The sequence below is a fragment of the Pseudodesulfovibrio indicus genome (assembly GCF_001563225.1).
GTDB classification, from domain to species: Bacteria; Desulfobacterota; Desulfovibrionia; order Desulfovibrionales; family Desulfovibrionaceae; genus Pseudodesulfovibrio; species Pseudodesulfovibrio indicus.
The window spans coordinates 2,967,082-3,082,424 of sequence record NZ_CP014206.1 but is presented as its reverse complement, the minus strand read 5'-3'; the positions used below and the strand labels follow the sequence as shown (position 1 = coordinate 3,082,424).

95 protein-coding genes, 2 tRNA genes and 1 pseudogene (2 of these 98 only partly in view) are annotated in these 115,343 nt (G+C 64.3%); 73 read left to right on the top strand and 25 right to left on the bottom strand.

The genetic code is table 11. The features are described from left to right. From AWY79_RS13955 to AWY79_RS13930, 6 genes are all read left to right on the top strand, one after another. Positions 1 to 661, top strand: the final stretch of a protein-coding gene (locus AWY79_RS13955) for a methyl-accepting chemotaxis protein (protein ID WP_066805198.1). Its footprint begins 1,658 nt before the window's first position; 661 of the gene's 2,319 nt are visible here — the last part of the coding sequence; its start codon lies beyond the left edge, outside the window; it ends in the stop codon at positions 659 to 661. Positions 662 to 796: 135 nt separating this feature from the next. Next, a complete protein-coding gene (gene der, locus AWY79_RS13950; protein WP_066805196.1) occupies positions 797 to 2,308 on the top strand; it encodes a ribosome biogenesis GTPase Der in 1,512 nt (503 codons plus the stop codon). An 84-nt stretch (positions 2,309 to 2,392) separates the two neighbouring features. After that, positions 2,393 to 2,486 (top strand) — tRNA-Ser (locus tag AWY79_RS13945). 216 nt (positions 2,487 to 2,702) lie between these two features. After that, positions 2,703 to 4,391 carry an adenylyl-sulfate kinase gene (cysC, locus tag AWY79_RS13940; RefSeq protein ID WP_066805194.1) on the top strand — a complete coding sequence of 563 codons (1,689 nt, stop codon included), beginning with the start codon at positions 2,703 to 2,705 and terminating at the stop codon, positions 4,389 to 4,391. 118 nt (positions 4,392 to 4,509) lie between these two features. After that, entirely contained in the window at positions 4,510 to 5,184 is a 675-nt protein-coding gene (locus AWY79_RS13935; protein ID WP_066805192.1) for a flagellar brake protein, read from the top strand. A gap of 143 nt (positions 5,185 to 5,327) precedes the next feature. Then, positions 5,328 to 6,314 carry a hypothetical protein gene (locus AWY79_RS13930; protein ID WP_066805190.1) on the top strand — a complete coding sequence of 329 codons (987 nt, stop codon included), beginning with the start codon at positions 5,328 to 5,330 and terminating at the stop codon, positions 6,312 to 6,314. 3 nt (positions 6,315 to 6,317) lie between these two features. Here AWY79_RS13930 and AWY79_RS13925 read toward each other — a convergent pair whose 3' ends face one another. Next, complete coding sequence (locus tag AWY79_RS13925; protein WP_066805187.1) at positions 6,318 to 6,749, bottom strand: Fur family transcriptional regulator; 432 nt, start codon at positions 6,747 to 6,749, stop codon at positions 6,318 to 6,320. A gap of 194 nt (positions 6,750 to 6,943) precedes the next feature. Here AWY79_RS13925 and AWY79_RS13920 point away from each other — a divergent pair. Then, a tRNA-Ser gene (locus tag AWY79_RS13920) sits at positions 6,944 to 7,035 on the top strand. Positions 7,036 to 7,295: 260 nt separating this feature from the next. Next, entirely contained in the window at positions 7,296 to 11,747 is a 4,452-nt protein-coding gene (locus AWY79_RS13915; protein ID WP_066805184.1) for a PAS domain S-box protein, read from the top strand. 157 nt (positions 11,748 to 11,904) lie between these two features. On the opposite strand, the gene AWY79_RS13910 is transcribed toward AWY79_RS13915, so the two are convergent. From AWY79_RS13910 to AWY79_RS13900, 3 genes are all read right to left on the bottom strand, one after another. Continuing rightward, positions 11,905 to 12,270, bottom strand: coding sequence for a CGGC domain-containing protein (locus AWY79_RS13910; RefSeq protein ID WP_066805181.1), 366 nt, complete (start codon positions 12,268 to 12,270; stop codon positions 11,905 to 11,907). A 109-nt stretch (positions 12,271 to 12,379) separates the two neighbouring features. After that, positions 12,380 to 13,774, bottom strand: a complete 1,395-nt coding sequence (locus AWY79_RS13905; protein WP_066805179.1) for a sigma-54-dependent transcriptional regulator — start codon at positions 13,772 to 13,774, stop codon at positions 12,380 to 12,382. A gap of 6 nt (positions 13,775 to 13,780) precedes the next feature. After that, positions 13,781 to 15,655: a hybrid sensor histidine kinase/response regulator gene (locus tag AWY79_RS13900; protein WP_066805177.1), complete on the bottom strand. Its 1,875-nt coding sequence runs from the start codon at positions 15,653 to 15,655 to the stop codon at positions 13,781 to 13,783. Between the two features lie 394 nt (positions 15,656 to 16,049). Between AWY79_RS13900 and AWY79_RS13895 the strand changes: the two genes are divergently transcribed. From AWY79_RS13895 to AWY79_RS13855, 9 genes are all read left to right on the top strand, one after another. After that, positions 16,050 to 17,426: a glutamine synthetase family protein gene (locus AWY79_RS13895; RefSeq protein ID WP_066805174.1), complete on the top strand. Its 1,377-nt coding sequence runs from the start codon at positions 16,050 to 16,052 to the stop codon at positions 17,424 to 17,426. A gap of 82 nt (positions 17,427 to 17,508) precedes the next feature. Further along, positions 17,509 to 18,606, top strand: a complete 1,098-nt coding sequence (locus tag AWY79_RS13890; protein ID WP_066805172.1) for a C45 family autoproteolytic acyltransferase/hydolase — start codon at positions 17,509 to 17,511, stop codon at positions 18,604 to 18,606. Between the two features lie 70 nt (positions 18,607 to 18,676). Continuing rightward, on the top strand, positions 18,677 to 20,245 hold the full coding sequence (locus AWY79_RS13885; RefSeq protein WP_066805170.1) for an extracellular solute-binding protein: 1,569 nt from the start codon (positions 18,677 to 18,679) through the stop codon (positions 20,243 to 20,245). A 61-nt stretch (positions 20,246 to 20,306) separates the two neighbouring features. Continuing rightward, positions 20,307 to 21,236, top strand: coding sequence for a carbohydrate ABC transporter permease (locus AWY79_RS13880; protein WP_066807252.1), 930 nt, complete (start codon positions 20,307 to 20,309; stop codon positions 21,234 to 21,236). Beyond that, positions 21,236 to 22,096: a carbohydrate ABC transporter permease gene (locus AWY79_RS13875; RefSeq protein WP_066805168.1), complete on the top strand. Its 861-nt coding sequence runs from the start codon at positions 21,236 to 21,238 to the stop codon at positions 22,094 to 22,096. Before AWY79_RS13880 ends, AWY79_RS13875 begins: the two co-directional genes overlap by 1 nt. Next, entirely contained in the window at positions 22,093 to 23,205 is a 1,113-nt protein-coding gene (locus AWY79_RS13870) for an ABC transporter ATP-binding protein (protein ID WP_066805165.1), read from the top strand. Before AWY79_RS13875 ends, AWY79_RS13870 begins: the two co-directional genes overlap by 4 nt. Continuing rightward, complete coding sequence (locus tag AWY79_RS13865; RefSeq protein WP_066805163.1) at positions 23,205 to 24,326, top strand: ABC transporter ATP-binding protein; 1,122 nt, start codon at positions 23,205 to 23,207, stop codon at positions 24,324 to 24,326. The genes AWY79_RS13870 and AWY79_RS13865 overlap by 1 nt, the downstream gene beginning before the upstream one ends. After that, positions 24,323 to 25,276, top strand: coding sequence for a radical SAM protein (locus AWY79_RS13860; RefSeq protein WP_066805160.1), 954 nt, complete (start codon positions 24,323 to 24,325; stop codon positions 25,274 to 25,276). The genes AWY79_RS13865 and AWY79_RS13860 overlap by 4 nt, the downstream gene beginning before the upstream one ends. Positions 25,277 to 25,281: 5 nt before the next feature. Further along, positions 25,282 to 27,975 carry a molybdopterin-dependent oxidoreductase gene (locus AWY79_RS13855; protein WP_066805157.1) on the top strand — a complete coding sequence of 898 codons (2,694 nt, stop codon included), beginning with the start codon at positions 25,282 to 25,284 and terminating at the stop codon, positions 27,973 to 27,975. Between the two features lie 81 nt (positions 27,976 to 28,056). Here the strand turns inward: AWY79_RS13855 and AWY79_RS13850 are convergent, their stop codons facing one another. The 3 genes from AWY79_RS13850 to AWY79_RS13840 form a co-directional block, all read right to left on the bottom strand. Further along, complete coding sequence (locus AWY79_RS13850) at positions 28,057 to 28,872, bottom strand: DODA-type extradiol aromatic ring-opening family dioxygenase (protein ID WP_066805154.1); 816 nt, start codon at positions 28,870 to 28,872, stop codon at positions 28,057 to 28,059. 10 nt (positions 28,873 to 28,882) lie between these two features. Further along, positions 28,883 to 29,974 (bottom strand): ADP-ribosylglycohydrolase family protein, encoded by a 1,092-nt coding sequence (locus AWY79_RS13845; protein WP_066805151.1) that lies wholly within the window; start codon positions 29,972 to 29,974, stop codon positions 28,883 to 28,885. A gap of 168 nt (positions 29,975 to 30,142) precedes the next feature. Then, positions 30,143 to 30,427, bottom strand: a complete 285-nt coding sequence (locus AWY79_RS13840; protein ID WP_078063791.1) for a hypothetical protein — start codon at positions 30,425 to 30,427, stop codon at positions 30,143 to 30,145. Positions 30,428 to 30,564: 137 nt separating this feature from the next. Here AWY79_RS13840 and AWY79_RS13835 point away from each other — a divergent pair, with 137 nt between their 5' ends. Further along, positions 30,565 to 30,753: a hypothetical protein gene (locus AWY79_RS13835; RefSeq protein WP_066805148.1), complete on the top strand. Its 189-nt coding sequence runs from the start codon at positions 30,565 to 30,567 to the stop codon at positions 30,751 to 30,753. A 175-nt stretch (positions 30,754 to 30,928) separates the two neighbouring features. Here the strand turns inward: AWY79_RS13835 and mazG are convergent, their stop codons facing one another. Then, positions 30,929 to 31,735, bottom strand: coding sequence for a nucleoside triphosphate pyrophosphohydrolase (gene mazG / locus AWY79_RS13830; protein ID WP_066805145.1), 807 nt, complete (start codon positions 31,733 to 31,735; stop codon positions 30,929 to 30,931). A gap of 39 nt (positions 31,736 to 31,774) precedes the next feature. Beyond that, positions 31,775 to 32,359 carry a CvpA family protein gene (locus AWY79_RS13825; RefSeq protein ID WP_078063790.1) on the bottom strand — a complete coding sequence of 195 codons (585 nt, stop codon included), beginning with the start codon at positions 32,357 to 32,359 and terminating at the stop codon, positions 31,775 to 31,777. Between the two features lie 191 nt (positions 32,360 to 32,550). Between AWY79_RS13825 and rfbC the strand changes: the two genes are divergently transcribed. The 16 genes from rfbC to AWY79_RS13745 all read left to right on the top strand — a co-directional run bounded on the left by rfbC (position 32,551) and on the right by AWY79_RS13745 (position 48,251). Further along, positions 32,551 to 33,120: a dTDP-4-dehydrorhamnose 3,5-epimerase gene (gene rfbC, locus AWY79_RS13820; protein WP_066805143.1), complete on the top strand. Its 570-nt coding sequence runs from the start codon at positions 32,551 to 32,553 to the stop codon at positions 33,118 to 33,120. A gap of 4 nt (positions 33,121 to 33,124) precedes the next feature. Next, on the top strand, positions 33,125 to 34,555 hold the full coding sequence (locus AWY79_RS13815; RefSeq protein ID WP_066805141.1) for a mannose-1-phosphate guanylyltransferase/mannose-6-phosphate isomerase: 1,431 nt from the start codon (positions 33,125 to 33,127) through the stop codon (positions 34,553 to 34,555). 170 nt (positions 34,556 to 34,725) lie between these two features. Further along, positions 34,726 to 35,475 carry a cytochrome c3 family protein gene (locus AWY79_RS13810; protein ID WP_066805138.1) on the top strand — a complete coding sequence of 250 codons (750 nt, stop codon included), beginning with the start codon at positions 34,726 to 34,728 and terminating at the stop codon, positions 35,473 to 35,475. A gap of 13 nt (positions 35,476 to 35,488) precedes the next feature. Continuing rightward, positions 35,489 to 37,435 (top strand): menaquinone reductase molybdopterin-binding-like subunit QrcB, encoded by a 1,947-nt coding sequence (qrcB, locus tag AWY79_RS13805; RefSeq protein ID WP_066805137.1) that lies wholly within the window; start codon positions 35,489 to 35,491, stop codon positions 37,433 to 37,435. Positions 37,436 to 37,446: 11 nt separating this feature from the next. Next, positions 37,447 to 38,259 (top strand): menaquinone reductase iron-sulfur cluster-binding subunit QrcC, encoded by an 813-nt coding sequence (qrcC, locus tag AWY79_RS13800; protein ID WP_066805134.1) that lies wholly within the window; start codon positions 37,447 to 37,449, stop codon positions 38,257 to 38,259. Between the two features lie 12 nt (positions 38,260 to 38,271). Beyond that, complete coding sequence (gene qrcD, locus AWY79_RS13795) at positions 38,272 to 39,498, top strand: menaquinone reductase integral membrane subunit QrcD (protein WP_066805132.1); 1,227 nt, start codon at positions 38,272 to 38,274, stop codon at positions 39,496 to 39,498. Positions 39,499 to 39,806: 308 nt separating this feature from the next. Next, positions 39,807 to 40,862 (top strand): TAXI family TRAP transporter solute-binding subunit, encoded by a 1,056-nt coding sequence (locus AWY79_RS13790; protein WP_066805130.1) that lies wholly within the window; start codon positions 39,807 to 39,809, stop codon positions 40,860 to 40,862. Between the two features lie 317 nt (positions 40,863 to 41,179). Beyond that, on the top strand, positions 41,180 to 41,908 hold the full coding sequence (locus AWY79_RS13785) for an amino acid ABC transporter ATP-binding protein (RefSeq protein ID WP_066805128.1): 729 nt from the start codon (positions 41,180 to 41,182) through the stop codon (positions 41,906 to 41,908). 38 nt (positions 41,909 to 41,946) lie between these two features. Next, positions 41,947 to 42,753, top strand: coding sequence for an ABC transporter substrate-binding protein (locus tag AWY79_RS13780; protein WP_066805126.1), 807 nt, complete (start codon positions 41,947 to 41,949; stop codon positions 42,751 to 42,753). Between the two features lie 83 nt (positions 42,754 to 42,836). Next, a complete protein-coding gene (locus AWY79_RS13775; RefSeq protein WP_066805124.1) occupies positions 42,837 to 43,604 on the top strand; it encodes an amino acid ABC transporter permease in 768 nt (255 codons plus the stop codon). 10 nt (positions 43,605 to 43,614) lie between these two features. Further along, on the top strand, positions 43,615 to 44,331 hold the full coding sequence (locus tag AWY79_RS13770) for an amino acid ABC transporter permease (protein WP_066805122.1): 717 nt from the start codon (positions 43,615 to 43,617) through the stop codon (positions 44,329 to 44,331). A gap of 146 nt (positions 44,332 to 44,477) precedes the next feature. Then, positions 44,478 to 45,116: a precorrin-8X methylmutase gene (locus AWY79_RS13765; protein WP_066805119.1), complete on the top strand. Its 639-nt coding sequence runs from the start codon at positions 44,478 to 44,480 to the stop codon at positions 45,114 to 45,116. 234 nt (positions 45,117 to 45,350) lie between these two features. Next, positions 45,351 to 45,638: a 4Fe-4S dicluster domain-containing protein gene (locus AWY79_RS13760; RefSeq protein WP_066805117.1), complete on the top strand. Its 288-nt coding sequence runs from the start codon at positions 45,351 to 45,353 to the stop codon at positions 45,636 to 45,638. 5 nt (positions 45,639 to 45,643) lie between these two features. Next, on the top strand, positions 45,644 to 46,789 hold the full coding sequence (locus tag AWY79_RS13755) for a 2-oxoacid:acceptor oxidoreductase subunit alpha (protein WP_066805114.1): 1,146 nt from the start codon (positions 45,644 to 45,646) through the stop codon (positions 46,787 to 46,789). A 4-nt stretch (positions 46,790 to 46,793) separates the two neighbouring features. After that, entirely contained in the window at positions 46,794 to 47,645 is an 852-nt protein-coding gene (locus tag AWY79_RS13750) for a 2-oxoacid:ferredoxin oxidoreductase subunit beta (RefSeq protein ID WP_066805112.1), read from the top strand. Beyond that, positions 47,646 to 48,251 carry a 2-oxoacid:acceptor oxidoreductase family protein gene (locus tag AWY79_RS13745; protein ID WP_066805107.1) on the top strand — a complete coding sequence of 202 codons (606 nt, stop codon included), beginning with the start codon at positions 47,646 to 47,648 and terminating at the stop codon, positions 48,249 to 48,251. It begins immediately after the preceding gene. A 71-nt stretch (positions 48,252 to 48,322) separates the two neighbouring features. Here AWY79_RS13745 and AWY79_RS13740 read toward each other — a convergent pair whose 3' ends face one another. After that, entirely contained in the window at positions 48,323 to 48,979 is a 657-nt protein-coding gene (locus AWY79_RS13740) for a hypothetical protein (protein WP_233490929.1), read from the bottom strand. A gap of 75 nt (positions 48,980 to 49,054) precedes the next feature. Beyond that, the gene (locus AWY79_RS13735) at positions 49,055 to 49,894 is read right to left on the bottom strand and encodes a purine-nucleoside phosphorylase (protein WP_066805103.1); all 840 of its coding nucleotides are present in this window, start codon (positions 49,892 to 49,894) and stop codon (positions 49,055 to 49,057) included. Positions 49,895 to 49,985: 91 nt separating this feature from the next. Here AWY79_RS13735 and AWY79_RS13730 point away from each other — a divergent pair, with 91 nt between their 5' ends. From AWY79_RS13730 to AWY79_RS13675, 12 genes and pseudogenes are all read left to right on the top strand, one after another. Beyond that, complete coding sequence (locus tag AWY79_RS13730) at positions 49,986 to 50,741, top strand: motility protein A (protein ID WP_066805100.1); 756 nt, start codon at positions 49,986 to 49,988, stop codon at positions 50,739 to 50,741. Then, positions 50,738 to 51,487: an OmpA/MotB family protein gene (locus AWY79_RS13725; protein ID WP_066805097.1), complete on the top strand. Its 750-nt coding sequence runs from the start codon at positions 50,738 to 50,740 to the stop codon at positions 51,485 to 51,487. The genes AWY79_RS13730 and AWY79_RS13725 overlap by 4 nt, the downstream gene beginning before the upstream one ends. 35 nt (positions 51,488 to 51,522) lie before the next feature. Further along, a complete protein-coding gene (locus tag AWY79_RS13720; RefSeq protein WP_066805094.1) occupies positions 51,523 to 51,903 on the top strand; it encodes a PilZ domain-containing protein in 381 nt (126 codons plus the stop codon). Between the two features lie 62 nt (positions 51,904 to 51,965). Next, a pseudogene (locus AWY79_RS13715) lies at positions 51,966 to 53,338 on the top strand (ATP-binding protein). 1 nt (position 53,339) lies between these two features. Beyond that, positions 53,340 to 55,607 carry an acetyl-CoA carboxylase carboxyl transferase subunit alpha/beta gene (locus AWY79_RS13710; protein WP_066805091.1) on the top strand — a complete coding sequence of 756 codons (2,268 nt, stop codon included), beginning with the start codon at positions 53,340 to 53,342 and terminating at the stop codon, positions 55,605 to 55,607. A 74-nt stretch (positions 55,608 to 55,681) separates the two neighbouring features. Continuing rightward, positions 55,682 to 56,332, top strand: coding sequence for a biotin/lipoyl attachment domain-containing protein (locus AWY79_RS13705; protein WP_066805088.1), 651 nt, complete (start codon positions 55,682 to 55,684; stop codon positions 56,330 to 56,332). Positions 56,333 to 56,354: 22 nt separating this feature from the next. Then, positions 56,355 to 56,696 carry a hypothetical protein gene (locus AWY79_RS13700; protein ID WP_066805086.1) on the top strand — a complete coding sequence of 114 codons (342 nt, stop codon included), beginning with the start codon at positions 56,355 to 56,357 and terminating at the stop codon, positions 56,694 to 56,696. Positions 56,697 to 56,739: 43 nt separating this feature from the next. Continuing rightward, positions 56,740 to 57,276, top strand: a complete 537-nt coding sequence (locus tag AWY79_RS13695; protein WP_066805084.1) for a single-stranded DNA-binding protein — start codon at positions 56,740 to 56,742, stop codon at positions 57,274 to 57,276. 576 nt (positions 57,277 to 57,852) lie between these two features. After that, the gene (locus AWY79_RS13690) at positions 57,853 to 59,052 is read left to right on the top strand and encodes a response regulator (protein WP_066805081.1); all 1,200 of its coding nucleotides are present in this window, start codon (positions 57,853 to 57,855) and stop codon (positions 59,050 to 59,052) included. Position 59,053: 1 nt separating this feature from the next. Continuing rightward, positions 59,054 to 60,184: an HD domain-containing phosphohydrolase gene (locus AWY79_RS13685; protein WP_066805077.1), complete on the top strand. Its 1,131-nt coding sequence runs from the start codon at positions 59,054 to 59,056 to the stop codon at positions 60,182 to 60,184. Between the two features lie 28 nt (positions 60,185 to 60,212). After that, complete coding sequence (locus tag AWY79_RS13680) at positions 60,213 to 61,106, top strand: transporter substrate-binding domain-containing protein (RefSeq protein WP_066805074.1); 894 nt, start codon at positions 60,213 to 60,215, stop codon at positions 61,104 to 61,106. A 13-nt stretch (positions 61,107 to 61,119) separates the two neighbouring features. Then, positions 61,120 to 63,816 carry a PAS domain-containing sensor histidine kinase gene (locus tag AWY79_RS13675; RefSeq protein ID WP_066805071.1) on the top strand — a complete coding sequence of 899 codons (2,697 nt, stop codon included), beginning with the start codon at positions 61,120 to 61,122 and terminating at the stop codon, positions 63,814 to 63,816. Positions 63,817 to 63,844: 28 nt separating this feature from the next. On the opposite strand, the gene AWY79_RS13670 is transcribed toward AWY79_RS13675, so the two are convergent. Beyond that, positions 63,845 to 64,381, bottom strand: coding sequence for a helix-turn-helix domain-containing protein (locus tag AWY79_RS13670; protein WP_066805067.1), 537 nt, complete (start codon positions 64,379 to 64,381; stop codon positions 63,845 to 63,847). A gap of 130 nt (positions 64,382 to 64,511) precedes the next feature. Between AWY79_RS13670 and AWY79_RS13665 the strand changes: the two genes are divergently transcribed. From AWY79_RS13665 to AWY79_RS13610, 12 genes are all read left to right on the top strand, one after another. After that, positions 64,512 to 65,000 carry a YbaK/EbsC family protein gene (locus tag AWY79_RS13665; protein ID WP_066805063.1) on the top strand — a complete coding sequence of 163 codons (489 nt, stop codon included), beginning with the start codon at positions 64,512 to 64,514 and terminating at the stop codon, positions 64,998 to 65,000. A gap of 327 nt (positions 65,001 to 65,327) precedes the next feature. Continuing rightward, positions 65,328 to 66,344, top strand: coding sequence for a molybdopterin-binding protein (locus tag AWY79_RS13660; protein WP_066805060.1), 1,017 nt, complete (start codon positions 65,328 to 65,330; stop codon positions 66,342 to 66,344). Between the two features lie 72 nt (positions 66,345 to 66,416). After that, entirely contained in the window at positions 66,417 to 69,131 is a 2,715-nt protein-coding gene (locus tag AWY79_RS13655) for a molybdopterin-dependent aldehyde oxidoreductase (RefSeq protein WP_066805057.1), read from the top strand. A 70-nt stretch (positions 69,132 to 69,201) separates the two neighbouring features. Beyond that, a complete protein-coding gene (locus AWY79_RS13650) occupies positions 69,202 to 71,445 on the top strand; it encodes a pyridine nucleotide-disulfide oxidoreductase/dicluster-binding protein (RefSeq protein ID WP_066805054.1) in 2,244 nt (747 codons plus the stop codon). Next, the gene (locus tag AWY79_RS13645) at positions 71,442 to 71,657 is read left to right on the top strand and encodes a DVU_1557 family redox protein (protein ID WP_066805051.1); all 216 of its coding nucleotides are present in this window, start codon (positions 71,442 to 71,444) and stop codon (positions 71,655 to 71,657) included. Before AWY79_RS13650 ends, AWY79_RS13645 begins: the two co-directional genes overlap by 4 nt. Positions 71,658 to 71,659: 2 nt before the next feature. Further along, positions 71,660 to 72,322 (top strand): DVU_1556 family methyltransferase, encoded by a 663-nt coding sequence (gene trsM / locus AWY79_RS13640; protein WP_066805041.1) that lies wholly within the window; start codon positions 71,660 to 71,662, stop codon positions 72,320 to 72,322. Continuing rightward, positions 72,322 to 72,777: a DVU_1555 family C-GCAxxG-C-C protein gene (locus AWY79_RS13635; RefSeq protein WP_066805038.1), complete on the top strand. Its 456-nt coding sequence runs from the start codon at positions 72,322 to 72,324 to the stop codon at positions 72,775 to 72,777. The genes trsM and AWY79_RS13635 overlap by 1 nt, the downstream gene beginning before the upstream one ends. Further along, positions 72,774 to 74,135 carry a radical SAM (seleno)protein TrsS gene (gene trsS, locus AWY79_RS13630; protein ID WP_066805035.1) on the top strand — a complete coding sequence of 454 codons (1,362 nt, stop codon included), beginning with the start codon at positions 72,774 to 72,776 and terminating at the stop codon, positions 74,133 to 74,135. The genes AWY79_RS13635 and trsS overlap by 4 nt, the downstream gene beginning before the upstream one ends. Beyond that, positions 74,116 to 75,441, top strand: coding sequence for a DVU_1553 family AMP-dependent CoA ligase (locus AWY79_RS13625; RefSeq protein WP_066805032.1), 1,326 nt, complete (start codon positions 74,116 to 74,118; stop codon positions 75,439 to 75,441). The genes trsS and AWY79_RS13625 overlap by 20 nt, the downstream gene beginning before the upstream one ends. Then, entirely contained in the window at positions 75,438 to 76,430 is a 993-nt protein-coding gene (locus tag AWY79_RS13620) for an XdhC family protein (protein WP_066805029.1), read from the top strand. The genes AWY79_RS13625 and AWY79_RS13620 overlap by 4 nt, the downstream gene beginning before the upstream one ends. Further along, positions 76,427 to 77,578: a DVU_1551 family NTP transferase gene (locus AWY79_RS13615; RefSeq protein WP_066805026.1), complete on the top strand. Its 1,152-nt coding sequence runs from the start codon at positions 76,427 to 76,429 to the stop codon at positions 77,576 to 77,578. Before AWY79_RS13620 ends, AWY79_RS13615 begins: the two co-directional genes overlap by 4 nt. Continuing rightward, positions 77,575 to 78,183 carry a histidine phosphatase family protein gene (locus AWY79_RS13610; protein ID WP_066805023.1) on the top strand — a complete coding sequence of 203 codons (609 nt, stop codon included), beginning with the start codon at positions 77,575 to 77,577 and terminating at the stop codon, positions 78,181 to 78,183. Before AWY79_RS13615 ends, AWY79_RS13610 begins: the two co-directional genes overlap by 4 nt. A gap of 9 nt (positions 78,184 to 78,192) precedes the next feature. Here the strand turns inward: AWY79_RS13610 and AWY79_RS13605 are convergent, their stop codons facing one another. Next, a complete protein-coding gene (locus AWY79_RS13605; protein WP_066805019.1) occupies positions 78,193 to 79,077 on the bottom strand; it encodes a hypothetical protein in 885 nt (294 codons plus the stop codon). Between the two features lie 106 nt (positions 79,078 to 79,183). Beyond that, positions 79,184 to 82,393 (bottom strand): DEAD/DEAH box helicase, encoded by a 3,210-nt coding sequence (locus AWY79_RS13600; protein WP_066805014.1) that lies wholly within the window; start codon positions 82,391 to 82,393, stop codon positions 79,184 to 79,186. Positions 82,394 to 82,590: 197 nt separating this feature from the next. On the opposite strand from AWY79_RS13600, the gene AWY79_RS13595 reads away from it, so the two are divergent. Further along, positions 82,591 to 84,228, top strand: coding sequence for a peptide-binding protein (locus tag AWY79_RS13595; protein WP_066805012.1), 1,638 nt, complete (start codon positions 82,591 to 82,593; stop codon positions 84,226 to 84,228). A gap of 12 nt (positions 84,229 to 84,240) precedes the next feature. Continuing rightward, positions 84,241 to 86,442, top strand: coding sequence for a RelA/SpoT family protein (locus AWY79_RS13590; protein ID WP_066805010.1), 2,202 nt, complete (start codon positions 84,241 to 84,243; stop codon positions 86,440 to 86,442). A gap of 129 nt (positions 86,443 to 86,571) precedes the next feature. Here AWY79_RS13590 and AWY79_RS13585 read toward each other — a convergent pair whose 3' ends face one another. The 6 genes from AWY79_RS13585 to AWY79_RS13560 form a co-directional block, all read right to left on the bottom strand. Next, positions 86,572 to 86,964 (bottom strand): cytochrome c3 family protein, encoded by a 393-nt coding sequence (locus tag AWY79_RS13585; protein WP_066805004.1) that lies wholly within the window; start codon positions 86,962 to 86,964, stop codon positions 86,572 to 86,574. A gap of 219 nt (positions 86,965 to 87,183) precedes the next feature. Continuing rightward, on the bottom strand, positions 87,184 to 88,947 hold the full coding sequence (locus tag AWY79_RS13580) for an amino acid ABC transporter permease (RefSeq protein WP_066805001.1): 1,764 nt from the start codon (positions 88,945 to 88,947) through the stop codon (positions 87,184 to 87,186). A gap of 72 nt (positions 88,948 to 89,019) precedes the next feature. Then, a complete protein-coding gene (locus AWY79_RS13575) occupies positions 89,020 to 89,844 on the bottom strand; it encodes an ABC transporter substrate-binding protein (protein ID WP_066804998.1) in 825 nt (274 codons plus the stop codon). A 76-nt stretch (positions 89,845 to 89,920) separates the two neighbouring features. After that, positions 89,921 to 90,649: an amino acid ABC transporter ATP-binding protein gene (locus AWY79_RS13570; RefSeq protein WP_066804986.1), complete on the bottom strand. Its 729-nt coding sequence runs from the start codon at positions 90,647 to 90,649 to the stop codon at positions 89,921 to 89,923. A 168-nt stretch (positions 90,650 to 90,817) separates the two neighbouring features. Then, complete coding sequence (locus AWY79_RS13565; protein WP_066804983.1) at positions 90,818 to 92,179, bottom strand: L-serine ammonia-lyase; 1,362 nt, start codon at positions 92,177 to 92,179, stop codon at positions 90,818 to 90,820. Between the two features lie 25 nt (positions 92,180 to 92,204). After that, entirely contained in the window at positions 92,205 to 94,373 is a 2,169-nt protein-coding gene (locus tag AWY79_RS13560) for a malate synthase G (protein ID WP_066804976.1), read from the bottom strand. Between the two features lie 244 nt (positions 94,374 to 94,617). Here AWY79_RS13560 and AWY79_RS13555 point away from each other — a divergent pair, with 244 nt between their 5' ends. Further along, a complete protein-coding gene (locus AWY79_RS13555) occupies positions 94,618 to 96,237 on the top strand; it encodes a glycosyltransferase family A protein (RefSeq protein WP_066804974.1) in 1,620 nt (539 codons plus the stop codon). Here the strand turns inward: AWY79_RS13555 and AWY79_RS13550 are convergent. Continuing rightward, a complete protein-coding gene (locus AWY79_RS13550; protein ID WP_066804973.1) occupies positions 96,234 to 96,614 on the bottom strand; it encodes a response regulator in 381 nt (126 codons plus the stop codon). The genes AWY79_RS13555 and AWY79_RS13550 overlap by 4 nt on opposite strands. 565 nt (positions 96,615 to 97,179) lie before the next feature. Here AWY79_RS13550 and AWY79_RS13545 point away from each other — a divergent pair. From AWY79_RS13545 to AWY79_RS13495, 11 genes are all read left to right on the top strand, one after another. Then, the gene (locus tag AWY79_RS13545; RefSeq protein ID WP_066804971.1) at positions 97,180 to 98,895 is read left to right on the top strand and encodes a sensor histidine kinase; all 1,716 of its coding nucleotides are present in this window, start codon (positions 97,180 to 97,182) and stop codon (positions 98,893 to 98,895) included. Continuing rightward, positions 98,888 to 99,319, top strand: a complete 432-nt coding sequence (locus AWY79_RS13540; RefSeq protein ID WP_066804969.1) for a response regulator — start codon at positions 98,888 to 98,890, stop codon at positions 99,317 to 99,319. The genes AWY79_RS13545 and AWY79_RS13540 overlap by 8 nt, the downstream gene beginning before the upstream one ends. Before the next feature lie 14 nt (positions 99,320 to 99,333). Beyond that, positions 99,334 to 99,732 carry a response regulator gene (locus AWY79_RS13535; protein WP_066804967.1) on the top strand — a complete coding sequence of 133 codons (399 nt, stop codon included), beginning with the start codon at positions 99,334 to 99,336 and terminating at the stop codon, positions 99,730 to 99,732. Then, on the top strand, positions 99,729 to 100,112 hold the full coding sequence (locus tag AWY79_RS13530; protein ID WP_066804965.1) for a response regulator: 384 nt from the start codon (positions 99,729 to 99,731) through the stop codon (positions 100,110 to 100,112). Before AWY79_RS13535 ends, AWY79_RS13530 begins: the two co-directional genes overlap by 4 nt. 62 nt (positions 100,113 to 100,174) lie before the next feature. Beyond that, a complete protein-coding gene (locus AWY79_RS13525; protein ID WP_066804963.1) occupies positions 100,175 to 101,452 on the top strand; it encodes a sulfite exporter TauE/SafE family protein in 1,278 nt (425 codons plus the stop codon). Positions 101,453 to 101,456: 4 nt separating this feature from the next. After that, positions 101,457 to 102,143 (top strand): hypothetical protein, encoded by a 687-nt coding sequence (locus tag AWY79_RS13520; RefSeq protein WP_066804960.1) that lies wholly within the window; start codon positions 101,457 to 101,459, stop codon positions 102,141 to 102,143. 124 nt (positions 102,144 to 102,267) lie between these two features. Then, positions 102,268 to 103,749, top strand: a complete 1,482-nt coding sequence (locus AWY79_RS13515; RefSeq protein ID WP_066804958.1) for a PAS domain-containing sensor histidine kinase — start codon at positions 102,268 to 102,270, stop codon at positions 103,747 to 103,749. A 3-nt stretch (positions 103,750 to 103,752) separates the two neighbouring features. Further along, on the top strand, positions 103,753 to 105,132 hold the full coding sequence (locus tag AWY79_RS13510) for a sigma-54-dependent transcriptional regulator (protein WP_066804950.1): 1,380 nt from the start codon (positions 103,753 to 103,755) through the stop codon (positions 105,130 to 105,132). Between the two features lie 91 nt (positions 105,133 to 105,223). Next, positions 105,224 to 106,267, top strand: coding sequence for an FUSC family protein (locus AWY79_RS13505; protein ID WP_066804948.1), 1,044 nt, complete (start codon positions 105,224 to 105,226; stop codon positions 106,265 to 106,267). A gap of 209 nt (positions 106,268 to 106,476) precedes the next feature. Beyond that, positions 106,477 to 107,592, top strand: coding sequence for a linear amide C-N hydrolase (locus AWY79_RS13500; RefSeq protein WP_078063786.1), 1,116 nt, complete (start codon positions 106,477 to 106,479; stop codon positions 107,590 to 107,592). 462 nt (positions 107,593 to 108,054) lie between these two features. Further along, positions 108,055 to 108,831 carry a substrate-binding periplasmic protein gene (locus AWY79_RS13495; RefSeq protein WP_158509898.1) on the top strand — a complete coding sequence of 259 codons (777 nt, stop codon included), beginning with the start codon at positions 108,055 to 108,057 and terminating at the stop codon, positions 108,829 to 108,831. A 76-nt stretch (positions 108,832 to 108,907) separates the two neighbouring features. Here AWY79_RS13495 and speA read toward each other — a convergent pair whose 3' ends face one another. The 3 genes from speA to AWY79_RS13480 all read right to left on the bottom strand — a co-directional run bounded on the left by speA (position 108,908) and on the right by AWY79_RS13480 (position 112,833). Continuing rightward, positions 108,908 to 110,821: a biosynthetic arginine decarboxylase gene (speA, locus tag AWY79_RS13490; protein WP_066804944.1), complete on the bottom strand. Its 1,914-nt coding sequence runs from the start codon at positions 110,819 to 110,821 to the stop codon at positions 108,908 to 108,910. Positions 110,822 to 111,029: 208 nt separating this feature from the next. Then, positions 111,030 to 111,677, bottom strand: a complete 648-nt coding sequence (locus AWY79_RS13485) for a hypothetical protein (protein WP_133987271.1) — start codon at positions 111,675 to 111,677, stop codon at positions 111,030 to 111,032. Between the two features lie 43 nt (positions 111,678 to 111,720). After that, positions 111,721 to 112,833, bottom strand: a complete 1,113-nt coding sequence (locus AWY79_RS13480) for an SEL1-like repeat protein (RefSeq protein WP_066804933.1) — start codon at positions 112,831 to 112,833, stop codon at positions 111,721 to 111,723. A 332-nt stretch (positions 112,834 to 113,165) separates the two neighbouring features. Between AWY79_RS13480 and AWY79_RS18855 the strand changes: the two genes are divergently transcribed. Beyond that, the gene (locus AWY79_RS18855) at positions 113,166 to 113,357 is read left to right on the top strand and encodes a hypothetical protein (RefSeq protein ID WP_133987269.1); all 192 of its coding nucleotides are present in this window, start codon (positions 113,166 to 113,168) and stop codon (positions 113,355 to 113,357) included. A 214-nt stretch (positions 113,358 to 113,571) separates the two neighbouring features. On the opposite strand, the gene AWY79_RS13470 is transcribed toward AWY79_RS18855, so the two are convergent. Beyond that, positions 113,572 to 115,343: the 3' portion of a CobW family GTP-binding protein gene (locus AWY79_RS13470; protein ID WP_066804929.1), read on the bottom strand. 52 nt of this gene lie beyond the right edge of the window; only the last 1,772 of its 1,824 coding nucleotides appear in the window; its start codon lies off the right edge, out of view; it ends in the stop codon at positions 113,572 to 113,574.

The window sequence follows — 115,343 nt, the reverse complement described above, 5'->3', positions numbered from 1 at the left end:
CGCCGAGGATTCGGACACCGCCCGCAGGAACGCCCAGGACGGCGAGCGGATCGTGGGCCAGGTGGTCGACGCGGTCGGCGACGTCCAGGCCCAGGCCGACAACCTCAAGGTCTCCATGGAGGACCTGGGCCAGCGGGCCGGGGAGATCGGCAAGGTCATGGAGGTCATCACCGACATCGCGGACCAGACCAATCTCCTGGCGCTCAACGCGGCCATCGAGGCGGCACGCGCGGGCGAGGCCGGTCGCGGATTCGCCGTGGTCGCGGACGAGGTCCGCAAGCTGGCCGAGAAGACCATGGCCGCCACCCGCGAGGTGGGCGACGCCATCGGGCGCATCCAGGCCATGACCCGGGACAGCATCAAGGCCACCGAGGCCGCCGTGGCCTCGGTCTCGCGCAGCACCGGGCTGGCCGAGGACTCGGGCCGCGCCCTGCAGGAGATCGTGGGCAACGTGGAGAACGCCTTTGACCAGGTCCGGACCATTGCCGCCGCTTCGGAGCAGCAGTCCGCCACCAGCGAGGAGATTAACCGCGCCACCGAGGAGGTCAACGCCATCTCCCAGGAGACCTCGCAGGTCATGCGCGAGGCCTCGGAGGCCATTCGCGGCATCGCGGACATGGCGGGCCGCCTGAACTCGGTCATCGAGCAGATGTCCGCCTAGGCGGGCCGGCTCGCGGACCGTGGTTGAACATTGGACTCGACAAGTAAATGAAGATAGGCTAATTCCGCGCTTCCCCGTGCAGGGAAGCGCGGGGTCTTTTTTTGTTTTCGATTCACGAAACATCCGGAGTCGCACATGCTGCCTATCGTTGCCCTGGTGGGGCGCCCCAATGTGGGCAAATCCACCCTTTTCAACCGACTGCTGAGAAAGTCGCGTTCCATCACCCACGACATGCCGGGGGTGACGCGCGATCGCATCTACGGCGAGTGCATCATGGGCGAGACCCGGTTTGACCTCATCGACACGGGCGGCATGGTCCTGGAGTCCGAGGCCACCCCTGAACTGTCCAAGGACTTCGAAGACGAGATCTTCGAGCAGGCCCAGGAGGCCATCAACGAGGCCAACGCCATTATCTTCGTGGTGGACGGCAAGGAGGGGCTGACCCCGCTGGACCGACAGGCGGCGGAGTTCGTGCGCCGTTCGGGCAAGCCCGTGCTGATGCTGGTGAACAAGGTGGACGGCAGCGAGTTCGAGGCCCAGATGACCGCCGAGTTCCATGAGCTGGGCATCGAGTTCCTGCCCGTTTCCGCTGCCCACGGCTACAACCTGCACGAGGTGCGCGACCGGGTCCGGAAGTACGTCCGCGACCTGGGGCTGCCCGAGCACGAGGACGACGGCGTGGAGAAGGGCCTCCGGCTGACCATGCTCGGCCGTCCCAACGCGGGCAAGTCCTCGATCATCAACGCGGTCATCGGCAAGGACCGGCTGATCGTCTCGGACGTGGCCGGGACCACCCGCGACTCCATTGACGTGACCTTCGAGAAGCAGGGCAAGCGCTACACCTTCGTGGACACGGCGGGCGTGCGCAAGCGGGCCAACATCCAGGACCATCTGGAGAAGATCAGCGTCATCCGGGCGCTCAAGAACTCCAAGCGGTCCGACGTGACCATCATGACCATCGACATCACCCTGGGCGTGGGGCGTCAGGACAAGCGGCTGATCGATTTTCTGGCCAAGGAGAAGACACCGTTCATCGTGGTCGTCAACAAGGCGGACCTCGTACCCCGCAACGAGACCAAGCAGGCGCTGAGCCTGTTCGAGGAGGCGTTGCGCGTGGTCCCGCACGTGCCGGTGGTCATGACCAGCGCGCACAAGGGCGTGGGTATCGGCAAACTGCTGCCCCTGGCCGAGACCCTGGCCCAGGAGTGCGCCACCCGCGTCGGCACAGGCGAGCTGAACCGCATCATGCAGGCCGTGGTGGAAAAGCTCCAGCCCCCGGTGGTCAAGCGCAAGCGGGCCAAATTCTACTACGTCACCCAGGCGGACGAGCCGATCCCGACCTTCGTGTTCTTCTGCAACGACCACACCCTGGTCAGGGCGTCCTACGTGCGCTACCTGGAGAACCAGTTCCGCAAGATGCTCGGCATCAAGTCCGCGCCCGTGAACATCGTGTTCCGCTCCAGCCACGACAAGAAGGAGTGGGAGAAGACCAGGGGCATCTCCGCACTGGGCAAGCGCGGCCCGGGCCGCGAGCGCATCGGCGGGGCCAAGACCGCCCGCCACGAGCAGAAATACAAGGCGCTGAAGAGCAAACGCCGCCGCGATGAGGCGGAGCAGAAGGGCCGCCCCGCTAAAAAGGGCAAATAGGGACCATCTTTATTGACAATCCGTCTGGTAAATTGTAGACGGTTTGTCCTTCGAGCGGGTGCAATTCACCCCCGCGAAGAAATTGGAGAAGTGGCCGAGTTGGCTGAAGGCGCACGCCTGCTAAGCGTGTTATGGGTGTAAAGCTCATACGAGGGTTCAAATCCCTCCTTCTCCGCCAGAGATAAAAAGTGGCTTGCGATGTTTTGTTGCAAGCCACTTTTTTTTATGAAAAAAGAGATTGACCTATGGGATGGCGGGGCCGGGTGCGCCGCCATTCTTCGATTAACAGAAAATCCGTAATCGGTTATGGTCGCCGCAGTTTGATCGGGCCGCAGAGCGGCCTCGGGGCTCGACACTAGTTTGAGTTCAACATTTAGCCTATAATATCAACTCTATGCAATACAGTGATTCCCTTCCCGCGCACAACGCCGAGAGCCTGCTGGTCCATTTCCGGCGGGTGGAGCGGCTCAAGGAGCAGGCCACGGAGTTCAAGTCCGTGTACCTGAACCCCCGGCAGCTCTGCGATCTGGAGATGCTCCTCAACCGGGCCTTCTACCCCCTGGAAGGGTACATGTGCCGCGCGGACTACGAGAGCGTGCTGGCCGACATGGCCCTGGCCGACGGCACCCTGTGGCCGCTGCCCATCTGCCTGGGCGTGACCGAGGAGTTTGCCGCGACCCTGACCCCCGGCGAGGGGATCGCGGTGCGCGATTCCGAAGGGTTCATGCTCGCCGTGCTCACCGTGAGCGACGTCTGGAAGCCGGACCTGGCCGCCGAGACCTTCGCCATCTTCGGCGAGGACGGGGATCACTCCGTCGCTGGGTGCAACTGCGATCTGGAAGACCCCTGGTACGTGGGCGGCCGGGTGGAGGGCATCGCCTTTCCCCAGCGGTACGACTTCACCGACATCCGCATGACTCCGGCCGAGGTCCAGCGGTTCTTCGTCCAAAAGGGCTGGCGCAAGGTCGTGGCTGTGCAGGCAAGCCGTCCGCTGCACAAGGCGGACCGGGCCATGCTGGAGGAGATCGCCCTGGAGGAGGGCGCGAGCCTGCTGCTGTCGCCGCTGCTGTCTCCGTCCATGTATTCCAGCGTGGACCACTTCGTCCTGGTGCGCAGTTTCCAGCAGTTCGCCGACACCTTTCCCCGCAACCTGGCCAAGCTCAACCTGTCGCCCTGGTTCCAGCGCTCCATGGGGCCCAAGGGCGCGCTGCTGCGGGCCATCGTGAACAAGAATTACGGATGCACCCACATGCTCGTCTGGGATTCCGGCAAGATGAAGCCGAGGCTCAACGCCCTGTCCGACGAGTACGAGGCGCACATCCAGTGGCTGTCGGGCTATGCCGAGACCACGGGCGTGATCCCGGTGGCCGAGCACTGCATGTCCCTGGACAAGGCCACGGGCAAGTACGTCAATTCCGCCGATGGCGGGCTGTGCGGCAACGACCACGAAGCCGTGGTGGACCTGCTGGTGAAGGGCGAGCCGATCCCGGACTGGATGTCATTCCCCGGCGTGATCCGCGAGCTGTCGCGGAAGTACAAGCCGCGTTGGAAACAGGGTTTCACCCTGTTCTTCTCCGGCCTGTCCGGGGCGGGCAAGTCCACCCTGGCCAAGGTCCTCTACGTCAAGCTCCTGGAGCTGAACCACCGGCCCGTGACCCTGCTGGACGGCGACATCGTGCGCACCAACCTGTCGAGCGAGCTGAATTTCAGCAAGGAACACCGCAACCTCAACGTGGCCCGCATCGGCTTCGTGGCCAGCGAGATCGTCAAGAACGGCGGCGTCGCCGTGTGCGCGCCCATCGCGCCCTACCCGGAATCGCGCCGCCAGGCCCGGCACATGGTGGAGGAGTACGGCGGGTTCATCGAGATTCACGTCAGCACGCCGCTCTCGGTCTGCGAGCAGCGCGACCGTAAGGGCATCTACGCCAAGGCGCGCGCGGGCATCATCAAGGGACTGACCGGCGTGGACGACCCGTACTTCGAGCCGGAGAACCCGGAACTGCGTATCGACACGTCGGAGCTGACGCCCAACGAGGCGGCCCACGAAGTGCTGATGTTCCTGAGCGACAACAAGTACATCTGATACCCGGGGCGCTTGTCGGGACTTTTCCCTATGGCGGGCGGGACCGGTCTTTGCTACCTGGTTCATATCTTGAGAGAAGGCGCTTCCCGTGGGAGCCGCCGGCGATGGGGGACGGGATATGGCGACCAAAGGGAACGGTTCGGCCAACGGCCGGGAGTTCAAGGTCATGCGGGATCACTGGGCCGATCACCGCATCTACTTCGGCGCGACCGTTCACGTCAGCAAGGTCATGGAGCGCGAGAAGCTCGCCGGGCGTATCATCGGCCTGTCCGAATACAAGTACCTGATCCTGGAAATCCCCCTGGTTATCGGTCACCGGGCGCGTTATGCCCCCGGCTCCACGGTGGTCGCCAAGTTCGTCAGCGAGGCCACGGTCTACGGCTTCTACTCCGAGGTCCTGCAACTCCAATACGACCCGGCCCCGATCATGTATCTCAAGTATCCCACCGAGGTGGAGTCCTTCGAGTTCCGCTCGTCCAAGCGGTTCGTGTGCAACGTCCCGGCCCGGATGTACAACGACAACGCCCATTACTATTGCCTGATCAGCGACATCAGCTCGGGCGGCTGCCACCTGACCGTGCACCAGCACAGCCTCAAGGGCGGGGAGCACATCGCCGAGGGGGAGCGGGTCCGGCTGCTGCTCAACCTCTACGGCCTGGGCGAGCTGTCTCTGGACTGCAAGGTGCGCGGCGTCAAGAAATCCGCGGCCGGGCATTCCTATGGCGTGGAGTTCGATACACAGGGCGAGTCCTACGGTCGTTTGGAAAAATATCTCGATATGTTGTGCAGTTAGCCTTTCGCGGCCGGGTCGCATCTCAGGGGCGGCGGTTCCGCCGGGTCCATCTTGATGCCCGAAGCCCGGAAGGTATTGAAATTGCAATCAGTCGTGCTTAGATACTGGTATCGTCAATGTTGTGAACCGTAAACGGTGGGATGATGGTCGAATTTCTGGCCCAGTCTGATTACCTCCGGGAGGTGCAACGCACCTTCGGCAGCTCCGGACATCTCAATGTCATGGAGCTGTTGACCCAGGCGCTGTCCCTGGCCATCCCCCTGGCCGTGGTCTACCTGCTGTGGCGCTTCCGGCTGCTCCTGCTCTACGGGGTGGGGCGCGTCCTCAGCCGCATGCTGTGGTCGGCCCGGCACCGGGCAGTGGAGAACTACCTGGTCTCGCGGGGCGTGCTCATCGAGGTCTGGCTCTTCGAGGACGGCGAACCCCGGCGCAAGGTCTGCGACGCCCGCGTGAACAGCGTCCAGGGCGGCCGCATGGTCCTGCAGGTGCTCAACGCCCAGCCGACCATCGCCCGCCTGAAAAACGCCAGGGTGGTCTGCTATACCAAGCCGTTCGCCTACTCCGGCAAGCGCATCAACGCCTTCGTCACCCTGGTCTCTCACGCGGCCAAGAAGGGGATCGTGCTCAAGGAGCTGTCGATCCTGACGCCCATCCGCTACCAATTCATCATCCGCCGCAAGCACTCCCGCCAGAAGGTCGCCCGCGAGGGGGCCGTGCGGGTCAAGGCGTGGGCCGGGCGCAAGATCAACACCTTCTGGATGGTCAGGCCCGATCTCCAGACCGTGAACAACCCGGCGCGGTACGACGACCGCACCCGGCTCTCCGTGGAGAACATCTCCGCCGGCGGGCTGCGCATGTTCGTGATCAATCCCAAGGGCGATCTGCCCCCGCTGGACAAGGGCAGCCAACTGGTGCTGCGGGTCAGCATCTGGAACCCCAAGACGCGGAAGTACTCGTTCTTCACCGCCCTGGGCACCATCCGCAGCCGGTTCTCGGCGCGCGGCGGGGCCGTCGGGCTGGGCATCCAGTTCACGTCCGAGGGCGAGAAAAAGGGAACACGGTATGCCTGGCATACCGTGCACGGAGAGATCAAGACCTTGGCCAAGTTCCTGGCCAGCATCGAAGGGTAGCGGTTACTTCTTGCGGCAGTCCGGGCAGATTCCGTAGAGGTACATCTTGTGGCGCAGGAGCGTGAAGCCGTGCTCCTTGGCCAGTTGTTCCTGGCGGCGCTCGATGGTTTCGTCCACGATCTCGATGTTCTTCCCGCACCGCTCGCAGATGAGGTGGTCGTGGTGATCCTTGCCGTAGCTCGTCTCGTAGCGGGTCACCCCGTCGGCGAAATCGAGCGGCTCCACCAGTCCGGAGTCGCTGAGCAGCTTGAGGGTCCGGTATACCGTGGCCTGTCCGATGGAGCCGTCCCGCTTTTTGACGCGAGCGTAGAGCTCCTCGGAAGAGAGGTGGTCGTCCTGCTTGAGCAGGGTGTCGAGGATGATCCGCCGCTGGGGCGTCATCTTCAGGTTCTCGTTGGCCAGGTATTCGGCGAAAACGTCTTGCGGGGCTTTCATGGTATATCCCGTCGTTTTGTTTGAATTTCAGTCAATTCTTCTCATACGGGAAGCGAAAGATGGTGTCAAACCGGTTTCGCATTCGGCACGAATGAAAACGGAATGTCCCGAATCCCTTTTGCTCCTTGACATTCCATAGCGCGGTTTCTACAACCATTTTCCCGTTTAGCGGCGCACGTCGCGCCGCATCCACCGGAGAGGTGGCAGAGCTCGGTTTAATGCGCTGGTCTTGAAAACCAGAGATGGGGCGACTCATCCGGGGGTTCGAATCCCTCCCTCTCCGCCAGAAGACATCAACGGCTTATCACGTTCGTGGTAAGCCTTTTTTTGTGATTTGCGGCGCGGGGGGGGCAGGCGTTTTGGTTTTGATCGTTAAGTCAGGTTGTTGTCCCGACATAATAATGGACGACCATGATTCGCGGTAGGATCATGAATACGTGAAGGCAGGCGGCCCGGAGCATCGCTCCTGCGCCGGGAGGACGCTGAACGGCCCGGTCGGGCAACTGCCGCCGGGAAAAGTCCTTTACCATCAAATGGGCACATTGAATGAAGCTCCGTACATTTTTTCTTGCCGGTGTCATCGCCGCGACCCTCTTTTTGGGCATTTGCCAGTTTCTCGCCTCGGAACTGGTGCTGACCAAAGGGTTCCAGGACATGGAAGACGATGAGACGCGTTCCCAGGCCGTCATGGCAAAGGGGATTCTCGACCGGCAGCTTCTGGTTCTGGACAACCTGGCGTTGGATTGGGCCGAATGGGACGACACCTATATCTTTGCCCAGGACGGCGACACCCGTTACGTCGATTCCAACCTCACCCCGGAGACCTTTTCGAGCCAATCGCTCGCTTGCATCGCGATTCAGAACCGCAAGGGAGAACCCGTTTATCTGATGGGGTTCAGGCCGGACGGCAACGTGGACATGTCCCTGGCCCGGGAGATCTATCATCTGACGTCCGGGGAGCTGCCCGCGTTGCCCTGGCTTTCCGGCGGGTTCGGCGGCATCGTCCGCCTGGAGCGCGGGGATCTGGCCATGGTCGTCAAGCGCAGCATCCTTACCAGCTCGAAGTCCGGACCGGCCATGGGGTTCCTTGTCATGGCCCGGCTGATAACCCCCGAGATCATAGGGGAGATATCGTCTCTGATGGGGAAGGAGGTGTCGCTCGATGTCCCGGAGGACATGAGCCGGATGGTCAGGAGCGACCCGCTCTTCGCGGACAACGTGTATCTGGTCCACCCCGATGACGCGACTTCGCTGGGGATCGCCCCCATCACGGACATGAGCGGAAAGGCGGTCGCCCTGCTGAAGGTCTCCGTGAAAAGGGTCATCTCCAAGCAGGGGAAGACCATTTCCTACTTCTATTTCGGCATCATTTTCCTGACCATACTGTTTTTCGCCCTGTTCAGCTATTACCTGCTCAAGAAGAAGGTCCTGGACCGGCTCGACCTGCTCATGGCCCGGCTTTCCCGGCGGGAAAAGGGCGAGGTCGCCGCTTCGGCAATCACCATCGGCGGGAGCGACGAGATTTACGATCTGAGCGTCTTTCTGGATACCATGTTCGACCGCGTGGACAGTTCGAAAAAGGCCATTCTGGCGCAGTCGGAGGAGATTCGGGAGAGCGAGGAATTCCTGTCCCAGCTCTTCCACTCCATTGAGGCGGGCGTCCTGCTGATCGACCCCGAGACGCGCAACATCGTGGCCGTGAACCGATTCGCCCAAAAGATGATCGGCCGGTCGGAGGACGAGGTGGTGGGCAAGATATGCCATCAACTGACCTGCCCGGCGGAACAGGACAACTGCCCCATCCTGGACCTCAATCAGTCCAAGGACATGGCCCGGCGCACCATTCTGCACAAGGACGGCACCGCCATCCCGATCATGAAAGCCGTTTCCATGATCTCCAGGGGAGACAAGCAGCTGTTGCTCGAGACGTTTGTCGACATCACCGAAGCCGAAGAGAACCGCCTTGAACTGGAGAAGTCCAAGAAGGAACTGGAGCAGAAGGTCGAGGAGCGGACCGCCCACCTGCGGGGGATCATCGATACCGCCAAGAACGGCATCATCGTCATCGACTCACGGGGGTTGATCAACGAATTCAGCCCGGCGGCGCAGGAGATATTCGGATTCACCAGGGACGAGATCATCGGCCGAAACGTCAACCTGCTCATGCCCGGGGAGGTGGGCATGGCGCATGACGGGTATCTGCGGAACTGGAATCAGGGAGGCGCGGCAAAACTCCTCGGCAACCAGACCGTGGTTCAGGCCAGAAGGAAGGACGGTTCCATATTCCCCATGGAGATCGCGCTCAACTGGGCGGTGGTCAACGGCAACCCCATATTCGTGGCGGTGATGAGCGACATCACCGAGCGCATGGCCATGGAGGACGAGATCAGGAAGAGCCGGGAGCGCTATCAGCGGCTGGTCGAGGACCTGGCCGGCCGGTTCGCCATCTTCAGCCACACGCCGGAAGGGGAGGTGCTCTTCATCGGCGAGAGCTCGATGTCCGTTTTCGGCCAGCCCAAGGAAAAGGTCATAGGCCGGAAGTGGCAGGACGCGGTCAACTGGCTGCCCGGCATCGTGGAACGGGCGGAGGCCGCTTTCCGGGAGGCCATGCGGCGCAAGCAGCCTGTCCTGGAGATAGAGATGGCCTACCTCCATGCCGACGGCACAAAGCACGAACTGCTCAACTCGATGCATCCGGTCTTCAACGAGAACGGGGAACTCGAAACCATCGAAGGGATCATCGAGGACATCACCAGCAGGAAGGCGGTGGCCAAGGCCCTGGCCGAGGCCAAGGAGGAGGCCGAGCAGGCCACCAGGGCCAAATCGGACTTCCTGGCCAACATGTCCCACGAGATCCGCACGCCCATGAACGCGATCATGGGGCTGTCGCATCTGGCACTGCAAAGCGACCTCAACGACAAGCAGCGGAGCTACATCGAGAAGGTCCATGTCTCGGCGGAGAATCTGCTTGGCATCCTCAACGACATCCTCGACTTCTCGAAGATCGAAGCCGGAAGGATGGATATGGAGCTCACCGACTTCTTCCTGGGCGAGGTGTTCGAGCACCTGGCCGGCGTCCTGGGGTTGAGGGCTCAGGAGGCCGGGCTCCAGCTCATGTTCGACCTGCCTTCGAATCTGCCCACGGCCTTGGTGGGCGACCCCCTCCGGCTGGGACAGGTGCTGCTCAATCTCGGGAACAACGCGATCAAGTTCACCCCTCGGGGCGAAGTCGTGATCTCGGTCCGGGGCGAGGAAGAGACGGAGGAAGAGGTCGTTCTCCACTTTTCGGTCCGGGACACGGGCATAGGCATGACCGCGGAGCAGCGGAACAAGTTGTTCCAGCAGTTCAGCCAGGCGGACACGTCCACCACCCGCAAATATGGCGGCACGGGCCTCGGCCTGGCGATCTCCAAGAAGCTGACCGAGATGATGAACGGAGCCATCTGGGTCGAGAGCGAATTCGGCGTGGGCAGCACCTTCCACTTCACCGTCCGCCTGAGAAAGCAGGCGCGGCCGCCCAAGTGGGATGAGTACCTGGACATAAACCCCGTGCACGTCCTGGTGGTGGACGACAACGGCACTGCGCGGAAGATTTTCGCCGAGATGCTGACCGGGTTCGGGTTCACGTTCGACCTGTCGGATTCCTTCGAGTCCGGGTTGGCCCTGCTGGAAGCCCAGGAGGAAAACCGACGCTACGACTTCGTCATCCTGGACTGGGACCTGCTCGGCATCACCGGGGGCGACATGGTCCGGGTCATGACGGAGAGTCCGGACATCCCGCACACGCCGAAGATCATCTTTGTCTCGGCATACGGCACGTTCAACATCGACAATGAAACCAAGAACGACCCTGCCGTGGTGGGCGCGCTGAGCAAGCCCATCCTGCCTTCGACCCTGCTCGACACCATCATGGAGGCCGAACAGGGAGTGACCAAGCGGGCGAGCCGGACCGGGTTCCGCCGCGACGAGCTGGGCCAGATGACCGCCAAGCTGCGCAAGGCGCGGGTCCTGCTGGTGGAGGACAACGAAATCAATCAGGACGTGGCCGTGGACCTGCTGACCAGCAACGGCCTTGACTGCAAGGTCGCGAAGAACGGCCTTGAGGCGTTGGCGATCCTGGAGCGGGAGGAATTCGACTGTGTGCTCATGGACTGCCAGATGCCGGTGATGGACGGGTACGCCGCCACCAGGGAGATTCGCAAGATTGACCGTCTCAAGACGCTGCCGATCATCGCCATGACCGCCAACGTCATGGCCGGGGACAGGGAGAAGTCCATAGAGGCGGGCATGAACGACCACATCGGCAAGCCCATACGGGTTCAGGAACTCTTCGTGACCATGGGGAAATGGGTCAAGGTTCCCGAGAGGCAGGCGTCCTCCGCGCAGCCGGAAGCGGACCTCGGACTGTCGGGCCTGCACGGCATCGACGTGGCGGTCGGGCTGCGGTACGTCCAGGGCAAGGAATCGCTGTACCGCTCCTTGCTGAGCAAGTTCGCCAAAAATTATGAGGATTTCGGAAGGAGTTTCTCGGCAGCCCGCCGGGAGGACGATGCCAGCGCCGCCGAACGGTGCGCGCACACCCTCAAGGGGGTCGCGGCCACCATCGGAGCCACCGGGGTCGGCGAGCGGGCCCTGGCCCTGGAACTGGGCTGCAAGGGACAGGCTCCAGCCGAGGAGATCGACCGGTTGCTCCAGGACGTGGTCAAGGAGCTGGAGCCGGTCCTGGCGTCCCTGCAACCCCTTGTGGAGCCGTCACCCGAGGAAGCCCGGCCGGAGGGCGCAGAGGATGCGGTTACCGAGGAAACGCGCGCCTGCCTGCGCCAGTTGCGCGTGTTGCTCGAAGAGTCCAATGCCGAAGCCCTGGTTGTGGCCGGGAAGCTGCGCTCCATGCCGGGGATCAGGAGCGCCGACAGTGACGTCAGGGCGTTTTTCAGGGCCGTGGACAACTATGATTTCGATGAGGCTCTCAAGAAACTGGACGCGCTCGGATTGTCCTGATGTTCGGCGGTCCGTGGTCGATCCCTTGCTTTCGCGGGATGCGTGAGGCCCGCCCTTTCGAGGGCGGGCCTTTTGTTGTGGGATGTCGTCCAGGAGCCAGGCGCGGGGAGCGGGCGGAGCCGGTTCAGGACCGGGCTTCCGCCTGGGTGCCGCGCGTTCAGCCCCAGATTTTATCGGGCATGTAGGGGTGGGTGCCTTCGATGACGTCCAGGCCGGACTTGGCGAAGATCTTGGTGACCACGTCGTCGTAATGGGGGCAGTGGTCGGACAAACAGGGGCCGATGTGGATCTTGGTGGGCTGCTCCTTGAGGGGCAGGTTCCAGAGCTTCACCTGGGCCAGTCGCTGGACGACGCTCGCCCCGGGACAGCCGCCGCAGTTCAGAATGCCCAGGACCTCCGCCTCCATGTCCTTGTAGCGCTCGAACTGGCCCTCGCGCCGGTTGAAGGCCACCATGCAGCGGGAGCAGCCGATGCACACGTCGTCCATGGTGTTTCGGCAGCCGATGATCAATATCTTTTCCATATTCTCCTCCACGGTGATGGGTGTTTTTCATCCCATCACTCATTTGAATGATTGAGTCAATATTCATACTTCAACAGGCATGAATGGCGGGAGAATCGGAGGGGAAGAGCTATTTCGCGGATCGTGTGGGGATGCCCGCCAGGGCCAGGTGACGGTAGATGCTCGGAATGCTCAGGCCGGAGAGTCGGCTGGCCCTGGGGATGTCGAAGTCGCAGAGGTCCATGAGCTGCTGGAAGTAGGCGCGGTCGCGCATGGACTTGTAGTCCGCGTAGGACTGGATGGGGGCGTCCGAAGGGGGGGGCGTCGGTTTGGATTGCTGCTTCCGGGGCTTGCCCTTGTCCAGGGTGGAGACCCGGACGTTGCCGGGCAGGTGCTTGGGGTAGATGACCGGCTCGTGGCCCGCGGCGATGACCGCCGCCTCCATGACGTTGCCCAGCTCGCGAACGTTGCCCGGCCAGGTGTAGGCCGTGACGACCTTGGCGAACTGCTTGGAGAGCCGCTTGCGCGACAGCCGGTAGCGGTCGCTGGCGGCCTGCGAGAAATGCTCGGCCAGCAGGGTCACGTCCCGGTCCCGGTCGCGCAGGGGCGGCAGGGGAATCTCCAGGGTGCGCAGCCGGAAGAGCAGGTCCGGACGGAAGGTCCCGGCGCGGGTCATGGCCTCCAGGTCCCGGTTGGTGGCCGCCACCAGCCGGAAGTCGCTGGTCTGTTCGCGGCCGGAACCGACGGGCCGGAAGCGGTGTTCCTGGAGCACGCGCAGGAAGGATTTCTGGAGGGCCGGGGGCAGCTCGCCCACCTCGTCCAGGAACAGGGTCCCGGTGTCCGCCTCGGCCACCAGCCCCCGGTGGTCGCCGTGCGCCCCGGTGAACGCTCCCTTGACGTGCCCGTAGAGCACGCTTTCGAGCAGGCTCTCCGTGAGGTTGGAGCAGTCCACGACCACAAAGGGCCCCTTGCGCCGGGAGCTGTTGCGGTGGATGGCCTGGGCCGCCAGCTCCTTGCCCACGCCGGTCTCCCCGAGCACGAGCACCGAGGCCTCGCTCTCGGCGGCCCTGGCCATGAGCTGCTTGGCCCGGTTGATGGCCGGGGAGTCGCCGATGATGGCCCCGGCGTCGAACTCCGGGACCGGCTCCCGCGTGGCCACCTTGTCCTCGCGGTACTTCAGCGCGCTCGCCAGGGACGATTTGAGGATGGACGGGGTGGCCGGTTTCTGGATGTAGTCCCACGCCCCGCTGGTCAGGGTCTCCTGGGCGCCGAAGTTGTCGCGCAGCCCCGTCAGGACGATGATCTCCGGCCCGCCGGGGGCGGCGGAAAGCTCGTTGATGGCCGTGTGGCCGTCGCCGTCGGGCAGGCTCAGGTCCAGGTAGATGACGTCCACCCCGGACCGGGCGCGCTCGATGCCCTGGCCCAGCCCGTGGGCGGTCAGGACCTCGTGGCCGAGGTCCCCGAAACACCGGGAAAGGCCGCTGCGGATGAGTTCGTCGTCGTCGATGATCAGGATGCGCGCCATGGCTGTCTATGACCTGTATTTGTTGACGTTTTCCACCAACGTGCGGGGCGACATGGGTTTCATGACGAACCCGGACACCCCGGTCTCGCGGGCCTGGGCCTCCAGCCTCGGCTCCACGTGGCCGGTGCAGATGACCACCCGGGTTCCGGGCGCGTGCTCCAGGATGCGGGCGGCCATCTCCATGCCGGTCATGTCGGGCATGGACTGGTCCGTGATGACCAGCTCGAACTGGCCGCGCCCCCGGAAGAATTCCTTCAGCCCCTCGGTCCCGCCGTCCGCGGTGAAGACCTCATAGCCCGCGTCGCGCAGCACGCGCTGCATGGCCTGGAGCGCGCCCGCGTCGTCGTCCACCAGCAGCAGTCGGCCGGTGGAGCGCACGGCGGGCTTGGTCTCGCGGGCCAGGGTCTTGACCTCCGGCGTGGGGGTACAGGGCAGGTAGACCGTGAAGGTCGTGCCTTTGCCCGGCCTGGAGTCCACGCGGATGGAGCCGCCGCTGCAGGTCACGATGGCGTGGACCACGGCCAGCCCCATGCCGGTGCCGCCGCTCTTGGTCTTGCTGGTGTAGAACGGCTCGAAGATGCGCTCGGCGCTGCCCGGCTCGATGCCGTGGCCGGTGTCCGAGACGGTCAGGACCACGTGGTCGCCCAGGGCCAGTCCGTTGTGTGGGGCGTCCTTGCGCGATTCCAGGCGCAGGTTGGAGACCCGGACCGAGAGCGTGCCGGCCCCGGACATGGCCTGGACCGCGTTGCGGCAGAGGTTGAGCAGGACCTGCTGGATCTGCGAGGGGTTGGCCAGCACGCAGTCGCGCTCGGCCGAAAAATCCGTCTCCAGGGTGACGTGCTCGGGCAGGGTTCCCTGGAGGATGCCGAGGTTCTCACGGGCCAGCGGGGTCAGGTGCAGGACCGACCGGGTGACGTCCTGCTGGCGGCTGTATTCCAGGACCTGCTCCACCAGGTCGGCGGCCTTGTACGCCGCGCGCAGCGCCTCGGCCAGGGGCGGCTCCACCTCGGTCCCGTCCGCCTTGCCCAGGGCGTAGTCTACATTGAAGATGATCGGGACCAGATTGTTGTTCAGGTCGTGGGCGATGCCTCCGGCGAGCACGCCGATGGCCCGCATCTTCTGGGCCTGGAACAGCTCGCGCTCCACGCGCTTGAGCTCGGTGATGTCCACGCCCAGCTCCATGACCAGGGGATCGCCGTTCTCGTCCTCGAAGGGATAGTCGTAGATGTGGAAGGTCCGCCCCTCGTCGTCGGTGAACTGCCAGTCCACGGGCTTTCCGGTGTCGAACACCCGGAAGGTGGGGCAGTGGGGGCACGGGTCGTCCCGGCCGCCGAACATCTGGTAGCACTTCCTCCCCTTGACCTCGCCGTAGAACGCCAGGGTCTTCTTGTTGGCGTAGGCCACGGAATAGTCGCGCCGCTGCATGTAGACGAATACCGGCAGCTCGTTGACCACGTCGAAGAAGAGCTTGCGGCCGCGCTCCCGGAGCATGTCCGACTGGCGGCGCAGCACCTTTTCCTCGCGCAGGGCGGACTTGAGGCGTTCGATCCCGGCGTGGCGCAGCAGCTCGACGGCCACGGTGTTGTCGGGCAGCCGGACCGTGCGGCAGGTCATCTCCTCGCGGTCGCTCCCGGACGTTATCTCCACGGGCAGGCTCAGGTCCACTCCGGTCAGGTCCGCCTCGTCCAGGCCGCCGAGCAGGGCGCGGCGCAAACAGTCAGGCAGCGGCAGGGTGGCGAGACGCCGTCCCTCCGGGAAGGGCGAATCGGGCGGCAAAAGGCGGCAGAAGGCGTTGTTGGCGTAAACGATTTGCTGCGCCCCATCCACGATGACGAGCGGGTTGGCGCTGTGCCGGGCAAAGACTTCCAGTGTGGAGGCCATCGGTTTCCATTGTCCTGATTTGAAAATTACAATTTTCTACATTTTAAACATGCAATCAGCATAGTTCCAATTGCAGAAAATTACAATGCTCGTGTATTTTGATATAAATACTTATAATAATTCTATAAAATTGTTTAACGCAAATGTGGTAAGCGTTCTTGTTTTTAAGAATGCGATTCTAAATTTTAATAAATGAGAGAGATCGAGGGAGGCATGAACGTCGAGCGAGTGGCTTGTTGTATCGCATAACCACTTGAAATCGATGTTGATAGCTTGCGAAGCGGTGAAATGGCACGAGCCTTGTAGTTGCGGCAGGAATTACATTGATGAAAATTGCCTCGGATGGGGTCCGGGCAAACAATGTCATAAATTGCCAAAATAAGGGAAAGAGACGATGAGCCTGCCAAAAACACCCTCAATCGACAGCATCAAGAAGCAGATTCGAGACAACGACATCCAGTTCGTCCGTTTCGAGCAAGCGGATCTGTACGGCGTGTCCCGAAGCAAGACCGTCCCGGTCGGCGCCTTCATGGACTATATCGAAAACGGCCTGAATTTTTACGGCGGCCTGCTCGGCCTCGACATCCAGTCCATGGTCCCCACCGGCACCGGGTACGCGGAGGAGGTCTCTTTCGAGGACCACTGCACCGTGCCCGACCTGTCCACCTTCACGGTCCTGCCCTGGGTCCCGAACACCGCCAACATCACCGTTGATCCCTACTGGTACGACGGTCGCCCGGCCATGGCCTCCCCGCGCCTGCTGCTGAAGAAGATCATCAACGAGTTCGACGCCCTGGGCTACATCTGCCGCCTGGGCTACGAGTTCGAGTTCTACGTCTTGGACAAGGAGACCCGGAAGCCGGTCTACGACGGCCAGCCGATCTTCGTGACCCTCAAGAACAACTTCGACATCGACTACACCTACGACCTGATGCGCAAGATGGACCAGGCGGGCGTGCGGATCATCACCCAGAACTCCGAGCACGGGCCGGGGCAGCAGGAGATCAACCTCTACTACCAGGACGGCCTGCCCGCGGCGGACACCGCCTTCCTCTACAAGATGGGGACCAAGGAGATATCCCTCCAGCACGGCTACATCGCCACCTGGCTGACCAAGCCGTTCATCAACTCCTCGGCCTCGGGCTCCCATTTCCACGTCTCGCTCATCGACAAGAAGACCGGCAAGAACGCCTTCAACGATCCCGACGCCGAGTACGGTTTGTCCGAGCTGGCCCGCAATTTCCTGGCCGGGCTGCTCAAGCACGCCCGGGCCAACACCATCTTCACCGCGCCCACGGTCAATTGCTACAAGCGGTATCGGATCAACTCCTTTGCCCCGCACACCGCCACCTGGGGCATGGAGAACCGCACCGTGGGCATCCGTCTCAAGGGGTGCCGCGGCGAATCGACCCATCTGGAAAACCGCCTGGCCTGCGGCGGGACCAACCCGTATCTCCTGGCCCTGTCCACCCTGGCCGCCGGTCTGGAAGGCATCCGCTCCAAGCCGGAGCTGGCCGCCCCGGTCCGGGGCATCGCCTACGAGGACGACACCCTGCCCCGGCTGCCGTTCACCCTGGACGAGGCCGTGGAGGCCTTCGAGAACGACACCGACCTGCACTCCGTACTCGATCCCGAATTCATCAAGCTGGTCCTGGCCGTGAAGAAGTTCGAGGTCCGGACCGCGCGCGACAAGTTCGAGGACTACGGCACCCCGGAGTTCAACAACCGCGTCGATCCCTGGGAATGGGACTACTACATGGAGCTTCTCTAACCATTGCACCTCCGCTGCGGGGAGGGGCGCGTACCACTCCCGTCCGCCCCTTCCCGCAGGTGCATTTCAACCCGGAGCATAGATGAAAACCGTTCCCGTCATAGAATTGTCCGGCACCCCCTTCGACATGGGGCTGGCCCACGGCAGGGCGCTCAAGAATTTGATCCGCGAGTTCGTGGACTCCGTGACCGAAGTCCACAGGATGAACAACGGATACCTCTCGGTGGACAAGCCGCCGCTCGAGACGTTCTGCATGAAGAACCTCGGCTTCCTGGAGAAGTTCTCCCCGGACCTGGTGGAGGAGATGCGCGGCATCGCCGAGGGCGCGGGGGTGACCTTCCGCGAGATCCTGTACCTCAACTCCTTCCTGGAGCTGGAGGACCTGCGCGCCCCGTCCGTGGGGGCCAGGGTACTGCCCGACGGGCTGTGGGGCTGCACCACCTTCAACGTCACCCGTGAGGCGGGCGAGGGCGGGCGGGCCTACATCGGCCAGACCTACGACATGGAGAAGTACTACGAGAAGTTTCTCTGCCTGCTGCGCATCACGCCGGAGAAGGGACCGTCCCAGCTGGTGGTCTCCTTTGCCGGCATCCTCGGCCTGAACGGCCTGAACTCGGCGGGCGTGGGCGCGGTCATCAACAAGGTCACGGCCACGGACGCCCGTCCCGGCGTGATCTACCCGTTCATCATGCGCAAGGCGCTGGCCTCCGAGCGCATCGGCGACGCCCTGGGCGCGGCCATCTTCTCGCCGCGCGCGGGCGGCATCAACTACCAGTTCGCCGGTTCCGGCGTGGCCTTCTGCGCCGAGACCTCGGCGGCCTACTACCAATTGCTGGAGATCGACGGCTCCATCGCCCACACGAACCACTTCGTGGGGAGCGACATGCGCCGCTTCGAGACCCCCAACTGGCTGTCCCATGGCGGGTCCATGGTGCGCAGGCAGGTGGCGGACAATTTTCTGAAAAAGCACCGGGGGACGCTCAACCCGGAGAAGCTCAAGGAGCTGACCAGGGACCACACCAACCATCCCCGGTGCATCTGCGCCCACGGGTTCCCCGGCGAGGACCCGAGGACGGCCTTCCATACCGTGTTCGCCGTGATCATGGACCCGGAAGCGGGGTGGCTGGACCTGTGTCCGGGCAACCCGTGCGAAAACGGGTACGAGCGGCACGCGCTCTGACCGTTCCATATTTTGGCTGATGTTGGGTAGCTGGCAAGAATTTTTAACATATCACAAACAGAGGTGTGCAATGGAAAGCAAGAACGTGAAGTTGGAAAAAACCCTGAAGGAATATGATGCCGGTGGGATGAGCCGCCGTTCCTTCCTCCGGACCATGGCGACCCTGGGCGTGGCCACCGCCGTGGCCAACGCCGTGGCCATCTCCCCGCTGGGCGCGCTGAACGCCTTCGCCGCCATCAAGGGCGCCGAGGACCGCGCCTGGGAACTGGCCAAGGTGGCCGCCGCCAAGGCGACCAAGAAGAAACTGACCCTGCTGATCCCCACCGGCTCCATCGGCAACATGACTCCCTATGCCGAGAAGTGGAAGACCGAGCTGGGCATCGAGCTGGAATTCATCGAGGAGCCGGACGAGGTCGTCCACACCAAGGGCATGCAGGAGGCCGTGGCCAAGACCGGCCGTTACGACGTGATGATGCCCACCGCCATGTCCTACCCGGACTGGATCGACTCCGGCGTCATCTACGACCTGACCGACTGGACCGAGAAATACGATCCCGAGCTGTTCAACAAGGAGTGGGGCGTCGTCTTCCCGGCCTCCCACCACGCCCAGCTGTACAACGGCCGCGTGGCCGGTCTGCTGAACGACGGCGACCAGATCACCCTGCTGTGCCGCAAGGACTACCTGGAGGACTCCGCCAAGGCCAAGGCGTTCGAGGACAAATACGGCCGCAAGCTCGCCGTGCCCGACACCTGGAAGGAATACTACGAGCTCGCCCAGTTCATGCACGACCCGGCCAACGGGTTCTACGGCTCCCTGGAATACCGCTCCCCGTACTACGTGAAGTGGATGTTCATGCAGCGTCTCGTGTCCAAGGGCATGCTCTACTTCGACGGCGAGATGAACCCGACCTTCAACTCCGACGAAGGCGTGGCCGCCCTGGAAGACATGCTGGCCATGAACGAATACCTGCACCCCGACGCCTTCTCCTTCACCTGGTCCTCCAACTACAACGCCTTCGGGCGCGGCGAGGGCTTCATGAACATCGTCTGGCCGTCCGGCTTCAAGTATTCCAAGGCTCCGTCCACCGGCCCCGCCACCACCGGCAAGATCGCCGCGACGGTCATGCCCGCCGACTTCACCAAGGACGGCACCAAGCTCTACGCGGGCCTGTTCTGCTGGGGCTACGGCTACGCGGTCTCCAAGTATTCGGCCAACCCCGAGCTGTCCTACGCCTACGCCCAGTGGATGACCTCCCCGACCATCTCGGCGGACGCCATCCCGTACCTCGGCGGCTACTCCGACCCGTACCGCGTCAACCACATGCTCAAGCCCACCCAGCGGCTCATCGACACCTACTCCCCGGAGTACCTGCAGACCCTGTACGACAACATGGTCAACACCGTGCCCGACTTCTGCCTGCCCGGCGGTTTCGAGTACCAGGACGCCCTGGACAAGGAAGTCCACGCCTGCATGACCGGCTCCAAGAAGCCCAAGGAGGCCCTGGACCGCGCCGCGCAGAAGTTCGAGCGCATCACCAGGCGCATCGGCAAGGACAAGGTCAAGAAGTCCTGGCTGTCCCTGGCCAAGAACCTCGCCGATCCGATCAAGAAATCCACCGGCGCGGACAAGTGGAGCTAAACCGACACCCATAACCATGAGCCGGTCCGGGGGACATCCCCCGGACCGGCCGGTACCCGACGTGACACAAACACCGTCCAGCACATCCCCCTCCGGCAAGGGCCTGAGCAACAAGGCCATCGCCCGCATCTTCACGGTGCCGGGCCAGGTGGTCTCCGTGCTCGTCCTGGTCATGCCGCTGCTCGTGGCCCTGTACATGAGCTTCACCGACTGGTCGCCCACGCGCGGCTCCCTGTTCGACGCCTTCTTCGTGGGCTTCGAGAACTATTCGGAGCTGCTCGTCTACGACACCCGGTTCATCTATGCGGTCATCAGGACCTTCCTCATCTCCTCGGTCTGCCTGTGCCTCGAATTCACCTTCGGGCTGGGGCTGGCCGTGCTCTTCATGCGCAAGTTCCGGGGCAAGTCCGTGCTCTTCTCGGCCTTCCTCACGCCGATGATGATCCTGCCCGTGGTGGTGGGGTACATCTTCTGGATGCTCTTCCAGTCCAACGGCCCCATCAACCAGATGCTGGAATTCTGCTTCGGGGCCGAGGCCGCGATGGAGTGGTTCAAGCACGCGCCCACGGCCATCTTCGCGGTGATCATCACCGAAGTCTGGCATTGGACGCCGCTCTTCTTCCTGATCCTGCTCTCCGGGCTGAACTCCGTGCCCGAGAACCCGGTGCGCGCGGCGGTCATCCTGGGGGCCAACCCCAGGCAGGTCTTCTGGCGGGTGGTCATGCCGACGCTGAAGCCGGTGATCATCGTGGCCTTCGTCATCCGGGCCATGGAGGTCATCAAGCTGTTCGACGAGGTCTACATGCTCACCCGGGGCGGCCCCGGCTCGTCCACCGAGACCATCAGCCTGTACATCTACAAGCTGGCCTTCAACGATTTTCAGCTCGCCTACGGCGCGGCGGCGGCCTTCCTGGTCCTGGTGGGGTCCCTCCTGCTGGTCCACATGCTGCTGGCCCCGGTGCGCGACCAGCTCCTGGAGGGCGACAACTGATGCACGACAAGAAACTCTCCCCGGTCCAGACGGTTATCATGGGCCTGGCCCTGATCATCGTCCTGTTCCCGGTCTTCTGGATCCTGATGACGGCCATCAAGCCGCCCACCGACTGGAACGCCTCCCCGGCCATCTGGGTCCCGTCCGAGCCGACCTTCGTCAACTTCCAGACCCTGTTCGACCCCGAGGCGCTGGGCAAGTACGGCGTGGGCGGCGTGAGCCAGCCCGCCACCCGCGCGGTCTTCGGCTCCCTGCTGGCGACCATCGTCTCCACCACCCTGTCGGTGTTCATCGGCCTGTTCTCGGCCATCGGCATCTCGCGCTACGGGAACAACTCCAAGTCCACGCCCCTGGTCATCCTGTCCGGGCGCATGTTCCCGCCCGCGGCCATCGCCGTGCCGTTCGTGATCATCTTCTCGAACATCGGGCTCATCGACAGCTACACCGGGCTGATCGCCATCTACGTGGCCGTGACCCTGCCGTTCTCCACCTGGATGCTGAAGTCCTTCGTGGACGACCTGCCCCGGCAGATCGAGGAGGCGGCCATGATCGACGGGCGCAGCAAGCTGGCCGCGCACCTGACCGTGACCATCCCGCTGATCAAGGGCGGGCTGTTCGCCACGACCATGTTCATCTTCATCCTCAACTGGTCGGAGTTCATGTTCGCCCTGGTCCTGTCCTATTCGAACATCTCGACCATCCCGGTCCAGCTCGCCAAGTACGTCACCGCCACGGCGGGAACGCTCTACGGCGTGCAGGCCGCCCTGGCCGTGCTGGCCATGATTCCCCTGGTCATCGTCGGCTACCTCATCCAAGGCCACCTCGCCCGTGGCATGACTTTCGGAGCGATCAAGCAATGAGCAGACCCAAACTGGAACTGGTGCAGCTGAGAAAGGAATATTCCGGCGGCAGCGTCATCGCGGTGGACGACATCGACCTGGCCGTGGAGGCCGGGGAGACCGTGGCCCTGCTCGGATCGAGCGGCTGCGGCAAGTCCACCACCCTGAACATGATCGTGGGGCTGGAGCAGCCCACCGGCGGCGACATCCAGATCGACGGCGCCACGGTGGTCAACACCCCGGCGGGGCAGCGCAACGTGGGCCTGGTCTTCCAGGACTACGCGGTCTTCACCCACATGACCGTGCGCAAGAACCTGGCCTTCGGCCTGGAAGTGCGCGGCAAGTACGTGCTCGAAATCAACCGCGCCGTGGAAGGGGTGGCCGAGCTGCTCGGCATGACGGACAAGCTCGACGTCAGCGTCAAGGAGCTGGGCGGCTCGGAACTCCAACGGGTGGCCATCGGCCGCACCCTGGTGACCAAGCCGGAGATCCTGCTCCTGGACGAGCCGCTCTCCAACCTGGAGGCCGAGGCGAGGCTGGCCATGCGCCGCGAGCTGCGGCGGCTGCAGAGCGAGATCGGCCTGACCATCATCTACGTGACCCACGACCAGGTGGAGGCGCTCTCCCTGGCCGACCGCATCGCGGTCATGAACGCGGGCCACATCCTGCAGGTGGAGGAGACCTCCTCCATCTTCGGCCGCCCGGACCACACCTTCGTGGCCGGATTCCTCGGCTCGCCCCCCATGAACCTCCTGCGCGGCCGGTTCGCCACCGACGGCGGGGCCATCCGGTTCCGCAAGGACGGGTTCGCCCTGGCCATGGGCGAGAGCGCCGACGGCCCGGCCCCCACCGGGTTCTTCACCCTGGGCATCCGGCCCGAGGCGCTGTCCCTGTCCACGTCCGACCATCCGGTCATCGCGGGGCGCATCAACAACGTCGAGCCGCGCGGCCCGGAGATGGTCGTCACCGTGGACGCGGACAACGAGCTGCTGAAGCTGGTCACGCCGCCTGTGGCCGGATTGCGCACGGGCGATCCCGTGGGCCTTGATCTTGATTACGAGTCCCTGGTCTTCTTCGGCGGGGACAGCAACCGCCGCGAATCCGTCGAAGTGGCGGGGAGGGTTTACTGATGTCCACCACGCAGACCGGGCGCGCGACCCCCGTCCTTCACCTGGAATCCGTGTCCAAGCGGTTCCGCGCCAACCAGGCCCTGAGCGCGGTGGACTTCGTGGTCCCCGAGGCCTCGCTGACCGTCATCCTCGGCCCGGCCGGGGCGGGCAAGACCACCACCCTGCGGATCATCGCCGGGCTGGAGACCCCGGACGAGGGCAAGGTCCTCCTGGGCGGGGCCGACGTCGGGCGGTGGGAGCCGCGCGACCGCAACGTGGCCATGATCTTCGACAACCTGGCCCTGTACCCGAACAAGAACGGCTACGACAACATCGCCTCCCCCCTGGTCATCCGCAAGGAATCCGCCGAGGTCATCAAGGAGCGGGTGGAGGCCATCGCCAAGACCCTGCAGATCACCCACGTGCTGGGCAGGCTGCCCAAGACCATGTCCGGCGGCGAGAAGCAGCGCGTGGCCCTGGGCCGGGCGCTCATCCGCACCCCGCAGCTCTTCCTGCTCGACGAGCCGCTCTCCAGCCTCGACGCCAAGCTGCGCATCGAGCTGCGCGCCGAGCTGCGGCGCATGCAGCGCGACCACGGATACACCTTTCTCATGGCCACCCCGGACTATCACGAGGCCATGGCCATCGCGGACACGGTGGTCATGCTGAGCAAGGGGCGGGTGGTCCAGATCGACGCGCCCCAGGTGGTCTACGACCTGCCCGCCGACCGCGAGACAGCCTGCTTCGTGGGCGCGCCCCAGATCAACCTTTTGGAGGGCGTCTACGACGAGGGCTCGGGCGGGCTGTCCATCCCTTCCGCCGGGGTTTCCCTGGACCTGCCCGATCATCTCCGGCCGCTGCTCAAGGCGCGGGTGACCGGCTTCGAGCTGGGCATCAGGCCGGAGAACCTGGTCCTGGCCGCGCCCGAGAATGCGCCGGTCAAGGGCGACCTGGTGGACATCGAGCCTCTGGGGCCCAAGTCCGTGGCCACCGTGCGCTGCGCCAACGCCGAGTTCCGGGTGCTCATCGACAGCCGCGAGGTCCCGGGCCTGGACGTGGGCTCGCCCATCGGCGTCACCCCGGTGAACGCCGAGCGCATGCTCGCCTTCGACCTGCAAACCGGACTGCGGCTGACGGCATGATCAACATCTTCGTCACCTACCGGTGCAACCTCGCCTGCTCCTACTGCTTCGCCAGGGAGCTGCACACCGAGTATCCGCACGACCTGAGCGCGGAGAACTTCGACCGGCTCCTGGACTGGATGGTCGGGGCGCAGCTTCCGGCGGCGGCCTTCATCGGCGGCGAGCCGACCCTGCACCCGGCGCTGGCCGACATGGTCGCGCGCACGGCCGAGGCGGGCATCGCCCCGGTCCTGTTCACCAACGGCCTGTTCCCCACGGCGCTGGCCGACCGGCTGATCCCGCACGTGACCAACTTCGTGGTCAACTACAACGAGCCGGACATGTACGCCGAGGGACAGGCCGCGCTCCTGGACGCCAACCTGTCCCGCATCGCCGGGTCCGGTTCGCGGCTGACCTTCTCCAAGAACTTCTCCAGCCGGTACTGCGGCTACGAGTACCTGCTGGAGGCGTGCGCCCGCTACGGGGTGCAGTCCGTGCGCTACGACATCTCCCGGCCGTCCTTCTCGTCGACCAACGACCATTTTACCAACGACGACACCCGGCGGGTCATCTCGCACATCGTCCGCTTCGTGAAGGCGTGCGAGGGCCGGGGGGTCCGCACCGGTCTTGATTGCAGCGTCCGTTTGTGCGACCTCAAGGTCGAGGACCGCAACTACCTGGAGCGGGTGTCCATGAAGTTCTCCGGGGTCTGCCATCCGTCCATAGACATCCATCCGGACCTGTCGGCGTCGTACTGCCTGCCCATGCGGGACGTCTCGGTGCCGGACGTGACGGCCTTCCCCGGCCAGGATGCGCTCATGTGGCACTTCGCCGACCGCGTCCGGGCCATGCGGCAGACCAACGTGTCCACCGACTGTCTGGAGTGCAAGGACTTCATGCGCCGCTGCCAGGGCGGGTGCATGGCCCTGCGCCGGGCCGCGCGCCGGGCGGAGAAAAAGGGAAAGGAATAAAAGCAATGAGCCAACGCAAGATCATCACTACCTGCACCCGCGACTGTCCCAACTCCTGCGGCCTGGTCGCCACGGTCGAGGACGGGAAGCTGGTCAAGCTCTCCGGCGATCCGAACCATCCGCTGACCGGCGGCGTGGCCTGCCACAAGACCGCGAAATACGTGAAGCGGGTCTACAGCGCGGAGCGCATCACCCACCCCCTGCGCAAGGTCGACGGGCGGTGGCAACGCGCCTCCTGGGACGAGGTCCTGGACCTGCTGGCCGACAAGCTCAAGACGGTCGTGGCCGAGTCCGGGCCGGAGGCGGTCCTCTATTACCAGGGGTACGGCGAGCGCACGGCCCTGAAGCTCCTGAACAAGTATTTCTTCAACCTGCTCGGCGGGGCGACCACCATGCGCGGCTCCCTGTGCGGCGGGGCGGGGCAGGGGGCCCAGAATCTCGACTTCGGCGACCGGGTGTCCCACGATCCCCTGGACCACTACAACTCCAACTCCATGGTCCTGTGGGCGCGCAACCCGGCGTCCACCAACATCTCCCTGGTGAAGATCGCCAGGGACATCCGAAAGCGGGGCGGGCGCGTGGTGGTCGTGGACCCGGCGCGCTCCCGGTCCGTGGACTTCGCCACCGACCACATCCGGCCCAAGCCGGGGCGCGACGGCTGCCTGGCCATGGCCGCGTCCAAGCTCATCCTTAAGGCCGGGGCCGAGGACCGCGATTTCCTGGAGAACCGCGCCGTGGGCTGGCCCGAATACAAGGCGATCCTCGATGCCTTTTCCGTGCCCGAGCTGTGCTCCATGGCCGGGGTGCCGGTGTCCGACGCCGAGCTGCTGGCCGACACCCTCATGCACCAGCACCCCACCTCCATCCTCCTGGGCTGGGGGCTGCACCGCCACGAGTACGCGCACTACGCCATCCGGCCCATCGACGCCCTGGGCGGCATCGCCGGGACCCTGGGCGTGCCGGGCGGCGGCGTCAGCCAGGGGTTCGAGGAGTACGGACCCTATGACCAGACATACTGGGGCGACGGGCTGCACCCGAACCAGCGCACCCTGGTCATCGGCAAGGTGGGCGAGGAGATCCTGAACGCCCGCGACCCGGAGATCCGCGTGATCGTGGTCACGGCGGGCAACCCGGTCTGCATGGCTCCCAACTCGTCCAGGATCGTGGAGGCGTTCGGCAAGGCCGAGATGGTCGTCTATTCCGGCCATTTCATGGACGACACCGCCGAGCTGGCGGACGTCTTCCTGCCCGCCACGACCTTCCTGGAGGAGGACGACCTGATGGCCAGCTACGGCCACAACTTCGTCGGCCCGGTGAATCCGGCCATCGAGCCGGTGGGCGAGACCAAATCCGAATTTCAGATGTTCCAGGAGCTGGCCGCGCGGTTCCCCTTTGCCGGGGAGTACCGGCGGTCCGTGGATGAATGGCTCGAAACCATCTGCACCCCTTTATGGGAGCAGGGCGCGACCCTGGAGGAGTTGCGCAAGGGGCCGTTTCGGCTGAACGCGCCCATGGTCCCCTATGCGGACGGCACCTTCCCCACGGAGTCGGGCAAGTTCCAGCTCATGACCGAGTTCGACCCCTCGGTGCTGGAGGACGACGACCCGGACTTTCCCTACAAGTTCCTGACCATCGCGCCCCACGGCTACATCTGCTCCGAGCGGACCCTGGCCGAGCACGAAGCGCTGCCGTCCATCCGGCTGGCCACGGGCGAAGCCCACAAGCGCGGCCTGAAGGACGGGGACCACGTCCTGGTCCGCTCGGCCTACGGCAGCCTCCTGGCGCTGCTCAGGGTGGACGAGGGCATGCGCAGCGACGTGGTCATCGCCGAGCGCGGCGGCTGGAACAAGGCGGGACACGGCTTCAACCTGCTGACCCGGGACATGGTCAGCGTGGTGGGCCAGGGGACGCCCTTTTATGAGACCCGGGTGACCATCGAGCCGCACCCGGAGGACCCGGTCATAGGCTCCCGCGTGCTGGTGGTCCAGAACTCGGACGAATCGCCCGGCGGGCATTTCACCAAGGAGCTGGCGCGCATGGGGTGTGTGCTGACCACCCTCAACCCCGCCGGGGGCGACCCGCTCCCGCCGACCCCGGAAGGGTATGACCGGCTGGTGGTCCTGGGCGGCCCGCAACACGCCTTCGACGACGAGGCCGGACCGTATTTCCCGGCGCTCCTGCGCCTGATGCGCGACTTCGACGCGGCGGGCAAACCCGTGGCAGGCATCTGCCTCGGCTGCCAGCTCCTGGCCCGGGCCTTCGGCGCGTCCATCTGGACCATGCCGGAACTGGAGTTCGGCTACGTCGCGCTCTCCCTGACCGAGTCCGGGGAAGGGGACCCCGTCCTGGGCCAGGCCGGTCCCATCCCGCCGCTCATGGAGTTTCACGAGGACTCCTTCGACCTGCCCGAGGGGGCGGTCCTGCTGGCCGAAAGCGAAGCCTGCGCCCACCAGTCCTTCCGGATCGGCCGGGCGTCCTACGGGTTCCAGTTCCACCTGGAGCTGGACTCCCTCGGCGCGGAGAGGTGGTTCGAGGAGTTCCAGAACGAGCGGATCGGCACCTACGCCAAGTACCGTTCCCAGTTCACGGACGAGTTTTTCGCCGACATGCGTTCCCGGTTCCCCCTCCTTGTCCAGCAGTCGGGGGACTTCTGCCGGAAGGTGGCCGTGAACTGGCTCAGGCTGGCCGTCGAGTCCTGACGGCGCGAACGGCGGTCCTGAAAGTGGAAAGGGAAGAGTACCTTGCGGCACTCTTCCCTTTTCATTTGCGTCGGGTCGGGATCAGGCGGGCTGCCAAAGAACCGTGGTCGCCGCCTTGCCGAAGATGGTCGGCCCGAACCACTGGCTGCTTGGACGGCCCGCCGCGCCGACGCACACGTGCAGGGGCAGCAGGTGCTCTTCGCGCGGGTGGCAGTACCGGGCATGGGGCGCGGATTCCCAGCGGGCGAGCCGCTCCCGCCGCTGATCCTCGCTCAGGGACGGGTCCGAGCAGGTCTCGGCCAGCCACGCCTGGAACTCTTGGTTGGCCGCGACCGTTTCCTCGGTGTCGGGCATGAAGAAGGCGCGCATGTTGTGGAAGGAGAACCCGGACCCGAGGATGAGCAGGTTCTCCCGGTCGATCCCGGCCAGGGCGCTGCCAAGGGCCAGGTGGGCGGACGGGTCCAGTCCCTTGATCAGGGAAAGCTGGACGCAGGGGATGTCGGCCTCGGGGTACATGATCTTCAGCGGGACGAACAGGCCGTGGTCGAAGCCCCGCTCCCGCTCCTCGCCGCAGTCCATGCCGCTTAGGGCCAACCGTTCCCGAACCTCGGCGGACAGCGCGTCGTCGCCGGGCGCGGGATAGGTGATCTCGTAGGATTCCGGCGGGAAGTCGTAGTAGTCGTAGAGCAGCGGAGGGCGGCTGCCCACGGTTACGGCGGGCGTCGCGGCCTCCCAGTGGGCGCTGACGACGAGGATGGCCGAGGGCTTTTCGATGCTGCTCGCGAGGACGCGGAGGTTGTCCACCATCTCGGCGTGGCGCTCGTCCCCCAGCAGGGGGAGCGGCCCCGCGCCGTGGGAGAGGTAGATCACGGCGTGGTTTCGTTTCGTTTCGTTCATGGGACCAACCTTATCGTTGCGGCGGGGTGGCCGCCTGTTCCGCCAGTCTCAGGGCCAGGGCGCACAGGGCGTCCCCGTCCTCCAGGCCGTCGATGAACCGCTGCGGGATGCCGGACAGGCCCACCTGGGCTCCGACAAGGGCGCCGGTCAGGCCGGTGCGGGCCATGTTCTGGCCGCCGCCGTTCAGGGAGTGCAGGACCGCTGATTCGAAGTCGTCGCGGAACCGCGCCGCCAGGTAGTAGGCCGCCGGGAGCATGTGGTAGATGGCGCACGGCATGCCGTAGACCTGGGAGACTTTCCAGGCCGGTTCGATGCGGATGGCCGGATCGACGGCGGCCCCGGCCATGTAACCGGGCGAGAGCAGTGCGTCGGGCGAGGCGAAGCGGCCCGCGCGCGGCGGGTCCGGGTCGCCCGGCCTGGGCGGCTTGAGGCCCTCGCGGGTGACGGCGTGGAAGGGCAGGACCCCCTTTTTCACCAGCTCCATCAGCTTGTCCGAGATGGTCGGGTCCAGCGCGTTGCCCCGAACCAGCAGGGCGAGGACCGAGCAGTAGGCCACGGTCATGGACAGGACCACGTCGTCCCCCTGGGTCAGGGCCGCGTTCCGCGCGACCGCGTCGGCCAGGCCGGCCGGGTCCAGGGCGTAGCGTACGGCGATGGCCAGGGTCCGTTCTATGGCTTCGGTGGTGTCGGCGTGTCCGGCGGTTTCGCCCCAGGGCAGCCCCTGCTCCACGCGCCTGCGCCACGCCTCGCGGATGGATTGGCTGGTGTACCCGCCCGGCCCGTTGGCCGGTTCGCCGTTGAGCAGCGGGAACAGCTCCTCGTCCATCCGGCGGCAGAAATCGGCCTGGTCGTAGCCGCCCCGGTCCACCAGAGACCCTGCGGTCAGTTTCAGGATGAATCCCGACTGGGACAGCTGTCCCGCCTTCATGCCGTCGTGGTAACGGCCCGGCATGGGGTCGGTGTAGCCGTCTATCCATTCGCCGTAGTCGCGGTGCATCGCTTCAAGGTCGTAGTACCAATGCGGGCCGAGACCAAGGGCGTCGCCGATGAACGCGCCCATCAGGGCTCCCGCCGCGCGGTCTTGCGTCGTTTTGTCCGGCATGGGTTCCGCTCCGATTTTGATGGTTATGTCGGAATTGTAGAGGTGGCCACCTCCCGGGTCAAGACGGGACGCCGCTGTTAGACGAGGATTGCCGGGGAGCTGAAAAGTAGCCCCGCCTTCCCTGTGCGGGAGGGCGGGGTTCCTTTCGGGGGCGTCATTTCCGGTCCGTCAGATGATGGAGTCGATGACCGAGCCCTTGGCGTAAGCGCCGAGGACGTCGGTCTGGAAGTCGTAACTCTGGGACATTCCGGCCTTGTCCGAGGACGAGGAGCCGGGGTTCATGTAGTCGAGTGTCTTTGATACGAGGGACGCCTCCGCGGACACCTTGTCCACCGGGGCGTAGCTCGAGCCGCTGTCGTTCATGTAGTCCAGGGTCTCGGAGACCACGGCCGCGCCGAACGTCTGTTGATCGAACGGCGAGTAGTCTCCCAGACCGCCGATTGCCATGGTCATATCATACCCTCCTGCCGTCAGGACGGAAATAACGCCTATCCGTCATGTCGGCCGTTTTCTCCATATCTTTAGGGGTAAGATAAATATATTGGCCAATATGCGCAGGGCCGTGTATATTTCAGGTAATGGAGGTTCCCATGACCCTGGAGATTCCGTATCTGATCCTGGCCGCGGTCATAGCCGTGATCGTGGGCGCGGTGCTTATCCGCTGGCAGCGCCCGGTGCTGCCCACGGGGTACGTGATCGTCACGGTCCTGGGCACGCTTTTCTCCGTGTACTACATTCTGCACGTGATGGTCGGCAGCGGCCGGACCGGGTGGCCCTGAGCGGGGGTGAGATCGTGAGCGAGACCTTGATTCTGGCGCTCTCCATCGGCGCGGGCGCGGCGGTCGCCGGTTTGCTGATCTGGAAACTGCGCGAGCGATGCCTGCCCTGACTGCTGATGTATGCGGCCATCGGCGCGGGCGGCGTCGTCTTCCTGTTGATCAAGTTCCTGCTGGGCTAACCGTTTTCCCAATCCTTCACTTCGTCCCAGAGGCGGTTCATCTCGTCCAGGCTCATGTCGGACAGGGAGGCGCCGCGCATCTCGGCCAGCTCCTCCATCTTGCCGAACCGGGCCAGGAACTTCTGGTTGGCGAAGTCGAGCGCCGCGTTGGCCTTGATCCCTTTGCGCCGCCCCAGCTCCACCAGGGTGAAGAGACAGTCGCCGAATTCCCGCTCCGAGGCTTCTGGGTCGCCCGAGGCCAGGGCCTCGCGCCATTCCTCGCGCTCCCGTTCGAACTGCGCCTCCACGGCCTCGTCCGAATCCCAGGTGAACCCGTTGCGGGCGGCTTTGGAATTGATGCGGTATGCCTTGAGCAGGGGCGGCAGCCCCGAGGGCAGGGAGTCGAAGACCCGCTTCCGGTCGGTGCCCTTGTTCTCCTCGCGCTTGGTCCGTTCCCAGTTGTCCCACAGCTCCTTGATGTCCTCGAACTGCTTGTCCCCGAAGACGTGGGGGTGGCGGCGGATCATCTTGGCCGTGCTGTGGTTGATGGAGTCGGCCAGGGTGTGGTCCCCGGCGCGCTCGTAGAGGGTGGCGATGAACAGGAGGATGAACATGACGTCTCCCAGTTCCTCCATGGCCTCCTTCTTGTCGCCGGTCCGGATGCCCTCGATGAGCTCGAAGGCCTCCTCCACCAGGTAGTCGCAGAGGCTCAGCGGGGTCTGCTCCCGGTCCCAGGGGCAGCCGTCGGGCGCGATCAGGGCGTCGATGACGCCGAGCAGTTCCTTCATGGCCCGTGCCGGGGCGTCATGCAAATTGTCGCTCATGGCGAGTGACCTCCGAAAAGGTGAAACGGTTGAAGGGGGCTATTCGGCCTTGTCGCCGCCCCGATGCCCAGCAGCGCCCTGGCGGCAGCCGGGGCAGGTCCGGTGAGCGGGCCTTGTCGCCGCCCCGATGCCCAGCACGCCCTTGGCGGAGCTCAGGGCCTGGGGCAGGTCCACGTAGTCGTGCAGCGCTTCGACCATGTGCCGGGTGCGGGGCGCGATGAAGGATTCGTTGAGGATGTCCGACTTGGGGGCGAAGGTCTGCAGGAAGAGGAGGCCCACCATGCAGATGAGCACGCCTTCGAGCAGGCCGAAGACGCCGCCCGCAGTGCGGTCGATCCAGCCGAGCAGAGAGAGTTCCAGCACGGACTTGAGCAGCTTGGTCAGCAGCCAGACCACGATCAGGGTGGCGACGAAGATCAGCGTGTAGGACAGGGCTCCCACGGTGACGTCGCTCTCGATGTAGGCCTTCAGGTATGGGGCCAGCACGTCGTCGAATCGGGATGCCAGAAAAAAGGCCAGAAGGATGGCGATCAGCGAGAGCACTTCCTGGACCAATCCCCGGAAAAAGCCGCGGATCAGGAACAGGAGGATGATGCAGATGAGAATGATGTCCAGAAAATTCATGTGAATGGACCCTCGGTCGGCTGAAGTGTGCTTCCTGAGAGTGGACCTAGCAAAATGGAAAGGAAATGTGAACCGGTAACCCCCTTTTTTTTGCGATCTTCGAGGTTGGGAAGCGGGGCGGGGTTGTGCGGTTTGCCGAACTCGGCTACAGGAACACCAATCGACGATCGTCATTTCCAAAGGAGTAATCAATGCAGGTCCACAAGACGGAATTCCCCGGACTGCTCGTCCTGGTTCCCCAAGTGTTTCAGGATGAGCGCGGCTTTTTCCTCGAAAGCTACAGCGAGCAGCGGTTCAGGGAGATCGGCATTGATTCCTCGTTTGTGCAGGACAACCACGCCTATTCCAAGGACGTGGGGGTGCTGCGCGGTTTTCATTTCCAGACTCCGCCCAAGGCCCAGGCCAAGCTGGTCTGGGTGACCAGGGGCGCGGTCCTGGACGTGGTGGTGGACCTGCGCAAGGGTTCCCCGACCTACGGGAAGAGCGAACGGATCATCCTGAGCGCCGCCAACTTCAAGCGGCTGTTCGTGCCGCGCGGCTTCGGCCATGCCTACGTGACGCTCATGCCGGACACCGAATTCCAGTACAAGGTGGACGCGCCGTATTCCCCGGCCAACGAAGGGGGCATCCTCTGGGACGACCCCTCCATCGCCATGGACTGGCAGAGCGCCCTCCAGGGCAGGGAGCCCGTCCTTTCGGAAAAGGACAGGCGGCTGCCGACCCTGGCCGAGTTCGATTCGCCATTCGTTTTCGAGGGCTGACGCCATGACCGATACCGATACCGTCCGACCCGCCCTGGCCGGGGACTGCCACGCCATCATCCTCGCGGGCGGCTCCGGGACGCGGCTGTGGCCGCTCTCCCGCAACCTCCTGCCCAAGCAGCTGCTGGTCCTGGACGGGACCACGACCCTGCTGCAGCAGACCGTTTCCCGCGTGCTGGAGATGTTCCCGCCCGACCACGTCTGGGTGGTGACCAACGAGGAGCACGTCTTCGAGGTCCGCAAGCAGGTTTCCGTGCTGGACGCGCGGCTGGAGACCCAGGTACTGGCCGAGCCGCTGGGCCGCAATACGCTGCCCGCCATCATGCTCGGCCTGGACAGGGTGGTGGAGGTCAATCCCAAGGCCCTGGCCGCCGTGTTCCCGTCCGACCACCTGATCCGCAACGGCGAAGCGTGGGCCGCTGACCTGGTCCGGGCCTCGGAGCTGGCCGCGGACAAGCGGTTCGTGACCTTCGGGGTCAAGCCGGACAAGCCGGAGACCGGGTACGGTTACATCGCCCTGGGCGAGGATCTGGGCGGCAACGCCTTTGCCGTGCGCGGGTTCGTGGAGAAACCCGACCTGCGCACCGCCGAGGGGTTCGTGCGCGAGGGCTCCCACCTCTGGAACAGCGGCATGTTCCTGTTCTCGGCCAAGCTCTTCCTGAGCCAGGTGGCCCGGTTCGAGCCGGTCCTGTGGGACTGGTGGATGCGTCGCGACGAGACGCCGCTCGTCAGGGGGTACAGGGATATCCCCGATATTTCGGTAGACTACGGGGTGGTCGAGAAGATCGACAACATCACCGCAGTCCGCGCGGGTTTCGACTGGGACGACCTGGGCAGTTGGGAGGCCATGTACCGCCTCGGTGAAAAGGACGCGAGCGGCAACGTGGTCAAGGGCGACGTCCTGGCCATGGGCTGCAGCGGCTGCCTGCTCATCAGCGAGGGCGGCAAGCTGGCCGTCTCGGGCCTATCCAATATGATCATGGTCCAGACCCGGGACGCGACCCTGGCCTGTCCCATGGACCGGGTCCAGACCGTGCGCGACGTGGTGGCCGCCCTGAAGGCCGAAGGCAGCAGCCTGGTGGAGAGCCATCCCACCGTGTACCGCCCGTGGGGCAACTACACCGTGCTCGAGGAGGGGCCGCACTACAAGATCAAGCGCATCCAGGTGAACCCAGGGGCGCGGCTCAGTTCGCAGATGCATCATCACCGCAGCGAACACTGGGTGGTGGTGGACGGGACCGCCGAGGTCGAGGTGAACAACGTCCCGGTGATCCTGGTCGAAAACCAGTCCGTGGACATCCCCAAGGCTTCCCAGCATCGGCTGGCAAATCCCGGAAAGGTCCCGCTGGACATCATCGAGATACAGAGCGGTCCGTATCTCGAAGAGGACGACATCGTCCGGTTCGACGACGTTTACGGGCGCGTGCAGAAATAGCCGCGCCCCGGTTTTTGGCAGGTTACCAATTGGAATGTCAGTGGTTTTCACATTCCGAGAGATCGTGAAAATTTTCTTATTCTCTTGACACCAAATCCTTTGGTGCCTTATGGGAACGTAGTTCAATTGGTGTGATTTTCACATTAACTTTAGAGTGATGGGGCGAGGTTATGGAGGAAAGAAAAGCATCGAAACGGTGTGGAGGGGTGTTCCCCTTTATCATCGGCTTCCTGGCCACATGCGTACTGGGATGGGCTGTCATCCCCGGCTTGTTCTTCGAAAAAGTGGAACAGCCGGTCTGGTTCAGCCATGCCGTGCACGTTGATGGACAGGGAATGGATTGCGAGAGCTGTCACTATTTCCGGGAGGACGGTTCCTACGCCGGTTTCCCGACCAACGAAGTCTGCGCCGAGTGTCACGCGGTCGATCCCGAAGAGGCGATGGAAGCCATTGCCGAAGAGGGCATCGATCCGAACGACTACGAAGCCATCATGAAGGCCGGCATCGGCGCCATCGAGGACAATCTTGCTTCCTCGGACGACAAGATGATGCAGGCCGAACGCGAGTACGTGGTCAAGTACCTGATCCAGGGCAAGGAAGTTCCCTGGCTGAACTACCAGTACCAGCCGGACAACGTCTACTTCTCTCATGCCGCGCACATGAACCTCTCCATTGAGGAACTCGCCGGGATGAAGAAGGAGCTGGCCAGCGTGGTCGATCCCTCGGTTTTCGAGGGTGACGCCCCCGAGCAGAATTGCAACCTGTGCCATCTCAAGGACATCCAACTGAATGACGAGCCGCCGGCCTTCGAGCGCAACATCCTGTCCGGCTACAGCAAGATGACCATGAAGATGTGGAAGTGCGAACGGTGCCACGCCCTCAAGGGCCAGCCCAACGCCTGCTACACCTGTCATAAGTAAAGGGGTACTGAGAATGAGCGTAGCACGCAGAGCTTTTATTCAGATGAGTGTGGGCGCCACCGTCGGTATCCTCTTTACTCCGACGGTCTGGAAAGCCCTTGATGATGTGTCCATCTGGACCCAGAACTGGCCGTGGATCCCCAAGCTGAAGTACGGGGCGGCCGGTGCGGTTCCCACCGTGTCCAAGATGTGCGAGTCCGGCTGTGCCGTGAAGGTCCGCACCGTTGCCGGTGAAGCCTTCGGCACCATGGGCAATGCGGACAACCCGATCTCCGGCGGCGGTATCTGCCCCCTGTGCGCCAACGGCGTCCAGGTCATGAACAGCCCCACCCGGATCAAGGCCCCCATGCTGGACGGCGAGGAGATCTCCTGGGAGAAAGCCCAGGAAGTCGTCGCCGAGAAGCTGGCGGCCGCCGGTTCCAAGGTCGCCGTCATTTCCGGCGATCAGACCGGCACGGTCAACGAGGTCTTCTCCGCCCTGCTGAACAGCGCGGGCAGCGACGCCTTCTACGTCATGCCCTGCGACATGCAGGCCGCGGACAAGGCCTGGACCGGCCTGATGGGCAGCCAAGGCCAGGTCGGCTACGACCTGGAAGGGGCCGACGTGGTCCTGCTGGCGGGTGCCGACGCCCTGGAATCCTGGGGCCCGACGGTCGCCAACCTCAAGGCGTTCGCGGCCAACGAGTCCGGCAAGTTCATCTTCGCCGGTCCCATGCAGACCAAGACGGCCTCCGTCACCTCCAAGTGGGTGCCGGTTCCGGCCGAAGGCATGGCCGCCTTCCTCCTGGGCGTCACCTACTATGTGCTCCAGGCGGGCAACATGGCCGGTACCGCCGATTTCTATGATTACAAGGCTATGGTAATGAACGACTACAGCCCGGCCAAGGTCGAGGCCGCCACCGGCGTCAAGGCCGATCAGATGGCCGATATCGCCAAGCAGCTGCTGGCCGCTTCCAGCCCCGTGGTCGTTCCCGGCGGTTCGGTCGCGGCTCATGCCGCGGCGTTCGCCCTGAACGTCCTGCTGGGCGGCGCCATGAAGGTCGTGCCCGAGTTCGAAAAGGCCATCCCTTCCGCCATGAGCCGCTCCGAGATGCTCAAGGCCGATATCCTGGAAGGCGTGGACACCGACCTGCTGTTCGTCTACGAAGCCAACCCCGCCTACGCCCTCCCCGAGAAGGTCAAGGCCGGCTTCACCGTGGCGTTCGACATGGTCAACACCGAGACCACCGCTTCCGCGAACCTGGTCCTGCCGACCCTGCACCCCTACGAGCGGTTCGACGATCTGGCCACCCCCTACGGGCTGCCCGCCGCGACCTACTCCATGGGCGCTCCGGTGTCCAAGCCGACCGTCAATGCCGGTTGCGCCGCCACCTTCGTGCTCGGCCTGGCCGACCTCGGTTTCGAGACCTTCGAGGAAGTGCTCGGCGCCAAAGCCGAGGCCATCGGCGCGGATGTGGAAGCGCTGCAGGGCGGTGAGGCGTTCGTCGTTGACGGCGGAACCCCTGTGCCCCTGTCTCTGGCTCCCAACGTGGTGGGCAAGGCCGCGGTTCCCGTCAAGGGCACCGGCGCTGTGGGGCTCGCTCCCTACACCCTGCTCAACATCGGCACCGCCAACCAGGCCACCACGCCCAACGCTCCCTGCACCATCAGCAACAACCAGCTGGTCGGCGACTACATGGTCGTCCAGATGGCTTCCGCCACGGCCAAGCAGCTCGGCGTCTCCGTCGGCTCCAAGGTCAAGCTCTCCGGCGGAAAGGGCGAGTGCGAAGCCCTGGTGCAGATCTTCGAAGGCGTCATGCCCGGCGTCGTGGCCGCTCCCCTGGGGCTGGGCCACACCGTGGGCGACGAGTTCTCGAAGGGCAAGGGCGATAATGTCTACAAGATCCTCACGGTGAGCTCGGAGGCCGCTGCCGGCGCCTCCACATGGGCCGGTTCCACTGTGAACGTCGCCAAAATCTAGGGGGAACCGTCATGCAAATGAAAGAATTCAAAATCAAGTGGGGCATGGTCATTGATATTGACAAGTGCACCGGCTGCGGCGCCTGCATGGTCGGCTGCCAGGTGGAGAACAATATCGCTCCCATGACCAAAAGCGACCCCTATAACTATGTCCAGGCGCTGACCAAGCCCCGTGACGACGCGTCCAACAAGCTTCGGACCCTGACCTGGATGAACGTGTACGAGCTGTCCAACGGCAAGGCCTTCCCCGAGCACGAGACCGCCTACCTGCCGCGTCCCTGCATGCAGTGCGGCAACCCGGCCTGCGTGCCCGTGTGCCCGGTCGTGGCCACGGACAAGAACGAGGAGGGCGGCATCGTCTCCCAGATCTACCCCCGTTGCATCGGCTGTAGATACTGCATGGCTGCCTGTCCCTACCACGCTCGTTACTTCAACTGGTGGGATCCGCTCTGGCCGGAAGGCATGGACAAGGGCCTCAGCCCGTCCGTCTCCGTCCGTCCGCGCGGTGTGGTCGAGAAGTGCAACTTCTGCCACTCCCGCTACCTGGACGCCAAGAACAAGGCCCGCCTCGACGGCGAGGACCCGATGAATCTGGCCGACGGCGCGTACAACACCGCCTGTGCCGAGATTTGCCCGACCAAGGCCATCACCTTCGGCGACCTGAACAACCCCGAACACGCGGTTCACGAACTCGCCAAGAGCCCGAACGCGTTCCGTCTGCTCGAGAAGCTGGGCCTGCATCCCCAGGTCTACTACATGTCCGAGCGTGAATGGGTCCGCAAGCAGGGCGACAACTACAACGCCGACGCCGGCGGACACCACTAGGAGGCTGAGTAAATGGATAGCAAACTCTTCCCGGAAGGGGTGCAGCGGTGCTCGTTCGGCCGGTTCCTGATCTGGACCGCCGTGATCCTGGGGTTCTTCACCTGGGGTCTCTATGCCGCCGTGCTCGTCCTCTATAACGGAATCGGCACCACCGGCCTCGACAACTACTTCGGGTTCGGTGCCTGGATTACCTTCGACCTTGCGGTTATCGCCCTGGGCGCCGGCGCGTTCTTCACCGGCCTGCTCAAGTATATCCTCAAGATCAAACAACTTGAGAAGATCATCAACCTGACCGTCGTGGTCGGCTTCATCTGCTACTCCGGCGCCATGCTGGTCCTGACGCTCGACATCGGGCAGCCCGGCCGCGCATGGTTCGGCTACTGGCATCCGAACGTCCACTCCATGCTGACGGAAGTTATCTTCTGCATCACCTGCTACTGCACCGTCCTGATCATCGAGTTCGTCCCGCTGGTCCTGGAGCAGAAGCAGCTGAACAAGATACCGTTCATCCACGCCCTGGCGCACAACATGCACGTGAACATGGCTCTGTTCGCCGGTATCGGCGCGTTCCTGTCCACCTTCCACCAGGGTTCCCTGGGCGGCATGTACGGCGTCCTGATCGGTCGTCCCTTCGCCTTCCGCGAGGGCTTCTTCATCTGGCCGTGGACCTTCTTCCTGTTCGTCCTCTCCGCCGTGGGTTCCGGTCCGGTCTTCACCGTCCTGGTCGCCACCTTCATGGAGAAGCTGACCGGCAAGAAACTGGTGGACTTCAAGACCAAGGCCCTCATGGGCAAGATCGCGGGCACCATGCTCACCGTCTACATGTTCTTCAAGATCCTCGACACCTGGGCGTGGGCCACCGGCTACCTGCCCTCCGTCGGCCTGACCTTCGACGACATGTTCTACGGCTGGATCTACGGCAAGTGGCTGCTCTGGACCGAGATCGTCCTCTGCGGCGTGGTTCCGGCCATCATGCTGATCACCCCGTCCATCCGCAATCGTCCGGCCCTGCTGTACACTGCGGCCATCCTGGACTGCATCGGCGTGTCCCTGAATCGGTACATCTTCACCGTCCAGACCATCGCCTTCCCGGCCATGCCGTTCGACTCCTGGCAGGTTTACTACCCGAACTGGGTTGAGTACGCCTCCTCGATCATGATCGTGGCCTACGGCTTCCTGGTCCTGACTCTGGTGTACCGCTACCTGCCGCTGTTCCCGCAGGAACGCGAATTGAACTAGCTTCAAGGTTCCCATCACAATCAAAGGGGCCTCTCTTCGGAGAGGCCCCTTTTTTTGATTTTGTTCGCCCATGGCCCTTATGGGTGGATGATGGGGAAAAATGTAGAGTTACGGCGAGTTGAAGGTCGAAACGCCGCCGGTTGAAGCGCCAAATGCTCCGTCCCACCCAGGCAGGGAGGCAGATCGGCTTATTATCTCCTTCTTGTCCAAAATATCAGCGGATTTGCATAGCTTGAGAATTGTGCTATCGGCATTACGTTGATGATTTTTGAGAATGGGGCGGTCAGGTGGGTGATCAGGAGGATCGTATGCGAGCCAAGACGCTGTTTCTTTTGTGTTTGATGTTGTTCCTTGCGGCCTGCGGCGGGGGCGAGGAGCCCGCGCCTAAGGAGAAGGTCGGGCTTGAGCGCCTCAAGGCCGACAAATCCACCATGACCGAGCTGAAGACACCGACCTTTGACCACGGCAAGGCGACCTTCGCGACCATCGGCACGGGCGGCGTCAACGGGGTCTACTATCCGAGCGGCGGAGCCATCGCCAATATGGTCAACGCCAAGCGCGACGAGTACGACATCCGGATGTCCGTGGAGTCCACCGGCGGCTCGGTGTTCAATATCAACGCTGTTCTGGCCGGGGACATGCAATTCGGCATGGCTCAGTCCGACCGGCAGTACCAGGCCGTGAACGGCATAGCCGAATGGGCGGAGAAAGGACCGCAGACCAAACTTCGTTCCGTCTTCTCCCTGCATCCGGAAGTGCTGACGCTCGTCGCGGCCGCGGACGCCGGCATCAAGACCATCGGCGATCTCAAGGGGCACAGCGTCAACATCGGCAATCCCGGCTCGGGACAGCACAGGAACTCCACCGACGCGCTTGGTGCGGTCGGACTGTCGCTCGGCGATATCAAGCCGGTGGAGGTTCGGGCCATAGAATCATCCGACCTGCTCCAATCCGGGACCATAGACGCCTATTTCTACACCGTGGGGCATCCCTCCGCGGCCATCAAGGAAGCCACCGAAGGCAAGCGCAAGGTGGTCATCGTGCCCATATCCGGGGTCGGCGCGCTGTTCGCCAAGTTCCCGTATTACGTCCCGGCAGAGATCGACACCTCCTTCTATCCGGAACTGGCCTCGCAGGACGGCAAAATCCAGAGCTTCGGCGTCAAGGCGACCCTGGTCACCTCCTCGGACGTGCCCGACGGCGTGGTCTACGCCGTGACCCGCGAGGTCGTCGAGAATCTCGACGCCTTCCGGGCGCAACATCCTGCGCTCCAGTGCCTGACTCGCGAAGGCATGCTCCAGGGGCTGTCCGCCCCCATCCATCCCGGTGCCGCAATCTACTACCGCCAGGCGGGAATGATGTAGGGCGGTTATCAGCCCGAGAAGGGGAGAGCGCGGTACTATTTTCCTATCCTGTCGTAATAGTTCTGAATCGAAATTGAAAAGGGGCCGGTGCGTCGGGCCCCTTTTTTGTTCGTCAAAACCGGGTGTTCCGATACCTGCCCGAGTGCGGGTTTATGCGTTGACACAATTGTCTTTTTCCCCGGACGCCTTGACTTTATTCTTATTTCCGACCATATTTTCTGTTCGTGGCTGAAGCCCTCTTGGTCTGTCTGGACACGCTTCCGATCGAGGGTTTCCGCAATTTTTACTTTCATATTTAGGCCCGGAGACATCTTCACATGGCAATGATCGAAGTGCAGAAGCTGCACAAGTGGTATGGCGACTTCCATGTCCTCCAAGGGATTACGGAATCCGTCAACAAGGGCGAGGTGCTGGTCATCTGCGGTCCGTCCGGTTCCGGCAAGTCCACCTTCATTCGCTGTATCAACAGGCTCGAGGAATACCAGAAGGGGCAGATCCTTTTCGACGGAAAGAACATCCTGGACAAGGATGTGAATATCAACACGCTGCGCGCCGAAATCGGCATCGTCTTTCAGCAGTTCAACCTCTATCCACACCTTTCAGTGCTCCGAAACGTCACTTTGGCGCCCATCAAGGTCAAGAACATGCCCAAGGACGAAGCCGAGGAGATCGCCCTCAGCCTCCTGGAGCGCGTCGGCATCCACGACCAGGCCCACAAATATCCCGCCGAACTTTCCGGCGGCCAGCAGCAGCGCGTGGCCATCGCCCGCTCCCTGGCCATGAAGCCCAAGGTCATGCTCTTCGACGAGCCGACCTCGGCGCTGGACCCGGAGATGATCAACGAGGTCCTCAACGTCATGAAGGACCTGGCGCGCGAAGGCATGACCATGCTCTGCGTGACCCACGAGATGGGCTTCGCCCGCGAGGTCGCCGACCGCGTGCTGTTCATGGACGGCGGCATCGTGGTCGAACAGGCCGCCCCGGACGAGTTCTTCCGCAACCCCCAAAATGAGCGCACAAAGAACTTCCTGAAGGAAATTCTTTAATCGTCATAACAACGGAATCTCAAGAGAGAGGAGGATTCATGAAACGTTTGGTACTTATTCTGGCACTGGTGCTGTCCTTCGTGTTCGCGGCCAACGCCGCGTTCGCCGGCAAGATCGAGGACGTGAAAGCCAAGGGCGTCCTGGTCTGCGGCGTCAAGGACTCCGTCAACCTGTTCGGCTTCATTGATCCCGACAGCAAGGAACTGGTCGGCTTCGACGTCGATATCTGCAAGTACATCGCCGACAAGCTGGGCGTGAAGACCGAGTTCAAGGTCGTCACCTCCAAGAACCGCATCCCGATGCTGGCCCAGGGCTCCGTGGACCTGCTGGCCGCCACCATGACCCACAAGTTCTCCCGTGACGAGCAGATCGACTTCTCCATCACCTACTTCATGGATGGTCAGAAGCTGCTGGTCGAAAAGGGCTCCGGCATCACCTCCACCGACGACTTGGCCAACAAGAAGGTCGGCACCGTGAAGGGCTCCACCTCCGAGAAGAACATCAAGGCCGCGCAGCCCGCCGCCCAGGTCATCTCCTATGACGAATACCCGCAGGCCTTCATGGCGCTGAAGCAGGGCAAGGTCAAGGCCGTGACCACCGACTCCGGTATTCTGGCCGGTCTGAAGGCCGGTGACGACAATCCCGACAAGTGGGAAATCGTCGGCGCCTTCTTCTCCTCCGAGCCCTACGGCCTCGGCGTTCCCCAGGACGATTCCGCCTTCCGCGATTTCGTCAACAAGTCCCTCAACGAGATGTGGCTCGACGGCACCTACCACAAGCTGTTCAAGAAGTGGATGGGTTACGACCTGCCCGCCGGCTGGGAGATGGAACTCTGGCCCATGTAAGGCCCGATTCAGTCTGATTCACCGGGAGCGCTCCAGAGCGCTCCCGGTTTTTCCGATCACCACCTCAAACGACGGACTTTATTTTGCAGTATAATTTTCAATGGGCCGAGATGTTTTCCGGCGAGCCCGCCCGGTGGATGTGGGAGGGGTTCTGCACCACCATGCAGATCTCGATCATCTCCCTGATCTGCGCCATGATCCTGGGCATCATCATCTGCGTCATGCGGATGACCCCCTTCAAGCCGTTGCAGTGGTTCAGCCTCGCCTTCACCGAGTTCTTCCGCAACACGCCGCTGCTCGTGCAGATATTTTTCTGGTACAATGCGTCCTATTTCGTCATCCCCAAGGTCATCAACGACTGGATGAACGACCTCTACACCTGGTTCCCCGGCCCGTTCACCCTGTTCGGCCACGAGTTCGTCGGGGAGTGGATGCTCTTCAACGTCGAGCTGATCATGGGCATCATCGCCCTGACCGTGTACACCTCGGCCTTCATCGCCGAGGAAATCCGCGCCGGAATCTTCTCCATCCCCAAGAACCAGCTCGAAGCCTCCCGCGCCGTGGGCCTCTCCTTCCTCCAGGGATACCGCTACGTCATCCTGCCCCAGGCCCTGCGCATCGTCATTCCGCCGCTCATCTCCCAGGCCCTCAATCTGATCAAGAACTCTTCCCTGGTCATGGTCCTGGGCGTGACCGACATCATGTACCAGGCGGTTCAGGTCGAGTCCTATCACGCCATGCCCTTCGAGGCCTTCACCGTTGCCCTGTTGATCTACCTGATGATCTCGCTGGTCGTCTCGTTCTGCATCAACATGTACAACAAGCACTTCATGATCCAGGTCATGTACTAGGGGCGGCGCGATGCATTGGGACATAGCTTTTGCGAACTTCGACTACTTTTTGTACGGCAACACCCGCCTGGACTGGGCCTTTCCCTTCATCCACAATCCCGAAGGGCTGGTGGCCAGCGTCATCCTGGCCATCTTCGGCATCTTCGGGGCGTTCTGGATCGGCCTTGCCGCCGGATTGATGCGCCTATCGCGCAAGTGGTGGATCAAGTATCCCTCGGTCTGCTACATCGAAATGATCCGCGGCATGCCGCTCCTGCTGCTCATTTTCTGGTTCTACTACCTGGCCCCCGTGGTCACCGGGCAGACCATGCCCGCGTTCTCCACGACCATGTTCTGTTTCATGGTCTTCACCAGCGCCTACGTGGGCGAGATCGTCCGCGCGGGCGTCAAGGCGCTGCCCAAGGGCCAGATGGAGGCGGCGCGGTCCACGGGCCTGTCCCATGTCCAGGCCATGAAGCTGGTCATTCTGCCCCAGGCGCTCAGGAACATGATCCCGTCCTTCGTCAACCAGTTCGTCTCCCTGACCAAGGATACCTCCCTGGCCGCCATCCTCGGCGTCATCGAACTGACCCGCACCGGCGTGCAGGTGGACAACCGCGAGACCGTGGCGTCCTTCGAGATATGGATCACCATCGCCTGTCTGTACTTTGCAATCTGCTTCATTCTGACCTCCTACAGCCGCAGGCTGGAGGCTCAGTTGTCGCGCTATCAGGCCCGCGACCGCTAGGCACCGGGTGGTCGGCGGAGCGCCGAACGGATTTGAACCGTCTTGAAACGGTCCGGAAAACGATGAAAATGTGTTCCGGACCGTTTCGATTTTTCGTAAAGAACGAATGAGAAAATGATCCAAACCTGTACCGGAGGCGTCCCGCTTTGACCGACATAACGTTCCAGGACTTCCGCAAGCCGGAAGACATCGAGGCGGAATCCTTCCGCATCATCGACTCCGAGGTCCCCGGCCCGCGCCCGTTCGAGGGGGCGCAGTGGGAGATCGTGCGCCGCATGATCCACACCACGGCGGACTTCGAGATGCTCGAGCTGGTCCGTTTTCACGAACGGGCCGTGGAATCCGGCCTGAACGCGCTCCGCAGCGGGGCCGTGATCGTCTCGGATACGGAGATGGCACGGCGGGGCATGCCGGTCCGGCGGCTCGATCCGCTCGGCTGCACCGTGCACTGCCTGATGAACGATCCCCGCGTGGTCGAGCGTGCCAAGGCCGAGGGAATCACCCGCGCGAAGGCGGCCGTGGACGTGGCCGTGGCCGAGCTGCACCCGGACATATGGGTCGTGGGAAACGCGCCCACCGCGCTCATCCGGCTGGTGGAGCACGTGGACAACGGCGCGGCGAACCCCGCGCTGGTGGTCGGCATGCCCGTCGGGTTCGTGAACGCGGCGGAGTCCAAAGAGTTGCTCATGAGCCGCGACATCCCGTACATTTCCATACATGGACGCAAGGGCGGCAGCGCCCTGGCCGCATCGGTGATCAACGCATTGGCGGTCCTCGCCGGTTGATTTTCGCGATTTTTCGATTCGAAAAAAGCGTCCGGGGTGTTTTGCTCCGGACGCTTTTCGCGTTTTTTCCTCTCCGCTTTCGGAGAGGGGAAAATGAATTTTTTAAAATCGTTGGACAGGAGAAAAAATCCTGTTAGGAAACCGGGTGGGTACCGTAATCAACGGGCGCCCGGAGCGATGTTTTCCGTATTTCCAGGCCCGGCCTGGAGGAATTTCTCAGCCCTGGAAGGATCTATGCCCAAGAAGAACAAAGGCAAGAACAAGGTGACCATCTACCCGGACTGGTGCAAAGGCTGCGGCATTTGCGTCGAATTCTGTCCGGCCAAGGTTCTCGGCCTGAGCCTGCAAGGCAAGGCCGTTGTGGAGCGCGAGGAGGACTGTATCCGGTGCGGGTTCTGCGAGCTGCACTGTCCGGATTTCGCCATCGTGGTCAGCGACAAGGAACCCATGGATAACGGGCTGTCCGACACGGACGCCGAAACCGCGCCGCCGAAGACCAAGACGGGCGGGAAGGGGGCTTAGGCGACATGCCCAGACGTAAGAAACGGACTGAAATTTTCGCGCTCGGCAACGAGGCCGTTGTCGAGGGCGCGCTGCTCGCGGGATGCACCTTCTACGGCGGCTATCCCATCACCCCGTCTTCCGAGATCATGGAGATCATGGCCTCCCGGCTGCCCAAGCTGGAGAACGGCGTGTTCATCCAGATGGAAGACGAGATCGCCAGCATGGGCGCGGTCATCGGCGCGTCGCTCTCCGGGCGCAAGGCCATGACCGCCACCTCCGGCCCCGGCTTCTCGCTGATGCAGGAGAACCTGGGCTACGCCGTCATGGCAGAGACCCCCATGGTGCTGGTCAACGTCATGCGCGGCGGGCCGTCCACCGGGCTGCCCACCAGCCCGGCCCAGGGCGACGTGCAGCAGGCCCGGTGGGGCACCCACGGCGACCATCCCATCATCGTCCTGTCCGCCTCCAACGTGCAGGAGTGTCTGGACATGACCATCACCGCCTTCAACATGGCGGAGAAATACCGGACCCCGGTCATCCTGCTCCTGGACGAGGTCACGTCGCACACCCGCGAGAAGATCGAGATTCCCAACGAGGGCGAGTTCGAGGTCTTTTCCCGCACCGTGCCGTCCATGCCGCCGGAGTGGTACAAGCCCTACGAGGAGACCGTGCGCGGCGTGCCGCCCATGCCGCCCATCGGCTCGGGCTACCGCTTCCACGTCACCGGCCTGACCCACGATCGCAACGGGTTCCCGACCCAGCGGCCCGAGGAAGTCGTGGAGCTCATGGACCGCATCCACCGCAAGATCGACCAGTTCTTCTACGACATTCAACTGGTGGACGAGATCATGACCGACGACTGCGAGGTCTGCGTCATCGCCTACGGCTCGGTGGCCCGTTCGGCGGAGCTGGCCGTGCAGCAGGCGCGGGGCAACGGGGTCAAGGCCGGGCTGCTCAAGCTCAAGACCCTGTTCCCGTATCCGCGCAGACACACCGAGAAGATCCTGGCCCACGCCCGGACCCTGGTCGTGCCGGAGATGAACATGGGGCAGATGTCCCGCGAGGTGAAACGCGTGAACATGGGCCACGCCTCGGTCAGGACGATCAATCGGGTGGACGGCCAGATCGTCACCCCCTCGGAAATCCTCAAGGTCATCATGCAAGGGTAGCGACATGAGCAAGATCACCGGAAACGAAATCATCCATCAGTATTTGCGGCACAACAAGAAGTTCCCCCACGTGCTGTGCGCCGGTTGCGGCCACGGCATCGTGCTCGGGACCCTGATCCGCTCCATCCACTCCCTGGGCATCCCCAAGGACGACGTGGTCGTGGTGGCGGGCATCGGCTGTTCGGGCCGGCTCGCCGTCTACGTGGACTTCAACACGGTCCACACCACCCACGGGCGGGCCCTGAGCTTCGCAACGGGCATCAAGATATCCAATCCGAAGCTGAACGTCATCGCGCTCATGGGCGACGGCGACGCCCTGTCCATCGGCGGCAACCACCTGATCCACGCGGCGCGGCGCAACATCGGGGTCACGGCCCTGATCCTGAACAACAACATCTACGGCATGACCGGCGGGCAGTCCTCTCCGGCCACGCCCGAGGGCTCGACCACCATGACCAACCCCTACGGCCAGCTGGACTCCAGCTTCGACACCGTGGAGCTGGCCAGGGGCGCGGGCGCGAACTATGTGGCGCGCGGCACGGTCTTCCACGTCAATCGGCTGGAGAAGATCATGACCGAGGCCATCGGGCGGCCCGGCTTCAGCCTGGTGGAGGCGATCACGCCCTGCCATACCCAGTTCGGGCGCAAGAACAAGTACAAGAGCCCGGTGGACATGTACAACTGGCTCAAATCCACGGCCGTTCCCCTGGAGCGGTACAACGAGATGCCGGAAGACAAGCGCCGGGACCGCATGCCCATCGGCGTGTTCGTGGACCGCGACCGTCCCGGCTTCGAGGAGCGGTACTACGCCATGCAGCAGAACTTCCTCAAGCAGGCCGCGAAGGGGGGCAAGTAGATGAAGGCGCAACAGGAACTCGACCGGTTCGAGATACGTTTCTCCGGCCTCGGCGGACAGGGGATCATCACCCTGGGCAAGGTCATGGGACAGGGGCTGGCGCTGGGCCACGGCTACAACGTCACCCAGACCCAGAGCTACGGCCCCGAGGCGCGCGGCGGATCGAGCAAGTGCGACCTGGTCATCAGCTCCGGGCGCATCAGCTATCCCAAGGCGGAGTCCCTGGACCTGCTGGTGGCCCTGTCGCAGGAGGCGTGCAACTCCTACTTCCCGTACCTCAAGAAGGGCGGCATCCTGGTCCTGGAGTCCGACCTGGTCAAGCAGCCGCCCACCAACCAGTTCCTCGGCCTGCCGTTCACCAGCCTGGCCAAGGACAAGGTCGGCGTGGCCCAGGCCATGAACACCGTGGTCCTCGGGGCGCTCTCCTACCTCCTGCCGTTCATCAACCAGGCGACCATGCGCAAGTCCCTGGAATCGGCCCTGCCGCCCAAGATCCGGGCGGTGAACACCAAGGCGTTCAACCTCGGCCACCGGCTGGCCAAGAAGGAATGGGGCGAGGACGCGGGCGAGGTCTGGCGCGTGGAGGAACTCGGCGAGATCGACTAGCCTCCCGTTCATGTGAATCAAAAAAAGGACGCCGGGTCTCCGGCGTCCTTTTTCGTTTTCTGCGTCCGGGTCTATTGCCCGAAGGAGGTCTTCACCGTGGGCGTCAGCCCCTCGTCGGTGCGCAGCTGGGGCAGCATCTGGCGGATGTTGTCGGTGACGGGCAGGACCCAGTTGTGGGCCGAGACCACGGCCGAATCCACCAGCCGGACCACCTTGGCGGTCATGTAGACGTAGTCCTCGCCGATGACGTAGGAGCCGGTCAGTTTGGCGGCCCTGGGCGGCAGCGGCTTGGTCGAGCCGGTGATGTTGGAGCCGGTCTTGCGGTAGTCGTCCGGGGTCACGCCCGCGGCGTAGCTGAAGTCCGTGACGTTGGGCTCGCCCTCGGTGACCAGCATCCCGTGCTGGACCAGCCGGTCGGCGACCTGCTCGGCCATGACGTAGCCGAAGATGGCGTTGTCGCCGGGGTCCTGGCGGTTGACGAAGCGGCGCACGAACAGGGCGGACTCGGGCGTGAGCTCCTCCCTGGTCACGTTGGCGTACAGGGTGTCCGCCGCCCGGTAGTTCAGCTCGATGACCGGAATCTCGGCCGTGTCGTGGTAGGGGCGCGCCGTGGGGGCGGTGTCGAACACGTAGTTGAAGGTGGTCGACGCCGTATCCTTGCCGTCTTCCCACATGCGGTTGCCGCACCCCTGGGCGAGCAGGAGTGTGGCCGTCATCAGTATGCTCAAGGCCGCTCTGTTCATGTCGTGCCGTCCCGGTTCGTTCGTTCCATGGAAAAGGCGCGGGCATGGATGCCCGAAAACCTATTCGGCAGGTTGCGGGATTTCCTTTAGGATCGCCCGGATGAGTTTGACCATGGTGGCCGAGGATTTTTCGGCCTGGGCGATGACGTCCTCTAAAGACGCCTCCTGCATGCAGTCGGGCAGGTTCTTGTTGGTCAGGCAGGAGAGGCCCAGGATGCGGATGGACATGTGGTGCGCCGCGATGGCCTCCATGCAGGTGGACATGCCGATGGCGTCCGCGCCCATGGCCCGGTACATGCGGGTCTCGGCCGGGGTCTCCATGTTCGGCCCCATGATCTGCATGAACACGCCGCGCTCCAGGCGCACGCCGAGCTCCAGCGCCTTGTCCACGGCCAGCTGCCGCAGGGCGGGATCGTAGACCGCGCACATGTCCGGGAACCGGTCGCCCCAGGAGTCCACGTTGGCGCCGCGCAGGGGCGTGTGCCCGGTCAGGTTGATGTGGTCCTCGATGACCATGGGGCAGCCGGTCTCGAAGGACGGGTTCAGCGCGCCCACCGCGTTGGTCAGGATCAGGGTCTTCACGCCCAGCTCGCCGAGCACGCGGATGTTGTGGGTCGCCTCCCGGGCGGAGAACCCCTCGTAGAGATGGAAACGGCCCTCCAGGGCGAGGACCGGAACCCCGTCTATGGTGCCGTAAACCAGCCGTCCCGCATGGCTTTTCACCGTGGATACCGGGAACTCGTCGATGTCCCCGTAGGGGATGATCACGGGGTCCTCGATGGCCGCGGTCAGGCCGCCCAGTCCGGTGCCCGTGACCATGGCCACGGTATCCGCTTGAATTTTGCCTAGCTTTTCATGTATGTATGCGGCAGAATGTAGTATCTTTTTATGGTATTCCATGTTGGCTCCTGTGGATAGAGCCCGCTGCTGGGCGGGCGTAGGGCTTTGGCTAACGGATCGATAGGACTAATCGCAAGGGAAGGCACTGGTTATGGATATCGTGACGCTACTTGGTCTCGCCGTCGGCTTGTCGCTCATCATCGGCGCCATCATCATCGGCGGGGCGGTTGATGTCTTCATCAACGTTCCGGGCATGATGATCGTCGTCGGCGGAACCCTCGCCTCCATCCTGGTGGCCTTTCCGTTCGAAGAAATCATACAGGCCTTCCGGGCTGCGTTCAAGATGTTCGTTGGCCGCAAGAGCCGGGTCCGGGACGTGGTCAACATCATGGTCAAGGTGGCCGAGATCAGCCGCCGGGAAGGGCTCATCGCCCTGGAGAACGTTCAGACCGAGAACATGGTCCTCAAGAAATCCTGCCAGCTCATCGCGGACAACGCCGATCCGTCCCTGATCCGCACGACCCTGACCATCGAGATCAACTCCATGCGCCGCCGCCACCAGGTGGCCCAGGACGTGTTCAAGCGGCTGGCGGCCCTGGCCCCGTCCTTCGGAATGATGGGTACGCTCATCGGCCTGGTCCAGATGCTCTCCCAGCTCGACGATCCCAAGTCCATCGGCCCGGCCATGGCCGTGGCCCTGCTGACCACCTTCTACGGGTCGGCCATGTCCACGCTCTTTTTCATCCCCATCGCCGCCAAGCTCAAGGCCCGCACCCTCCAGGAGCAGTTGCACCTGGAGGTCATCTTCGAGGGCGCCAAGTCCATCCTTGAAAACAACAACCCGCGGCTGGTCTACGAGAAGCTGTCCTCGTTCCTGGCCCCGGTCGAACGTGAGACCCAGCGATGAGCAAAGACGACTACGATGACGATCTGCTGCTCGACTTAACGGACGAGGAAGAGGAGAGCACCGAGTGGTTGACGACCTTCGCCGACCTCTCCATGCTCCTGCTCGTCTTCTTCGTGCTCCTGTATTCCATGTCCACCCTGGACAACGAGAAGTTCTCCGAGACCTTCTCGTCGGTGACCAAGGCGCTGCAGGGCAAGATGGAGAAGATCGCCACCAGCCGCATCTCCCAGGAGGAGGCGGGGGTGCTCATCGACCAGGCCATGATGCGCCGCCAGATCATCGAGTCGCAGCGGAAGGTGTTCGCCGAGGTCAAGACCCTGCAGACCAAGAAGGGCGTCGAGGGGCTGGTCAGCGCGAATTTCGAGGACGGGGTGATCACCCTGCGCGTGCCGGGCGACGTGATGTTCGCCTCGGGCCAGGTGGACCTTTCGCCCAAGGGGGTGGAGGTGGTCAACGCGCTCAAGGATTTCTTCATCCAGCACAAGGACCAGAACATCAAGATCATCGGGTACACCGACAACGTCCGTCCAAGCTCCGGTTCCCGCTTCCGGGACAACTGGGAAATTTCGGCCATGCGCGCGGTCAACGTGCTGCGCGAATTGCTCAACATGGGGCTGGAGTCCACCCGGCTGACGGCCACGGGGCTGGCCTATCTCAACCCGCTCTATCCGAACACCTCCGAAGAGTACCGGGCCAAGAACCGGCGCGTGGAGTTCGTGCTCGAAAAACGGGTTTCCGGGAAGTAGGGTCCATCGCTTTTACATAGCCTTTGGGGGAAGAAATGGATTTTGAAATCAACATGCCCGAAGAGGAGGAAAGGCTTCGCAAGGCCTTTCGCACCAAGGTCCCCGGGCTGACCGTCCGGTTCTCCGGAACGGGCCGCGTCCTCGAGGTCATGGATTTGAGCGCCACGGGGTTCGCCGTCATGGACAAGGAACGTGGGTTCGCCGAGAAGCAGACCTTCGAGGTGGACCTGCTCATCAAGGACAGATTGTTCCTCGGCGGGGCTGCGGCCATGGCCATGCGCGTCCTGGACAACGGCATCGTCGGATTGAATTTCGTGGACCTCGACCGTCAGAAACAGATCAAGCTCGACAAGCTGGTCCTCGAAGTGCAGAAGCGGCTCATCGCCCTGCGCAAGAAGAAACGCGAGCAAGGCTGACAGTGACCCTCAAGAACATCGACCGCCACAAGGTCCTCATTGCCAACCGCGGCGAGATCGCCATGCGGGTAATGGGCGCCTGCCGCCGCCTGGGGCTGGATTTCGTCTGCGTCTGCACCCGCGAGGACAGAACGTCCGGCCATGTCCGGCTCGCCCGCGAGCTGGCCGGGGATGGCGCGGTCTACACCATCACCTCCTACCTGGACGCCAATGAGCTGTTTTCCGTGGCCGACGCGAGCGGAGCCACCGCCGTGCATCCGGGCTACGGCTTCTTTGCCGAGGATTTCCGCTTCGCCCGCCGCGTGGTGCGCCGTGACCGGCCCATGGAGTTCATCGGGCCGTCCTGGTGGGTCATCCGGGACCTGGGCGACAAGATCAACACCAAGCGCATCGCCCGCTCCCTGAAGGTGCCCACCGTGCCCGGCTCGGACCGTCCCGTGTACAGCGAGATCGAGGCCGACGAGATCGCCTCCTCCCTGTTCGAGTTCCAGGCCAGCCAGGGCATCGTGGACGGCGTGATCATGGTCAAGGCCTCGGCGCGGCGGGCGGCGGCGGTATGGGCATCGAGGAGGTCGGGGACTTCAACGAGTTCCGCTCGGTCTTCCGCCGCATCCGCAACTACGCCAAACGGAATTTCGGGGACGAGGGCGTGCTCATCGAGCAGCGCATCTTCGACTTCAATCACCTGGAGGTGCAGGTGGTCTCCCAGCGGGACGGCAAGCACCACGTCCATTTCGGGACCCGCAACTGCTCGGTCCAGTCCACGGGCAAGCAGAAGCGCATCGAGGTCGCGCCGGGTTTCGCGCCGGGCGTGGTCCCGTACACCTTCGACGCGGCGGGCGTGATGGACGACATCACGGCGCACTCCCTGGCCATGGCCCGCGAGACCCGCTACGACAACGTGGGCACCTGGGAGTGGATCATCACCCCGCGCGGCGAGCCGTTCCTCATGGAGGTCAACACCCGCATCCAGGTGGAGAACGGCGTTTCCGCCGTCATCTCGAGGGTCAAGGACCGGCCGGTGGACATCATCACCGAGCAGATCCGCCTGGCCCTGGGCGACGAGCTGCGCTACACCCAGGACGACATCTCCTTCGAAGGGGTGGGCATTGAATACCGCGTGGTGGCCGAGAACACGGACAAGCGGTTCACCCCCTGCGCGGGGACCATCACCGAACTCGGCTGGACCGAGCGCGACTGGCTCCAGGTCCACACCCACGTTCCGCGCGACCGGGCCTACGAGATCCCCATGGAATACGACCCCAACCTGGCCCTGGCCATCGTCTGGGGCGCGGACCTGGCCGAGGCCAAGAAACGCGGCCTGGAATTCCTGGACGACCTCCGCCTGCAAGGGCGGGTGGCCGGTTCCACCGAGGAATTCCACACCAACATCGAATACCTCAAGGCCAAGACCGCAAGGCTCCTGGAGTTCTGATATGGACAGGGATAGAAGAATCCAGGCCCTCAAGGACCGGCTGACCTACATCCGCGACATCTTCGCCAGCCGCGAGGACGACTCCGTGCGGCTGCTCGCCGCCAAGTTCGGCGAACTGATGGAGCGCAACCAGTCCCGGCCGGCCGGTGTTTCGCGCGAGGAGTTGTCGCGCATCGAGGACCTGTTCGACTTTTCCGAGCGCAAGCTCGACACCACCCTGACGCCCATGGACCGGGTGCGCATCGTGCGCCACCCCCAGCGCGTCTGCCTCAAGGACATCCTCGAAAACGTCTACGACAACTACACCGAGATCGGCGGGCGGGGCGAGTACAACATCGATCCCAGCATGCTCATCGCCCGCGCTGTGTTCTCCCGGCGGGTGGGTGACAAGGTCATCAACCAGATGGTCATGGTCATCGGCCAGGAAAAGGGCCACGGCGAGGCGTTCCGCAACGGCGGCTCGGTCAAGCCGTGGGGCAACGCCAAGGCGCTGCACTACATGAAGGTCGCCGAGACCGAGAACATTCCGGTGCACACCTTCGTCTTCACCCCCGGCGCGTATCCGGTGGAGGACTGGCCGGGCGCGGCCCAGCAGATCGCCCGCAATCTCTACGAACTGGCCGGGCTGCGCGTGCCGGTCGTCTCGGTGTTTTCCGAGGGCGGGTCCGGCGGGGCCGAGGCGATCGGGCTGGCCGACCGCAGGCTGATGCTCTCCCACGGCTACTACTCGGTCATCTCGCCCGAGGGCGCGGCGGCCATCGAGGGCGGGCTGCGCGGCGGCGAGCGGGCCACCCCGGAGCTCATCGAGAAGTGCGCCCGCCAGCTGTGCATCACCGCCGACGACAACCTGGCCAACGGGTACGTGGACCGGGTGCTCCAGGAGCCGCCGCTCGGCGCGCGGCCCCATCACTACGACTTTTTCCGGGAGCTGCGGCGCGAGCTGATCCAGGCCACCAACGAGGTGGTCAGCTCGGTCAAGCCCATGAAGCTCTACCGGGCCATGGCCGTGCGCACCTCCAAGACCGACGATGCCGAGTCCATCTACATGCGCTGGACCCTGTCCCAGTCGGCCCTCAACCGGCTGGTGGACCAGCGCCAGCGCAAGTTCCGGGCCCTGAGCCGCCATGCGCGGCTGGACGGCACGGGCATCTTCAGCCGGGCCGTGGCCGCCACCAAGGGGACCATCTGGGCCGCCCATTCCTTCCTGCGCTACGACCTCCTGGGCCGCCAGAAGAAACGGCTCAACGCCATGTTCGAAGACCTGGGGGCCGAGGCCCATCTGGTGCGCCACAAGGTGCTCATGCCGATCAAGCGCGCCCTGGACAGGGTCCTGCCCGGCAACGGTTCCGAGGCGGCCCGCAGCGGCGAGGCCGTGGCCGACCGGCTGACCCGGCTCTCCTGCCCGGAGGACGGGGCGTGCCTGTCGGGCAGCGAGTGGGCGTGGACCAGCCCGCGCAGCCAGGAGGACCGGACCATCACCTGTCCCAACGTGCGCACCCAGCACTGCCCGGACCTGTGGGTGCCGGACCTGTTCGGCGATTTCGCCGGGGTCTGCCCGTCCTGCGGCCATCATTTTCCCATGGAGTACCGCTGGTATCTCAAGAACGTCTTCGATTACAGCGAGGCCAAGGAGTTCAACCAGCAGCTGGAGTCCGTCAATCCCCTGGGGTACGAGAAGTTCGACCTCAAACTGGACCAGGCCAAGGAGAAGACCGGCCTGAAGTCCGCGTGCATCACCTTCGAGACCGCCATCGAGGAGGTCGAGACCGTGGTGGCCGTGCTCTGCGCCCCGTTCAGGGGCGGCTCCGTGGGCGCGGCCGAGGGCGAGAAGTTCATCCGCGCGGCGGAGCGGGCCACCCGCAAGCGGCAGCCGTTCATCGCCTACGTGCACGGCACGGCGGGCATCCGCATCCAGGAGGGCGTGAACGGCGTCATCCAGATGCCGCGCTGCACCATCGCCGTGCGCCGCTACATCGACGCGGGCGGCCTGTACCTCGTGCTCTACGACACCAACTCCTACGCCGGACCGGTAGCCTCCTTCCTGGGCTGTTCGCCGTACCAGTTCGCTGTCCAGTCCTCGAACATCGGCTTTGCCGGGCCCGGGGTCATCACCGAGACCACGGGCATCTCCGTGCCGCCCAACTATCACAAGGCGTATCATGCGCTCTCCAGGGGCCACATCCACGGCATCTGGGACCGCCGGGAGGTCAAGAAGAACCTCCACCAGTCGCTCCTGACCATGGGCGGGCGCAACCTTTACTATCGGTGATTTTTATGAGACACCCCCGTGCGTGCGGCGTGTTTGAAACACGCTCGGACGAGATCGCATAAAAAGGAAAAATAGTGCTTAATATTAAAGAGTTACTCGATAAGGTAAAGGCCTCTCCCTACCGTGAGATCGTGGTCCGCGCCCCCCACACCGGGGTGGTGGAATTCGCCGGGCTGAAGCCGGACGACAAGGTGCGCGGCCCGGCGGGCGACTTCAAGGAGAAGCCCGGCACCCTGCTGGCCAACCTGACCCGCGAGAAGAACCGCAAGCCCATCCCGGCGCCGGAAAAGGGCGTCATCGAGGCCGTGCACACGCAGCACGAGGGCCGGTTCGTGGAGGCGGGCGAGCCGCTGGTGACCATCAAGCATTACCTGACCCGCAAGGAAGTCATCGAGCTGATCCTCCAGGAGGCGCTCTTCCTCTTCCGCGCCCCGGAGCGGGCCAAGTACTACTTCGTCCCGGAAGTGGACCAGAAGCTCAAGGTCTCGGGCAAGCGCTCGGTCAAAGTCCACGAGGGCATGGAATTTCTCATCGTCTCCCGGATGAAGCGGGAGACCCCCCTGGCCTATTCCGGGCCGGAGGGCATCATCTATTCCGTCTACTTCGGTCGCGGGGACAACGTTGACGAGGGCGAGCCCCTCATCGGCGTCTGCCCCGAGGACCAGCTCACCGTGATCCAGGACGTGGTCGCCCGCATCCAGAGCGAGTGGGAAGAAGAGGCGTAAGACAAACCAGGGGAGGCACACCATGGGCAGACTGCTTCAGGTCAGGGTTTCGGCGTGGACGTACAGCGAGGACGAGGTCCGCAAGACCTGGCCTTCTCTCTGGAAACTGGCTTGGCAGGACAGCTCCGCCATCCCCAAGAAGGGCGTGCTGGAGCTGGCCGACGCGGTCTTCGACGCGGTCCGGGCCGGACTGATCCCCGACGCCCAAGCCAAGGCCCTCAAGGAAGAGGCCGAAAAGGCCGACCAACTGCGCATCGCCATCGAAAAGGCGCTGGGCGAATGGAAGCCCGGCGAGGCCGATAAACTGATCTATCAGCTCGAGGACACCATGGACTCGCTGGAAGACATCGCGGCCAAATTCTGATATTGCATTCACTCAATCGACTTCCGACAGCCAAGGAGAAAATATGGCCGGCAGCATGAATAAAGTCATCATTATCGGACGGGTCGGACAGGACCCGAAAGTTTCCTATACCAGCTCCGGGCAGGCCGTGGCGAATTTCTCCGTGGCCACCGACGAGGGATACCGCGATCGCCAGACCGGCCAGAAGGTCGAGCGCACCGAATGGCACAGGGTCGTGGCCTGGCGGCAGCAGGCGGAGTTCGTCAACAACTACATCGGCAAGGGCCGCCTGGTCCTGGTCGAGGGCAAGTTGCAGACCCGCAAGTGGCAGGGCCAGGACGGCCAGGACCGCTATACCACCGAGATCGTGGCCGACAACATCCAGGGGTTGGACCGCAATCCCGAAGGCCAGCAGCCCGGCCAGCAGCAGGGCGGCTACCAGCAGCAGGGCGGTTACCAGCAGAACAACAACTATCAGCAGAGCCGTCCCCAGAACGGAAACTACCGCCAGCAGAACAACCAGCCTCCGCAGCCGGAGGACGAGGATCTCGGACCGGCGTTCCCGTCCGAGGCCAGCGGCATGGACGACGTTCCGTTCTAGCCGTGGGTGTATTCCGCGCGGCGGGACGGAAAGAGTTTTACGGGGCGGCTTCGGCCGCCCCTTTCTTTTGTCCGGCCTCGCCCGCTTCTCGCGCGCGGGGCATGCGTCGCAGGCTGGCCTGCCCCCTGACCAATCCCTGAATCGCCCCGCCTGAATCAGCTGTGCGCCGCGCATTTCCTTCCCGGATCGTACTCCTTGGGTGCGTGTTCTCTCTTGTCGCGATCTGCATTCCTTGATCATTTTGTGTTCCGCAAATCGAGTTGCAAGGCGCGGATGGGCTTCGGCGTTGCTGTTCGTCCTGTGCCCTGCCGGGCGGCGGGGGCAAGATGGTCCCGCAACGCCCGAGCCTGGGCCTGGAAGCGGCCTTCATGGAGCTTCGGAAGAGGCGGGGGAGCCTGTACGATCTGCGCCTGCGGGATAATTACGGATGCAATTTTGGAACAGTTTCGCTGATCTATAATTGCCATGGAATACCAGCAGGGTGTTATGCTACCTTGAAATGGAGATGCGGCCGCTGCGGCCTCGCACGAAAGAACAACTGGTTTCGAAACGCCGGGACGATTGCAAGTGAAGAATATGAAGTTGAATATCCTGTTCGTGGACGACGACGAGAACATTCTCGCCAGTTTTCGGTCCATGCTTCACGCCATGCGCAAGGTCTGGACCTGCCAGTTCGCCTCCAGCGCGGAGGAGGGATTGAGGAAGATTCGCGCCGCGCCCTTCGATGTGGTCGTCGCGGACATGCGCATGCCCCACATGGACGGAATCGAGATGCTTGAAATAGTGGAGCGCGAGAGCCCCGACACGGTGCGCATCATCCTGTCCGGGTACTCGGAGAGGCAGTCGCTGCTTAACTCCACCAAGTACGCGCACCAGTTCCTGACCAAGCCGTGCAGCTCGAGCTGTCTGGTCGATGTCATCCGGCGAGTGGTCCGGTTGCGGCACATCTTGACCGAGAAGAAGGTCCGGGCGGCGGTCACCAGGATCGGCACCCTGCCCGCCCTGCCCGAGATGTTTTTGCAGATCACCGAGGAACTCAACAACGTCGAGCCGGATCTGAAGCGGATAGGGGCGCTGGCCCGGCGGGACCCCGGCATCTCCGCCACGCTGCTCAAGGTCGTGAACTCCTCATTCTTCGGTTTTTACGAGACGGTCTCCGATCCCTCCCGCGCGGCGGTGTTGCTGGGAACCGAGATCCTCAAGGGATTGGTCCTGGGGGTCAATTTCCTGCGCCAGCTCGATGCCGATACATTGGACGGCTACTCGGTGGAAAAGTTGTGGGGCCACAGCCTGCAGGTGGGGTATTACGCCAAGACCATCGCCGCCATGGAGTCCAAGGACTCCGTGTTTGTCGACAACTGTTTCGTCGCCGGGCTGCTTCACGATATCGGCAAGCTCGTCTTCGTCACCAGCATGAGCGACCTGTACGCCAAGGTCCTGTCCCTGGTGAGGTCCGAGGGAGGCCCGGTGGTCGGAGCCGAAGGCAAGGCCCTGGGCACGACCCATGCCGAGATCGGCGCGTATCTGATGGCCCTGTGGGGTTTCGATGAGGCCGTGGTGGAGGGAATCTACTGTCATCACGCGGTCAGGAAGTGTGACGGAGGGCTTTCGGTGGGACACATCGTCCACGTGGCCAACGTGCTGCAGCACGAGCTGGCCCCGCAGCAGTCGGCATATGCGTTTTCCAAGATGGATATGGACGGCCTGGAGGCCATTGGGCTGAGCGAACGGATCGATGCCTGGCGCGAGCGGTGCATCGAATATACAGGAGACTGACATGCAGAAGAGTCCGAGTGTGCTGTTCGTCGATGACGAGCCCAGAATATTGGATACCTACCGCGCGTCGCTGCGTAAGCAGTTCAAGGTGGACACCGCCAACGGGCCGGAAGAGGGGCTGGAGAAGATCAAGACTTCCGGTCCGTACGCCGTGGTCGTGTCCGACCTCAAGATGCCGAAGATGGACGGGATCACCTTTCTCGCCAAGGTCCAGGAGCTGTCCCCGGACACGGTTCGGGTCATGCTGACCGGGCATGCCGACGTGGAGTCCGCCATCTCTGCGGTCAACAACGGGGCCGTGTTCCGCTTCCTGACCAAGCCCAGCCCCCTGGACGTCATGATCCGGACCCTGGAAGTGTGCATGAAGCAGTATTCGCTGGTTGTGGCCGAGCGTGAGCTGTTCCGCGGCACCCTCAGGGGATGCATCAAGGTGCTGACCGACATCCTCAGCCTGGTGAACCCGGAGGCCTTCGGCCGAAGCGAACGGGTCCGGCGGCTGGCTGGGTACATCAGCCAGAACATGAAGCTCAGGCAGAACCTCTACCTGGACCTGGCCGCCATGCTCTGCCAACTGGGCTGCGTGACCCTGACGGATACGGTCCTGGAAAAGGTCTTCAACGGCGACAAGCTGGATGCGGAAGAACAGCAGATCTACGACATGCACCCGGCGGTGACCGCGAGCATGCTCGCCCAGATACCGCGGATGAGCGCGGTCTCGGACATCATCCTGCACCAGCACGACAGCCTGGTGGATAACCCCACCATGTCGACCGAGGCCAGGATTCTGCGGGCCTGCCTGGATTATGACGTGCTGATCCAGCGGGGCATGTCCCAGCAGGACGCCATCGACAGCCTGCGCTCCCGAACCGGCGTGTACGATCTCAAGGTCCTGGACGTGCTTGAACGCGGCACTGCGGGCGAGGACGGGTACGTGCGGCGCGAGGTGGGGCTGACCGAGCTGCTGCCGGGCATGATCCTGGACGAGGCCCTCTGGAGCATCGACAAGGTGCACCTGATGGCCGAAGGAACCGAGGTTACGGAGACGGCCCTCATGCGTCTGAACAATTTCATCAAGTCCAAGCGGCTTTCGCCGACGATCAGGGTCCTCGTGCCTCTGAATTTCCTGCAATAACCCGGCGGAACCAGAGGGAGGTGTGATCATGGCTGGCAAAAAGATGCGAAACATGCTGCGGGTTCTGGTTGTGCTGTGCCTGGCGCTGTTCCTCGTCCCCGGGCGGGCGGCCGCAGGGGATTTGGCAGACGTCAGGAAGGCGGGTGTGCTGCGGCATATCGGCATTCCCTACGCCAACTTCATTATCGACGAAAATACCGGACTGGACGTGGAGATCATGCGTCTCTTCGCTCGCCACCTGGGGGTCGAGTACCGCTTCGTGGAGTCGGATTGGAGCAGCCTGTTCGGCGATCTGACGGGCAAGGTGACCAAGGTTGTCGGCGACGAGGTGCAGGTGGTCGGCTCGACCGAAGTCAAGGGCGACATCATCGCCACCGGGCTGACCGAGCTCGACTGGCGCAAGCAGTTGGTCAACTACTCGGCGCCCACTTTCCCGACCCAGGTCTGGTGCATCGCCGGGTCCTATTTCCCTGCGCGTCCCATCCGGTCCGCCGGAGCGATCGAAGAGGACATCAAGGCCGTCAAGGAGATTCTCCGGGGGCGGCGGGTCATGGGCAAGGAAGGTACCTGCCTCGCGCCCGGCCTCTACGGCATCGAAAACGTGGCCAAGGAGATCTTCAGCTTTCCCGGCAGCCTCAATGACATCGCCCCGGCGATCATCAAGGGGGAAGCGGACATGGCCCTGCTGGATGTCCCGGACACACTGGTGGCCCTGGAGAAGTGGCCCGGCAAGCTGAAGGTGCTCGGCCCGGTTTCGGAGCAGCAGCAGATGGGCGCGGGGTTCGCCAAGGACGCCCCCGAGCTGCTCCGGGCCTTCAACGAATTCTACGCCGGGCTGCGCGCCAGCGGCGAATACGACCAACTGGTGCAGAAGTATTATCCCTCGGTCTTCCGCTTCTATCCGGAATTCTTCGGGCAATAGGAAGGGGGTTCCCTTGAACAAGACGCATAAGGTTGTCGGGGCCGTCATGGCTTTTCTGGCGGTGTTCGTCGTGTACATCGTCTGGACCAACTACTCCACGCAGACGGAGTTGCGGGAGGCCGCGCTGTACCAGTTCCGGGATTCTTCCGCGCGCAAGGCCAACACCCTGGGGCATTTCTTTTCCGAGCGGCGCAACGACCTGGACAACCTGCTGGCCAGCCGGGAGGTATATTCCTACTTCGAAAACGAGTCCCTGGGCATGTCCAGGGAGTACGGGCTGTGGGCCACCCTGGTCTCGGTGTCCGAATTGTTCGACCGCTTCATGCGGCTGAAGAGCCTGGGGGGCCACAACGTCTATGACCGGATCGCTTTCGTGGATGTTGGCGGCGTGGTGCTGGCCGACAACTCAGGGGCTTTCGAGAAGCAACAGTCCGTCAAGCTGTCCTGGAAGGAGGATTCCTTCACCTTTTCCCAGGGGGAGGATGGGGGAACAAACCTCATACTGCAAGCCCCGATCCGGTATGAAGGCCGTCGCGTCGGGTCTATCGTGGCCTGGCTGGAAATGGGCAATATTCTGCCCGTGCTCATGTTCGATCACCAGAGTCAGGAACAGGCGGAGTTCGGCTTCATCGTTCACGGAAAGACCGTGTTTTCGCCGGGCAAGCACGTCCCGGACGAGGTCGTCCGCATCGTGGGGGGCGGCAAGCTGCCCTCGCCGGGCAGCGTGGAGACCCGGCTGGTGAACGAGCAGTCAGGGGAAGGGATGCGGTATCTGGTGGCCGTGACGCGCATCGGCGACACCCCCCTCCTGTGGGTCTCCCTGGCCCCCGAGGCCGAGGTCCTCGGGTCGCAGCCCCCCTGGAAGCTGTTGCTCTACAACGTGCTGCTGGCCGTGGTCCTGCTGGCGGGCGGGATGGTCAGCTTCATGGTCGGCGAGCGCAACCTGATCCTGAACCTGAAGATAGCCGAGGCGGCCGTTCAATCCGAAACCGTGAAGGAAAAGAACCGGGAGCTGGAACGCGAGGTCCGGGCGAGAATCCGGGTGGAGCAGGCGTTGCACAAGGTCAACGACGAGCTGGAACTCCGCGTCAAGGAACGGACCGCCACCCTCGGGGAGCGTTCCGAGGCCCTGGCCAAGGAGGTTCAGGAGCGGCGCGAGGCCGAGGCCGCCATGCGGGTGCTGTTCAACAACGTGCGCGACGCCATCTTCATCTACACCCTGTCCGGCGAGCTGGTGGACGTCAACGAGACCATGCTCTCCATGTTCGAGGTCAGCAGGAGCGAGGCATTCCTGCTCTCGTTCAAGGATATTTCCAGTCCGGACAACGACTTTGATCGGCTTGAGAGATTGTGGGAGGAAGCCCTGCAAGGGCGGGAGGCGGTTGCCGAGTGGGAGGCCATGCGGCCGGGCGACGGGACCCGGTTCGACGCGGAGACGACCCTTGTGCGCATGGACCTGGGCGGCCAGCCCGTGATCCTCGCCTCGGTCCACGACATCTCCGAGCAAAAGCGCATCCAGGCCCAGCAGGAGGAGCACCAGGAATTTCTGAACACCGTCTTCGAGGGCATCGGGGCCGCCATTTTCGTCTTCGACCCGGAGCGGGGCGAGTTGGTGGATTGCAATCACGTGGGCGAGACCCTGCTTTCCCTGCCCAAGGAACATCTCGCGCCCATGTCCTGTGCCACCGATTACGCCTTCAAGACCGAGGCCGGCGTCAAGAAACTGCTCTGCCCGGACCCGAGCGACCGCGTGTCCTACGAGGAAGGCGTCCTGACCCTGTCCGACGGCACGCTGCGCCAGGTCTCCCGGCAGCTCTTCGAGGTCCACATCGGCGGCAAGGGCCATCTGGTGCAGGTGGTCTTCGACATCGCCGAACGCAAGAACCTGGAGCGCAAGCTCAACGTGGCCCAGAAGCTCGAATCCATCGGCCTGCTCGCTTCGGGAATCGCCCACGAGATCAATACTCCCATTCAGTACGTGGGAGACAGCGTGCGCTTCGTCAAGGATGCCTTCCAGGACCTGGAGGAGCTGATCGGCCTCTACGTCCGCTCCCTGGAGAGTTCGGCGGACGCGGGGCTCAAGGAGGAGATCGAGGCGTTCCGCGAAGACATGGACATCGAGTTCGTCATGGAGGAGACGCCCAAGGCGTGCGATCGCGCACTGGAGGGCGTGGAGCGCGTGGCGACCATCGTTCTGGCCATGAAGAACTTCTCCCATCCGGGCGAGGAAAAGCCCAGCGCCGTGGACATCAACAAGGCCATCGAGAACACGGCCATCGTGACCCGCAACGAGTGGAAGTACGTCGCCGACCTGACCACCGACCTGGCCCCGGACCTGCCCCTGGTGACCTGTTTTCCGGGCGGCATCAACCAGGTGTTGCTGAACATCATCGTCAACGCGGCGCACACGGTCATGGAAAACGTGACCGAAGGGGAGAAGGGGACCATCGGCATCACCACCGCCGAGATCGGCGACGGCGTGGAGATCCGGATCACCGACTCCGGGTGCGGCATCCCTCGCGAAAACATCGCCAAGGTCTTCGATCCGTTCTTCACCACCAAGGAAGTGGGCAAGGGGACCGGCCAGGGATTGGCCATCGTGCACGACGTCATCGTGGAAAAGCACGGCGGCACCGTGGACATCGAATCCGAGGTCGGGGTCGGGACCACCTTCATTATCCGCCTACCCCTGGGAAGAGAGACGGAATAGGGCATCGCCGGGCGCGGTACGCCGCGGCTCAGGTGTAGCAGATGATGTTCTGGAAGACCGCCGAGTCCGTGACCGATCGGTACTCGTGGGGGACGTCGGCGTGAAAGCGGAGCGTCCCGCCCGGCTTGAGCCGGTGGACCTCGCCCTCGCAGACCAGCTCCAGCTCCCCGGACAGGACCACCACGTGCTCGACCACGCCGAACCGGTGCGGGGCCGAGATCTGGCGGTGGTTGCCGGTCAGGGTGATGGTGAACATCTCCATCCGCGTGGCCGGGTCGTAGGGGAACAGAACGCTGACCGCCATCTGGGGATCGTTGGGAAAGGGCGCCCGCTCAAGCTCCGGCCCGGTCCCGTCCGCAAAGAACAGGGAAAAGGAGATGCCCAGGCCCGAGGCGATCTTCCACAGGGTCGCGATGGTCGGCGCGGACTCCTGGCGTTCTATCTGGCCGAGCATCGCCTTGGACACGCCGGTCGCCTCGGCCACGGCGTCCAGGCTCATTTTCCGCTCCCTGCGACACGCTTTCAGCCGTTCGGCTATGACCGGCCTGAATGGTTCTTCGGACATGGTTTCCTCTTGTGCGTTTTAACGCACGGTGGTAATCGGGCCGTGTGCGCTTTAGCGCACGGCACGAAATCAATACCAGGAGGCGCGCGGGCGGGCAAGCCCCCGGCGTCCTCGTGAAAAGGAGTGTTCCATGGACGGGAAGTTGAGCAGGAGCGCGCAGAGAGTCCAGGATTTCCTGGCCGGGTTGGGAGGCGGATTCGAAGTCCGGGAGCTGGCCTCGTCCACCCGCACGGCGCAGGAGGCGGCGGACAGCATCGGCTGCACCGTAAGCCAGATCGCCAAGTCGCTGGTCTTCAAGGACGCGGAGAGCGGCAGGCCGGTCCTGGTGGTGGCGTCGGGTTCCAACAGGGTGGACACGGCCAGGCTTCGCGAAACGGCGGGGGTGCGGCTTAAGCGCGCGGACGGCGAGTTCGTCAAGCGCGAGACCGGGTTCGCCATCGGCGGCATCCCGCCCGTGGGCCACAACGAGTCGCTGCTCACCGTCCTCGACGCCGATCTTCGGCAGTACGAGGTCATCTGGGCGGCGGCCGGAACGCCCCATGCGGTCTTCCGCCTGACCCCGGGCGACCTGGAACGGCTGACCAAGGGGCGGTGGCTCGATTTGCGCGAAGAGAAATGATCCGGCCCGGCCGCCATTCCCCCGATCGGTTCGAACGGCCTGGATTATCGGAAGATTGGTGGTCCAAGGGTGCCGGAAGTGTTCGAAAAAAGAACACATAACACAATGAAAAACATACTAATATTTTCATGATACGGTTGACCTGATTCATTCATCGGAATATGTTATGCCCAATTCGGCATACTGGTCGTGAGACCGGTGCCGGATTGGGCCGGAGGCGATAAGGGGGCAGTATGTCCTATCATTATGCCTCTTTAGACATATTACCGGGCGTCCATGCCCCGATCGGGGGCCGGGCGTCGAAGACAGGGTTCGGAGCACCGTAGAATGAAGACTGTTCCAGTTCAGGATGCCGTGGGCATGGTCCTTTGCCACGACATGACCAAGATAGTTCCGGGTGAGTGCAAGGGGCCGGTGTTCAGAAAAGGACACATCATCGCCGAAGAGGACGTCAGGACGCTGCTTGAGATCGGCAAGGAGCACATCTACGTGCTCGGCATGGACCCGGGCACCATCCACGAGAACGAGGCGGCGCAGCGCATCTCCGCCGCCGCCAAGGGACCCGGCATCACCCTGACCGAGGTCAGCGAGGGGCGCATCAACTTCGTGGCCGCGCCCGGCCTGCTCGACGTCAACGTCGAGGCCCTGACCCGCATCAATTCCATCGAAGAGGTCGTCCTGGCGACCATGCACACCGGGCAGCAGATCACCGAGACCCGCGCCGTGGCCGGGACCCGCGTGGTCCCGCTGGTCATCGACGAGGACAAGATCCGTCGCGTCGAGGCCATCTGCGCCGAGTACGACTACGTGGTCGGGGTCAAGCCGTTCCGCCACCTGAATGTCGGGCTGGTGACCACCGGCAGCGAGGTCTACCACGGCAGGATCAAGGACAAGTTCGGTCCGGTCATCCGCTCCAAGTTCGCCAAGCTCGGCTCCGAGGTCATGGGCCAGACCCTGTCCTCGGACGACCCGGCCATGACCCGCGACGCCATCCTGGCCTTCGTGGCCGAAGGCGCGGACATGGTGGTGGTCACGGGCGGCATGTCCGTGGACCCGGACGACCAGACCCCCACGGCCATCCGGGCCACCGGGGCCGAGGTCCTGACCTACGGCTCCCCGACCTTTCCCGGCGTCATGTTCATGGTCGCGGACCTGGACGGGATTCCCGTCCTCGGTCTGCCCGGCTGCGTCATGTACTACCGGGCCTCGATCTTCGACATCATCGTCCCGCGCATTCTGGCCGGGGAGCGGGTCACCCGCGAAGACATAGTAGCTTTGGGACACGGCGGTTTCTGTGCGACCTGCGAGGTCTGTCGCTATCCCGTCTGTCCCTTCGGCAAATAAACGTACGGTTCGATCAATGGATTTCCAGATCGCATCTGCGAGACAGTGAGACACAATAAGGAGGAAACTGTCATGATCAAACGGACGCTCCAAGTAAACGGAGTCTCCAGGAACGTCGTCTGCGAGCCGGATGAGTCCCTGGCCAACGTCCTGCGGCAAAACCTGGGCCTGACGAGCGTGAAGGTCGGTTGCGGCACCGGTCTTTGCGGCAGCTGCAGCATCATCAAGGACGGCAAGCTGACCCGTTCCTGCAACCTGAAAATGAAACGGATCGAGAACAGGACCACGGTCATCACCCTGGAGGGCATCGGCACCCCCGGCAACCTGCATCCCATCCAGATGGCCTGGATCGCCTACGGCGGAGCCCAGTGCGGGTTCTGTTCCCCCGGCTTCCTGGTCTCCACCTACGCGCTGCTGACGAGCAACCCCAAGCCGACCCGCGAAGAGGTCCGCGACTGGTTCCAGAAGAATCGCAACGCCTGCCGCTGCACCGGCTACAAGCCCCTGGTTGACGCGGTCATGGCCGCCGCCGAGGTCATGCGCGGCGAGAAGACCATGGATGACCTGATCTTCAGGATTCCCGAGGACGGCCGCATCTGGGGAACCAAGTTCCCGCGTCCGACCGCCGTGGCCAAGGTCACCGGCACCTGGGACTTCGGCGCCGACGTCGGTCTGCGCCTGCCCCCCGGAACCCTGCACTGCGAACTGGTGCAGGCCGAGGTCTCCCACGCCAACATCAAGTCCATCGACGTGACCGAGGCCGAGGCCGTTCCCGGCGTGTTCAAGGTCGTGACCCACAAGGACGTCAAGGGCAAGAACCGCATCACCGGCCTGATCACCTTCCCGAGCAACAAGGGCGACGGCTGGGACCGTCCCATCCTGTGCGACGAGAAGGTCTTCCAGTACGGCGACGCCATCGCCATCGTCTGCGCGGACTCCCCGAAGGCCGCCAAAGAAGGCGCGGCCAAAGTCAAGGTCGAGCTGGAGCAGCTGCCCGAGTACATGAGCGCGCCCGCGGCCATGGCCGACGACGCCATCGAGATTCACCCCGGCACCCCCAACGTCTACTACGTCCAGAAGATCGCCAAGGGTCCCGAGACCGCTCCGATTTTCGACTCCGCCGACGTGGTCGTCGAAGGCGACTACTACACCCAGCGCCAGCCTCACCTGCCCATCGAGCCGGACGTCGGGTTCGCCTACATGGACGAGGACAAGCTGTACATCCACTCCAAGTCCATCGGCGTGCACCTGCACATGTTCATGATCGCCCCCGGCCTGGGCGTCGAGCCCGAGAACATGGTCATGGTCCAGAACCCCACCGGCGGCACCTTCGGCTACAAGTTCTCCCCGACCATGGAAGCGCTGGTCGGCGCGGCGGCCCTGGCCACCGGCCGTCCCGTGTACCTGAACTACACCTACAAACAGCAGCAGCAGTACACCGGCAAGCGTTCGCCGCAGTTCACCACCGTGCGCATGGCCGCCACCAATGACGGCAAGCTGCTCGGCATGGAGACCGACTGGACCGTGGACCACGGCCCGTACTCCGAGTTCGGCGATCTGCTGACCCTGCGCGGCGCGCAGTTCATCGGCGCCGGTTACGACATCCCGGCCATCCGGGGCGAGGGCCGCACCGTCTGCACCAACCACTGCTGGGGCGCGGCCTTCCGCGGCTACGGCGGACCGGAAGCGGAGTTCCCCTCCGAGGTGCTGATGGACGAGCTGGCCGAGAAGCTGGGCATGGACCCGCTGGAGCTGCGCTACAAGAACGTCTACCGCAAGGGTTCCACCACCCCCACGGGCCAGGACCCCGAGGTCTACTCCCTGCCGGAGATGATCGACAAGGTGCGCCCCAAGTATGAGGCCGCCAAGAAGAAGGCCGCCGCCGAGTCCACCGACGCCATCAAGCGCGGCGTGGGCGTGGCCGTGGCCGTGTACGGTTCCGGCCTGGACGGCCCGGACTCCGCCGAGGTCGACGCCGCCCTGAACGCGGACGGCTCCGTGACCATCTACTCCACCTGGGGCGACCACGGCCAGGGCGCGGACATGGGTACCCTGGGCACCGCCCACGAGGCCCTGCGTCCCCTGAACATCACCCCGGACCGCATCCATCTGGTCATGGCCGACACCAGCCTGGCCCCGATGGCCGGACCCGCGGGCGGCAGCCGCTCTCAGGTCATGGTCGGCCAGGCCACCAAGAACGCCTGCGAGCGCCTCGTGACCGCGATGACCAAGCCCGACGGCACCTTCCGGACCTACGACGAGATGGTCGCCGAGAAGCTGGAACTGCGCCATCACGGCAAGTTCACGGCCCCGGCCAACGACTGCGATGAAAACGGCCAGGGCAACCCGTTCTGCTGCTACATGTACGGCGTGTTCCTGGCCGAGGTGGCCGTCGAGGTCGCCACCGGCAAGACCACTGTCGAGGCCATGACCATGGTCGCCGACATCGGCATGGTGAACAACTTCCTGGTGACCGACGGCCAGATCTACGGCGGCCTCGCCCAGGGCATCGGCCTGGCGCTGTCCGAAGACTACGAGGACATCCAGAAGCACTCCACCCTGGCCGGCGCAGGCTTCCCGTACATCAAGCAGATCCCGGACAACATGGAGATCATCTACGTGGAGTCCCCGCGTCCCGACGGTCCCTTCGGCGCGTCCGGCGTGGGCGAGATCCCGCTGTGCGGTCCGCACCCGGCGATCATCAACGCCATCTACAACGCCTGCGGCGCCCGCATCCGCGACCTGCCCGCATACCCCGAGAAGGTGCTTGCCGCCCTCAAGGGTTAATCGACGTCAACCATCAACAGGGGCGGCCCGTGCCTAGGCATGGGCCGCCCTTTTCTGCAGGCGGGGTGCCATGGAACAGGCGGAATTGAGACATTGGGAGAACAAGTGCATCCAGGAGGAGTCGGCGCGCTGCGTGGCGGCCTGCCCCCTGCATGTGGACGCCCGCGAATGTTGCCGGTTGTTGGCGGCGGGGCAGGTGGACAAGGCCTGGGCGGTGCTGGCCAAGACCATGCCGCTGCCCGGCGTGCTCGCCCGCGCCTGCGACGAGCCGTGCAAGTCGGCCTGTGTGCGCGGCGACCGGGGAGGGCCTATCGAGATGGGCGCGCTGGAGCGGTTCCTGGCGGACAACGCCAAGGCCGTGAATCCGCCGCGCCCGCTGCCGTCCAACCGCAAGAGCGTGGCCGTCCTCGGCGGCGGCCTGGCCGGGCTGTGCGCGGCCTGGGAGATGGGCCGCCGTGGGTTCTCCGTGACCCTCTATTGCTCCGCGCCCTCCATCTCGTTCTCCCTGCCCGAAGGGGTGCTGGAGAAGGAGCTTGAATCTCTGACCAAACTCGGCGTGACCCTCGTGACCGGGCAGGAGCCGACAGCCGACCTGTTGGAGGCCCAGCTTGAGGAGCGCGACGCGGTCTTCGTGGACGGCGACGCGGTTTCTCTCGGGTTGATGGCCTTCGGCGAGCCGGACGAACTGACCCTCGGCACGGCCCGCCACGGCCTGTTCGCCTGCACGCCCGGCACCGAATCGCCCGTGTTCCGGGCGGCCGCCGGACGGCGTGCGGCCAATTCGGTCCTGCGCTTCACCCAGGGCGTGTCCATGGTCACCAGCCGCGAACTGGAGGGGCCGTACCCGACCCGGCTCTTCACCAGCCTGGAAGGGATCGAACCAACGCCCCCGGTCCCGGCCAAGGGCGGCTACGACGCGGCCAAGGCCCGCGAGGAAGCGGCCCGCTGCCTGCAATGCGAGTGCATGGAGTGCGTCAAGGGGTGCGTCTACCTCAAGCACTACAAGCATTATCCCAAGGTCTACGTGCGCCGCATCTACAACAACGAGTCCATCGTCAAGGGCACGCGCCAGGCCAACAGGATGATCAATTCGTGCATGCTCTGCGGGCTGTGCGAGACGGTCTGTCCCGAGGATTTCTCCATGGCCGAGGTCTGCCTGGACGCGCGGCGTTTCATGATCGGCAAGGGGACCATGCCCCCGTCGGCCCACGAATTCGCCCTGCGCGACATGGCCTTTGCCGACGGCGACCGCTGCGCCCTGGCCCGGCACGCGCCGGGAACGTCTGCCAGCGACTACGTGTTTTTCCCCGGCTGCCAGCTGGCGGCCACCTCCCCGGACGGAGTGGAGCGCGCCTATGCGGACCTCCGCGCCCGGCTGGGCAACGTCGGGCTGATGCTCCGCTGTTGCGGCGCGCCGGCCCAGTGGTCGGGCCGCGAAGCGCTGTTCGGCGAGTCCCTGGCCGAACTCAAGGCGGACTGGGAAGGGCTCGGCTCGCCGCACATCATCGCGGCCTGCCCGTCGTGCATGAAGCTCCTGCGCGAGGCCATGCCCCAGGCCGAGATCGTGTCCCACTGGTCCATCCTCAGCGCGCTCGGGCTGCCCGAATCCGCCGAGGCGGGCGGGACCCTGGCGGTCAACGACCCGTGCGCGGCCCGCGAGGACGGCTCCCTGCGCGCCGACGTGCGCTCCCTGCTGGGCCAACTCGGCGTGAGCGTGGTCGAGCCGCGCTACACCGGCGGGCTGACCCAGTGCTGCGGCTACGGCGGGCTGCTTGCCGAGGTGGACCCGGACCTGGCCGAGGCCGCCGCCCGCGCCCGGACCGAGGGCGTTGACGAGGACTACGTCACCTACTGCGCCATGTGCCGGGAGATGATCGCCAGGACCGGCCGGCGGGCCGTCCATCTGTACGATCTGCTCTATCCGTCCGAAGGCATGGGGGGAGCGAGGCCGGTCACCGGCCATTCGGCCCGGCGCGAGAACCGCGTCCGGCTGCGCGAAACCCTGCTGCGCGGGCTGTGGGGCGAGGAGAGCGGCGTCCGGGCCGAGGATTGGGAGTCCGTGGCCGTGGAGTTCTCCGAGCAGGGTGCGGCGGCCATGGAGTCGCGGCGCATCCTCAAGAGCGACGTGCAGAAGGTCCTGCTCCAGGCCGAGCGGTCGGGCCGTCATCTGGTCCATGCGGAGACCGGGCGGTTCCTGGCCTCGTTCCGGCCGGTGGTCGTGACCTATTGGGTCGAATACGAAAAGCGGGACGGCTCCCACTTGGTGCACAACGCCTGGAGCCACCGCATGCATATCAAGGGAGGCCAGCCGTGAGCGTGATCAAGGTGCCCGAGGCCGATGCCGCCGGATGGCGGTGCGCGGCCTGCGATGAACCCATGTCCATGAAGCCGGTGGAGCTGGAGTATCTCGAATCCCTGTTCAAGGTGGAGCTGCCGGTCTGCGCCAAGTGCGGATACGTGCTCATCCCCGAGGGGTTGGCGGGCGGCAAGATGCATCAGGTGGAGCAGTTGCTGGAGGACAAGTAGCCGTGGTCGCGTCCGCGCCGGTTCCCCTGTGGGAGCGCGAAGCGCTGCACGAGGCGGCGGGGCCGACCTTGCGCCCCGGCGGGTTCGAGCTGACGGACCGGGCCGCCGAGTTCATCGGCGCGGTGCCGGGCTGGACCGTGCTCGACGTGGGGGCAGGGCTGGGGGCCACGGTCTCCCGGCTGCGCTCCCGTTTCGGCGTGCGCGCCTTCGGCGTGGAGCCGTCCGCCGGTCAATTGGCGCGTGCGCACGGGGCTGCGGGGTTGATCCGCGCGCGGGGCGACGAACTGCCCTTTGGCCAGGGCCGGTTCGACGCCGTGTTCTGCGAATGCGTGCTCTCCCTGTTCGACGACAGGGCGGGGGGGCTTGACGAATTTCACCGCGTGCTCAGGCCGGGCGGCTTCCTGGTCCTGTCCGACCTGTGCGCGTCCGGTTCCCCGGCGGAGGGCGGTGCGTCCTGCGCCGACCGCGCCGCGCCCCTGGCGGACATCGCCGGGCTGGTCCGGGAGCGCGGATTCTCCGTGGAACTGACCGAGGACCACTCCCGGCTCCTCCGGGACCTCGCCGCGCGGCTCGCCTGGAGCGGCGAGGCCGGGCGGCACGGTTGCGGCTGCGGGCGGAATGCGGGCTATTTCTTGATGATCGCCAGGAAGCAAGGAGTGAAATGATGCTGGACGACAACGGACTCCGGGTCATGGAACTGGGCGGAAAGGGCTATTGTTGCAGCCAGATGATGGTCATCATGGCCCTGGACGAGATGGGCCGCGAGGACCCGGACCTGGTCCGCGCGGCGGGCGGACTGTGCAACGGGCTGGGCGATTGCTCCGGGCCGTGCGGGGTGTTGACCGGCTCGGTCCTGGCGCTTGGCCTGTACGCGGCCAAGGGCACGGACGACGAGGAGCCGGACGACTCCCTGCCGTTGATGCTCGAATCCATGCGCGACTGGTTCGTGGCGCGCACCCTCGAATACGGCGGCACGGCCTGCGGCGACATCCTGGACGGCGGCTGCGGCGCGCCCCACCCGGAGCGGTGCGGGGGGCTGGTGGCCGACGCCAACGCCAAGGTCCGCGAAATCCTGGTCGAGAACGGGCTGGACCCGGCACAGGGACGCGACCTGTCGTGAACTCCGGTAGTGTCTGCCCCGTCTGCCTGACGCCCATTCCCGCCGCCCACGAGACCGTGGGCGACGAGACCTTCCTGGTCAAGACCTGCCCGGACCACGGCGAGTTCCGCACCGTGGTCTGGCGCGGCGAGCCGTCCTTTTCCTCCTGGGCGCGGGACAAGGTCCCGTCCGGGCCCAAGACCCCGTTCACCAGCGTGGACAAGGGATGCCCCCTGGACTGCGGGCTGTGCGAGGCCCACCGCCAGCACACCTGCACCGCGCTCATCGAGGTCACCTGGCGGTGCGACCTCGGCTGCCCGGTCTGCTTCGCCTCGTCCGGGGCCAAGGCGTCCCCGGACCCGTGCCCCGACGACATTGGCCGCCTCTTCGACCGGGTGGAGCGGGCCTCCGGGTTCTGCAACATCCAGCTCTCCGGCGGCGAGCCCACCGTGCGCGAGGATCTGCCCGATCTCATCCGCATGGGCAAGGACAAGGGATTCCCGTTCATCCAGCTGAACACCAACGGGCTGCGCCTGGCCCGCGAAAAGGGGTATGCCGTGAGGCTGGCCGAGGCCGGTCTGGATTCGGTCTTTCTCCAGTTCGACGGCACGGACGACAGCGTTTACCGGACGCTGCGCGGTCGTCCGCTGATCGCGGACAAGCTGGCCGCCCTCGATGCTCTGGCCGAGGCGGGGGTGGGCGTGATCCTCGTCCCCACGGTGGTTCCCGGCGTGAACGACCACGAACTGGGCAACATCCTGCGGCTGGCCGTGGACCGCTCCCCCGTGGTGCGCGGCGTCCATTTCCAGCCGGTCAGTTATTTCGGGCGCTATCCCAGCCCGCCCGGCGACGGGGAGCGCATCACCCTGCCGGAGATCATGCGCGGCCTGGAGGCGCAGACCTCGGGCCTGCTCCGGGCTTCGGACTTCAGCCCGCCGGGCTGCGAGCACGCCTACTGCTCCTTTCACGCCAACTACGTGGTCACCGAGACGGGCGGCCTGACCCGGCTCTCGGCCGGGTCCAAGTGCGGCTGCGCACCGCGCCCGGCCTCGGAGGGGGCGGATGCGGCCAAGACGTTCGTCAAGCGCCAGTGGGCCCGGCCGGGCCGCGAGCTGCCCATGGATTTCGGGCAGCCTGCCGAGGCCGGGCCGACGGACGAGCTTGACGCCTTCATCCGCCGCGCGGCCACCCACACCCTGGCCGTGTCGGCCATGGCCTTTCAGGACTGCTGGACCCTGGACCTGGACCGGCTCAAGGGTTGCTGTATCCACGAGGTTTCGCCCGACGGGCGGCTCATCCCGTTCTGCGCCTACAACCTGACGTCCATGGACGGCGAGACCCTGTACCGGGGGAAGTGCGATGGCATTGCCGTTCCCTGACCTCTGGCTGTCGCGCCGCATGGGGCTGGCCGACGGGGCGATCCCGTCGCGGGCGGAGTTTGAAGCGTGGCTTGCGGACCGCTTGGCCGAACTGGTTGACCACGCCAGGGCGAACAGCCCGTTCTATGCTCGTCACCTCGACGGGTTCGACGGCGCGTCCCTGCGTTCCCTGGACGATTTCTCGAAGCTGCCGATGATCACGCCGGACCTGCTCGGCGCGGCCCCGGAGCGGTTGCTCTGCGTGTCGCAGGACGAGATCGCGCGGGTGGTCACCCTGACCAGTTCCGGGACCACCGGCATCCCCAAGCGGGTCTTCCATACCGGCGAGGACCTGGCCGCGACCACGGAATTCTTCAGCCGGGGCATGGCCAACATGCTCGGCGCGGGCGAGACCGCCCTGGTCTTCCTGCCCGGCGAGCGGCCCGGCGGGGTGGGGCGGCTGCTCGACGAGGCCTTGTCCCGGTTCGGGGCGCGGGCCGAGACCTTCGGTCCCCTGGAGGACGCGGACGCGGCTCTGGACCGCTGCCTGGACCTGGGCGCGACCTGCGTGGTGGGTTCTCCGGCGCATCTGAATCTGCTGGCCCTGGCCTATGCCCGGCGCGGGCCGACCCACGGTCCCATCCGTTCGGCCCTGCTCTGCTGGGACACCGTTCCCGATGCCGTGGTTCGCAACGTGGCCGGGATTCCCGGTTGCCGTCCCTTCCGCCACTGGGGCATGATCGAGACCGGCCTGGGCGGCGGCGTGGAATGCGCGCCCGGTTCGGGCATGCACCTGCGCGAGGCCGACGTGTATGTGGAGATCGCGGACCAGGACACCGGGCGGCTCCTGCCGGACGGCGAGTTCGGCGAGATGGTCGTGACCACGCCGCTCAGGCGCGGCATGCCGCTCATCCGGTACCGCACCGGCGACGTGGGGCGCATCCTCGCCGGGGAGTGCGTGTGCGGCTCGCCCCTCAAGCGGCTGGACCCCCAGGTCCGGCGCGTCGGGGACGGCGTCGAACTGGGGGCGGGCGTCCTGCGCCTGGATGAGCTGAACGAGTTGCTCTACGGGTTGCCCGGCGTGGGGGATTTCGCGGCCCGGTTCGATCCCAGGTTCGAGGCCCGCCGTGCGACAAATCGGCTCTCGCTGACCATCTGCGGCCAGGTGGAGCGGGAGGATGTTTTCGCCGCCCTGCGGACGTTGCCCGGTGTGGCCGCGTCCCTGGATTGCGGCGCATTGGAGTTGGAAATACAATTGCGTGACGGTCGCCGACCGGCCATACCGGGCCTGGGCAAGCGCCGTTTGGATACAGGGAGCGAACGATGATCGGATTTGTGCGGGAAGTGAGCGGGCTGGTGCGTGGCGGCGAACCCTTTGTCCTGGCCACGGTGGTGGAGAGTTCCGGGTCCACGCCGCGTTCCTCGGGCGCGAAGATGGCGGTGCGCGGCGACGGCTCCATCATCGGCACCGTGGGCGGCGGACTGGCCGAAGCCCGCGCCTGCCGGGAGGCCGGGAAGATGCTGGCCGAGTCGCGCCCTGACGGCGAGGCCCGGCTGATGGAAGTGGACATGACCCAGGAGCTGGCCGCCGATTCCGACATGATCTGCGGCGGCGGCCTGACCCTGCTTCTGGAGCTGGCGGGACCGGACGGCGGCTGCGCCCGCGCCTACGGCGAGCTGGACTCCCTGCTGCGCGCGGGGCGGAGCGCACTGCTTCGGACCCGGCTGGCCGAGAACGGCGGGCTGCGGGCCGTGGAGCATCTTCTGGAGGCCGGTCCGACCGGCGGGGAGACGCCCGTGTTCGAGCGTGACAACGGGACCGTCCTCCTCGACGAGCCGTTCATTCCGCCCGCACCGCTCTATATCTTCGGGGCCGGACACGTGTCCCGGTTCACCGCGCGGGTGGCGGCCATGGTCGGCTTCCGCACCGTGGTCCTGGACGACCGCGCGGAGTACGCCAACCGGGAGCGGTTCCCCGAGGCGGACCAGGTGGTGGTCCTGCCGTCCTTCGAGGGGTGCTGCAATTCCTTCCGGGACGACCCCGAGGCGTTCGTGGTCATCGTCACGCGCGGCCATCTGCACGACCGCAACGTGCTGGCCGAGGCGCTGCGGACCAAGGCCCGGTACGTGGGGATGATCGGCAGCTCCACCAAGCGGAACAAGATTTACGCCTCGCTCCTGGCGGGCGGTTTCACCCAAGGGGAGATTGACCGCTGCCACAGCCCCATCGGGCTGCCCATCGGCGGCCGGACCCCGGAGGAGATCGCGGTCAGCATCGTGGGCGAGCTGATCCAGGTCAGGGCGGGCAAGGCATGAGCCTGAACATTGCGGCGGTCATACCGGCGGCGGGGTTGTCTTCGCGCATGGGACGGTTCAAGCCGCTCCTGCCGCTGCCCGGCGGAACCGTGCTGTCGCGCTGCGTCCGGCTGTTTCGGGAGAGCGGGGTGGAGCGCGTCGTGGCGGTCACGGGCAAGCGCGCCGAAGCGGTGGCCGCCTGCGTCATGGAGGCGGGCGGCATAGCGGTCCACAACCCGGCCTTCGAGCAGGGCATGTATGCTTCGGTCCTGACCGGGGTGCGCGCGCTGCCGCCGGAAACGGACGGCTTCTTCATGCTCCCGGCGGACATCCCCCTGGTGCGTCCGCAGACCGTGCGCCGGTTGCTGGAAATCTTTGCGCGGGAGACCCCGTCCGTGCTCTATCCCCGGTTCCTGGGCGAGCGCGGCCATCCGCCGCTTATTGCCGCCAAGGCGATTCCGGCTATCCTCGATCATCATGCGGTGCACGGGGGGAAGGGCGGCCTGCGCGCGGTGCTGGAAGGGCTGGAATCCGCCGCGCTCGACGTGGACGTGGCCGACCTGGGCACGGTCCACGACCTCGACCATCCGGAGGACTACGAATTCGCCCTGGCCGTGGCCGACGCGGGCTATCCCCTGGAGGACGAATGTTGCGCCCTGTGGGCCATGCAGGGGACCAGCGACCACATCATCGGCCATTGCCGGGCCGTGGCCCGGGTGGCGGCGGCCCTGTGCGAACGGCTGAACGCGCGGTTCTCCGAGCGCCCGGGCGCGGTCCGGCTCGACCCCGGCCTGGCCCTGGGCGCGGCGCTGACCCACGACATCGGCAAGGGCACCAAGCGGCACGAGGCCGCCGGGGCCGAGCTGCTGCGCGACCACGGTTTTTCCCGCGCGGCGGACATCGTGGCCGATCACTTCGATCTTTCCCAGGCCGACGACGTGCCGATCACCGAGCGCGAGGCCGTGTTTCTGGCCGACAAGCTGGTCCGCTGCGACCGTGCCGTGCCTTTGGAGGGCCGCTATCTGGAGAAGGCCGAGATGTACCGACACGAGGAGGGCGCCGAGGAGGCGATCCTGGGCCGCCTGACCCGCGCCCGCGTGCTCATGGCCCGTTTCGACCGCGAGATGGGCGAGCCCGCCGAGCGGGTGGCGGCGGAGGCGTTGGCGTGATCATCCTGCTGCGCCACGCCGTCACGGACGTTGCGCCGGGGACGTGCATCGGGCGGACTCCGACGCGCCTTTCGCCCGACGGCGAGACCCAATCCATGGAACTGGCCGGGAGCTTCGCGGAGGCGGGGTTGGCGCGGCTCTGCTCAAGCCCGGCCATCCGGGCCGTGGACACGGTTTCTCCCCTGGCCGAGCGGCTGGGGCTGCCTGTGGAGACCTGGCCGGAGCTGGACGAGATCGACATGGGCGAGTGGGACGGACTTCCTTTCGAGACCATTCGGCGGGACCACCCCGGCGACTATGCGCGGCGGGGGCGCGAGTTCGCTTCGTTCCGCGCGTCGGGCGGGGAGAGCTTCGAGGAAGTGGCGGAGCGGGCCATGGGCGCCATGCGCAGGCTGGCCGGGGGCGAAATGCCCGTGCTGGCCGCGACCCATGCCGGGGTCATCCGGGCCGTGCTCTGCCGGGTGACCGGCCATCCCCTGGGCGACCTCTTTCACTTCAAGCCCGCCCACTGCCGGTGCACGGTCCTGGGGTTCGTTGCCGGCGGGTTCGGGGTCCTTGCGCCGTCCGTCTCCCCGGCCGAGGCCGCGGCCCTGGTCCGGGGCTGATCCCGCCTGCTAGGCCCGCTTGCGGAGAAAACGCGAGTTGGTCGAATAGAAGATGTTGTAAACCAGGGTCAGCAGGCAGGCGAAAATCGCCGCGCCGATGCCGATGCCCACGTTGTAGTAGGGGGGCGCGGTCAGGGCCAGCCGGATGAGCAGGGTGGCCAGGGCGAAGCCGGAGTTGCGGAAGACCGCCCGGAATTCGGGCAGGAACCGCTGGGCGATGAGCACCAGCATGATGTCGCTGAAGATGAGCACCGTGTAGAAGCTCTGGAAGAAGTGGAAGGGGTGCTCCCCGTTCAGGAAATGCAGCCCGTTCTTGATGCCCATGCCGATGAAGATGACCAGCATGATCAGGGCCACCAGCTTCTTGGCGGCCACGAACTTGAACAGCGGCTCGCCCTTGCGCAGGGTCTCGTCCAGGTTGCGGCGCAGCAGGGAGTAGACGCCGAGCAGGGCGAAGATGGCCACGGCCCCGCCGCCGTCGGCGATGATGACCCACAACTCCTGTTCGTGGCCGGTGATGGTGATCGGCTCCGGGAAGTCGGCCAGGGCCTTGAACGCGCTGCGCAGCAGGATCAGGGCGAGGATCTCGAACTGCTTGCCCACGGCCTTGGAGATGGAGCAGGGCAGGGTGAAGATCAGGCTGATGACCTCCAGCACCAGGACCAGGGTGAAGGCCAGGTTGATGGCCATGTAGTGGCTGGTCGGGACCATGTGGTCCAGCGGGGCGGGCATCCATCCCTGGCGTTTCATCTCGATGGTCCCCAGGGCGAGGACGAAGACCAGAACCAGGAACCCGGCCACGGCGCGCTGGGTGGCGTCACGCTCCCAGAATTCGTGCAGCGGGTCAAAGGCGAAGGTGGACCAGTCGTATATCTTGTGCATGGGATGTCTCATGGACCTCTCCAAGGAAAAACCTGTGGTTGAGTGCCGTTACGCGGCGACCCACGAGAATTAGCAGGACGACTGACTGTTGTAAATAGGAATATTTCCTGTTTACGAATTAAATCTCGAACAGCATCTCCAGGTCGTCGCGGGTCAGGCTCTTGAGGGCCGACTGACCGGGGATGATCGCTTCGGCCACGTCCTTCTTCTGTTCCTGGAGCTTGAGGATGCGCTCTTCCACGGTGTTCTGGCAGATCATCTTGTAGGCGAAGACCTGGCGCTTCTGGCCGATGCGGTGCGTGCGGTCCGTGGCCTGGTTCTCCACCGCCGGGTTCCACCACGGGTCGTAGTGGATGACGTAGTCGGCCGAGGTCAGGTTCAGGCCGGTGCCGCCCGCCTTGAGGGAGATCAGGAAGATCGGGATGTCCGGGGAATCGTTGAACTTGTCCACCTGCTCGAAGCGGTCCTTGGAGGAGCCGTCCAGGTAGGCGAAGGGGATTTCCCGGATTTGCAGCCAGTTGCGGATGACATGGAGCATCTGCACGAACTGGGAGAAGACGAGCACCTTGTGGCCGCCCTCGATGATGTCCACCACCAGATCCTTGAAGGCGTCGAACTTGCCGGACGGCAGGTTGGTGGACACGCCGGGCATGTCGAGCTTGAGCAGCCTGGGGTGGCAGCAGATCTGGCGGAGCTTGAGCAGGGCGTCGAGGATGGACATCTGGCTCTTGGCCATGCCCTTTTCGTCCACGTCCCGGAGGACCTGGTCCTTGAGCTTCTTGGCCAGGGCGTTGTACAGCTCGCGCTGTTCGTCCACCAGCTCGCAGTAGTGGGTGGTCTCGATCTTGGGCGGCAGGTCCTTGGCCACCTCCGCCTTGGTGCGGCGCAGGATGAACGGCTTGACCCGCGTGCGCAGATACTCCAGCGTCTCCTCGTCGCCGTCCTTGATGGGCTTGACGATGCCGCGCTGGAAGCTGTGCTGGGACCCCAGGAATCCGGGCATGAGGAACTCGAACAGGGACCACAGCTCGAACAGGTTGTTCTCGATGGGCGTGCCCGACAGGCAGACGCGCAGCCCGGCTTCGAGCTTGCGCACCGAGCGGGCGGTGATGGTGTTCGGGTTCTTGATGTTCTGCGCCTCGTCCAGAATGACGCTGGCGTATTCGAACTTGAGCAGCTCGTCCAGGTCGCGCCTGAGCAGGGCGTAGGTGGTGATGACCAGGTGCGAGTCCTTGATGTGCTGGAACAGGCCCTCGCGCTTGGCCCCGTAGATGGTCAGCCGTTTCAGGCCGGGCACGAACTTCTGCGCCTCGCGCTCCCAGTTGGGCAGGACCGAGGTGGGCACGATGATCAGGTTCGGCCCGGTGATGCCGCTGTCCACCAGGGATTGGATGTAGGACAGGGTCTGGATGGTCTTTCCGAGGCCCATCTCGTCGGCCAGGATGCCGCCGAAGCCGTACTCGCGCAGGAAATTCAGGTAGCTCAGGCCCTGAATCTGATAGGGGCGCAGGGTGGCCTGCAATTCCTTGGGCTGCTCGATCATCCTGATCTGGTCGAAGTTGTTTATCTTCTCCCGCAGCTTGACGAAAAATTCATCGGTCTGGGCCTGGGGCAGGTCTTCCAGGATCTTTTCGAGCACCGGGGCCTCGAACTGGTTGAACTGCTGTTTGGGCGCCTTCTCCGGGTCGAAGCCGAGCGCCTTGAGCTTGTGGCCGAGCTTGTTCAGCCAGGACTCGGGCAGGCTGGTGTAAGAGCCGTCCTTGAGCTGGACGTACCGCTTGCCCTTGGTCCATGCCTCCCAGATGATCTCGATGGGCACGCGCTGGTCGTCGTACTCCACGGAGAGTTCCAGGTTGAACCACTTGTCCTCTTCGTCCGTCTCCACCTCGGCGACCACCACGGGCTGGGTGGTGCGCACCTTGTAGCGGGTCAGGTTCTGTTCGCCGAAGACCCGGTACGCCTCCACCAGCTGCGGGTAGAAGTCGAGCAGGAAGGTGATGGCCTCCTCCTGCTCCATGAACCAGATGTGGTTGTTCCTGGCCTGGAAGTGCATGTCCTGCAACTCGGCCAGGAGCTGGGCCTCCTCGTTCTGGGCGCGGCGGATGAGATAGGATTTGCCGCCCTCGTGATAGGAGCCGGTCTGGAGGTCGGGATTGGGGCCGGGCATGATGAACTCGCCGTGCTCGTTGGCGTAGATGTTCTGGATCTTGAGCACCAGCAGGGACCCCTCTTCGTCCAGGTAGAGCTTGGGGTCGTATTCTGCATCCTTGAAGATGGGGCCGACACGCTCCAGGAAGTCCTCCTGTCCCCACAGGTCGCTGACCGGAATCTGGGTCCAGACGCGGTCCAGGAACTCGGACACGTCCGCGTGGGGGACGATGGGCTTCTGCTCGACCATGCCCTGGACCAGCTTCGGGTCCAGGCCGGTCTGCACCGGGTAGAAGGAGTTCTTGTAGTACACCCACAGCGGCAGCCGCCCGTAAAAATAGATTTCCTCCTCGTCGGTGATGGAGAAGGGCATCTTGTCCTCGCGCGCCAGCAGGATGTCGAAGGAGAGCCCGTCCTCGGAGAGCGTCGGGGAGAGCTTGAGCTGCATGGTCTTGGACTCGATGGTCACGGGCTGGTCGGTTTCGCGCAGGTAGAGATAGTACTCGTTCTTGACCGCGCGGAAGAACCAGGAGTGCAGACCCGCGGGGATCTCCACCTTGTGGCCCCAGTAGTCGAGGTAGTGGCCGATCTGCTCGGCCACGCCGGGCAGGGCCGGGGAGGTGTCGCACCAGTCCGGGTTCTCCACGATCTGGGCCAGGGTGACTTCGTTCTGGACCTGGGAGATGCCCGATTTGTTCTGGCGGGCGCGGAAGAAGGCCACCTGAAGGCGGCCCAGTTCGGGATAAATTCGGTAGATAAGGTAATGACGGCCGGATTCCGGCTCCAGCTCGGTGGCGAAAAAGGGACGGAAGGTCTGGCGCCAGTCCGTGCGCGGGGTGGGCATCTCGCCGCCGGACTCGGTGTCCAGGGACTTGAGCAACTTGACCGCGGTGGCCGCCACGTGACGGCAGACGCCCGAGAAGGAATCGGGGCAGTTGCAGTAGTAGTTGATGGTCTGATCCGACAGGTTCAGGCCGATTTCCGAGGTGTAGTTCTGGAATTCGTCGCCCTGGACCTGGCCGTCAATATCCCAGTACTGTTCACGTTTCTTCAAGTCCAGCTTGGAAACGCCGTTCTCGGCAACAATACCATGGGCGCTCTCCAGGATGTAATCCGGGATGCTGTCGCCTATGAAATCCTGCAATATGGATTTGACTATCTGTTCTTCGCCGCTACTCATTCGGGGTCTCTTCAATTCATCGCTTCAAGGGAATCGAACAGGACTTCTTACATATAACCCGGACAATGGGCAAGTCGGATTTGTTTTCCCTATCTCCATGTGGACTCTTGGCTTTTGGCTACCATTGGTCCATACTGTGAACATCAGCCATGCTCGCATAATTGTATGGTCCAACCAAACTGTTTTTGCAAGGGAAAATGAGACTACTCAAGCTTCTGGCACCATTGCTCTGTCTGGTTCTCCTGGCCGGTTGCTCCGACGGGGGCGGCCCGGCCACGCCCGTGCCGCCGATCGACCCGGCGGCGGTCCCCGCTGCGCCCGAGTCAGGCGGCACGCTGGTGCAGCCGACCATCGGGGAGCCGAGCAACCTTATCTCCGTCCTGGCCTCGGATTCCTCGTCCCACGAGATCGCGGGGCTGATCTACGTCGGCCTGCTCAAATACGACAAGGACATCAACCTGGTGCCCTACGCCGCCGAGTCCTACGAGGTGCTGGACGGCGGCAAGTTGCTGAAGTTCAAGCTGCGCGAGGACATCTACTGGACCGACGGGGTACAGCTCACGGCGGACGACGTGGAGTTCACCTACCGGCTGACCATCGACCCCGAGACGCCCACGGCCTATGCGGGCAACTTCAAGCTGGTCAAGGAGTTCCGCAAGACGGGCAAATTTTCCTTCGAGGTCACCTACGACCAGCCGTTCGCCAAGGCGCTGGTCTCCTGGGCCACGGACATCCTGCCCAAGCACGCCCTGGAGGGCGAGGACCTGCTGAACACCAAATACAGCCGCCAGCCCCTGGGGGCCGGGCCGTACATCCTCAAGGAGTGGGACGCGGGCAGCCAGCTGGTCCTTGAGGCCAATCCGAACTACTTCGAGGGCAGGCCGTACATCGACCGCGTCATCTACCGCATGATTCCGGACATGGGTACCCAGTTCCTGGAGCTCAAGGCGGGCAACCTCGACATGATGGGGCTCGATCCCCTCCAGTATCTCTACCAGACCACCGGGCCGGGATGGGACGGCAGCTTCCACAAGTTCGAGTACCTGTCCTTCGGCTACACCTTCCTGGGTTTCAACTTCAAGCACCCGTTCTTCAAGGACGTGCGCGTGCGCAAGGCCATCGACTTCGCCATCGACCGCCGCGAGCTGGTCAAGGGCGTGCTCTACGGGCTGGGCAAGGCGGCCAACGGTCCCTACAAGCCCGGCACCTGGCAGTATGACGAGGACGTCAAGCCGCGCGCCTACGACCCGGCCAAGGCCCGCGAATTGCTGGCCGAAGCAGGCTGGACCGATTCCGACGGCGACGGCTGGCTGGACAAGGACGGCAAGCGGTTCGCGTTCTCGATCATCACCAACCAGGGCAACTCCCAGCGCATCAAGACCGGGGTCATCCTCCAGCAGCGGCTCAAGGAGATCGGCATCCAGGTCTCCCTGCGCACGGTGGAGTGGGCGGCGTTCATCAAGGAGTTCGTTGACAAGGGCCGCTTCGACGCTATTATCTTGGGATGGAACATCCTCCAGGACCCGGACATCTATAACGTCTGGCATTCCTCCATGGCGGTGGACGGCGGGCTGAACTTCATCCGTTACGTCAACCCCGAGCTGGACGAGCTTCTGGAGCGCGGGCGGCACATGGTCGTGCAGGAGGAGCGCAAGCCCGTCTACGACCGGGTGCAGGAAATCCTGCACGAAGACGTTCCCTACTGTTTTCTCTACGTTCCCATGTCCCTGCCCATCGTCCAGGCCCGGATACAGAACATCAAGGCCGCCCCGGCGGGGATATCCTATAATTTCGAGAAGTGGTGGATTCCACGACGGCTGCAACACCAGCCATAAGGCCACGCATACATGATTCGCATCAACGAGATCACCGACAAGGTGGCGTCATATATAGAAAAACCCGACCTGGACCTGATCCAGCGGGCCTACGTCTTTTCCGCCCAGGCCCATGACGGGGTGGTCCGGCGCTCCGGCGAGCCGTACATCTCCCATCCCATGAACGTGGCCAACCTGCTGGCCGACATGCAGCTGGACGAGGCCACGGTGGCCGCGGGGCTGCTGCACGACACCGTGGAGGACACCGGCACCACGGTGGACGAGATCGAGGATCTGTTCGGCTCGGACGTGGCCGACATCGTGGACGGGGTGACCAAGATCAGCCAGATGGACTTCGAGTCCAAGGCCGTGCAGCAGGCGGAGAACATCCGCAAGCTCATCCTGGCCATGGCCGAAGACATCCGCGTGCTCATGGTCAAGCTGGCCGACCGGCTGCACAACATGCGCACCCTGGAGTACATGAAGCCGGTCAAGCGGCGGCTCATCGCCCAGGAGACCCAGGACATCTACGCCCCCCTGGCCAACCGTCTGGGCCTGCACCGGGTCAAGACCGAGCTGGAGGACCTCTGCCTGCGCTATCTCAAGCCCGACGTCTTCGAGCAGCTCTCGGACGCCGTGCACGAGCACCGCGCCGCGGGCGAGCCGTACATCGAGAAGGTCATCGACCTGATCTCGGACATGCTCAAGAAGAACAAGATCAAGGGGCGGGTCTTCGGGCGCACCAAGCACCTGCACTCCATCCACGTGAAGATGGAGCAGCAGGGATTGACCTTCGACGAAATCTTCGACCTCATCGCCTTCCGCATCATCGTCGACTCGCTCAAGGACTGCTACGCGGTCCTCGGCCTCATCCACGCGGCGTGGCGACCCGTGCCGGGCCGGTTCAAGGACTATATTTCCATCCCCAAGGCGAACATGTACCAGTCGCTGCACTCCACGGTCATCGGGCCGGACGGCGAGCGCATCGAGTTCCAGATCCGCACCGAGGAGATGCACCAGATCGCCGAATACGGCGTGGCCGCCCACTGGCAGTACAAGGAAGTGGGCAAGGGCGCGAAGAAGGGCAAGTCCACCGGCACCCGCGACGCCGAGCGCTACACCTGGCTCAAGCAGATCATGGACTGGCAGCGCGAGCTGTCCGACCCGCGAGAGTTCATGTCCTCCCTGCGGTTGGAGATGTTCCAGGACGAGGTCTACGTGTTCACGCCCAACGGCGACATCAAGGAGCTGCCCGACGGGGCCACGCCCGTGGACTTTGCCTACGCCATCCACTCGGAGGTGGGCGACAAGTGCGCCGGGGCCAAGGTCAACGGGCGCATCGTGCCGTTGCAGTACACCCTCCAGAACGGCGACTCCGTGGAGATCATCACGGACAAGAACCGCGTCCCCAGCCGGGACTGGCTCAAGTTCGTCAAGACCGCCAAGGCCCGGACCCGCATCAAGCAGTACACCCGCACGGTGGAGAAGGAGCGGGCCATCTCCCTGGCCAAGGAGATGCTGGAGAAGGAAGGCCGCCGGGTCGGCATCAACATGCAGAAGGCGATCAAGGACGGCGACCTGATCAAGCTGGCCGGGGAGTTCAACTGCGGCAGCGTGGACGAGCTGCTGACCCAGATCGGGTTCTCGCGCTTCACCCCGCGCAAGGTGGTCAAGCGGCTCTATGCCATGACCCACGGCGACGTGCTGGACGAGCGCAAGTTCCGGGACAAGGATGCGGAGTTCGACGACGACCACGCCGCACCGTCCGGCCCCGGCGAACCCAAGAAGAAGCCCCGCGCCGAGGGGTTGCAGATTTCCGGCGTGGACAACGTCCTGGTGCGTTTCGCCAGCTGCTGCAACCCGCTGCCCGGCGAGCCGATCCTCGGCTACATCACGCGCGGCCGGGGCGTCACCGTACACCGCATCGACTGCCCGAACATCTCCAATTTCGAGGACGAGCGGCTGCTCCAGGTCAGCTGGGAGGGCGTGGAGGAAAAGCCGTATCCGGCCAAGATCAAGATCAAGTGCCTGAACAAGGCGGGCATGCTCGGCAAGATATGCACCATGCTGGCCGACCTCGACGTGAACATCGACTCCGGCAACTTCGAATCCAAGGTGGACGGGACCTCCATCCTGAACTTCACGGTCGAGGTCAAGGACCTGGACCAGCTGTACTCCGCCCTGGCCGAGGTCAAGAAGCTCAAGGCCGTGAAGGAGGCCCTGCGCGTCTCCTGACGCCGTGGCATCACGGACGAGAAACAAGGCCCGCTTCGAGCGGGCCTTTTCTTTCGGGCGCGGAAAAGGGGAAGGCCCGCCTGGGCGGGCCTTCGGGGGTTGAGGGGGTATGGCTTTGGAGGATGTCGATTACTTGGCGTGGCATTCGGAACAGCCCACCGGGACCGCCTTGCCTTCCTTCTTCAGGCTCTTGTGGCAGCTCAGGCAGCTGTTGTCGCTGCCCTTGGAGTGGAAGGCCGTGTAGAAGGCGTTCGCGCCCTTCTTGCCGGGCTGGTCGTGACAGCCGGGGGTGGCGCAGCTCTGGACGGCGGACGCGCCGTCCCAGGTGTGGTGGCAGGTGACGCAGTCCACCTGCGCCGCCCCGTGCCGGGCGTGGGAAAAGTCCACCGGTGTCTTGGTCGCCTTGATGGTCTCGGGCGGAGCGAGCCGCAGGTCGCCGGGAACCTCGGGGGCGGCGACGGCCAGGCTCGCACCGAACAGCAGGGCGCACAGGGACAGGGTGATGGTCATGAAACGGTACATGCTGACCTCCAGCGGTTGTGTTCACTGACACACGTACAGGGGCAACCTTCGTGCCAACATGCTTTATCCAATAAATAGAGTGTCTTGAGTGATTGAGAGCCGTCCGGGCGTACCGTTTTTGCACTCCTGCTGCGCAATGCGGGGGCGTCCTTCGCCCTAGAAAGGGCCAAAAAAAAGGGGGAGCGTCGGCTCCCCCTTTTGGTCGTTGAACGGGTCGGGCTACATCTCGATGCGCACGGTCTCGGGGCTGAGCTTGCGCTCCAGCCGCTTGGCGTACAGGGACATGAAGTAGCAGCAGACGAAATAGAGCACGGCCACGGTGGTGTAGATCTCGAAGGGGTAGATCATGATCCGGTTGTTGATGGCGTAGGCCGCGCGGGTCAGCTCCATGACGCCGATGATGTAGGCCAGCGAGGTGTCCTTGAACGCGGCGATGAACATGCCGACCAGGGCCGGGAGCATCTGCTTGAGGGCCTGGGGCAGGATGATCTTGCGCATGGTCTGGAAGTAGGTCAGGCCGGAGGCCTTGGCCGCCTCCACCTGGCCGGGCGGGATGTTCTCGATGCCGCCGCGCACGGTCTCGGCGATGTACGCGCCGAAGAAGAAGGTCATGGCGATGGTCGCGGCCCAGAAGGCGTGGACGTCCACCTTGAAGACGAATTCGAGGATCGCCTGGTAGAACCAGAGGATGACCAGGATGAGCGGTACGCCCCGGATGAGCTCGATGTACAGGGTGCAGGGGATGCGGATGGCCCGGTTCTGGGCGGTGCGGCCCATGCCCACGAACAGGCCGATGAAGAAGCTGCCGGTGATGGAGATGACGGCCATGAGCACGGACCCGGCCAGGCCGCCCAGTCCCATGAAGAACTCGGTCTCGTCGCCGTTGGGGAAGCGCCAGATGAGCAGGGTCTTGAGGTTGGCCCAGATGATCTCCCAGTTGAAATGGACCAGGGCCAAGGCGACCATGTAGAGGAGATACGCCAGGGCGGCCACGAACAGCCCCTTGGCGGCCAGCACGAGCTTCCTGGCGGACGCCTTGAGGAGCCGCCTGAGCGGGGAGATGGTCTTCTGCTCCGGGCTCTTGCGGAAGTACCAGAAGATGACTTCCATGCGCCTGCCCAGGGCGTCGAAGGGCCAGAAAAGGATGTCGGCCAGCCTGCGCAGCGGAGTGACCTGGTCGCGCGGCATGATCTTGAGCCGTTCGTTGACGATGTAGAGGATGCCCGCGATGGTCAGGGACAGGCCCAGGTAGACCAGGGTGGCCACGGAGAACGCCTCGAAGGTGCGGTAGGTCAGGGAGTAGACCTCGGTCATGGACCAGCACAGCTCGGTGACGCCGATGGTCATGGCCAGCGAGGTGTTCTTCATGTTGTTCAAGAACTCGCTGCCCAGCGGCGGGATGATCTCGCGGAAGGCCAGCGGCAGGATGATCTTGCGCAGGGTCTGGGAGAAGGTCAGGCCCGAGGAATAGGACGCCTCCAGCAGCCCCTTGGGGATGGACTGGATGCCCGCGCGGATGATCTCCGCCATGAACGCGCCGGTGAAGATGCCGCAGCCGATGGTCGCGCACCAGAACTCGAAATCCATCTCGAAGAGCTTGAAGCGGATTTCCTCCGGGAAGGCGTAGGGCAGGGCGAAGTTCCAGAAAAACAGCTGGATGAGCAGCGGGGTGTTGCGGAAGAGCTCGACGTAGCTGGTGGCGAACCAATAGACCGGCTTGAAGCCGGACAGTCTGGCCAGGCCGAACACGGTGCCCATGAACAGGGCGATGGCCGCCGAGTAGAAGGTGATGGTCAGGGTGGTGTTGATGCCGTTGACCATGAGGTGGCCCATGTGGCCGTACTGCCCCTCGGTGACGAAGACCGCCCAGTCGAAGTCGTACTTGAACTCGAAGATGAAGGCGAAATAGTAGACGACCAGGCCGACCAGGGCGAGGAGGGTGAGGTTCTGGACCCAGACTTTTTCGAAATACCGTTTAAACATCGTGCTCTTTGTAAGGAAGAGGGTCCCGGAGCGGCTGCTCCGGGACCCGGTGTCATGCAATAAGCTGTGGGCTTACGGCCACATCTCGATCTTGGAGGTCAGCGGGAAGGGGTACTTGGAATCGGGACCGAACCACTTGTCGTAGATGGTCTTGTAGGTGCCGTCCTTCCAGATGTCCTGCAGGGTGAAGTTGATGGCGTCGCGCCACGCGGAATCGTCCTGGGGCAGGCCGATGCCGTAAGGCTCGTCGGAGATGAAGTCGCCGACCAGCTCGAACTGGCCGGGAACCTTGGCGGCGTAGCCGAGCAGGATGGTGGAGTCGGTGGTGATGGCCTGGACGCGACCGGAGCGCAGGGCCTCGAACATGGCGACTTCGCCGTCATAACCGGTGACCTGCGGATTGGGGTTGCCCAGTTCCTTCAGGTAGGCGGTGGCGTTGACGATGGAGGTGGTGCCCTGCATGGAGCCGACCTTCAGGTTGGCCAGGTCCTTGACGTCCTTCACGACGCCCTTCTTGGCCAGGAACTTCTGGCCGTCGAAGAAGTAGGTGATGGAGAAGTCGATCTTCTCGTCGCGCACGCGCTTGTGGGTCATGTTGGACAGGACCATGTCGACCTTGGGCGGGTTGGTCTGGACAAAGGAGATGCGGGTGTTGTTGTTGACGACGACCTTTTCCAGCTTGCAGCCGAGGCGCTTGGCGATTTCGGTGGCCATGTCGACGTCGAAGCCGACCCACTCGTTCTTGTCGTCGATGAAGCCGAAGGGAATGCCCTGGTTGGACAGACCGGCCTTGACGACCTTTTCAGACATGACGCGGTCGTAGGTGGGACCGGCGAAGGCAACGGAAGCGGCCATGACCAGCAGCGCGGTCAAGGCGAAGATTTTGAGAACTCTCATGTACCTCTCCTGGTTTAGCTGAGTTCGTATGAAAAAGCCCTTGTCGGACACCATGTCCGGCAAGGGCGTAAATCCCTTAGTGACTGAGAATCTTGCTGAGGAAGTCCTTGGTCCGGTCGGATTGCGGATTGTGGAAGAACTCCTCTGGCGTGTTCTCCTCGATCAGATAGCCGTCGTCCATGAAGATGACGCGGTCCGCCACTTCGCGGGCGAAGCCCATCTCGTGGGTCACGCAGACCATGGTCATGCCTTCGCGGGCCAGGGACTTCATGACGTCCAGGACTTCGTTGATCATCTCCGGGTCCAGGGCGGAGGTCGGCTCGTCGAAGAGCATGATCTTGGGCTGCATGGCCAGGCCGCGGGCGATGGCCACGCGCTGCTGCTGGCCGCCGGAGAGCTGGGACGGATAGGCCCCGGCCTTGTCCGGAATGCCGACCTTGTTCAACAGGTCCATGCCGATGGCCGTGGCTTCACCCCGGCTCATGCCCCGGACCAGGGTCGGGGCGAGGGTGATGTTCTCCATGACCGTCATGTGCGGGTACAGGTTGAACTGCTGGAAGACGAACCCGACCTCGGCGCGCAACAGGGTCATGTTGGTGCGCGGATCGCTGACGTTCATGCCGTCCACGAGGATGTCGCCCTCCTGGATCGGTTCCAGCCGGTTTATGCACCGGATCATGGTCGACTTGCCGGACCCGGAAGGCCCGCAGACCACGACCACCTCACCCTTGGTGATGTCGAGGTTGATGCTCTTGAGGACCTGAAAATCCCCGTACCACTTGTTGACGCCTTTGAAAGAAATCACTGCAAACTCCAAATGGGAAATGGGCTGAAAGCCAAGAGGATTTTTTAGCAGGAATAGGGCGATAAAGCAATCAAAATTCTGCCCCCGAGGCATGGCGCAGAACAAGGTTCAGCCCCGTCTGCGGGGCGAAGAACGGACCCGGCCCGCAGGGAGCGGGCCGGGTGTTTTTCAGCATTCGGTGAAGCTTAGGGCGAGTCCGGCCTCGGACGTCTCCTTGTACTTGTTGGACATGTCCCGGCCGGTCTGGGCCATGGCGCGGATCGCCTTGTCCAGGTCCACCTTCTGGTAGGATTCGTCCAGGGTGGAGGCGATCAGGTAGGCGTTGAACGCCTTGACCGCGCCCATGGCGTTGCGCTCGATGCACGGGATCTGGACGAAGCCGCCCACCGGGTCGCAGGTCAGCCCCAGGTGGTGTTCCAGGGCGATTTCGGCTGCGTTCTCCGTGACCTGGAAACGGTAGCCCCGGGCGTAGGCGATGAGCGCGGCGCCCATGGTCGAGGCCACGCCCACCTCGCCCTGGCAGCCGACCTCGGCCCCGGAGATGGAGGCGTTGTGCTTGCACAGGAAGCCGATGGCGCAGGCGGCCAGCAGCCCCTCGCGCAGTTCGGTCTGGAGCGAGCCCATGTGCCGCTTGAGCATGAACAGGATGCCGGGGATGACGCCCGCGGCCCCGCAGGTGGGGGCCGTGACCACGCAGTGCCCGGCGGCGTTCTCCTCGGAGGCGGCCAGGGCATAGGCGTTGATCGCCTTGAGGAAGCCCGGTCCCTGGAAGTACTCCTGCTTGGCGCGGGCGTACATGACTGCCGCCTTGCGCTGGAGCCCGATGGGGCCGGGCAGCACGCCGGTGGCCTGGATGCCGTTCTCCACGGCCTGCTCCATGACCGCCACGATGTGATCGAGGCCGAGGTTGACCTCCTCCTCGGACGCCCCGGTGATGGCCATCTCGTTGGCCAGGATCAGCTCGTGCAGCCGCAGGGAGTTGGCCCGCAGGTGCGCCTTGAGCTCGGCCATGGTGGCGTAGGGGTAGACGGGCTCGCCCCGTTCCGGCTCCTCCCATCCCTCCCAGCGGAGGAAGCCGCCGCCCACGGAGTAGTAGATGCGCTCCAGCAGGACCCGGTCCCCGGCCCTGAGCCGGAAGATCATGGTGTTGGGGTGGGCGTATTCGTGCTGGATGGCGTCCATGATGATCATGCCCGGCGCGAACGGCAGGGTCTTGCCGCCCAGGTCGAGGTCGAAGGTGCGGTCCTTGTCCATGAACTGCTCCAGGGTGTCGGAGCTGCACGCGTCGGGCTGGGAGCCGAGCATGCCGGACAGGATGGCGCGCGGCGTGCCGTGGCCCTCTCCGGTGGCGGACAGGGAGCCGAACAGCCGGACTTCCAGCGCGTCGGCCGCCAGGCGGTCCGGTTCCGGCAGCTCGCGGATCAGGTGCATAAAGTCGAACCCGGCGCGCATGGGGCCGATGGTGTGTGAACTGGACGGGCCGGGGCCGATCTTGAGCAGCTCGAATACCGAAGTGGTCACGGGCGGCATGGTTTTCTCCTGGGATGGATGTTGGTTATGCTGATTCCTTCACCTTGCGGCGCATGGCGTGAAGGATTGGTTCCGTATAGCCGTTGGGCTGGCCCGCGCCCTTGAAGATCAGGTCGCAGGCGGCCTGGAAGGCGAGGCTCCCTTCGAAATCCGGGGCCATGGGCCGGTAGGCCGGGTCGCCCTGGTTCTGGCGGTCCACCACCTCGGCCATGGACATGAGCGCGCCGCGCACCGCGTCCTCGGTGCAGATGTCGTGGCGCAGCCAGTTGGCCAGGTGCTGGCTGGAGATGCGCAGGGTGGCCCGGTCCTCCATGAGGCCCACGCCGCTCAGGTCCGGGACCTTGGAGCAGCCCACGCCCTGGTCCACCCAGCGGACCACGTAGCCGAGGATGGACTGGCAGTTGTTGGCCAGCTCGGCGGCGATCTCGTCCTCGGACGGGCGCGTTTCGCCCATCAGCGGCAGGGTGGTCAGGGTCGCCAGTTCGGCGCGCCTGCGTCCGGCCAGGGCGCGCTGGCGCTCGAACACGTCCACCGTGTGGTAATGCATGGCGTGGAGCGTGGCCGCCGTGGGCGAGGGGACCCAGGCGCAGTTGGCCCCGGCCATGGGGTGCGCGCCCTTGGTCTCGACCATCTCCTTCATGCGGTCCGGCTTGGGCCACATGCCCTTGCCGATCTGGGCCCTGCCCGAGAAGCCGCAGGCCAACCCAACGTCCACGTTCCAGTCCTCGTAGGCCGCGAGCCAGGGTTCTCCCTTGATGGCCTCCTTGCGGACCATGGGACCGGCCTCCATGGCGGTGTGGATCTCGTCGCCGGTGCGGTCCAGGAACCCGGTGTTGATGAAGATCACGCGGTCCCTGGCGGCCCGGATGCATTCCTTGAGGTTCACGGTGGTCCGCCGCTCCTCGTCCATGATGCCGACCTTGAGGGTCAGCGGGGCCATGCCCAGGAGCTGTTCCACGGCGGCGAACAGGTCGCAGGTGAAGGCGACCTCCTCGGGGCCGTGCATCTTGGGCTTGACGATGTACACGCTGCCGGCGGGGCTGTTGCGCCACCGGCCCGCGCCGTTCAGGTCGTGGAGAAAGATCAGCCCGGCGGCCAGGGTGTCCAGGATGCCCTCTGGCACTTCCTCGCCCGCGTTGAGCACCGCGTCCGTGGTCATCAGGTGGCCCACGGTGCGGACCAGCATCAGGCTGCGGCCGGGCAGGGTCAGGACCGAGCCGTCCGGCGCGACGAAGGTCCGGTCGTCCTCCAGGGAGCGGGTCAGGGGCTTGCCGCCCTTGTCGAAGGTGGCCGTGAGGTCGCCCTTCACCAGGCCGAGGAGGTTCAGGTAGGTCAGCGCCTTGTCCTCGCCGTCCACCACGGCCACGGAGTCCTCGCAGTCGAGGATGGTGGTCACCGCGGATTCCAGGACCACGTCCTTGATCCCCGCCGGGTGGTCCTTGCCCACGGGGTGCTCGCGGTCGAATTGCAGCTCGATGTGCAGACCGTTCTTCACCAGCAGCAGCGAGGCGAGGTCGTCGTCGCCGACGTAGCCCGCGAATTGGGCCGGGTCGGCCAGGGTGGTCGTCGCGCCGTCGGCCAGGGTGATCTCCAGCGTCTTGCCGTTTTCGCCGTCCCTGACGGCAAAGGACGCGGCGTCCCTGTGGGAGCCCCGGGCCAGGGGCGCGGCCTGGTCCAGGTGGGCCGAGGCGAAGTCCATGACCCTGCGCCCGCGCGCCGGGTCGTATCCCTTGGCCTGGACCGCGTCCTTTTCGATGACGTCGGAGCCGTACAGGGCGTCGTACAGGCTGCCCCATCGGGCGTTGGCCGCGTTCAGGGCGAACCGGGCGTTGGTGGCCGGGACCACCAGTTGCGGCCCGGCGATGGTCGCGATCTCCGCGTCCACGCCCATGGTGGTGATGGAAAAGTCTTCTCCCACGGGCGCGAGGTAGTCTATCCCGCGCAGGAATTCGTGGTATGCCGTCATGTCGGCTATGGGGCCGGGGTGTTCGCGGTGCCAGCCGTCCAGCGCTTCCTGGATGCGGTCGCGCTTGGCCAGCAGCTCCCGGTTCCGGGGGGTGAATTGGTCGAATACGGACTTCGCGCCGGACCAGAACGCGGCTTCGTCGATTCCGGTTCCGGCCAGGATGGTGCGCACGGCCTCGGCAAGTTGCTTGCTGATGGACAGGTTGCCTGCTTCGATTCTCTGGGTCACGTTCTCTCCTGAGTCTGGTGAATGTGCGGTTTCCGCCCCGCAGGGCGCAACCCATTCAGATTGCCTTGAGAAGGCTGGCAATGCAACCGCCAACTACTCTTTTCGCGCCCTGTCCGGGGTTTGTCGCGGGGCCTGCCGGAAGGGGGGCGTTGGAACGGAAATTGTAATACTGTCCGGTTGGTACGACAATTTGACACGTCCAACGCGGCCCTGGAACGGGGCCGGACAACAACGGGAGAACGCGGTGAGGGAGTATCTTTCCCTGGGAACCATCGGGCACAATCATTTGCTGGCGGCGGGGCAGCGGGCCTTCGGTCTGGCCGGCGGTTCCGGGACGTCCGGCCCTTCCGGCACCCTGTTGTCGCTGGGGGCGCGGCTGTTCGCCATGGCCTGGGCCGAGTTCCCGCTCAACGCGCCGCTGGCCGCCGAGATCGCCCGGCTCTCGAAACTGTTTGCCGTCCCCGCCCTGACGCCCCAGGGCGTGGCCCTGGCCCGGCGGCTGGCCGCCGAAGGGGGCGGACCCGAGCCGGAAGAGCCGAACCTCCTGTTCGAGCAGGGGGATTTCGAGGGGCTGACCCGGTTCTTCGAGCGGAACGCGGGCCGGGAGCCGCTGTTGCCGCTGGTCCGCCAGGCGTGGCAGTACCAGGGGCTGCTTTCCCGTTGGGAGTGGCTTGAAGAATTCCTGCGCCGGTCGGTCGCGCCCAGGGACCCGGAGGTGGCGAACCTACTGCTGGCCGAGGCGCAACTGGCCGCCGGGCGGTACGACCGGGCCGCCACCGGCCTGGAGAAGATGGCCCGCCGCTACGGTCCCGGTGCCTGGGGCTTGCGGTTGGCCGTGGCCCGGGCCGAAGCCGGTGACGCGGACGGGGCCATGGGGTTGCTCGGCGAGCTGCTGGCCGATTTTCCGGAGCATTCGACCGCGCTGCTGTATCTCGACAGCCTCGCCTTCCCATCGGCGCTGGGCGGGCGGCTGGAAGGCGGCTGCGCGGTCTCCATCTATTCCTATGACAAGGCGCGCGAGCTGGAGCGCACCCTGGAGAGCGTCCTGGATTCCGACCTGGGGCCGGAACTAGGCGAGGTCACCGTCCGGGTGCTGGTCAACGGCAGCCGGGACGACAGCCTGGCCGTGGCCGAAGAGGCGCGCGTACGGTTCGGCGGCACCATGGATATCGTCGCCCTGCCGGTCAACGTGGGTGCGCCCGCGGCCCGCAACTGGCTGTTGGACGCGGCCCTGCGCGACGGCGCGAGGTGGATCGCCTATCTCGACGACGACGTACTGGTGCCGCGCGACTGGCTGTCCGGTCTTGCCGCCGGGGTGCGGGATTTCCCGGAAGCGGGCGTCTGGGGGTGCCGGGTGGCGGACGTGCGTTCGCCTTCCCTGACCCAGCACGGCGACGGCTTTCTGCTGTGGCCGGAGGACGCGGCCCGCGCGGGGCGGAAGCTGACGCTTCAGGAGCCGTGCGCCGAGTGCCTGGTCCCTCCGCTCCTGAGCTACCGGCGGTATGCCGGTTCCGTGACCGGATGCTGCCACCTGTTCGAAGCCGAAAGCCTGGCGGCGAGCAACGGGTTCGACCTCGCCTATTCCCCCAGCCAGTTCGACGATCTGGACCTGGACCTGCGGCGTCTGGCCCAGGGCAAGCCCGTGGCCTATCTCGGCGACGTGGTCATCACCCATCTGCGCGAATCCACGCATTTCCTCGATCTTTCCCCCTCCGCCGCGGCGCGGAGCAGGGCGCACCAGTCCTTCCTCGAAGAGCGGCACGCGCCGAACCTGGAGCACATGCTCCGGGTTCAATCCGGGTTCGTGAAGGCGGACCTGGAGGCCCGGCGCGCGCGGCTGCGCGCCGCCGGTCTGCTGGCCTAGCCCGTCGGTCCGCGGCCCACGGCGGCCAGGATTCGCTCCTGGAGCCGTTCCAGGGTCACGGGCTTGTGCAGGAAGTCGAAGGCCCCGGCCTCCAAGGTGCGCATGTGCCGGGACAGGTCTCCCGCTCCGGTGAGCAGGATGACCGCCGTGGCCGGGAAGTTCTTGCGGATGATCTTGAGGGTCTGCATGCCGTCCAGGTCGGGCATGTTCATGTCCAGCAGGACCACGTCCGCGCCGCGCTCTTCCAGGGCGGTGAATGCCTTCTCGCCGGATTCGACCACGGACGCCGAAGCCCCCCGGCGGACCAGCCGTTTGGCCAGGGCCGCAGCGCAGCGATCGATCTCGTCGTCGACGATCAGGATGCGGATTCCGTTCATGCGCGTTCTCTCCCGCCTTTCCATTACAATGAACATGCCACAGCCTGTTTGCCCATACCTTTTTTGATACTTTTTTTACCGCTCCAGAATTGCTGGATAGACTAAATATTCCAAATGGATGTCGCTAGGTGGTTCCTTATCGGCCACTTCGGCTCTCAAACTTTTTGTTCGGTTTTCTTGTGGTGATTCAGCAGGGTGTGGTATCGATTGGTACATTTTGCCCCGCTTGACGCGTCCTCCAGCCGGAACGGCCCCGGTTCGCGGGTCTTGGGGCGAAAATGGCCTGTTGGTACATTTTGCGCCAGTGGGTAGAAAAGTACCGTTTTATGCGTGAAAACAGGTCCGAGGTCCGTTTCGGGGGGCGGGGAGCCGATGTGGGGGGAGCGGCGGAGGGATTGGCATTATGGGCCGTATATACTGTAATTTCAAGCGAGTGAGGAGTGTTTGTCGAATGGCGGTCGGTGTTCCGGTCCAGGGAGAAGTGGCACACCGTTTGCTCAATGGGAAACAGGCTAGAGGCAGTTCCTGCGGGCGATGATGCCCGGGACCCAAAAGAGGTTGGCCCATGCACCCGGATCAGAAGTCAAATTACGACAGGCTTTCCTGGAACATCGCCCTGACGGTGATCACGGTGTCGCTCATGCCGCTGATCCTCGTGGGCGGGGTCATCTTCCACCAGTTCCGCTCAATCTACCGGGAAAAGGTCTACGCCCATCTGGCCGAGGTCGTGGACAAGCACGCGGCCAACATCAACACCTTTCTTCAGGACAAGCTCACCGAAGTCCAATACATCTCCCGCACCTCCACCCACGACCAACTGGTCGACCCCGTCTACCTCGACCGCGCCCTGCGCGGCATGCAGCAGCAGTACGGCCGCATCTTCGTGGACCTCGGCGTGGTCGACGCCGAGGGACGCCAGGTGTCCTACGCCGGTCCGTTCAGCCTGGCCGGGGCCGACTACTCCCAGGCGGACTGGTTCCTCGGCTCCAAGGGGCGCAACGCCAGCATCAGCGACGTGTTCAGCGGGTTGCGCCAGTCCCCGCACTTCATCATCTCCGTGGCCCAGGGCGAGGGAGAATCCCGCCTCCTCCTGCGCGCCACCATCGATTTCCTCGCGTTTTCCTATCTGGTCCAGGACATCCGCATCGGCGAGACCGGGTTCGCCTACATCGTGAACAGCCGGGGCGTGTACCAGACCCGGCCCAAGGACGAGCGCAACCAGGACCTGGACCTGACCCCGCTGCGTCAGCTTCCGAGGCCCACCACCATAGCCGGGGTGTCCATCTACGAATCCTCGGACCGCGACGGCGACACCTACGTCACCGTGTCCGCGCCCATCAAGGGCGGCGACTGGGAGCTGATCTACCAGCAGAAGGTGTCGGATGCCTTCTCGGCCATGACCCGCACCGAGCTCGTGACCCTGGCCATCTTCCTGCTCGGCGGATTCGGTATCGTGTCCATGGCCGTGATCGTTTCGCGCAAGCTGGTGGACCGCTGCCGGGTCATCGACCAGGAGGCCGAGCTGATGAACAAGCAGATGGTCGAGACCGGTCGGCTGGCGGCCATCGGCGAGCTGGCCGCAGGCATCGCCCACGAGATCAACAATCCGGTGGCGATCATGATCGAGGAGGCCGGCTGGGCCAGCGACCTGATGGAGGACGAGGGCAAGGACCTGCCGTCCGCGGCCGAGATTCACCGCGCCCTCAACCAGGTGGCCAGCCAGGGCCGCCGTTGCAAGGACATCACTCACAAGCTGCTCAGCTTCGCCCGCCAGACCGACTCCAGATCCTCCGATATTTCCGTACCCGCCTTCATCCGCGAGGTGGTGGAGCTGTCCATGCAGCAGGCCCGGTTCGCCCAGGTGGACTTCGCCCTGGACCTGGACGAGTCCATGCCCGAGATCAGCGCCTCCTCCACCGAGCTGCAGCAGGTGCTGCTCAACCTGGTCAACAACGCCATCCAGGCCATGGAGCCCGAGGGCGGCAAGCTGTCCATCTCCTGCGGCATGCAGGAAGGGCAGGCGGTCATCACCGTGGAGGACACGGGGCCGGGCATCCCGGCGGCCAATCTTGCGCGGATCTTCGACCCGTTCTTCACCACCAAGCCGGTGGGCAAGGGGAGCGGCCTGGGATTGTCCATATGTTTCGGAATAATCCACCAGATGGGTGGAGAGATAGAAGTGGAGAGTGCGGTGGGCGTGGGGACGCGGTTCATCATCAGGCTGCCGGTGCCGTCGCCTTCCATGCAACATGAAACCCGACAGGAGATGAGACATGACTGATGCCACTGTGTTGATCGTGGACGACGAACGGGGGTTCGTCGAGACCATGGCCAAGCGGCTCGAAAAGCGGAACATGACCGTCTTCCAGGCCTTTGGCGGAGACGAGGCCATGGACCTGCTGGCCGAGCAGCCGACCATCCAGGTGGTCATCCTGGACATGAAGATGCCCGGCAAGGACGGGCTGGTCGTGCTCCAGGAGATCAAGGAAGCCTACCCGCTGGTCGAGGTCATCATGCTGACCGGACACGCCACGGTTCCTTCGGCCGTGGAGGGTATCCAGCACGGCGCGTACGACTACCTGATGAAGCCGTGCAGCTTCGAGGATCTGAACCAGAAGATCGCCGAGGCCGTGGCCCTGAAGGACAAGCATGAGGAAGAGGCCGTCGAGGCCCGGATCGGCAACATCGCCCAGAGAATGGGTTAGGGGCGGGTAGGTCCGTGTCTGCCAATGCAACCGAAGGCCGGGACGTCCGTCTGCTCATCGTGGACGACGAGACCGGGTTCGCCGAGGTCCTGTGCAAGCGGATGCGCCGTCGGGGCGTGGACGCCACCTCGGCCGCCAGCGGGGACGAGGCGGTGCAGCTCCTGCGCCGCAGCGAGTTCGACGTGGCCATCGTGGACCTCAAGCTCCAGGGGATGAACGGTATTGAAATTCTGAAGGTTTTCAGGTTGATGGCCCCGGAGATGCCGGTGCTCATGCTGACCGGTCACGGCAGCGAGGAAGCGCGCAACGAGTGCATCAAGCTCGGCGCGGCAGGGTACCTGTCCAAGCCGATCGACTTCGACAGGCTGCTCGAGAAGGCGCTCAAGTACGGGGCGGGGAGAGTGCAGGCATGAAGGACGTCCGGGTTCTGCTCATCGACGACGAGGTCGATTACACTGCGGCGCTGGCCAAGCGCCTCGACCGCCGGGGGCTGTCCATACGGACCGCCGCCGGGGGCAGGCAGGCCCTGGAGTCGCTCCGCGAGGAGCCGTGCGACGTCATCCTGCTCGACATCAAGATGCCGGGCATGGACGGGATCAAGACCCTGGGCGAGATCAAGCAGCTTCACCCGGAGGTGGAGGTGGTCATGCTCACCGCCCACGCCAACACGGAGATCGTCATCTCCAGCCTTGCCATGGGGGCTTACGATTATCTGATGAAACCGGTGAATGTGGATGAACTGGTCCGCAAGATCGAAGATGCGGCCATGCGCAGGAAAAGCAATTCGAGGTGACCGGAATCGAGACGCGGCGCTTCGGATAGGCATAACCAAAACAAGAGGAAGTGAGGATAGCTATGCGATTTTTCAATCAATGGGGTAGATTCATGCTCGCGGGGGCCGGAGCCATGGCCAACTGGGAGATCGAAAACGCCAAGTCCATCGTGAGCAGCCGCAAAAAGCTGCTGCTCATCGGTTTGATGATCATTCCCATCATCCTTATCGGCGTGGCCTTTGCCGACGAGATCGGCCCGGCGCTGCCCGACCTGATCGGCGGCAAGAAGGCCTACAGCCCGGCCTTCTACAGCCTGTCCATCTTCATGGTCTCCATCGCCATCGGCGTGGGCGCGGGCCTGATCACCGGCTGCATCGGCGCGGGCGGCGGCTTCATCATCGCCCCGGCGCTCATGTCCGCAGGCATCAAGGGCATCCTGGCGGTCGGCACCGACCTGTTCCACATCTTCGCCAAGGCGATCATGGGCAGCGTCATCCACCGCAAGCTCGGCAACGTGTCCGTGTCCCTGGCCGTGGTCTTCCTGGTGGGCGCGATCCTCGGGGCCACGGCGGGCGGCGTCATCAACCGGGTGCTCTACGAGATCAACCCGGTGCTCTCCGACGCCTTCATCACCACCGTCTATTCGCTGATGCTCGGTTTCCTGGGCTTCTACGCCCTGGCCGACTATCTGCGCTCCCGCAAGGCCGGTGGCGGCGGCGGCGCGCACGGCGGCGAGGAAGGGGCCGAGCTCGGCGCCCTGTGTCGCAACCTGCAGGACATCAAGTGCCCGCCCATGATCAAGTTCGACCAGGACCTGGTCGCCGGCGGCCGTCAGATCTCCTGGGTGTTTCTGGTCCTGTCCGGCGCGCTGGTCGGCCTGGCCGCGGGCATCATGGGCGTGGGCGGCGGCTTCCTGACCTTCCCGATCTTCGTCTACGTCCTGGGCGTCTCCTCCATGACCACGGTCGGCACCGACATCTTCCAGATCGTGTTCACCGCCGGTTTCGCCTCCATCACCCAGTACGCCATCTACGGCTTCATCTTCTACACCCTGGCCATGGGCATGCTCATCGGCTCCCTGCTGGGCATCCAGATCGGCGCACTGGTCACCAAGATCGTGCCCGGCATCACCATTCGCGGCTTTTACGCCATGGCGGTCCTGGCCGGTTTCATGAACCGGATCTTCGCCCTGCCCGGCAAGCTGGCCGAAATGGAGATCATCTCGCTCCCGGCCGGAATGGGGTCGCTGCTCAACACCATCGGCATCTGGGCGTTCTTCGTCGTCATCGGAGCGTTCTCGGTCTGGGTCATCGGCACCTTCCTGATGAACATCTCCACGCTTAAGAGAAAGGAGGCCTAAGGCCATGATCTACAACAAGAAGGAATTCTACGGCGGTTTCGCCCTTTTGATCGTGTTCTTCATCGTCCTGTTCATGATGTTCCAGCCGATCTATCACGGACACAACGCGATGCAGTACCTGGACAACCTCTACAACTCCATTTCCAAGGGCTCCGTGGACTATTCGTCCCAGGTCAGGATGGAGACCGACAAGTACAACGACACGAACGTGGACCTGAAGCTGACCTACGGCGACGAGATCGTGGCCGCGCAGTCCGCGGACCTCTTCCTGAAGGCAGGGGCACAGGTCTCAGTCGAGGGCAAGGTCCTGCACGTCACCGGCTCCATGGGCGCGATCCTGGGCGCCAGCCTGGACGATACGCAGGCCATGTACCATAACGACGGCGATTCCATTACCGCCAAGTACGGCATGGAGCCGCGCCGCGCGCTCTACAACTGGTGGACCTCCTTCAAGCTGATGAGCAAGGCGCTGGGCAACCAGAAGCAGTTCGAAGCCGCCAAGGTCGTGGACACGGTCCAGACCAAGGCCGTGGAGGCCTCCTACAACTACTACGGCGTCGAGGCCAAGCACATCTCGGAAGAGATCGGTCTGGTCTCCTTCTCCCTGATCTTCTACGTCCTCTATACGCTGTGGTACGGCTTCGCGATCCTCTTCCTCTTCGAGGGATGGGGCCTGAAGCTCAGTCACTAGACAAGGAATGCGTTAATACCCTGACCCCGGGCGCGGCCGGCGACACCCCCCTCGCCGGTCGCGCCCCCCAAAAGGATTTACGCAAGGCCGGAATGATTGTACTTTCACTCCCGAGGAACTCTGAATGAATCTCCAGAACTATTACGACACCGTCATGGAGCTGACCCACGGCATCGTGGTCACGCTCGACCTGAACGGGGGGATCATTCACGGCAACTCCGAGCTCGAGACCCTCTCCGGCTACCATCTCAAGGAACTGGCCGGCCGGGACTGGTTCGAGGTCTTCATCCCCCGCGACGAGCGGGAGATGGCCCGCCGCGCCCTGTTCGAGAGCGCCCACGGGCAGGGCATTTCCGCCTTTGCCGGGCGGATCAGGGCCAAGGACGGCGACATAGTCTACGTCAACTGGAACCTCAAGCCCCTGACCGACTCCAACGGCGAGGTCATCAGCCTGCTCTGCGTGGGGCAGGACGTGACCGACCTGGTGCTCCGCGAAAAGGGACTCCTGCGCGAGCGGTTCACGCTCATGGAGCGCAACAAGGAACTAAGCTGCCTCTATTCCCTGAGCCAGCTCATGGGCGAGATCCATCGCACCATGGACGATCTGCTCGGCCACGTGGTGGCGCTGCTGCCGTCCGCGTTCCAGCATCCGGACATGACCTACGCCCGGCTGCGGCTGGGAACCAAGATTTACGAGACGCCGGGTTACGCCGAGAGCGACTTCATGCTCCGCTCGGACCTGGTCATCAGCGACGAAAAACGCGGCTCCCTGAGCGTGGCCGTGCGCGGCTACGCGCCGAGGACCGGTTTCCTGGAGGACGAGAAGGACCTGTTCTCCACCGTGGTCCAGCAGGTGGTCATCCTGGTCTCCAAGCGCGAGACCCGGCTGGCCAAGCAGGAGCTGGAACGGCAGCTCCGCCAGTCCGACCGGCTGGCCAAGATCGGCCAGTTCTCGGCTGGCGTGGCCCACGAGATCAACGAGCCGCTGGCCAACATCCTCGGCTTCGCGGAGCTGGCGTTGCAGACGCCGGACCTGCCGGACCAGGTGGTCACGGACCTGAACAACATCGTGGATTCCTCGCTGCACGCCCGCGAGATCATCCGCAAGCTCATGTTCTTCGGCCGCCAGCTTCCGCCCCAGCCCACGCACATCGACCTGAACGACACCGTGGACCAGGCCCTGCGCATCACCGAGGCGGGGTCCATGCGCGGCGACATCGTCATCGTCCGGGAGTTCGACCCGGAGCTGCCCCGCATCCTGGCCGACCCGCAGCACATCAAGCAGGTGGTGGTCAACCTGGTGGTCAACGCCATCCAGGCCATGGCCCACGGCGGCACCGTGACCATCCGCACCCTGACCAACCAGAGCGACGTCTATCTGATCGTCGAGGACACCGGTCCCGGCATGACCCCGGACGTGCTGAAGATGATTTTCACCCCGTTCTTCACCACCAAGGACGTGGACAAGGGTTCCGGCCTGGGGCTGTCCGTGATACACGGCATCGTCAAGGCCCACGGCGGCTTCATCCAGGTGCACAGCGCGCCGGACGAGGGGACCCGGGTCGAAGTGGCCTTCCCGTGCCATCTCAGGGGACCGGAGGAATAGACCATGGCCAGGAACATTCGGATTCTCGCGGTGGACGACAGCAAGTCCACCCTCGAAGTGCTCAAGCGCAACCTGCAGCCCGCAGGCTACGAGGTCTTCACCTGCGGCCGGGTCGACGAGGCCGTGGCCCTGTTGGAGGATCTGGTCATTGATCTGGTCATCACCGACTACCGCATGCCCGCCGCCTCCGGCCTGGACCTCATCAAGCACGTCCGGGCCAACCTGCCGGACGTGGAGATCATGATGATCACCGGCTACCCGTCCATTCCCGGCGCGGTGGAGGCCATCAAGGACGGGGCCGGGGAGTACCTGGCCAAGCCGTTCACCAACGAGGAGCTCCTCTCCTCGGTGGGGCGCATCGTGGAGCGCCTCCAGCGCAGGCGGGTCCTGGCCTCGGCCGACACCCCGCCGGACAATTTCGGGATCATCGGCACCTCGCCGGAGATGGAGCAGGTCTTCCAGCGCATCGGCAAGGCCGCCGCCTCGGACGCCAACGTGCTCATCAGCGGAGAGTCCGGCACCGGCAAGGAGCTGGTGGCCCGGGCCGTGCACTACAACAGCGACCGCAGGACCGCCTCCTTCGTTCCGGTCAACTGCACGGCCATTCCGGACAGCCTGGTGGAGAGCGAGCTGTTCGGCCACGTCAAGGGCGCCTTCACCGGGGCCAAGGAATCCCGCGCGGGCTTCTTCGAGGTCGCCAACGGCGGGTCCATCTTTCTGGACGAGATCGGCGACGCCAGCCCGACCATGCAGGCCAAACTCCTGCGGGTCCTGCAATCCAAGGAGTTCTGCAAGGTCGGGTCGAGCATCGTCAAGACCGTGGACGTGCGCATCCTGGCCGCCACCCACAAGGACCTGCGCCGCATGGTCCAGGAGGGGACCTTCCGCGAGGATCTCTTCTACCGGATCAACGTCATCGACATCCACGTCCCGCCCCTGTCCCAGCGCGGGGACGACGTGCTGGTGCTCATCAACCATTTCCTGGCCGAGTTCTCCAGGACCATGCACCGCACGCCCCCGACCATTTCGGACGAGGCGCTCAAGGCCCTGCGCCGCAACGACTGGCCCGGCAACATCCGTGAACTGGAGAATCTCATCCAGCGACTGGTGGTCATCGTGGACCGCGACACCATCGAGGTCACCGACCTGCCCGAGACCATGCGTTTCAGCCTGCCCCGCGAGGGCAGCGTCAAGCGGTCCCTGGAGGAGGTGGAGTTCGAGCACATCCGCAACGTGCTGGCCATGACCGGGGACAACAAGACCCAGGCGGCCGACATCCTGGGCATCAACCGCAAGACCCTGCGCGAGAAGCTCAAGCGCATGGAGGAAGGGACGCGGCGGGGGAATAGCCCCTGGGGGCCGGGTGTGCTACTAAAGTGTTGACCTGCCCCGGTGCATGTGAGACAGGGCCGGTCGGCGTTCGCCTCCCCGCATAGGCGGCGGGGCGGGACGCGGTCATTCAACAAGGCGCATCATGGCTTCCGAATCGAAACCGCTCATTTCCAGCCACGTCCGGCACGGCCTCAAGGTGGGGCTGGCCTCTGTCCTTTCCTATGTCGTTTCCGCCTGGGTGGGCATGCCCTATGCCTACTGGGCGGTCATCACCACGGTCATCGTCATGCAGATGCACGTGGCCGACTCCATCGAGATGAGCCTGTACCGGTTCACCGGCACGGCCATCGGCGCGGGCATGTCCGTCCTGATGATCCTCGTCTTCCCGCCCACGCCGGGCTGGACCCTGGCGGCCATCTTCCTGGGCACCGGCGTCTGTGCCTACCTGACCCGCTACAACGCCCGCTACCGCATGGCGGCCATTACCTTGGCCATCACCTTCCTGACCAGCCTCGGCGCGGACCACCGCGTGGAGTTCACCCTGTTCCGGGTGGCCGAGATCGGCATCGGCGTGCTCTGCGCCTTCGTCGTGTCCGTGGCGGTCTGGCCCAACCGCACCGCCTCGGTCCTGCAGGAGAGGCTTCGCGTCCAATACGCCCAGGTGGCGGCCAATCTCGTCCTGCTCATGGACAGCTTCCTGGAGCACCAGCGCAAGGTGGACCCGGACCTGTTCTTCGACCTGGCCCGCGATGCCCAGTCCAACCGCGAGCTGTTCAACAAGGTCTATTCCACGGAGCGGCGGTTCTACCGCGACGACCTGGCGCAACTGTCCACCCAGGTGAACGTGCTCAACTCGGTGGTCGAGCGGCTGCAATCCACGCCCAACCTGCTCAACGAGGTGGAGGGCGAGGGCTGGGACATCATCATGACCCCGGAGCTGCAACGGCTGGCCCAGGCGGCGGCCAACGCGCTGCGCGCCATAGGCGCGGGCGCGCACTATGACTCGCGCCCCCTGGCCACCGCCGTGGACCAGGTGGAGAAGCGGTTCATCGAACTGCGCGAGCAGGGCGTCATCGAGCGGTTCGAAGTCCGCCGCTATTTTCAGGTCATGGGGTTCATCAACACCGTGCAGCATCTCGGCGAGTACCTGCTGGTGGTCCTCAACCGCAAGGAAATGCGGCGCTGACCGTTGTCGGACAAGGGTTTTCCTTGAAGGGGTGCGCGATCCGGGCGCACCCCTTTTTATTGTCCTCCTGCGTAAAATACATGCAATGAATATAAAGTATTGCTAATAATGTTGACACGGGGCCGCGAACTTCGGACATAGATATTTGAAGACCGGGAGCGAACCCGGTCCGAAAGACGTTGCACCGCAGTGTCGCAAGGAGGTTGTTCATGTTCTCCCTTTGTTGTTTCCGACTGTCGCTGTTCGCGCTGTCCCTCTCCCTGTTCCTGTCCCTCTCCGTTCCGGCCCGGGCCTGCACCGGACTGAGAGTGATCGCCGAGGACGGGTCCGTGGCCTTTGCCCGCTCCCTCGAATTCGGTTCGCCGACCAAATCCGACATCATGATCGCGCCGCGCGGCATGGCATGGAGCGCCACGGCCCCGGACGGCAAGGAAGGGCTCAAGTGGAAGAGCAAGTACGCCTTCATGGGACCGGACGCCTTTGGTCAGGCCAGCCCCCTGGAGGGCATGAACGAGAAGGGGTTGTATGCGGCCGGTTTCTGGATGCCCGCCGGGGAATCGGAGTTCCCGAAGATCGCCAAGGAGGACTATGGCCGGGCCGTGTCCCAGATGGACCTCGGCACCTGGCTGCTGTGCAACTGCGCGACCATCGACGAGGTCAGGAAGCTGGTGCCCGCCCTGAAGCTGGCCGGGGCCAAGGTTCCGAGCCTGAACATGTACACCCTGGTCCACTGGTACGTCATGGACGCCACGGGCAAGGCGGTGGTCATCGAGTCCATGGGCGGGAAGGTCGCGGTAACGGACAATCCGGTGGGCGTGTTCACCAACGCCCCGTCCTTTGGCTGGCACCTGGAGAATTTGCGCAACTACGTCAGCCTGCGCCCCGACAACGCCCAGCCGTTCAAGCTCGGCGATTATACGGTCAAGCCCCTGGGCGAGGGGAGCGGGCTCCTCGGCCTGCCCGGCGACCAGACCCCGCCCTCGCGCTTCGTGCGCGCCGCGTTCTACGCCAACACCGCGCTGAAGCCCGCGGACGCCGACGGCGCCGTGAACCTGGGCATGAACCTCATCGCCAATTTCACCATTCCCCGGGGGCTGTCGCGCGGGGCCGGGCCCAACAACCGTCCGGAGTACGACTACACCCAGTGGACCACGGTCTACGACCTGTCTCGCAAGGAGCTGTATTTCCGTACCTACGAGAACCAGGACTACAGCCGGGTCAGGCTCTCCGCCGTGCCGCTGGACGGGGATAAGCCGGTCTTCATCCCCATGTGGGGCGTGAAGCCCGCCTACAAGGACGTGTCGGCCCAGGCCAAGCCGCAATAGGCTCAATCGGGATCATCGGATGCAGGGGGCGCGGGCGGCTGTTCGCGCCCTCTGTCGTCTCGGGTTCGTCGGAAGGGCGGATCAACCATGAGCCGGGTCCGCCGGGGCTTCGGAGAGCAGGCGGAGTCCGGCAGAGGTACTTGTTGATCAGGACCGGGAATCGCTCTCCGGTGTCGCGCTTTGGGGCAGCAGGTCCCGGTTGTCCGCCACCCGGCTCATCTCGCCGAATGGCGCGCCCCGGAGCTTGCCCTCCGCGGCCGGGGTGAGGTCTCCGAACGGGTTCCAGCGGGGCGGGGTCGCGGACAGCCCTAAAAAAATGATGACATGACCAGTAAAACTAGTGCATTGTCTAACATCACTTGAAGAGTATTCAACGATGGCGGGTCGCAACGGCCTGCCCGATGGGGTCCAAGAGGAGCGCGGATGGCGGTCAGGGAGTGCGGAAACGGCCGGAGGGAGGTCGTGAAATCTTTATTGCGGCGGTCCGCCCGCGTTCTTTTCTCGGCCTTGCTGCTCCTGTCCGCCCTGTCGTCCGTCCCTGCGGCCGCCGGGGAGCGGCAGACCATCCACCTCGCGGCTTTCGACTACCCGCCTTTCTATATGGAGGAGCGCGGCCAGGTGAACGGCATCGCCGTCGAGCTGGGCCGGGCGCTGTTCAATCGGCTCGACCTGAACGTCGAGTTCACCATGTATCCCCTGAAGCGGGCCTTGAGCTACCTCCAGAGCGGCGAGAAGGACGGCGTCCTGATCCTGATCAGGACCCCGGAGCGGGAGCGGTACGCGGCCTTCACCGATCCGGTCATGACCGTGCGCGGGCTGATCTGGTCCTCGGCGGAGCGGGAGGGCGGCCCGGTAAATTTCGACAAACTGGAGGACCTGCGCGACTATACCATCGGCGTCACCCTCGGCTACAGTTACGGCGAGCGGTTCGACGAGATGCTCGAGAACATGCGCGTGGACACGGCTAGCACCGACTATGCCAACTACCGCAAGCTCCTGTCCGGTCGCATCGACATCTTTCCGGGCAACGAGATCGTGGCCAGGGGGTTGTTCCGGCTCCACCCGGAGTTGCGCGGCAAGTTCGACCATTCCGAAAGATCGTTCATGGAGTGGGTTCTGTGCATGGGGGTGAGCCGCAAGTCGCCGTTCCTGCCGATGATCCCGGAGATCAACAAGGCCCTCGCCGACATGCGCGACGAAGGGCTGGTGGACGAGATCGTGGGCCGCTACACCCGCTGACGGGCGGAACGCGGAGCACGAAAAAAGGGTCTGGCGTCATGCCGGACCCTTTTTTTCGTTGTCGTTGCGGGCGAGCTTATCCTTCGAGGTAGGTGTACCCCTGGAGCCCGGCCTTGTAGGCCTGAAGGATTTCGCGCCGCTGGTTGGGGGTGATCATGCCCTTGCGCACGGCTTTCTCGGCGGTTTCGCGGAACCGGGTCAGGAGCGCCTTGGTGTCGTATTCCACATAGGACAGGACGTCCTCCACGGTGTCGCCTTCCATTTCGCCCACGAAGTCGAACTTGCCGTCCTCGTGGATGCGGACGGTGACGATGTTGGTGTCGCCCAGCAGGTTGTGCAGGTCGCCCAGGGTCTCCTGGTACGCGCCCACCAGGAACGCGCCCAGGTAATACTGCTCCATTTCGCGCAGGGCGTGCAGGGGCATGGTCCGCTTGACGCCCTGGCGGTCGATGAAACGGTCGATCTTGCCGTCGCAGTCGCAGGTGATGTCGGCCAGGAACCCCTCGCGGGTGGGCGGCTCGTTCAGCCGGTGGACCGGCATTATCGGGAAGAGCTGGCCGATGGCCCAGGCGTCCGGCAGGGATTGGAACACGCTGAAATTGCAGTAGTAGATGTCCGACAGGGTCTGGATGATCCCTTCGAATTCGTGGGGGATGGCGGGCAGCTCGCGGGCCAGGGCGGCGATGCGCCGGATGGTCTGCCAGTAGACGTGCTCGCCCAGGGCGCGCTCGCGGAAGGTGATCTTGCCCTGGTTGAACGCCTGGCGCACCTCGTCGCGGTAGTAGAGGATGTCGTTGAAGCACGCCTGGACGTTGCGCAGGTTCAAGGATTGTAATGTCTCGAACAGGTGCTGGGTGTGGATGTAGGTGTCTTCGGGCAGGGAGTCGGGCAGCGGCTCCGGCTCGAAGCGGGCGGTGTCCAGCACGTTGAACAGCAGCATGGAGTAGTAGGCGACCAGCGCCCGGCCCGACTCGGTGATGATGATCGGGTGGTCCACCTCCTGCTCGTCGAGCACGGTCATGACGCCCTCGACCACGTCCACGCAGTATTCGTCCACCGAGTAGTTGCGGCTGGACATGAAGTTGGTCTGGGTGCCGTCGTAGTCCACGGCCAGACCGCCGCCGAGGTCCAGGTAGCGCATGCCCGCGCCCTCGGCCACCAGGCCCGCGTAGACGCGGCTCGCCTCGGCCACGCCGTTGCGGATCTCGCGGATGTTCGGGATCTGCGAGCCGAGGTGGTAGTGGAGCAGTTGCAGGCAGTCGAGCATGTCCGCATCCTTGAGGCGGTCGATGATGTCCACGATCTGGGCCGCGTTGAGGCCGAAGATGGAGCGGTCGCCGCCGGATTCGGCCCACAGCCCGTTGGCCTGGGACGAGAGCTTGACGCGCACGCCGAGGATGGGCTTCACGCCCAGGGCCTTGGACCGCTCGATGATCAGGGGCAGCTCGCCGGGCATCTCGATGACCAGCACGCAGTTGTAGCCGAGTTGGGTGGCGTGCAGGCCGAGGTTGATGAATTCCTCGTCCTTGTAGCCGTTGCAGACCAGCACGGACTCGTCGTCGGTGTGCATGCCCATGGCCGCTATGAGCTCGGCCTTGCTGCCCGCCTCCAGCCCGTGGTGGTATTTCTTGCCGTGATGGGTCACGGCCTCCACCACCTGTTGCTGCTGGTTGACCTTGATGGGGTACGCGCCCAGGTAGGAGCCCTTGTAATTCAAGCTCTTGATGGCCGTGAGAAAGTTGGTGTTCAGCAGGGAAATCTGCGTTTCGAGAAGGTTCTCGATGCGCAGGAGGACCGGCATGTCCAGGCCGCGCGCCTGGATTCCGGCGATGATTTCGGGGATGCTGACCGCGTTGGTGAAGTTGCCGGGCTCGGCCGTCACCTGCAGGTCGCCGTTCGGGGAGATGCCGAAGAAGCCGGCGCCCCATTCGCTGACGCCGTAGAGTTCAGCGGACCGTTCGGTGGTCCATCGTTCCAGGGTAGGGATCACTCACCAATCCTCCTGCCTGTCGGGACTCGGGAATATCCCGAGGTTGGCCGCGGCGTACACCTCGTCCGCCAATGCGATAGCGCGGCTTATGGGCGCGGTCCCCAAAAGTCAATACAAATATGCGGGCCTCGTCGAAGACCCGTATTATGGCAAGGACGGGATGAAGTGTAAACCGCGCCGGTTCGGCACGGATATCAGGGGCAGGGAGCTATTTCGCTTCCCCGCGCATGCACTTCAGTTCGTGGTCGTTGGTTTCCACGACGGCGTTCTGCGGGGGCTGGCCGGAGCGGAATGCGGTCAGGATTTCGGCCACCTTGTCCGCGCCTTCGCGGGCAACGTGTTCCCGGCTCTTGTCCTTGTCGAGGGTATAGAGGGGAATCTCTTCCTCGATGCGCCAGACGGTCCCTTCGGGCGCGAGGACATGCATGCGCATGCGCACGATGTAGTTCGGGGTTCCGGCGTTGACCGCCTGCTTGCCCGCCTCTTTGGCCGACCAGCCCACGAAGTAGAAGGCGTTGACCAGGGCCGAGATGGGGTCCAGGGGTACGGGAACGGGGGGGCTTCCGAGGGAATCGTGAGCCAGTTGCTGAACCGCGCCGTTGGTCAGCAGGATGCGGCAGGGCCAGTCCACGGCCTGCAGGCCCTGCCCGGCGGTGAGGTTGTCGCCCGAGAGTTCCTTGTCGATCCTCTCGGCCAGGGGTGCCTTGGCGCTGAATGCCGAGTAGTCCGTGATCTCGATGAAATAGGTTTCTCGAGGGTGGACGGCTTCCGGCGCGGTATTCGTTTCCGCCTTGCACCCGGCGATTGCGAGCAGAATGAGGACGGCGAGGAGTGGTGCGCGGCGCCATTTGGACATGGTGGATTCCCGCCTTTGGAGTGAGTTGAGAAACGGGAACATGCTAATAGCTGCTCATGATGGTTTCGGCCTGAGCGTCCCCCTCCTCGATCTGGGCGGCGGTCAGCCTGAGCCGGACGGCGGCCTTGTGCTCGGCGGCGGGAGGGTAGCCGTAAAGATCGGCCACGCTGTACCAAGCGTAGGCCATCTGCTCGTCGGGTGCCACGCCCTTGCCGAGTTCGTACATCATGCCGAGGAGATACTGGCTTTGCGGCTGGTGCTGGTGGGCGGCCTTGGACAGCCAGATGAATCCTTTCTCGTAATCCACCTCGGTTCCCTTTCCGGCGCAAAGCATCTTGCCGTATTCCTGTTGGGAGAGGGCTATGTCCATCTCGGCGGCGCGGCGGTGCAGGGTCAGCGCTGCGTTGTTGTCGCCCAGGTCGCTGTAATAGCAGGCGAGCATGGACATGCTTTCCCCGTCGCCCTGATTTGCGGCCTTGACGTACCATGCCACGCCCTCGACCCGTTTCCCGGGCTGGTCCTTGAGGCCGGTGAGGTACCGGGCCAGTTCCCGCTGCGCGTCGACCTGTCCGTCCTGGGCGGCCATTTCGTAGTATTTGGCCCCTCTCGTCTCATCTTTTTCGACGCCGTAACCGTAGAAATACATTCTGCCGAGTTGATAGCGGGAGAATCGGCTTCCCCTTCCGGCCGCCTCGGTATACCAGCGGAGGGCCTGGCCGTAGCTTTTTCCCACGCCCAATCCCTTCATATACATGGTGGCGACTATCTCCTGGGCGGTCGGGTGCCCCGCCTCGGCAGCCTTTGCATACCATGTGAACGCCTTCTGGATGTCCTGAGGAACCCCCAAGCCTTCTTCATAGAGGAATCCGAGACCGTATTGGGCCTTGGTGTTGCCCTGTTCGGCGGCCTTGAAGCTCCATTGGGCGCACTCGGCGTAATTCTGTCCCACCTCTTGGCCGTAGTAGTACATCTGGGCGAGATACCATTGAGCCGTGGAGTCGCCCTTTTTCGCCTCGCCGCGAATGGTCGGCAGGGCTTCGCGGTATTGTTTCTGATTGTAGAGGGCTATGGCGTCGTCCAGCGGCGCGGCCGTGGCGGCCAAGGGCTGGAGGAGCAGGGCGAAGACGAGTGAACTGGCGATCCATAACCGTTTCATGCGAGCAGGCTCCCGGCGTATGCGTGAATGGAGAACAGGACGAACAGTGCGGTCCGGGACGGTTCATTCACAAAGCCGCCATCGGACCGGGCCGGAGCAACACCCCGGACGGTATGGCATTGGATATGTCTTAAGTGAGTCCGTATAACCAAACACTTTGAGAATGCAATGATTTTTTGGAATTATGAATGCACGGTACATCGCGAAAAGCACCTGCTGGAGCAGGATGAGAGTTGAAAACAGGCGAAGGGGTGCGACCACCGGGGACAGTATAGGCATGAGAGAAGTGAGCCGACGAAGCGGACCGATTATTCGCCGTCGTCCAAGTCGAATTGCGGGAAGAACGCCGAGAGATAGGCGCGGCAGGAGCGGATGGCGACCGTGAGACCGAGTGCGTCCTCACCGCCGAACTCGATTTCGACGAAATCCGCGACTTCCGCGCCGGATGGGGATTCTACCGAGACCGCAGGCCGCAGTATTATGGCCCGCTCATGACCCTGGGCGGCGTGAACCCCGTGCGCTAGCCCGGTGCGGCCAATGCCCCGGTATTCCCGGCGCAGTCCCGCGGTGAGCATGGGGGCGCGAGTTCGGGCAGGAAGAGAGCGGGATGGGGCGGATATGGCTGAATAGGGGAGCCGTTACGGCATCGGAAAAGGGTTTGCGGAGTCTCTCCGCAAACCCTTGTTTCGTCTGGCCGGGATGAGAGGACGTGAACCCCCGGACCCTGCGTCCCGGACGCTAGGCCCCGATGGCGGCGCGGAAGTTCTCGGCGACGGGGGTGATCTCCTGCCCGATGATGACCAGGAAACAGGACTCCGGTTCCTCCCGGGAGGGCGTCAGGGAGTGGTGTCCCGGCACGTACTGGAAGATTTCGGGGGTATCCCCGTCCGCGAACCGGACCACGCCTTTGGCGCGGAGCACCTGGTGCGGGAGGGAGGACACCCCGGCCTGGAACGCCCGGCGGTCAATCGGCCCGGACAGTTCGATGAGGGCGCTCTGGATGCCGTCGTCGCCGTGGGTGGCGTGGTGCCCCATGGGCGCGAGAATCGGTCCGGGGCGCTTGAGGGCCTTCCTGAAATTGACGCCGTAGAGGACGGTGGACGGCACGTCGCCGTGCGTGGTGCAGTGAAGATCGGCCGTGGGGTTCAGCTCCCGTATGCGGGTCTCAAGCGCGGCCAGGTCATCGTCGGTCGCCAGGTCGGTCTTGTTCAGGAGCAGGACGTCCGCCAGCCGCACCTGGTTGCGGGCCACCCCATGGTCGGCGAGGGCGCGGGGAGCGCAGGCCGCGTCGAGCACCGTGGTCACGGACGCGAATTCCAGCATGTCGTCGAGGTCCGCTATCTCCGAGAGCATGTTGGCCGGGTTGGCCAGCCCCGTGGTTTCAAGCACCACGAAATCCGGCTGGAATTCCGAGAGGATGCCCGACAGCGCGGAACGCAGGCTGCCCGCCAGCGTGCAGCAGACGCATCCTTCGTCCACCTCGGTCACGGCGTAGCTCTGGCCCAGCAGCTTGCCGTCCAGCCCCTTTTGCCCGATCTCGTTCTGGACCACGGCCACGAAACCGTTCTTGGCGGCCTGCTCCTCGATGAAGCGGGCCAGGAACGTGGTCTTGCCCGATCCGAGAAATCCGGTCAGCACGATGAGGCGGGGCTTATCCGTGATGCCCATGGTCCGCTTGTCCAGGGAATTGGACGCCCCCCGGATGTCGGCGGACAGCCATGGGGCGTCCTTGAACTCCTCGGGCGGCGGGGCCGGGGCGGACCAGGAGGCGTCCGTTGTCTCCATGTCGGGCAGGGAGGGCGCGTCCATGCCCCAGCCCAGTCCGAAGCGGACGTCCCGTATCCCGGGGGCGGATTCCGAGCGCAGGCCGATGGTTTCGCCGTAGGCGCGCTGCCTGCCCTGGCGTGATTCTTTTATCAATGATTCCGGCGGATAACCGAGGCAGTAAGAAGCCGATGCGGCCAGCGCCTCGAACAGGGGCGTGGCCGTTTCCAGGGCCGGGAAATCCTGGTCCAGGCTGCCGGGGAGCACGGCTTCCACCATGCCGACGGGCGTGTCGACGGTCACGCCGTCGAGGGCCACGACGCGATCGCGCTCCGGGGCGGTCAGCGCCAGGGAGATGCCGGGGCCGTCGGCATGGAAATGGACCTCCAGGACCGCGATGCCGAACAGGGCGCGCAGGTCCTCGTGCAGGGTGAATTCGCGGACGCGCTCCAGGTAGTCTTCGTCCTGGGCCGCAATGCCCGCCTGGATGCTGAAGGCCTCGACGCGTTTCTCGAGGGGAGCCGGGAAATAGGAGATGGCGAAAGTGGCCTGGCCCGTCCGGCCCGCTCCGCCCGAGTTCAGCAGGTGGAGACCGTACACGCCGGGCATGCCGGTGATCCGCACGGTCAGGCCGCCCCGCCCCTTGGCGCAGTCGCGGACGCCGCGCCAGCCCAGGCGGTGGCGCACGCCGGGAATGAAGTTGGCCCGGGTCATGAGAGCGCGCGGCAGCTCGGCTGCGGCCTGGG

Excerpts from the sequence above, each read along its gene's own strand:
- qrcD (WP_066805132.1), top strand. The coding sequence starts at position 38,272 with ATGGATAGCAAACTCTTCCCGGAAGGGGTGCAGCGGTGCTCGTTCGGC.
- AWY79_RS13600 (WP_066805014.1), bottom strand. The coding sequence starts at position 82,393 with ATGAGTAGCGGCGAAGAACAGATAGTCAAATCCATATTGCAGGATTTC.
- AWY79_RS13540 (WP_066804969.1), top strand. The coding sequence starts at position 98,888 with ATGACTGATGCCACTGTGTTGATCGTGGACGACGAACGGGGGTTCGTC.
- AWY79_RS13875 (WP_066805168.1), top strand. The coding sequence starts at position 21,236 with ATGCACGACAAGAAACTCTCCCCGGTCCAGACGGTTATCATGGGCCTG.
- rfbC (WP_066805143.1), top strand. The coding sequence starts at position 32,551 with ATGCAGGTCCACAAGACGGAATTCCCCGGACTGCTCGTCCTGGTTCCC.
- AWY79_RS13620 (WP_066805029.1), top strand. The coding sequence starts at position 75,438 with ATGATCGGATTTGTGCGGGAAGTGAGCGGGCTGGTGCGTGGCGGCGAA.
- AWY79_RS13590 (WP_066805010.1), top strand. The coding sequence starts at position 84,241 with ATGATTCGCATCAACGAGATCACCGACAAGGTGGCGTCATATATAGAA.
- AWY79_RS13835 (WP_066805148.1), top strand. The coding sequence starts at position 30,565 with ATGACCCTGGAGATTCCGTATCTGATCCTGGCCGCGGTCATAGCCGTG.
- AWY79_RS13750 (WP_066805112.1), top strand. The coding sequence starts at position 46,794 with ATGAGCAAGATCACCGGAAACGAAATCATCCATCAGTATTTGCGGCAC.
- AWY79_RS13850 (WP_066805154.1), bottom strand. The coding sequence starts at position 28,872 with ATGAACGAAACGAAACGAAACCACGCCGTGATCTACCTCTCCCACGGC.
- AWY79_RS13815 (WP_066805141.1), top strand. The coding sequence starts at position 33,125 with ATGACCGATACCGATACCGTCCGACCCGCCCTGGCCGGGGACTGCCAC.
- AWY79_RS13580 (WP_066805001.1), bottom strand. The coding sequence starts at position 88,947 with ATGTTTAAACGGTATTTCGAAAAAGTCTGGGTCCAGAACCTCACCCTC.
- der (WP_066805196.1), top strand. The coding sequence starts at position 797 with ATGCTGCCTATCGTTGCCCTGGTGGGGCGCCCCAATGTGGGCAAATCC.
- AWY79_RS13745 (WP_066805107.1), top strand. The coding sequence starts at position 47,646 with ATGAAGGCGCAACAGGAACTCGACCGGTTCGAGATACGTTTCTCCGGC.
- AWY79_RS13710 (WP_066805091.1), top strand. The coding sequence starts at position 53,340 with ATGGACAGGGATAGAAGAATCCAGGCCCTCAAGGACCGGCTGACCTAC.
- AWY79_RS13840 (WP_078063791.1), bottom strand. The coding sequence starts at position 30,427 with ATGACCATGGCAATCGGCGGTCTGGGAGACTACTCGCCGTTCGATCAA.
- cysC (WP_066805194.1), top strand. The coding sequence starts at position 2,703 with ATGCAATACAGTGATTCCCTTCCCGCGCACAACGCCGAGAGCCTGCTG.
- AWY79_RS13865 (WP_066805163.1), top strand. The coding sequence starts at position 23,205 with ATGTCCACCACGCAGACCGGGCGCGCGACCCCCGTCCTTCACCTGGAA.
- AWY79_RS13870 (WP_066805165.1), top strand. The coding sequence starts at position 22,093 with ATGAGCAGACCCAAACTGGAACTGGTGCAGCTGAGAAAGGAATATTCC.
- AWY79_RS13780 (WP_066805126.1), top strand. The coding sequence starts at position 41,947 with ATGAAACGTTTGGTACTTATTCTGGCACTGGTGCTGTCCTTCGTGTTC.
- AWY79_RS13565 (WP_066804983.1), bottom strand. The coding sequence starts at position 92,179 with ATGCCGCCCGTGACCACTTCGGTATTCGAGCTGCTCAAGATCGGCCCC.
- AWY79_RS13505 (WP_066804948.1), top strand. The coding sequence starts at position 105,224 with ATGGCTTCCGAATCGAAACCGCTCATTTCCAGCCACGTCCGGCACGGC.
- AWY79_RS13690 (WP_066805081.1), top strand. The coding sequence starts at position 57,853 with ATGAAGTTGAATATCCTGTTCGTGGACGACGACGAGAACATTCTCGCC.
- AWY79_RS13760 (WP_066805117.1), top strand. The coding sequence starts at position 45,351 with ATGCCCAAGAAGAACAAAGGCAAGAACAAGGTGACCATCTACCCGGAC.
- AWY79_RS13485 (WP_133987271.1), bottom strand. The coding sequence starts at position 111,677 with ATGTCCAAATGGCGCCGCGCACCACTCCTCGCCGTCCTCATTCTGCTC.
- AWY79_RS13615 (WP_066805026.1), top strand. The coding sequence starts at position 76,427 with ATGAGCCTGAACATTGCGGCGGTCATACCGGCGGCGGGGTTGTCTTCG.
- AWY79_RS13685 (WP_066805077.1), top strand. The coding sequence starts at position 59,054 with ATGCAGAAGAGTCCGAGTGTGCTGTTCGTCGATGACGAGCCCAGAATA.
- AWY79_RS13525 (WP_066804963.1), top strand. The coding sequence starts at position 100,175 with ATGCGATTTTTCAATCAATGGGGTAGATTCATGCTCGCGGGGGCCGGA.
- AWY79_RS13925 (WP_066805187.1), bottom strand. The coding sequence starts at position 6,749 with ATGAAAGCCCCGCAAGACGTTTTCGCCGAATACCTGGCCAACGAGAAC.
- AWY79_RS13885 (WP_066805170.1), top strand. The coding sequence starts at position 18,677 with ATGGAAAGCAAGAACGTGAAGTTGGAAAAAACCCTGAAGGAATATGAT.
- AWY79_RS13895 (WP_066805174.1), top strand. The coding sequence starts at position 16,050 with ATGAGCCTGCCAAAAACACCCTCAATCGACAGCATCAAGAAGCAGATT.
- AWY79_RS13635 (WP_066805038.1), top strand. The coding sequence starts at position 72,322 with ATGCTGGACGACAACGGACTCCGGGTCATGGAACTGGGCGGAAAGGGC.
- AWY79_RS13930 (WP_066805190.1), top strand. The coding sequence starts at position 5,328 with ATGGTCGAATTTCTGGCCCAGTCTGATTACCTCCGGGAGGTGCAACGC.
- AWY79_RS13860 (WP_066805160.1), top strand. The coding sequence starts at position 24,323 with ATGATCAACATCTTCGTCACCTACCGGTGCAACCTCGCCTGCTCCTAC.
- AWY79_RS13575 (WP_066804998.1), bottom strand. The coding sequence starts at position 89,844 with ATGAGAGTTCTCAAAATCTTCGCCTTGACCGCGCTGCTGGTCATGGCC.
- AWY79_RS13720 (WP_066805094.1), top strand. The coding sequence starts at position 51,523 with ATGGATTTTGAAATCAACATGCCCGAAGAGGAGGAAAGGCTTCGCAAG.
- AWY79_RS13625 (WP_066805032.1), top strand. The coding sequence starts at position 74,116 with ATGGCATTGCCGTTCCCTGACCTCTGGCTGTCGCGCCGCATGGGGCTG.
- AWY79_RS13755 (WP_066805114.1), top strand. The coding sequence starts at position 45,644 with ATGCCCAGACGTAAGAAACGGACTGAAATTTTCGCGCTCGGCAACGAG.
- AWY79_RS13480 (WP_066804933.1), bottom strand. The coding sequence starts at position 112,833 with ATGAAACGGTTATGGATCGCCAGTTCACTCGTCTTCGCCCTGCTCCTC.
- AWY79_RS13915 (WP_066805184.1), top strand. The coding sequence starts at position 7,296 with ATGAAGCTCCGTACATTTTTTCTTGCCGGTGTCATCGCCGCGACCCTC.
- AWY79_RS13520 (WP_066804960.1), top strand. The coding sequence starts at position 101,457 with ATGATCTACAACAAGAAGGAATTCTACGGCGGTTTCGCCCTTTTGATC.
- AWY79_RS13725 (WP_066805097.1), top strand. The coding sequence starts at position 50,738 with ATGAGCAAAGACGACTACGATGACGATCTGCTGCTCGACTTAACGGAC.
- AWY79_RS13515 (WP_066804958.1), top strand. The coding sequence starts at position 102,268 with ATGAATCTCCAGAACTATTACGACACCGTCATGGAGCTGACCCACGGC.
- AWY79_RS13910 (WP_066805181.1), bottom strand. The coding sequence starts at position 12,270 with ATGGAAAAGATATTGATCATCGGCTGCCGAAACACCATGGACGACGTG.
- AWY79_RS13530 (WP_066804965.1), top strand. The coding sequence starts at position 99,729 with ATGAAGGACGTCCGGGTTCTGCTCATCGACGACGAGGTCGATTACACT.
- AWY79_RS13500 (WP_078063786.1), top strand. The coding sequence starts at position 106,477 with ATGTTCTCCCTTTGTTGTTTCCGACTGTCGCTGTTCGCGCTGTCCCTC.
- AWY79_RS13665 (WP_066805063.1), top strand. The coding sequence starts at position 64,512 with ATGGACGGGAAGTTGAGCAGGAGCGCGCAGAGAGTCCAGGATTTCCTG.
- AWY79_RS13825 (WP_078063790.1), bottom strand. The coding sequence starts at position 32,359 with ATGAATTTTCTGGACATCATTCTCATCTGCATCATCCTCCTGTTCCTG.
- AWY79_RS13900 (WP_066805177.1), bottom strand. The coding sequence starts at position 15,655 with ATGGCCTCCACACTGGAAGTCTTTGCCCGGCACAGCGCCAACCCGCTC.
- AWY79_RS13785 (WP_066805128.1), top strand. The coding sequence starts at position 41,180 with ATGGCAATGATCGAAGTGCAGAAGCTGCACAAGTGGTATGGCGACTTC.
- AWY79_RS13890 (WP_066805172.1), top strand. The coding sequence starts at position 17,509 with ATGAAAACCGTTCCCGTCATAGAATTGTCCGGCACCCCCTTCGACATG.
- AWY79_RS13695 (WP_066805084.1), top strand. The coding sequence starts at position 56,740 with ATGGCCGGCAGCATGAATAAAGTCATCATTATCGGACGGGTCGGACAG.
- AWY79_RS13855 (WP_066805157.1), top strand. The coding sequence starts at position 25,282 with ATGAGCCAACGCAAGATCATCACTACCTGCACCCGCGACTGTCCCAAC.
- AWY79_RS13700 (WP_066805086.1), top strand. The coding sequence starts at position 56,355 with ATGGGCAGACTGCTTCAGGTCAGGGTTTCGGCGTGGACGTACAGCGAG.
- AWY79_RS13510 (WP_066804950.1), top strand. The coding sequence starts at position 103,753 with ATGGCCAGGAACATTCGGATTCTCGCGGTGGACGACAGCAAGTCCACC.
- qrcB (WP_066805137.1), top strand. The coding sequence starts at position 35,489 with ATGAGCGTAGCACGCAGAGCTTTTATTCAGATGAGTGTGGGCGCCACC.
- AWY79_RS13650 (WP_066805054.1), top strand. The coding sequence starts at position 69,202 with ATGGAACAGGCGGAATTGAGACATTGGGAGAACAAGTGCATCCAGGAG.
- AWY79_RS13545 (WP_066804971.1), top strand. The coding sequence starts at position 97,180 with ATGCACCCGGATCAGAAGTCAAATTACGACAGGCTTTCCTGGAACATC.
- AWY79_RS13730 (WP_066805100.1), top strand. The coding sequence starts at position 49,986 with ATGGATATCGTGACGCTACTTGGTCTCGCCGTCGGCTTGTCGCTCATC.
- qrcC (WP_066805134.1), top strand. The coding sequence starts at position 37,447 with ATGCAAATGAAAGAATTCAAAATCAAGTGGGGCATGGTCATTGATATT.
- AWY79_RS13770 (WP_066805122.1), top strand. The coding sequence starts at position 43,615 with ATGCATTGGGACATAGCTTTTGCGAACTTCGACTACTTTTTGTACGGC.
- AWY79_RS13845 (WP_066805151.1), bottom strand. The coding sequence starts at position 29,974 with ATGCCGGACAAAACGACGCAAGACCGCGCGGCGGGAGCCCTGATGGGC.
- AWY79_RS13585 (WP_066805004.1), bottom strand. The coding sequence starts at position 86,964 with ATGTACCGTTTCATGACCATCACCCTGTCCCTGTGCGCCCTGCTGTTC.
- AWY79_RS13905 (WP_066805179.1), bottom strand. The coding sequence starts at position 13,774 with ATGGCGCGCATCCTGATCATCGACGACGACGAACTCATCCGCAGCGGC.
- mazG (WP_066805145.1), bottom strand. The coding sequence starts at position 31,735 with ATGAGCGACAATTTGCATGACGCCCCGGCACGGGCCATGAAGGAACTG.
- AWY79_RS13605 (WP_066805019.1), bottom strand. The coding sequence starts at position 79,077 with ATGAGACATCCCATGCACAAGATATACGACTGGTCCACCTTCGCCTTT.
- AWY79_RS13810 (WP_066805138.1), top strand. The coding sequence starts at position 34,726 with ATGGAGGAAAGAAAAGCATCGAAACGGTGTGGAGGGGTGTTCCCCTTT.
- AWY79_RS13680 (WP_066805074.1), top strand. The coding sequence starts at position 60,213 with ATGGCTGGCAAAAAGATGCGAAACATGCTGCGGGTTCTGGTTGTGCTG.
- AWY79_RS13790 (WP_066805130.1), top strand. The coding sequence starts at position 39,807 with ATGCGAGCCAAGACGCTGTTTCTTTTGTGTTTGATGTTGTTCCTTGCG.
- AWY79_RS13550 (WP_066804973.1), bottom strand. The coding sequence starts at position 96,614 with ATGAACGGAATCCGCATCCTGATCGTCGACGACGAGATCGATCGCTGC.
- AWY79_RS13935 (WP_066805192.1), top strand. The coding sequence starts at position 4,510 with ATGGCGACCAAAGGGAACGGTTCGGCCAACGGCCGGGAGTTCAAGGTC.
- AWY79_RS13655 (WP_066805057.1), top strand. The coding sequence starts at position 66,417 with ATGATCAAACGGACGCTCCAAGTAAACGGAGTCTCCAGGAACGTCGTC.
- AWY79_RS13660 (WP_066805060.1), top strand. The coding sequence starts at position 65,328 with ATGAAGACTGTTCCAGTTCAGGATGCCGTGGGCATGGTCCTTTGCCAC.
- AWY79_RS13595 (WP_066805012.1), top strand. The coding sequence starts at position 82,591 with ATGAGACTACTCAAGCTTCTGGCACCATTGCTCTGTCTGGTTCTCCTG.
- AWY79_RS13670 (WP_066805067.1), bottom strand. The coding sequence starts at position 64,381 with ATGTCCGAAGAACCATTCAGGCCGGTCATAGCCGAACGGCTGAAAGCG.
- AWY79_RS13735 (WP_066805103.1), bottom strand. The coding sequence starts at position 49,894 with ATGGAATACCATAAAAAGATACTACATTCTGCCGCATACATACATGAA.